Source organism: Paenibacillus sp. A14, assembly GCF_036864815.1.
GTDB lineage: Bacteria > Bacillota > Bacilli > Paenibacillales > Paenibacillaceae > Fontibacillus > Fontibacillus sanfengchensis.
Genome location: NZ_JBAGJD010000004.1, coordinates 284,561 through 399,903, shown reverse-complemented (window position 1 = coordinate 399,903; position 115,343 = coordinate 284,561). Strand labels below are relative to the sequence as shown.

The 115,343-nt window shown below is 53.8% G+C and carries 103 protein-coding genes, 5 tRNA genes, 2 pseudogenes and 1 riboswitch (2 of these 111 running past the window's edge); of the genes and pseudogenes, 28 read left to right on the top strand and 82 right to left on the bottom strand.

The features are described 5' to 3' along the window. From V4U88_RS13285 to V4U88_RS13270, 4 genes are all read right to left on the bottom strand, one after another. Positions 1 to 630, bottom strand: the 5' portion of a protein-coding gene (locus V4U88_RS13285; RefSeq protein WP_334073976.1) for an ABC transporter substrate-binding protein. It extends 384 nt beyond the left edge of the window; the window shows 630 of its 1,014 coding nt (coding positions 1-630); the start codon lies at positions 628 to 630; the stop codon falls past the left edge of the window. A gap of 196 nt (positions 631 to 826) precedes the next feature. Beyond that, positions 827 to 1,032: riboswitch (cobalamin riboswitch) on the bottom strand. 124 nt (positions 1,033 to 1,156) lie between these two features. Beyond that, positions 1,157 to 2,107 carry a TRM11 family SAM-dependent methyltransferase gene (locus V4U88_RS13280; protein ID WP_334073731.1) on the bottom strand — a complete coding sequence of 317 codons (951 nt, stop codon included), beginning with the start codon at positions 2,105 to 2,107 and terminating at the stop codon, positions 1,157 to 1,159. Between the two features lie 111 nt (positions 2,108 to 2,218). After that, a complete protein-coding gene (locus V4U88_RS13275; RefSeq protein ID WP_334073730.1) occupies positions 2,219 to 3,022 on the bottom strand; it encodes a TIGR03915 family putative DNA repair protein in 804 nt (267 codons plus the stop codon). Further along, positions 3,019 to 4,323, bottom strand: a complete 1,305-nt coding sequence (locus V4U88_RS13270; RefSeq protein ID WP_334073729.1) for a putative DNA modification/repair radical SAM protein — start codon at positions 4,321 to 4,323, stop codon at positions 3,019 to 3,021. The genes V4U88_RS13275 and V4U88_RS13270 overlap by 4 nt, the downstream gene beginning before the upstream one ends. A 197-nt stretch (positions 4,324 to 4,520) precedes the next feature. Between V4U88_RS13270 and V4U88_RS13265 the strand changes: the two genes are divergently transcribed. Continuing rightward, positions 4,521 to 6,080 carry a serine hydrolase domain-containing protein gene (locus V4U88_RS13265; RefSeq protein WP_334073728.1) on the top strand — a complete coding sequence of 520 codons (1,560 nt, stop codon included), beginning with the start codon at positions 4,521 to 4,523 and terminating at the stop codon, positions 6,078 to 6,080. Positions 6,081 to 6,356: 276 nt separating this feature from the next. Here the strand turns inward: V4U88_RS13265 and V4U88_RS13260 are convergent, their stop codons facing one another. Genes V4U88_RS13260 through V4U88_RS13240 form a run of 5 tightly spaced genes read right to left on the bottom strand, consistent with a single transcriptional unit; the run spans position 6,357 to position 10,727 of the window. Beyond that, a complete protein-coding gene (locus V4U88_RS13260; RefSeq protein ID WP_334073727.1) occupies positions 6,357 to 7,304 on the bottom strand; it encodes an MsnO8 family LLM class oxidoreductase in 948 nt (315 codons plus the stop codon). A 16-nt stretch (positions 7,305 to 7,320) separates the two neighbouring features. Continuing rightward, positions 7,321 to 7,893, bottom strand: a complete 573-nt coding sequence (locus tag V4U88_RS13255; protein ID WP_334073726.1) for a histidine phosphatase family protein — start codon at positions 7,891 to 7,893, stop codon at positions 7,321 to 7,323. 16 nt (positions 7,894 to 7,909) lie between these two features. After that, positions 7,910 to 8,887: an adenosylcobinamide-phosphate synthase CbiB gene (gene cbiB / locus V4U88_RS13250; RefSeq protein ID WP_334073725.1), complete on the bottom strand. Its 978-nt coding sequence runs from the start codon at positions 8,885 to 8,887 to the stop codon at positions 7,910 to 7,912. Further along, the gene (locus tag V4U88_RS13245) at positions 8,884 to 9,630 is read right to left on the bottom strand and encodes an adenosylcobinamide amidohydrolase (protein ID WP_334073724.1); all 747 of its coding nucleotides are present in this window, start codon (positions 9,628 to 9,630) and stop codon (positions 8,884 to 8,886) included. Before V4U88_RS13245 ends, cbiB begins: the two co-directional genes overlap by 4 nt. Further along, the gene (locus tag V4U88_RS13240; RefSeq protein WP_334073723.1) at positions 9,627 to 10,727 is read right to left on the bottom strand and encodes a pyridoxal phosphate-dependent aminotransferase; all 1,101 of its coding nucleotides are present in this window, start codon (positions 10,725 to 10,727) and stop codon (positions 9,627 to 9,629) included. The genes V4U88_RS13245 and V4U88_RS13240 overlap by 4 nt, the downstream gene beginning before the upstream one ends. A gap of 184 nt (positions 10,728 to 10,911) precedes the next feature. Between V4U88_RS13240 and V4U88_RS13235 the strand changes: the two genes are divergently transcribed. Together V4U88_RS13235 and V4U88_RS13230 are read left to right on the top strand one after the other, a co-directional pair. Next, positions 10,912 to 11,916 (top strand): lipoate--protein ligase, encoded by a 1,005-nt coding sequence (locus V4U88_RS13235; RefSeq protein ID WP_334073722.1) that lies wholly within the window; start codon positions 10,912 to 10,914, stop codon positions 11,914 to 11,916. Positions 11,917 to 12,223: 307 nt separating this feature from the next. Beyond that, positions 12,224 to 13,027 (top strand): Cof-type HAD-IIB family hydrolase, encoded by an 804-nt coding sequence (locus V4U88_RS13230; protein WP_334073721.1) that lies wholly within the window; start codon positions 12,224 to 12,226, stop codon positions 13,025 to 13,027. On the opposite strand, the gene V4U88_RS13225 is transcribed toward V4U88_RS13230, so the two are convergent. The 4 genes from V4U88_RS13225 to V4U88_RS13210 all read right to left on the bottom strand — a co-directional run bounded on the left by V4U88_RS13225 (position 13,005) and on the right by V4U88_RS13210 (position 15,154). Further along, a complete protein-coding gene (locus V4U88_RS13225; protein ID WP_334073720.1) occupies positions 13,005 to 13,259 on the bottom strand; it encodes a hypothetical protein in 255 nt (84 codons plus the stop codon). The genes V4U88_RS13230 and V4U88_RS13225 overlap by 23 nt on opposite strands. A 90-nt stretch (positions 13,260 to 13,349) precedes the next feature. Next, positions 13,350 to 14,129, bottom strand: coding sequence for an MBL fold metallo-hydrolase (locus V4U88_RS13220; protein ID WP_334073719.1), 780 nt, complete (start codon positions 14,127 to 14,129; stop codon positions 13,350 to 13,352). A gap of 34 nt (positions 14,130 to 14,163) precedes the next feature. Continuing rightward, on the bottom strand, positions 14,164 to 14,697 hold the full coding sequence (locus tag V4U88_RS13215; RefSeq protein WP_334073718.1) for an anti-sigma factor domain-containing protein: 534 nt from the start codon (positions 14,695 to 14,697) through the stop codon (positions 14,164 to 14,166). Then, positions 14,678 to 15,154 carry an RNA polymerase sigma factor gene (locus V4U88_RS13210; protein WP_334073717.1) on the bottom strand — a complete coding sequence of 159 codons (477 nt, stop codon included), beginning with the start codon at positions 15,152 to 15,154 and terminating at the stop codon, positions 14,678 to 14,680. Before V4U88_RS13210 ends, V4U88_RS13215 begins: the two co-directional genes overlap by 20 nt. A gap of 596 nt (positions 15,155 to 15,750) precedes the next feature. Between V4U88_RS13210 and V4U88_RS26995 the strand changes: the two are divergent. Further along, positions 15,751 to 16,148, top strand: a pseudogene (locus V4U88_RS26995) (ABC transporter permease); the annotation flags it as partial. A gap of 88 nt (positions 16,149 to 16,236) precedes the next feature. Here the strand turns inward: V4U88_RS26995 and V4U88_RS13200 are convergent. Next, entirely contained in the window at positions 16,237 to 17,301 is a 1,065-nt protein-coding gene (locus tag V4U88_RS13200; protein WP_334073715.1) for a sulfate/molybdate ABC transporter ATP-binding protein, read from the bottom strand. Between the two features lie 223 nt (positions 17,302 to 17,524). On the opposite strand from V4U88_RS13200, the gene V4U88_RS13195 reads away from it, so the two are divergent. After that, on the top strand, positions 17,525 to 17,926 hold the full coding sequence (locus V4U88_RS13195; RefSeq protein ID WP_334073714.1) for a secondary thiamine-phosphate synthase enzyme YjbQ: 402 nt from the start codon (positions 17,525 to 17,527) through the stop codon (positions 17,924 to 17,926). A 613-nt stretch (positions 17,927 to 18,539) separates the two neighbouring features. Continuing rightward, positions 18,540 to 18,698 (top strand): hypothetical protein, encoded by a 159-nt coding sequence (locus tag V4U88_RS13190; RefSeq protein WP_334073713.1) that lies wholly within the window; start codon positions 18,540 to 18,542, stop codon positions 18,696 to 18,698. A gap of 195 nt (positions 18,699 to 18,893) precedes the next feature. Here V4U88_RS13190 and V4U88_RS13185 read toward each other — a convergent pair whose 3' ends face one another. The 16 genes from V4U88_RS13185 to V4U88_RS13110 all read right to left on the bottom strand — a co-directional run bounded on the left by V4U88_RS13185 (position 18,894) and on the right by V4U88_RS13110 (position 40,398). Next, positions 18,894 to 19,490, bottom strand: coding sequence for a TetR/AcrR family transcriptional regulator (locus V4U88_RS13185; protein WP_334073712.1), 597 nt, complete (start codon positions 19,488 to 19,490; stop codon positions 18,894 to 18,896). 5 nt (positions 19,491 to 19,495) lie between these two features. After that, positions 19,496 to 20,128, bottom strand: a complete 633-nt coding sequence (locus V4U88_RS13180) for a YigZ family protein (RefSeq protein ID WP_334073711.1) — start codon at positions 20,126 to 20,128, stop codon at positions 19,496 to 19,498. Positions 20,129 to 20,232: 104 nt separating this feature from the next. Further along, positions 20,233 to 21,588, bottom strand: coding sequence for a glucose-6-phosphate isomerase (locus tag V4U88_RS13175; protein WP_334073710.1), 1,356 nt, complete (start codon positions 21,586 to 21,588; stop codon positions 20,233 to 20,235). Between the two features lie 154 nt (positions 21,589 to 21,742). After that, positions 21,743 to 22,627: an NAD(P)-dependent oxidoreductase gene (locus V4U88_RS13170; RefSeq protein WP_334073709.1), complete on the bottom strand. Its 885-nt coding sequence runs from the start codon at positions 22,625 to 22,627 to the stop codon at positions 21,743 to 21,745. Positions 22,628 to 22,801: 174 nt separating this feature from the next. Next, on the bottom strand, positions 22,802 to 23,122 hold the full coding sequence (gene ppnP / locus V4U88_RS13165) for a pyrimidine/purine nucleoside phosphorylase (RefSeq protein ID WP_334073708.1): 321 nt from the start codon (positions 23,120 to 23,122) through the stop codon (positions 22,802 to 22,804). A 35-nt stretch (positions 23,123 to 23,157) separates the two neighbouring features. Further along, positions 23,158 to 25,182: a transketolase gene (gene tkt, locus V4U88_RS13160; protein WP_334073707.1), complete on the bottom strand. Its 2,025-nt coding sequence runs from the start codon at positions 25,180 to 25,182 to the stop codon at positions 23,158 to 23,160. A 260-nt stretch (positions 25,183 to 25,442) separates the two neighbouring features. Next, positions 25,443 to 28,292, bottom strand: coding sequence for a VWA domain-containing protein (locus V4U88_RS13155; RefSeq protein WP_334073706.1), 2,850 nt, complete (start codon positions 28,290 to 28,292; stop codon positions 25,443 to 25,445). Further along, positions 28,273 to 30,264, bottom strand: coding sequence for a vWA domain-containing protein (locus V4U88_RS13150; protein WP_334073705.1), 1,992 nt, complete (start codon positions 30,262 to 30,264; stop codon positions 28,273 to 28,275). Before V4U88_RS13150 ends, V4U88_RS13155 begins: the two co-directional genes overlap by 20 nt. 39 nt (positions 30,265 to 30,303) lie before the next feature. After that, positions 30,304 to 31,194: a DUF58 domain-containing protein gene (locus V4U88_RS13145; RefSeq protein WP_334073704.1), complete on the bottom strand. Its 891-nt coding sequence runs from the start codon at positions 31,192 to 31,194 to the stop codon at positions 30,304 to 30,306. Beyond that, on the bottom strand, positions 31,191 to 32,180 hold the full coding sequence (locus V4U88_RS13140) for an AAA family ATPase (protein WP_334073703.1): 990 nt from the start codon (positions 32,178 to 32,180) through the stop codon (positions 31,191 to 31,193). The genes V4U88_RS13145 and V4U88_RS13140 overlap by 4 nt, the downstream gene beginning before the upstream one ends. 38 nt (positions 32,181 to 32,218) lie before the next feature. Next, a complete protein-coding gene (locus V4U88_RS13135) occupies positions 32,219 to 33,919 on the bottom strand; it encodes a phage tail tape measure protein (protein ID WP_334073702.1) in 1,701 nt (566 codons plus the stop codon). 38 nt (positions 33,920 to 33,957) lie between these two features. Then, positions 33,958 to 34,905, bottom strand: coding sequence for an ABC transporter permease (locus tag V4U88_RS13130; protein WP_334073701.1), 948 nt, complete (start codon positions 34,903 to 34,905; stop codon positions 33,958 to 33,960). Further along, on the bottom strand, positions 34,880 to 35,830 hold the full coding sequence (locus tag V4U88_RS13125; protein WP_334073700.1) for an ABC transporter ATP-binding protein: 951 nt from the start codon (positions 35,828 to 35,830) through the stop codon (positions 34,880 to 34,882). Before V4U88_RS13125 ends, V4U88_RS13130 begins: the two co-directional genes overlap by 26 nt. Next, positions 35,827 to 38,205, bottom strand: coding sequence for a DUF7408 domain-containing protein (locus V4U88_RS13120; RefSeq protein ID WP_334073699.1), 2,379 nt, complete (start codon positions 38,203 to 38,205; stop codon positions 35,827 to 35,829). The genes V4U88_RS13125 and V4U88_RS13120 overlap by 4 nt, the downstream gene beginning before the upstream one ends. Positions 38,206 to 38,353: 148 nt before the next feature. After that, a complete protein-coding gene (gene purU / locus V4U88_RS13115) occupies positions 38,354 to 39,253 on the bottom strand; it encodes a formyltetrahydrofolate deformylase (RefSeq protein WP_334073698.1) in 900 nt (299 codons plus the stop codon). A gap of 29 nt (positions 39,254 to 39,282) precedes the next feature. Next, positions 39,283 to 40,398: a deoxyribonuclease IV gene (locus V4U88_RS13110; RefSeq protein ID WP_334073697.1), complete on the bottom strand. Its 1,116-nt coding sequence runs from the start codon at positions 40,396 to 40,398 to the stop codon at positions 39,283 to 39,285. 193 nt (positions 40,399 to 40,591) lie between these two features. On the opposite strand from V4U88_RS13110, the gene V4U88_RS13105 reads away from it, so the two are divergent. Both V4U88_RS13105 and V4U88_RS13100 read left to right on the top strand, forming a co-directional pair. Next, complete coding sequence (locus tag V4U88_RS13105; protein ID WP_334073696.1) at positions 40,592 to 41,062, top strand: DUF2621 domain-containing protein; 471 nt, start codon at positions 40,592 to 40,594, stop codon at positions 41,060 to 41,062. A gap of 63 nt (positions 41,063 to 41,125) precedes the next feature. Further along, positions 41,126 to 42,037: a TIGR01777 family oxidoreductase gene (locus V4U88_RS13100; RefSeq protein ID WP_334073695.1), complete on the top strand. Its 912-nt coding sequence runs from the start codon at positions 41,126 to 41,128 to the stop codon at positions 42,035 to 42,037. A 59-nt stretch (positions 42,038 to 42,096) separates the two neighbouring features. On the opposite strand, the gene V4U88_RS13095 is transcribed toward V4U88_RS13100, so the two are convergent. The 21 genes from V4U88_RS13095 to V4U88_RS12995 all read right to left on the bottom strand — a co-directional run bounded on the left by V4U88_RS13095 (position 42,097) and on the right by V4U88_RS12995 (position 61,622). After that, a complete protein-coding gene (locus V4U88_RS13095) occupies positions 42,097 to 43,131 on the bottom strand; it encodes a FecCD family ABC transporter permease (protein ID WP_334073694.1) in 1,035 nt (344 codons plus the stop codon). A gap of 2 nt (positions 43,132 to 43,133) precedes the next feature. Further along, positions 43,134 to 44,171 carry a FecCD family ABC transporter permease gene (locus V4U88_RS13090; protein ID WP_334073693.1) on the bottom strand — a complete coding sequence of 346 codons (1,038 nt, stop codon included), beginning with the start codon at positions 44,169 to 44,171 and terminating at the stop codon, positions 43,134 to 43,136. Between the two features lie 122 nt (positions 44,172 to 44,293). Beyond that, positions 44,294 to 45,913 carry a DUF6382 domain-containing protein gene (locus V4U88_RS13085; RefSeq protein WP_334073692.1) on the bottom strand — a complete coding sequence of 540 codons (1,620 nt, stop codon included), beginning with the start codon at positions 45,911 to 45,913 and terminating at the stop codon, positions 44,294 to 44,296. An 18-nt stretch (positions 45,914 to 45,931) separates the two neighbouring features. Further along, positions 45,932 to 46,441 carry an A24 family peptidase gene (locus tag V4U88_RS13080; protein WP_334073691.1) on the bottom strand — a complete coding sequence of 170 codons (510 nt, stop codon included), beginning with the start codon at positions 46,439 to 46,441 and terminating at the stop codon, positions 45,932 to 45,934. Between the two features lie 39 nt (positions 46,442 to 46,480). Next, positions 46,481 to 47,482 carry a TadE/TadG family type IV pilus assembly protein gene (locus V4U88_RS13075; protein ID WP_334073690.1) on the bottom strand — a complete coding sequence of 334 codons (1,002 nt, stop codon included), beginning with the start codon at positions 47,480 to 47,482 and terminating at the stop codon, positions 46,481 to 46,483. Further along, positions 47,448 to 49,667, bottom strand: a complete 2,220-nt coding sequence (locus V4U88_RS13070; protein WP_334073689.1) for a TadE/TadG family type IV pilus assembly protein — start codon at positions 49,665 to 49,667, stop codon at positions 47,448 to 47,450. Before V4U88_RS13070 ends, V4U88_RS13075 begins: the two co-directional genes overlap by 35 nt. 71 nt (positions 49,668 to 49,738) lie before the next feature. Then, positions 49,739 to 50,386 (bottom strand): TadE/TadG family type IV pilus assembly protein, encoded by a 648-nt coding sequence (locus V4U88_RS13065; protein WP_334073688.1) that lies wholly within the window; start codon positions 50,384 to 50,386, stop codon positions 49,739 to 49,741. Positions 50,387 to 50,399: 13 nt separating this feature from the next. Continuing rightward, the gene (locus V4U88_RS13060; protein ID WP_334073687.1) at positions 50,400 to 50,615 is read right to left on the bottom strand and encodes a Flp1 family type IVb pilin; all 216 of its coding nucleotides are present in this window, start codon (positions 50,613 to 50,615) and stop codon (positions 50,400 to 50,402) included. A 16-nt stretch (positions 50,616 to 50,631) separates the two neighbouring features. After that, entirely contained in the window at positions 50,632 to 51,504 is an 873-nt protein-coding gene (locus V4U88_RS13055) for a type II secretion system F family protein (protein WP_334073975.1), read from the bottom strand. Between the two features lie 17 nt (positions 51,505 to 51,521). Then, positions 51,522 to 52,334 carry a type II secretion system F family protein gene (locus tag V4U88_RS13050; RefSeq protein ID WP_334073686.1) on the bottom strand — a complete coding sequence of 271 codons (813 nt, stop codon included), beginning with the start codon at positions 52,332 to 52,334 and terminating at the stop codon, positions 51,522 to 51,524. Then, positions 52,331 to 53,578: a CpaF family protein gene (locus tag V4U88_RS13045; protein ID WP_334073974.1), complete on the bottom strand. Its 1,248-nt coding sequence runs from the start codon at positions 53,576 to 53,578 to the stop codon at positions 52,331 to 52,333. The genes V4U88_RS13050 and V4U88_RS13045 overlap by 4 nt, the downstream gene beginning before the upstream one ends. Continuing rightward, on the bottom strand, positions 53,550 to 54,725 hold the full coding sequence (locus tag V4U88_RS13040; RefSeq protein ID WP_334073685.1) for a hypothetical protein: 1,176 nt from the start codon (positions 54,723 to 54,725) through the stop codon (positions 53,550 to 53,552). Before V4U88_RS13040 ends, V4U88_RS13045 begins: the two co-directional genes overlap by 29 nt. Before the next feature lie 138 nt (positions 54,726 to 54,863). Beyond that, positions 54,864 to 55,280 carry a thiol-disulfide oxidoreductase DCC family protein gene (locus tag V4U88_RS13035; protein WP_334073684.1) on the bottom strand — a complete coding sequence of 139 codons (417 nt, stop codon included), beginning with the start codon at positions 55,278 to 55,280 and terminating at the stop codon, positions 54,864 to 54,866. Positions 55,281 to 55,361: 81 nt separating this feature from the next. Continuing rightward, positions 55,362 to 55,640: a hypothetical protein gene (locus tag V4U88_RS13030; RefSeq protein WP_334073683.1), complete on the bottom strand. Its 279-nt coding sequence runs from the start codon at positions 55,638 to 55,640 to the stop codon at positions 55,362 to 55,364. Positions 55,641 to 55,822: 182 nt separating this feature from the next. Then, positions 55,823 to 56,245, bottom strand: coding sequence for an organic hydroperoxide resistance protein (locus V4U88_RS13025; protein WP_334073682.1), 423 nt, complete (start codon positions 56,243 to 56,245; stop codon positions 55,823 to 55,825). Positions 56,246 to 56,322: 77 nt separating this feature from the next. Beyond that, positions 56,323 to 57,252 (bottom strand): hypothetical protein, encoded by a 930-nt coding sequence (locus V4U88_RS13020; protein WP_334073681.1) that lies wholly within the window; start codon positions 57,250 to 57,252, stop codon positions 56,323 to 56,325. Between the two features lie 13 nt (positions 57,253 to 57,265). After that, on the bottom strand, positions 57,266 to 58,489 hold the full coding sequence (locus V4U88_RS13015; protein ID WP_334073680.1) for an ABC transporter permease: 1,224 nt from the start codon (positions 58,487 to 58,489) through the stop codon (positions 57,266 to 57,268). Beyond that, complete coding sequence (locus tag V4U88_RS13010) at positions 58,486 to 59,181, bottom strand: ABC transporter ATP-binding protein (protein ID WP_334073679.1); 696 nt, start codon at positions 59,179 to 59,181, stop codon at positions 58,486 to 58,488. The genes V4U88_RS13015 and V4U88_RS13010 overlap by 4 nt, the downstream gene beginning before the upstream one ends. 72 nt (positions 59,182 to 59,253) lie before the next feature. Beyond that, positions 59,254 to 60,966 (bottom strand): alkaline phosphatase, encoded by a 1,713-nt coding sequence (locus V4U88_RS13005; protein WP_334073678.1) that lies wholly within the window; start codon positions 60,964 to 60,966, stop codon positions 59,254 to 59,256. 146 nt (positions 60,967 to 61,112) lie between these two features. After that, a tRNA-Leu gene (locus V4U88_RS13000) sits at positions 61,113 to 61,195 on the bottom strand. Positions 61,196 to 61,256: 61 nt separating this feature from the next. Continuing rightward, positions 61,257 to 61,622: a helix-turn-helix domain-containing protein gene (locus V4U88_RS12995; RefSeq protein ID WP_334073677.1), complete on the bottom strand. Its 366-nt coding sequence runs from the start codon at positions 61,620 to 61,622 to the stop codon at positions 61,257 to 61,259. Between the two features lie 213 nt (positions 61,623 to 61,835). Here V4U88_RS12995 and V4U88_RS12990 point away from each other — a divergent pair, with 213 nt between their 5' ends. Next, positions 61,836 to 62,462, top strand: coding sequence for a PAS domain-containing protein (locus tag V4U88_RS12990; RefSeq protein ID WP_334073676.1), 627 nt, complete (start codon positions 61,836 to 61,838; stop codon positions 62,460 to 62,462). 183 nt (positions 62,463 to 62,645) lie between these two features. Beyond that, positions 62,646 to 63,494 carry a Cof-type HAD-IIB family hydrolase gene (locus V4U88_RS12985; RefSeq protein ID WP_334073675.1) on the top strand — a complete coding sequence of 283 codons (849 nt, stop codon included), beginning with the start codon at positions 62,646 to 62,648 and terminating at the stop codon, positions 63,492 to 63,494. 89 nt (positions 63,495 to 63,583) lie between these two features. Here V4U88_RS12985 and V4U88_RS12980 read toward each other — a convergent pair whose 3' ends face one another. The 11 genes from V4U88_RS12980 to V4U88_RS12930 all read right to left on the bottom strand — a co-directional run bounded on the left by V4U88_RS12980 (position 63,584) and on the right by V4U88_RS12930 (position 72,731). Beyond that, positions 63,584 to 65,140, bottom strand: a complete 1,557-nt coding sequence (locus tag V4U88_RS12980) for an alpha/beta hydrolase (RefSeq protein ID WP_334073674.1) — start codon at positions 65,138 to 65,140, stop codon at positions 63,584 to 63,586. 20 nt (positions 65,141 to 65,160) lie between these two features. Continuing rightward, entirely contained in the window at positions 65,161 to 66,183 is a 1,023-nt protein-coding gene (locus V4U88_RS12975) for a FecCD family ABC transporter permease (RefSeq protein ID WP_334073673.1), read from the bottom strand. Next, on the bottom strand, positions 66,176 to 67,183 hold the full coding sequence (locus tag V4U88_RS12970; RefSeq protein ID WP_334073672.1) for a FecCD family ABC transporter permease: 1,008 nt from the start codon (positions 67,181 to 67,183) through the stop codon (positions 66,176 to 66,178). The genes V4U88_RS12975 and V4U88_RS12970 overlap by 8 nt, the downstream gene beginning before the upstream one ends. 23 nt (positions 67,184 to 67,206) lie before the next feature. After that, a complete protein-coding gene (locus tag V4U88_RS12965) occupies positions 67,207 to 68,181 on the bottom strand; it encodes an ABC transporter substrate-binding protein (protein ID WP_334073671.1) in 975 nt (324 codons plus the stop codon). 119 nt (positions 68,182 to 68,300) lie between these two features. Next, positions 68,301 to 69,944, bottom strand: a complete 1,644-nt coding sequence (locus V4U88_RS12960; RefSeq protein ID WP_334073670.1) for an AraC family transcriptional regulator — start codon at positions 69,942 to 69,944, stop codon at positions 68,301 to 68,303. Between the two features lie 156 nt (positions 69,945 to 70,100). Further along, positions 70,101 to 70,183: transfer RNA gene (locus tag V4U88_RS12955), tRNA-Leu, on the bottom strand. A 5-nt stretch (positions 70,184 to 70,188) separates the two neighbouring features. Next, positions 70,189 to 70,263 (bottom strand) — tRNA-Glu (locus tag V4U88_RS12950). A 332-nt stretch (positions 70,264 to 70,595) separates the two neighbouring features. After that, positions 70,596 to 70,684, bottom strand: a tRNA-Ser gene (locus tag V4U88_RS12945). A gap of 6 nt (positions 70,685 to 70,690) precedes the next feature. Next, positions 70,691 to 70,766 (bottom strand) — tRNA-Asn (locus tag V4U88_RS12940). A gap of 532 nt (positions 70,767 to 71,298) precedes the next feature. Continuing rightward, complete coding sequence (locus tag V4U88_RS12935) at positions 71,299 to 71,934, bottom strand: Vat family streptogramin A O-acetyltransferase (RefSeq protein ID WP_334073669.1); 636 nt, start codon at positions 71,932 to 71,934, stop codon at positions 71,299 to 71,301. 335 nt (positions 71,935 to 72,269) lie between these two features. After that, positions 72,270 to 72,731: a SprT family protein gene (locus V4U88_RS12930; protein WP_334073973.1), complete on the bottom strand. Its 462-nt coding sequence runs from the start codon at positions 72,729 to 72,731 to the stop codon at positions 72,270 to 72,272. A gap of 118 nt (positions 72,732 to 72,849) precedes the next feature. Between V4U88_RS12930 and V4U88_RS12925 the strand changes: the two genes are divergently transcribed. The 3 genes from V4U88_RS12925 (at position 72,850) to V4U88_RS12915 (ending at position 74,472) form a co-directional block, all read left to right on the top strand. After that, a complete protein-coding gene (locus V4U88_RS12925; protein ID WP_334073668.1) occupies positions 72,850 to 73,203 on the top strand; it encodes a hydrolase/acyltransferase in 354 nt (117 codons plus the stop codon). Between the two features lie 83 nt (positions 73,204 to 73,286). Next, on the top strand, positions 73,287 to 73,424 hold the full coding sequence (gene cmpA / locus V4U88_RS12920) for a cortex morphogenetic protein CmpA (protein WP_334073972.1): 138 nt from the start codon (positions 73,287 to 73,289) through the stop codon (positions 73,422 to 73,424). Between the two features lie 364 nt (positions 73,425 to 73,788). Then, positions 73,789 to 74,472, top strand: coding sequence for a Crp/Fnr family transcriptional regulator (locus V4U88_RS12915; protein ID WP_334073667.1), 684 nt, complete (start codon positions 73,789 to 73,791; stop codon positions 74,470 to 74,472). A gap of 104 nt (positions 74,473 to 74,576) precedes the next feature. Here the strand turns inward: V4U88_RS12915 and V4U88_RS12910 are convergent, their stop codons facing one another. Continuing rightward, positions 74,577 to 76,868, bottom strand: coding sequence for a Tex family protein (locus V4U88_RS12910; protein ID WP_416367226.1), 2,292 nt, complete (start codon positions 76,866 to 76,868; stop codon positions 74,577 to 74,579). Positions 76,869 to 76,943: 75 nt separating this feature from the next. Next, positions 76,944 to 77,300, bottom strand: coding sequence for a DUF4190 domain-containing protein (locus V4U88_RS12905; protein WP_334073665.1), 357 nt, complete (start codon positions 77,298 to 77,300; stop codon positions 76,944 to 76,946). Positions 77,301 to 77,567: 267 nt separating this feature from the next. On the opposite strand from V4U88_RS12905, the gene V4U88_RS12900 reads away from it, so the two are divergent. Genes V4U88_RS12900 through V4U88_RS12890 form a run of 3 tightly spaced genes read left to right on the top strand, consistent with a single transcriptional unit; the run spans position 77,568 to position 80,748 of the window. After that, positions 77,568 to 78,881: an efflux RND transporter periplasmic adaptor subunit gene (locus V4U88_RS12900; RefSeq protein WP_334073664.1), complete on the top strand. Its 1,314-nt coding sequence runs from the start codon at positions 77,568 to 77,570 to the stop codon at positions 78,879 to 78,881. Then, entirely contained in the window at positions 78,881 to 79,579 is a 699-nt protein-coding gene (locus V4U88_RS12895) for an ABC transporter ATP-binding protein (protein WP_334073971.1), read from the top strand. The genes V4U88_RS12900 and V4U88_RS12895 overlap by 1 nt, the downstream gene beginning before the upstream one ends. Continuing rightward, positions 79,576 to 80,748 (top strand): ABC transporter permease, encoded by a 1,173-nt coding sequence (locus V4U88_RS12890; RefSeq protein WP_334073663.1) that lies wholly within the window; start codon positions 79,576 to 79,578, stop codon positions 80,746 to 80,748. Before V4U88_RS12895 ends, V4U88_RS12890 begins: the two co-directional genes overlap by 4 nt. 229 nt (positions 80,749 to 80,977) lie before the next feature. Here the strand turns inward: V4U88_RS12890 and V4U88_RS12885 are convergent, their stop codons facing one another. The 6 genes from V4U88_RS12885 to V4U88_RS12860 form a co-directional block, all read right to left on the bottom strand. Continuing rightward, positions 80,978 to 81,328: a type II toxin-antitoxin system PemK/MazF family toxin gene (locus tag V4U88_RS12885; protein ID WP_148450793.1), complete on the bottom strand. Its 351-nt coding sequence runs from the start codon at positions 81,326 to 81,328 to the stop codon at positions 80,978 to 80,980. A gap of 3 nt (positions 81,329 to 81,331) precedes the next feature. Beyond that, positions 81,332 to 81,613 (bottom strand): CopG family ribbon-helix-helix protein, encoded by a 282-nt coding sequence (locus V4U88_RS12880; protein ID WP_148450794.1) that lies wholly within the window; start codon positions 81,611 to 81,613, stop codon positions 81,332 to 81,334. Between the two features lie 254 nt (positions 81,614 to 81,867). Next, the gene (alr, locus tag V4U88_RS12875) at positions 81,868 to 83,052 is read right to left on the bottom strand and encodes an alanine racemase (protein WP_334073662.1); all 1,185 of its coding nucleotides are present in this window, start codon (positions 83,050 to 83,052) and stop codon (positions 81,868 to 81,870) included. 178 nt (positions 83,053 to 83,230) lie between these two features. After that, complete coding sequence (locus V4U88_RS12870; RefSeq protein ID WP_334073661.1) at positions 83,231 to 84,361, bottom strand: outer membrane lipoprotein-sorting protein; 1,131 nt, start codon at positions 84,359 to 84,361, stop codon at positions 83,231 to 83,233. A gap of 313 nt (positions 84,362 to 84,674) precedes the next feature. Next, on the bottom strand, positions 84,675 to 84,941 hold the full coding sequence (locus V4U88_RS12865) for a hypothetical protein (RefSeq protein WP_334073660.1): 267 nt from the start codon (positions 84,939 to 84,941) through the stop codon (positions 84,675 to 84,677). Positions 84,942 to 85,021: 80 nt separating this feature from the next. Then, positions 85,022 to 85,615 (bottom strand): TetR/AcrR family transcriptional regulator, encoded by a 594-nt coding sequence (locus V4U88_RS12860; RefSeq protein WP_334073659.1) that lies wholly within the window; start codon positions 85,613 to 85,615, stop codon positions 85,022 to 85,024. A gap of 101 nt (positions 85,616 to 85,716) precedes the next feature. On the opposite strand from V4U88_RS12860, the gene V4U88_RS12855 reads away from it, so the two are divergent. After that, the gene (locus tag V4U88_RS12855; RefSeq protein WP_334073658.1) at positions 85,717 to 86,256 is read left to right on the top strand and encodes a hypothetical protein; all 540 of its coding nucleotides are present in this window, start codon (positions 85,717 to 85,719) and stop codon (positions 86,254 to 86,256) included. Between the two features lie 298 nt (positions 86,257 to 86,554). On the opposite strand, the gene V4U88_RS12850 is transcribed toward V4U88_RS12855, so the two are convergent. From V4U88_RS12850 to V4U88_RS12825, 6 genes are all read right to left on the bottom strand, one after another. Next, positions 86,555 to 87,784, bottom strand: a complete 1,230-nt coding sequence (locus tag V4U88_RS12850; protein WP_334073970.1) for an MDR family MFS transporter — start codon at positions 87,782 to 87,784, stop codon at positions 86,555 to 86,557. A 582-nt stretch (positions 87,785 to 88,366) separates the two neighbouring features. Continuing rightward, positions 88,367 to 90,142, bottom strand: coding sequence for a sensor histidine kinase (locus V4U88_RS12845; RefSeq protein ID WP_334073657.1), 1,776 nt, complete (start codon positions 90,140 to 90,142; stop codon positions 88,367 to 88,369). A 17-nt stretch (positions 90,143 to 90,159) separates the two neighbouring features. Further along, positions 90,160 to 91,737: a response regulator gene (locus tag V4U88_RS12840; protein ID WP_334073656.1), complete on the bottom strand. Its 1,578-nt coding sequence runs from the start codon at positions 91,735 to 91,737 to the stop codon at positions 90,160 to 90,162. Between the two features lie 658 nt (positions 91,738 to 92,395). Then, positions 92,396 to 94,075 carry an extracellular solute-binding protein gene (locus V4U88_RS12835; RefSeq protein ID WP_334073655.1) on the bottom strand — a complete coding sequence of 560 codons (1,680 nt, stop codon included), beginning with the start codon at positions 94,073 to 94,075 and terminating at the stop codon, positions 92,396 to 92,398. A gap of 64 nt (positions 94,076 to 94,139) precedes the next feature. Next, positions 94,140 to 95,006 (bottom strand): carbohydrate ABC transporter permease, encoded by an 867-nt coding sequence (locus V4U88_RS12830; RefSeq protein ID WP_334073969.1) that lies wholly within the window; start codon positions 95,004 to 95,006, stop codon positions 94,140 to 94,142. 57 nt (positions 95,007 to 95,063) lie between these two features. Next, positions 95,064 to 96,029, bottom strand: coding sequence for an ABC transporter permease (locus V4U88_RS12825; RefSeq protein WP_334073654.1), 966 nt, complete (start codon positions 96,027 to 96,029; stop codon positions 95,064 to 95,066). Positions 96,030 to 96,210: 181 nt separating this feature from the next. Here V4U88_RS12825 and V4U88_RS12820 point away from each other — a divergent pair, with 181 nt between their 5' ends. Beyond that, the gene (locus V4U88_RS12820; protein WP_334073653.1) at positions 96,211 to 97,557 is read left to right on the top strand and encodes an amino acid permease; all 1,347 of its coding nucleotides are present in this window, start codon (positions 96,211 to 96,213) and stop codon (positions 97,555 to 97,557) included. 114 nt (positions 97,558 to 97,671) lie between these two features. Beyond that, positions 97,672 to 99,942 (top strand): poly(ethylene terephthalate) hydrolase family protein, encoded by a 2,271-nt coding sequence (locus tag V4U88_RS12815; protein ID WP_334073652.1) that lies wholly within the window; start codon positions 97,672 to 97,674, stop codon positions 99,940 to 99,942. A gap of 690 nt (positions 99,943 to 100,632) precedes the next feature. On the opposite strand, the gene V4U88_RS12810 is transcribed toward V4U88_RS12815, so the two are convergent. Beyond that, positions 100,633 to 101,190, bottom strand: a complete 558-nt coding sequence (locus tag V4U88_RS12810) for a GbsR/MarR family transcriptional regulator (RefSeq protein WP_334073651.1) — start codon at positions 101,188 to 101,190, stop codon at positions 100,633 to 100,635. Between the two features lie 372 nt (positions 101,191 to 101,562). Here V4U88_RS12810 and V4U88_RS12805 point away from each other — a divergent pair, with 372 nt between their 5' ends. The 3 genes and pseudogenes from V4U88_RS12805 (at position 101,563) to V4U88_RS12795 (ending at position 104,524) form a co-directional block, all read left to right on the top strand. Then, on the top strand, positions 101,563 to 102,777 hold the full coding sequence (locus V4U88_RS12805; protein ID WP_334073650.1) for a quaternary amine ABC transporter ATP-binding protein: 1,215 nt from the start codon (positions 101,563 to 101,565) through the stop codon (positions 102,775 to 102,777). Next, positions 102,770 to 103,592, top strand: a pseudogene (locus tag V4U88_RS12800) (ABC transporter permease); the annotation flags it as partial. The gene V4U88_RS12805 and the pseudogene V4U88_RS12800, both read left to right, overlap by 8 nt. 14 nt (positions 103,593 to 103,606) lie before the next feature. After that, complete coding sequence (locus V4U88_RS12795) at positions 103,607 to 104,524, top strand: glycine betaine ABC transporter substrate-binding protein (RefSeq protein WP_334073648.1); 918 nt, start codon at positions 103,607 to 103,609, stop codon at positions 104,522 to 104,524. A gap of 147 nt (positions 104,525 to 104,671) precedes the next feature. Here the strand turns inward: V4U88_RS12795 and V4U88_RS12790 are convergent, their stop codons facing one another. Further along, positions 104,672 to 105,160, bottom strand: a complete 489-nt coding sequence (locus V4U88_RS12790; protein WP_334073647.1) for a hypothetical protein — start codon at positions 105,158 to 105,160, stop codon at positions 104,672 to 104,674. A 224-nt stretch (positions 105,161 to 105,384) separates the two neighbouring features. Here V4U88_RS12790 and V4U88_RS12785 point away from each other — a divergent pair, with 224 nt between their 5' ends. Next, on the top strand, positions 105,385 to 105,642 hold the full coding sequence (locus V4U88_RS12785; RefSeq protein ID WP_334073646.1) for a hypothetical protein: 258 nt from the start codon (positions 105,385 to 105,387) through the stop codon (positions 105,640 to 105,642). 80 nt (positions 105,643 to 105,722) lie between these two features. Here the strand turns inward: V4U88_RS12785 and V4U88_RS12780 are convergent, their stop codons facing one another. After that, on the bottom strand, positions 105,723 to 106,421 hold the full coding sequence (locus V4U88_RS12780; protein ID WP_334073645.1) for a YceI family protein: 699 nt from the start codon (positions 106,419 to 106,421) through the stop codon (positions 105,723 to 105,725). 184 nt (positions 106,422 to 106,605) lie between these two features. Here V4U88_RS12780 and V4U88_RS12775 point away from each other — a divergent pair, with 184 nt between their 5' ends. Next, positions 106,606 to 107,289 carry a response regulator transcription factor gene (locus tag V4U88_RS12775; RefSeq protein WP_334073644.1) on the top strand — a complete coding sequence of 228 codons (684 nt, stop codon included), beginning with the start codon at positions 106,606 to 106,608 and terminating at the stop codon, positions 107,287 to 107,289. Beyond that, complete coding sequence (locus V4U88_RS12770; protein WP_334073643.1) at positions 107,274 to 108,683, top strand: sensor histidine kinase; 1,410 nt, start codon at positions 107,274 to 107,276, stop codon at positions 108,681 to 108,683. Before V4U88_RS12775 ends, V4U88_RS12770 begins: the two co-directional genes overlap by 16 nt. A gap of 197 nt (positions 108,684 to 108,880) precedes the next feature. Here V4U88_RS12770 and V4U88_RS12765 read toward each other — a convergent pair whose 3' ends face one another. After that, positions 108,881 to 109,525 (bottom strand): TetR/AcrR family transcriptional regulator, encoded by a 645-nt coding sequence (locus V4U88_RS12765; RefSeq protein ID WP_334073968.1) that lies wholly within the window; start codon positions 109,523 to 109,525, stop codon positions 108,881 to 108,883. Then, the gene (locus tag V4U88_RS12760; RefSeq protein ID WP_334073642.1) at positions 109,491 to 110,720 is read right to left on the bottom strand and encodes an MFS transporter; all 1,230 of its coding nucleotides are present in this window, start codon (positions 110,718 to 110,720) and stop codon (positions 109,491 to 109,493) included. The genes V4U88_RS12765 and V4U88_RS12760 overlap by 35 nt, the downstream gene beginning before the upstream one ends. 236 nt (positions 110,721 to 110,956) lie before the next feature. Between V4U88_RS12760 and V4U88_RS12755 the strand changes: the two genes are divergently transcribed. From V4U88_RS12755 to V4U88_RS12745, 3 genes are all read left to right on the top strand, one after another. Further along, positions 110,957 to 112,345 (top strand): aminotransferase-like domain-containing protein, encoded by a 1,389-nt coding sequence (locus V4U88_RS12755; RefSeq protein WP_334073641.1) that lies wholly within the window; start codon positions 110,957 to 110,959, stop codon positions 112,343 to 112,345. Positions 112,346 to 112,441: 96 nt separating this feature from the next. Then, the gene (locus tag V4U88_RS12750; protein WP_334073640.1) at positions 112,442 to 112,732 is read left to right on the top strand and encodes a hypothetical protein; all 291 of its coding nucleotides are present in this window, start codon (positions 112,442 to 112,444) and stop codon (positions 112,730 to 112,732) included. A gap of 26 nt (positions 112,733 to 112,758) precedes the next feature. Beyond that, entirely contained in the window at positions 112,759 to 114,078 is a 1,320-nt protein-coding gene (locus V4U88_RS12745; protein WP_334073967.1) for an MFS transporter, read from the top strand. A gap of 93 nt (positions 114,079 to 114,171) precedes the next feature. On the opposite strand, the gene groL is transcribed toward V4U88_RS12745, so the two are convergent. Then, positions 114,172 to 115,343: the 3' portion of a chaperonin GroEL gene (gene groL, locus V4U88_RS12740; protein ID WP_334073639.1), read on the bottom strand. The gene runs 448 nt beyond the window's last position; only the last 1,172 of its 1,620 coding nucleotides appear in the window; its start codon lies beyond the right edge, outside the window; it ends in the stop codon at positions 114,172 to 114,174.

The window sequence follows — 115,343 nt, the reverse complement described above, 5'->3', positions numbered from 1 at the left end:
CAGCTTGCCCACCGCTTCTTTTACCTTATCCAGTTCGGCCTGCATTTGGCCGGTTACCTCGCCGGCTTCCTTCTGACGGTCTGTAATTTGCCCGACCAACCGGATGTTCGCCATGACCTCTTCCATCGTTTTCGCGTTGGAACGGAACACTTTCAAACCGAGATCCGTCAGACTCTTCACCGTATCCTCGCCAACCAGGTTCCCCGCCAGCACCAGATCCGGCTGAGCCGCAACGACCGCTTCCACATTAACCTGGAAGCCGCCCATTCTCGGCTTGTCTTTTACGGCTTCCGGATAATCGTCATTGTCGGAAACGCCGACAATCTGCTCGTCCAGCCCCAAAGCGAACAGCCCTTCGGTTTCCGACGGTGCCAGAGACACGATGCGCTGCGGCGCCGATTCGAACGTAAATTCGCTGCCGTACCCGTCTTTTACCGTAAGCGGATAAGTCGTTTTCGGACTCTCTTGGTCCGTTGCGTTCGACGTATCCTTTGGCGTTTCCTGTTGCTGCTGAGCTTGTCCGCCATTGCCGTTCTCCGCGGAATTTTTACCGTTCGCCCCGCAGCCTGCGGTGACGAGCAACAGAATGGCCAGAAGCCAGATCCCCCAGATCTTGGTCCACTTTTTCATCTCTTTCGCTCCTTCTGTGTTCTGTAGTTCTTGACTGGTCTGCCTGACATAAAGCGAAACTTGATGTCTCTTCATGAAGAAAAACCCATCCTGCGGATGGGTTACGTCTACAAAGTTATAGCGGAGCCGTCATGTTCCTGTGCCGGAACGCTCGGGTCCGTCCTCTAAGCAGAACGTCATCCTTTCCTCGAAGGACCGTCTAACATTCCCGTGGGCAGGTCTCCTGACTTCCAGGTACCGACGAACGCCCGCCTTCCCGTCGTACTGTGGCGTAAGACAGTGGCATGCTTGGGCGCGTCCCTGTATACAGTGGCGGGACCGTGCCGGACTTTCACCGGCTTCCCTTTTAACCCTGGGCTCGCAAAACAAGCGGGCTTCGGGACCGACGGGTACTTCTTATTCGCTTGAATCCAGGCGATCTATCTCTTTTGGATTATAGGGGAAAAGCCGTAAACTTACAATACGAAAGAGCGACTCCGCTGTGCGGTTCGTCCAAGTATTCAGCTGGCTCGTGATAAGCCCTCAATCAGCTATGGCATACCCAGATGCTTCGCACAAAAGCCCCCTTCGTTACTTTGGCGAAGCCCTGAATTTGAAAACCCGCCCGCTCCAACTCGGGTTCCAGCTCTTCCGTGGATACGACCACCGAAATGTCGCTGAACCGGCGCAGGCTTGATAGCATCGCCCGCTTCTCTTCCAGAGGAAGAACGGAGCATAGATTGTAAGGCATATCTAAAATCGCCGCGTCAAAATGCCCGTCAATTTCATTCATATCACCGATACTGACAAGTTCTTCGTGCCGGTACCCGAAATGAGCCAGATTTACCCTCGCTCCGCGAATAGCGAGCGGATTAAGATCCCGTCCCACAATCTCGATCCCCATGGAAAGGGCTTCGATCAGAACGTTGCCCATCCCGCAGCAGGGATCGATCGCCCGTATTCCGGCCGTGGCGGGGACCGCGATATTAACCAGGCTCCGGGCCATAGCCGCGGAAAGCCCTGTCGAATAATTCCGGGGCTTATGTTTGTGTCTCTGCCAAATAGGGTCCGTGGGATGACAGACTCCTAGCCTCCATGATTCCCCGTCGTGTAAAAGACCGAACAGGATATCCGGCTGCCGCATCTCCGCCCTGCCCCGGATCCGGGCTCCCACTGTTCTCTCCAACTGACGCTGGTCCTCATAGCTGCAAGGGACTCCGTTTTTAATATATTTCACTTTAAAAGTCTTTCCCTTTAAGTCGATCTTCTCCGCAAGAGTGAGAATCCCCTCGAGGGAGCCGCATCTTCCCAGCACTTTCATTTCCATGGAAATAAAAGGACTCCGATTTGCTCCGATGGCAGTTCCGCTTTCCATAAAAAAATGAGCTCTGGGGGCATATCCGAACAAACTGTGAAGCTCAAGCCTGCATAGTTCGCTCTCGTTCTCATGACACGCGTAGGGGTAGATATAGCTATCGGGCTTCTCGTTCAAGTCCACGTTCCCGTCTCCTTCTTACTTTGCCTCGCTTAGAGCCGATCATTTTCGGTCAAGCAAAAAGACTTAGGTATTCTAAGCATTCACTGAACCATTGTAGCAGAAGAACGGGGCTTAACGAAGACGTTTCGGGAAGGGACCTGAAGAAAGATCGCTCTGCTGCATCTCGGTTAACTGGGTCCAATAACGTTTGGGCATATGGGAAAGCCGGGCCCGGGGATTGCTTCTTTCCCGGACCGCCACCGTATCATAGAACTGCTTCCACAGCCTCCGGTAGGACTTCTCCTCGTCGTCCGGCTCGGGCAATATAAGCTCCTCCATGCAAAATAGTCCCACTCGATCAGCAGGTGGACCATCCTGCCGCTGCATCAATACTTGTCTATGCGTCTTGTCGTAAATCAGAAACGATTCTCCCCGGTATCTATCGCAAAAATGGGGCGCCAGCAGCGGCAGCACCTGATTCTTCGGTTCAATAACGGCGACCAGAACATCGCCATAAACCGCGAACCGGACGAATCCCATATATGCATGGCTCTCCGTCCTTAAATGTTTCACCGCTTTATGGAGCCGATGCACCGTATCTTCCGTCAGCATATCCATGACCGTACGTCCATATTGAAAGCCAAGCCGCAAAAAACGGTACAGCAGCAGTTCCTTATCGGACATGCATGTCAGGAAGCCGTTACGGATCAGTTCCTGCGCCGCCGGACAGATTTTGACACCGATTCCCTTGTAAACTCTGGCCGCCTTTACCGGATCAGTCTCCACCCATACGGCATCGAACAGAACATACAGATTATCTTCACTCGGCCGGATATCCACCGCCTCTTCCTTGCGGTCATAGCTTTCAAACACACAGCTAAGAAAGCCGTCAAAGCTGCCATCATAAATGTACGCCGATTGGCGAGCCCAGTTCATGTTGCAGCCACTTCCGCCACCCTGCCTGCCGCGAGTTCTTCGTCGCTAAAAAGCTTAAGCTGTTCCACCTGGGGCTGGGGCAAATACAAGGAGATTTCCTTTTGGGATAGCAGCGATCTCAAGATTGTGCTCTCCTTCACTTTCAATCCCTCAAGACGTCTGCCGGAGCATGTGATGAAATATTGGGCTCTCTTCAGTACTACCCCGAGCTTCTTCAATCCCGCGAAGTCCAGTTTTCCCGCCCGCCGCGCCGCAACGATCGCCTTGGCGCTCCGCACGCCGATCCCTGGAACCCGGAGCAACGTTTCATACGGTGCTTGATTGATCTCCACGGGGAATCGATCGATATGATTTACGGCCCAATGGCACTTGGGGTCCATAAACGGATTGAAATTCGGAGTTCTTTCATCCAGCAGTTCATGGGCTTCGAATCCGTAAAACCGCAGCAGCCAGTCAGCCTGGTAGAGCCGATGCTCCCGCAGAAGCGGCGGTTTACTGTCCAGCGCCGGGAGCAGCGAATGCTCCATCACCGGCGTGTAAGCGGAATAGTACACCCGCTTCAGCTCGTATTTGCGATACAACGCCTCGGTCAGAGTCAAAATCTTCAAATCGCTGTCCGGCGTTGCCCCCACGATCAACTGGGTGCTCTGGCCCCCCGGCACGAATTTCGGCGCATGCCGAAACTTTACCAAATCGGTGCTGTTCTCGCGGATGCCCTCCCGGATCGCCGACATCGGCCGGAGTATCGTCTCCTTGCTCTTATCCGGCGCAAGCTGCCGTAAGCTGGCTTGGGACGGAAGCTCAATGTTTACGCTCATCCTGTCGGCGAGCAGTCCCAGCCTGGAAATCAGCGCCGGATCCGCTCCAGGGATAGCCTTCACATGAATATATCCCGAGAACCCGTATTGATTCCGCAGCAGTTCCAATACCCGGATTAATCGTTCCGTAGTATAATCCGGATTCCTCATGATCCCCGAGCTTAAGAATAAACCTTCAATATAGTTACGGCGGTAAAAATTCATCGTAAGCTCCGCAAGCTCTTCCGGTGTGAACATAGCTCTGCGGGTGTCGTGGGAGCGGCGGTTTACGCAGTATTTGCAATCGAAAATGCAGCTGTTTGTCATCAGAACCTTCAACAAAGAGATGCAGCGCCCATCGGCGGCAAAGCTGTGGCAGATGCCCGAGGCAACGGTGTTCCCCTGCTTTCCGCTTTGCCCGGACCTCTCACTCCCGCTGGAGGAACAGGAAACATCGTATTTGGCGGAATCCGTCAAGATCGCAAGCTTCTCCAATACATCCATAAAACGATCCTCCCTTTTGATCATCATTATAATACGAACATCTGTTCTTGTAAATACAAAAAACCCCATTTTCTTGTAATGAAAATGTAAGATTCCTTTTAGAACCGATTAAGGGAAATCGATGGGAACAAAACGGAGCCCCGCCTATACTAAAAAGCTGTATAAAGCGATTGAATCGAAGAGGAGTTGAATTACGAATGAAGAAGAAATCGGGCCTGGCCGGTAAAATCATCCCAAAAACTTTGCTGCCGGTTCTAATAATCACCGCCGGCATATACGCCTGTTTCCCTGCGGCAGGCGCCGTATCGGCCATATCGGCAACATCGAACCCCGAACGTTCGGGGCACGCGGAGAAGAAGGGCGATGTGTCGGAATTCAAGCGTTACTTGGATGAACAGGTTCCTTTGCTGCAAAAAAAATACGGTGTTCCCGGAGTCTCGATCGGCGTGCTTGAGCATGGCAACACCGCCTATGCCCTACAGTACGGATTCGCGGACAAAACGGCCGGCCGGAAGCTGGACGAAAAATCGCGTTTTCAAGCGGGATCCATTTCCAAAAGCGTTACCGCCTGGGGGATTTTAAAGCTGGCGGAGGAGGGAAAATTATCATTGGATGACCCGGTCAGCAAGCATCTCGGAAACCGGACGATTCCAGGTGCGAAAGTCGTTTCGGAGGAAGTGACCCTCCGGCGTCTGTTAAGCCATACCGCGGGGCTTGCTCCGCATCCCGGTTATATGGGCGTCGAGCCGGGCCGGAAGCTCCCTGCGCCCGAGCAATCTCTCGCCGGAGCCGGCCTGTTCAACGATCCCGTGAAATTCGCCTTAGCTCCCGGCAAAGAAGCGGCATATTCGGGGGCGGGGTACACGATCCTTCAGATGGTGATTGAGGAGGTTTCGGGGCAGCCGTTCGAGGACTATATGAAAAATCGGGTGCTTCACCCGCTGGGGATGGATTCCAGCAGCTTCGGGCAAGAAGAGGAGGACAGACCGTTCTTAACCAAAGCTTACGGTTATTTCGGACAGGAGCTGCCGGCCTTCCGGTTCGCCGAGCGGGCTGCCGCAGGGCTAACGACCACGGCCGAGGACTTGATGAAGCTCATGCAGGCAAGCCTGGACACCTCGAAAAGCGGAGGAACCCCCTTGGGGCACGATGTTGTAAGTCCCGGTCTGGTGCGGGAAATGCAGAAACCGGTACTGGGCGAGAACGGGCTCGGTATTTTTTCACGCAGCCTGCCGGACGGTACCACCCTCTTGTACCACCCGGGGGACAATCGAGGTTGGCACGCCTTCTATGGCTTTATCCCGGAGTCTCAAAACGGCCTGGTCATCCTGACCAATAGCGAGAACGGCATCGACCTGCGGCAGGATTTGTATCATGCCTGGATCCGGTTTGAAACCGGGGCTCTGCCGGAAGGAGCGACCGCGCTGGCGCAAACGAGCTCCCTCCATCAATGGGGCGCCTATGGCCTCACAGCCGCGCTGGCGGTTTATCTTCTGCTTGCCGCCTGGCGCATTCGCAGCGGGCGCAGATTATTTGTGTTCAATCACCCCAAGCCGCCTTTTGTACGACTAACGATCCGTTTGATTGTTATATTGGTTCCAGGCACTCTGCTTTACCTTGGGGCCTACCGCTGGAGCGTCATCGGGCTGCAGAGCGGGCTGAAATTCATCGTCCTCGCCGTTTCCGCCTGGCTTGCCGGCCTGCTCATTTTCGGATTTTTCCCGAAGCTGCCCGCAAAAAAAGCAAAACAAGACTAATGCGGCCTATTAGCGCACTGACGTTGCATCAAACCCGCCGGAATCACGCCTAGCCGCCCGCATTAGCGGCTTTTAGGGGCGCTATTGCGGTCCGATTCGGCTCCGCGAGAATAATAGCAGTCAAAAAGGGCCTTATTCTCCCCTGTTGCGGGCTCCGAAATCAGGGTTTGGCCCGTTTTTTCCAAAATAAAGCCCTTAAACTGCTACTCCATACCTCCAGCCAAATTCGACAAAATAGCGCCGCAAAACGCCCCTATCTCCTGTCCGGATGCGGCTTCAATCAATATGGAAGCCGCATCCGGACAGGAGGCGGTACGAATTGAGCCTGGTCTCATAGTCCGGAGCGGCCGTCACGATCAAAAATTCCTCATTCCCGTACAACCGCTGGAGTTGGAACAGCTGTTCAGCCAATTGCTCGGGCGTACCGGCCAACCGCTGCCGGGGAAGCTGTCCGCCCCGGGCAGCCAGCTCGGCCTCGATCAGGTCCGCCATCGCGCGGGCCTCGCGTTCGGTGGGGGCGCAGATCGCTTGAACCGCGACGATCGTTTCCGGCTCCGCCCGTAAAACGGAGGGTCGAAACGCCTTCCGATAAACGCGCAGCGTTTCGATTCCGTCGCTTTCGCTCATAAACTGGCCGAACACGTACCCCGTCCCGAGCTCAGCCGCATAGCCGGCGCTTTTGACGTTCGTTCCCAGCATCCAAACGTCCGGCTGCCGGAGGGGAACAGGCCTCGCGGCCACCGGCCGGGACTCGTAGGTATAGCTGTCCTGCAGCAGTGCCAGCAGTTCCGCTACCGACTCGCGATACCGGGCCACATGCTGCAAAAAGTTACCGCTGAGCGCCATCGCCGTATGCGCGTCGCCGCCAGGCGCCCGGCCCAGCCCCAGATCGATGCGCCCCGGATAAAGCGCGGCCAGCATCCGGAACCACTCCGCCGCTTTCAGCGGGGCGTAATGCGGCAGCAGCAGCGCGCCGGAACCAAGCTTGATCCGGGTGGTTACCGCGCCGATATGGGCAAGCAGGACCTCCGGAGACGGACACGCCAAGCCGTCCATATTGTGATGCTCCGCCGCCCAATAGCGGCGATATCCCCACTCTTCCGCCCGCTGCGCCAGCAGGACTGCCTGCCGCAAGGCTTCCTCATCGCTGCAGCCTCCAAGCTTGGGAACCAGATCCAACACACTTAGGCGCAGCCGCCGCCATTGATTTTCCCGTTCCGCCAAGAACCTCACTCCCCGGTCAAAAGTATGGCTGGAGCTTCAATATTTCTCCAGTCCCGATCTTTGCTTGCGGGTTCCAGAAATCCGAATCCGGAACGAGCAGCGTGTGCAGCATAGATATAACACCGCCATGGGTGACGATGAGCAGCGGTGCGGACTGTCCTTTTTCCGTCAACTGCGTTGTCATAGTTACGAGTTCCCCGTAGATGCTGCGGACCCTGCTTTCAAACCCTGCCCAGGGTTCTCCCTCAGGGGGCGTCCATTCCTTCGGGTTATCCAGCCAGCGCCGATAGATCCCCTGACCTTTGAGCATGTCGTAGGTTTGCCCTTCCCAGGCTCCAAAATGCATCTCCCTTAACCGCCGTTCGTAAATCGCGCTCGCTACCATATCCGGACGAAGAAACCGCAGCGTGCTCCGGCACCGGTTCAAATCACTGCAGTACACGGCGGAAAACTCGACCCCGGCCAGCGTCTTCCGTAAGCCCGTCAGTCCGGAAGCGTCCCCGGGAAGCAGTTCCGTATCGCTCTGCCCCTGGTACCGGCGTTCCGCATTACAGGCCGTCGCGCCGTGGCGGATCAGCCACCATTCCATTTTTCTTTTCCCCCTTCTACTGCCAAAGCAAGAACAAGGCCCCGCTCCACCATAAGTTCAAAAAAACGGCCCCAAACACAAAACTGCCCGAGACGAAAAACATTAACCGCGCCGTTCTCGGGATATCCTCGGGCTCCAGTTCCCGCGTCTTGTCGCCCATATAGCTGCGGAACGAAGTTACGCCGTGGTAGGAGTTTTCCCCGCCGAGGCGTACGCCGAGCGCACCCGCGACCGCCGCTTCGGGATAGCCGCTGTTGGGGCTCGGATGGGAAGCGGCGTCCCGGCGGAAGATGCGCCAGGCTCGCCGCGCGTCCAAGCCCTGCACCCGGGCCGCGAAGACCAGCAGCAGCGCGGTCAGGCGGGCGGGAATGTAGTTGGCGATGTCGTCCAACCGGGCTGAAGCCCACCCGAGATCGAGGTACTTCTCGTTCTTGTAGCCGACCATCGAGTCGAGGGTGTTGACGGCCCGGTAAGCCATCGCCAACGGCGCTCCGCCGATCAGGGCGAAGAACAGCGGCGACACGACGGCGTCGACGATGTTCTCCGCCACCGTCTCCACCGCGCCGCGCACCACCTCGGGCGGCTCCAGATGCCCGGTGTCGCGGCCGACGATCATGCCGAGCGAACGCCGGGCCTCCGGCAGGTCACCGCGCCGCAGATGGCCGCACACCTCCATCCCGGCGTCCCGCAGGCCTTTCGCCGCGATGGTCGTCCAGACCAGCACGGCCTCCGCGGCAGCGGCCAGCCAAGGGCTGACCCCGGCCAGCAAGCGGAGCGCGGCCCAGGTCAAGACCAGACTGCCGCCGGCGACGACGAGCGGCAGCAAAATCCCCGCGGCCCGGTAGGCGCGGGGGTGAAAAAGGCGGCGGATCGCCGCCTCGACCCGCACGATCGCCTTCCCCATCCCGATCACGGGATGGGGAAGCCAGCGCGGGTCGCCCAGCAGCCGGTCCAGCGCGTACGCGGCCGGCAGCACCCACCACGCCGCCGTCACGGCCGCGGCTCCGCGGGGGCTGCCGCGGCGGCGCGCAGCGATTCGCGCACGGCGGCGTAAACCAGGCGGCCCACCGTGCCGCCCAGATCCGTCGCGGTACCGGCGTAGCTGTGCAGCAGCGGCCAATCCGGCCGCTGGCTTGCGCCGAGCACGACCGCGTCGGTCGTGGTGCCGGTGGCCGCAAGCCCGGTCTCGGCGTCGAGCACGCCGAGATCGCCGAGCGCGGCGGATTTGGCCTCGGTCGCCGTAATCACGGCGTTGACCATCGCCGCCGGCGTCAGCTTGCCGTCGACGGCAAGCATCAGGTTGATCGTTCCCGGCGTCCACGAGGCCGGGAACGTCGTCCGGCGGACGCCGGCGCGCGCCGCGTTCGAGACGCCCGCCGTCGCGCAGCAGAAAACGGCGAAATTCTCGGTGCGCTCCTCCATCACGGCGGTATGCCGCAGCTTGACCGCCGTCAGCAGACCCGCGGTTTCCTCCGCGGGATAGCCCCATTCCTTCAGACTCCGCCCGATATCCCGGACAGGGTCGTCACAGCGGTAATGACGGTCAACGTAAATATTGACCATCCGCCGAAGCGATCCCGCTCCCCCGCCATACACCGAGCTGCCCACACTCTCCAGCGCCATCGGCGCTTCAAGCAGAATATGCCGCTCCCCGCGAATCAGGCGAAGACCCGGCCAAACGGCCGACTCGTAAATCCCGCTTTCCCTTTCTCCCATATGCAAAAAAGGTGTCGTCATTCCCTCTCTCCTCCTGACAATACATGTTTCATTTTCTCCATCAACTGCAGACATGCGGGTTCATTCTTTACGGCCACACGAATATCCCGTTCGGACAATCCTTTGTACATGGCGCAGCTGCGGACCAATACCCCTTTGGCTCCCAGCGCCGCTTGCACCCCGGCGGCCGTCTTCCCTTCGGGCAGACGAACCAGCAGAAAGTTTGCTTCTCCCGGCCAGGTCCGGCAGCCCAGTTGCTCCAGACTCTGCCGCAGCATCGCCCGCTGCTTCGCGATCAGCGAAATCGTAGCCTCCTCGAAGGCGCTTCCCGCGTCAAGGCAAACCTCTCCCGCAAGCAGGGCAAGGGCGTTGACGCTCCAGGTTACCTGCTTGTCCCGCATCGACCGGGCCGTTTGCGGATGAGCGACGGCGTAGCCAAGGCGCAGACCGGGAATCGCGTAAAACTTCGTCATCGATCGGACCAGAATCAACCTGGTATACCGATCCAGCTCCCCCAGCAGGGTCTGCCTCCCGCTTTCCGGGATGAAATCGATAAAAGCCTCGTCGATAATGACGTAACTACCGCATTGCTCCCCGGCTTCCGCAAAAGATCTCAGCTCATCCAGGCTGTACTGGACACCGTTCGGATTGTTCGGCTGCCCGATGAAGACCAGATCGGATGACTCTATCAATTGCCGCACTGCCTCGGGCTCGGCCCTGAAAGCCAGTTCCTCGGTCCCGCGCACCGACGTCACCGCGGCCCCGAACTGCCGGGAGAGCGCCTCGTATTCCGAGAAACAGGGCTCGACGATCCCCACTTTCTTCGGTCCCGCGGCGAGCAGGGCCAAAGCCATATTTTCCGCGGCTCCGTTGCCGATGACGAAACAGCTTTCCTCCCGTTGCAGCTTGTCGGCCAGCTTCGCGATCAGGGCCCGGTGCCCCGGATCCGGATAGGCCGTTACGGCCGGAAGAGCCTCCCTAAGCTTGTCCAACAGCCCGGGCGGCGGACCGAGCGGATTGATATTCGCGCTGAAATCGATGAATCGTTCCGCGTCCACTCCGTATTTTGCCGACGCGGTCCAAACGTCGCCGCCGTGACCGTATACCTCGAGTACCATTGCCATTGCCCCCGTCTTTTTCAATCTACTGCACTTTTAGGTGAAGTCTACCACACCTTGCGTTGAAATCAAGCCTTGAAAAAGACAAGAAAACCGGGTTCTCTTTCATTTCAAGGAAGGTTTGGTTTACAATAGGTACAGAGTGTACATAACGCCAATCCATAGCACGGGGGGAACACAAATCATGCTGTTTATCGACAATCAGGGGATCACCGATGCGTCCGTCAACCTGGCCATCGAGGAATTCGCGCTAAGACATCTGCCGCTTGAGGATGACAGTTACCTGTTGTTTTATATCAACGCACCGTCCATCATCATCGGGAAGCACCAGAATACGATCGAGGAAATCAACGCCGAGTATGTGAAGGAGAAAGGCATCCAAGTGGTCCGCCGCCTATCCGGCGGAGGAGCGGTTTACCATGACCTCGGCAATCTTAACTTCAGCTTCATCACCAAAGACGACGGCCAATCGTTTCACAACTTCCGCAAATTTACCGAACCCGTGGTCGAGGCCCTTCGCTCTTTCGGCGTAAACGCCGAATTGACCGGCCGCAACGATCTGCAAGTAGGGGAGCAAAAAATTTCGGGCAACGCCCAGTTTGCCACCCGCGGACGCATGTTCAGCCACGGAACCTTGATGTTTAACCTGAACTTGGAGGATGTCCAGGCTTCTCTGCACGCGAATCCGGAGAAATTCAAATCCAAGAGCACGAAGTCCGTACGCAGCCGCGTCGCGAATATCATTGACTTTATGGACCGCAAAATGACGGTCGAGGAATTCCGTTCCGAGTTGCTCCGTCATATTTTCGGCATGGATCCCGAGTCCGTTCCGCAATACAAACTGACGGAGGCCGACTGGGAGAAAATCCGTCAAATCTCGGCCGAACGCTATAAAAACTGGGATTGGAACTACGGTCTGTCGCCGGAGAGCAATGTCAAGCACGCCAAAAAATTTCCGGTGGGCATCATCGACCTGCGGATGGACATCAAGGATGGCCACATCAAGAACATAAAAATCTACGGGGATTTCTTCGGCGTAGGCGATGTGACCGACATAGAGGACAAGCTGAGAGGCGTACGCTATGAGGAAAACGACGTTCGCGCGGCCCTGTCGGATGTCGATATCAAGCATTATTTCGGCAACCTGGAGAAGGACGAGTTCATCGGACTCGTGTTCCTTGAAGAATAGTGGCTGGCAAGCAAATTGCTGCAAATATGCGGGAATATCCGGCAGATCGCGGAGATTTGGCAAAATTGATGCAAATCTGCATGCATTTTAGGCGGTTTTCGGGGAATGAGCGGTCTCTGTCGTAAATGCCTGCAGATCTGCAGGCATTTTTACACGGATCGACGTCGGTAGGCCGTCCGGCTTATTTTTCGCTGCCTTCAATTGCACGCTATGAATTGAAATCTTGGATTCATGAGGTACAATAGAGAAAACTGCACCAAGAGAGAAGGACGAAGGGCTTTTTCGTCCCCAAAAAGGAGAGGACCCATTGTATAAACTGGTTGCAATCGACATCGACGACACTTTAATCAATGACGACAAAGAAGTAACTCCGGCCACGCAGCAGGCCTTGGAGCAGGCGGTCGCTAAAGGCGCCGTCGTCACTTTGGCAACGGGCCGCGCTTATGCCAGCGCCCAGGCGATTGCCCGTCAAACCGGACTGAATGTTCCCATCATCACGTATCAGGGCGCCCTGGTCAAAAATCTGCTGGACGAACAGGTCCTTTACGAGCGCTACGTTCCGGTGGATGCCGCGCAAAAGCTGTTTGAGTACTGTATCCAAAACGACCTCCACCTGCAGACTTACATCGATGACAGGCTCTATGCCCGCGAGGAGAACCAGAAGCTGATCGACTATACGGCTTTGAATAAAACCAAGTATTACGTCGAACCCGATTTCGCCAAACTTGTGGCCCGGCCTACGCCGAAAATGCTGATTATCGATGAGCCTGATTACCTGGACGAAATCGCCCCGGTGCTGCGGGAACTGCTTGGCGAAGGCGTGCACATCACCAAATCCAAGCCGAATTTCCTTGAAATTATGCACCATGAAGGAACAAAGGGACATGCCCTGAAGTTCCTGGCCGCCCATTTTGGCTGCGCGCTGTCCGAATGCATCGCCATCGGCGATTCCTGGAACGACCATGAAATGCTGGAAGCCGCGGGCCTCGGCGTCGCGATGGGCAACGCGATTCCCGCCCTGAAGGAGATCGCCGACTACGTGACCGCCAGCAATAACGAGGACGGCGTCAAGCTGGTCATTGATAAATTCATCCTTGGCCAAGAGGCGTAATCGTACCGGATCTGCGCTGCTCTTCCGTCAAATTAACGGGAATTCCTCCCGTTAATTTGGCGCTGTTCACGCCATCCGCGTCATTAGCTGGAATTCCTCTAGCTATTTCCGGCTCTTTTGTCCGAATCGCTGCTCCGCTCGCAAAATAACGGGAGTTTTTCCCGCTAATCACGTGCTGCAGCGGCCACCGTACTTGATTAGCGGGAGTTTTTCCCGCTAAATCCGTATTCATCCGACCGCCTTTTATTTACCTTCTAAGCAGAAAGACCGCCGGTTTTTTCCGTAAACGGAAACCGCGGTCTTTTCTTCTCCTTCGGGCTGCTTAGGTAGCGGCAACAAGCGGCACCGTCATTCCCGTGGCCGCGTACCGTACGCCGTCCGGCAGATCATAATCCTTACGCAGGTCGATATCATGCGACATGTGCGTGAATATCGTCTGCCCCGGCTTGAGCTTCCGAAGCAGTTCGAGCGCTTCTTTCACATCATACACCGAGCGGGTGGAGAACTCGGCCAATTCATGATAAAAGCTCGTCCCCAACACGAGCAAATCCAGTCCGTTCAGCAAAATTCGCTGCTCCGGCGGCAGAGCGATCGAATCCGGGCAGTAGGCCCAGACAAAGCCGTTCTTTTCCAGGCGATAGGCATAGGAATAGCCGTTTTTTCCGTGGTTTACTTTCCAGCCGGAAATACGCCACCCCGCAAGCATTATCCCTTCATCCACCGGGTAGAAATCCAGATTTCTTTCAAGCCAGGGAAATTGGCGGTTGATCGCCTCCAGAACCTCGCCCGGAGCATATAGCTGCCCTCTCCGTTCCAGCCACCGGCAAGCATCCGCCCATTCCGGAAGACCGCCGATATGATCGAAATGAGGATGGGTGACAAGCACCGTGCCGGCAAACCGCTGTCCCCTCCGTTCCATACTGTCCCGCCAATCGGGACCGCAATCGATCAGAAAGCTTTCCTCCCCGCATTCAACCGCCACGGAGGATCGGTAGCGCCGGTTCAAGCCCGCCGTTCTCGCTTCCCCGCAAACTTGGCAATCGCAGTACACGCGAGGCACGCCCATCGCATCCCCCGTCCCCAAAAACACCAGTTGTTCCACTCGGTCTTCCCCTCTCTCCTGTCTCGTCTCATCACTATTCTTTTCGTCGCGAGGTCAAATCCACAAAGATCGTATCCTTCGGGGCAAGATCGTCCGGATCCCCATTTCTCGTCTCCACCGTCAGCACCAGATTGTCCGCCTCTTGAAGAGCCTCTTTGTTTTTAACGTACAGATGGGCCCGATAAGCGTGATATTGCAACAATCCCAGGCTGTCGCGGGTCCCTTCCTTAACGGCCCAAACCTCGACGATTTGGTCCTCACGCGGAACAATCCCGCCGACGAGCATCAGCATTTCCCGCGACGACTCATTATACCAGACCATACCGGAGTCCGGGGCGAGTCTGCCTCCGTCAAGGGGCAGGGCGATGCTCTCCGGACTCGACATCACCGGCAAGGCGGCGGGCTCATATCTCTCCACATATCTGCTCCGCATTTCCGTAAGCTTCTGTTCCGGTACCGAGCCGAGCACCCAATCCACCCAATCCTCTTCCGTATACTTTGCCGTGCAGTCCGATAACACATCCGGCCGCGTTGCGCCCACGCCCTGTCTATAAACGGAATCGTTCATCCTTCCCGCCTCCTTCCGGTGAGTGGCTCCAGCCCTGCTTTTCCAACTGTTTGCGCAAATTGGCAAGCCCGTAGCGGACCCATGACTTTACCGTGACGATCGGAACGTTCCAGGCTTCGGACATCTTCTTATGGGTGTGAAGGGTATAATACGAGCCCAAAATCGCTTTTCTCTGCGTCTCGGGCAGCGCATAAACCGCCGATCTCAAAGCCTCCTTTTCCAGCCGGGAAATGACCTGGTCCTCCTCGGAAACCCGCGGCCCCCCGGGAAGAAACTCCCCTTCCAGCGGCTGAACCCGCTGATTTCGCCTCAGCCGGTCGAGGCAGCGGCTCCTCATTTTTACGGCCAGCCAGGCTTTGATCGAACAGCGGGCCGGATCATAGTCCGTTCCCCGCCGCAGGGCCTCGAGAAACACTTCATGGCAAACATCCTCCGCCTCCATCCGTTCACCCACCATCCGGATGGCCACCTGCATGACAAAAGGACGTACGCTTCGTAAAACCGGTCGAACGCCTCGACCGATCCGTCGCACATTTGGCGCAGCCGCAGCGTCATCTCTTCATTTTGCAGGTCCATGCTCCTTCCCTCCCGATCTATCCCCCTCCCTCATTACCTCCCGTTTTACCAAAAAGAGCGCCATTTGAAAACCCCGAAAAATTTTTCCCGCGCATAAATCCAAAACGAAATTTCGTTCGTAACCTTTATAACCGCAGTGATCGAAGGGGGATGAACCGGCGGAGCCGAGGGGCCCATCGTTTCCGCCGGACTCCCGGTCCGCTGCCCTGAACATTTATGTCATAGTCGCAAGGAGGAATTCAGGTCATGCTGAAATTTTATCGTAAGACGGCGTTTTTCCTGATGGCCCTGTTTACCGCGCTGGTACCCGCGTAATGGCCGGACCTGTGAAGGCTTCACCGCTGGAGGCTTGGAGCTCTATACGCCTTATCTCGAATGGTCCGCCGGTCTATCGCTGGAAACGAAGGCAAAAGACTGGAAATATACCCTGTCGGCCGGCGGCCGCGACATCTCCCGCATCGCCGTAAAGCCGGGCGAGACTCGGCCCTGTCCTCCATCTCGGTCTGGCTGTTCTTCACGATCTTTTACAGCATGATTATCAACCTGATCGACAGCGCCACCGCCGTTTCCGAGCAGCAAATGAACCCGGCGGCACAACTGCGGCAAATGAACTTCACCCTGACGCTGAATCGCCTATCGCCCACCGTGCTGTTCTCGGAGACGATTACGACGATGCTGTCGCCCGGCGTCCGTTCGCTTGGCCCGTTGACGATGGATCAACTCGTCGGCGCCATCGCCAGCCCGCTGCCACTGGGTCAGAGTCTGATTCTCATTTGGCCGCAGCTGACCGGCCTGATCGCCGCAACCATGGTCTGCTTCGGCAATTCCTATGCCTTGCCTTGTTCATGCGGCAGGAAATCCGCTCCAGAGTGTAATTGCAAAAAAACCGCGGAACGGTCTACGTTCTCGCGGTTCTTTTTTATGGGACGTTCAAGCCGGTTATTTCCCCCGCCGACGCCTGGATCAGATCATTACGCTGATCGGCCCGCCCTTCAGCGGGTTCTCCACGATCCAGCTTCTTTCCTTATTGAACAGGTATGCCCTGTGTACAAGTACGCGCACGTACTGGCCGGGTTTCAGCGTCTCTTTCTCCAGAGACCTGAACGTTGTCAGAACATGACCGCCTACCTCCACTTCCACCAGCCACTCGCTGCCGCGGAAATGCAAATGCTTCACCACGCCCGGCTCGGTGGCGGACAAGAGCGTAAACTCGTGGTCGGTTCCGACCTCGAGATATTCGGGTCGAATAAGGGCCTGTGTCCCCGCGCCCGCCGCCTCATCCTCAAATCCCTTCAAATCCGCCGCCCGATCCACAAGGGTCGATTGTCCGATGAAGGAAGCCACGAACGGTGTGTCCGGCTCCTTGTAAATGTCCCAGGGAGTGCCTTTTTGCTCGAGCCTGCCCTCATTGATAATCATAATTTCGTCCGCCACTTCAATCGCTTCATCCTGGTCATGGGTTACAAAAATCGAAGTAATCCCCACGCGCTCGATCAGCTCTCTGAGCCAGGAACGCAGCTCCTGACGGATCTTCGCATCGATGGCGGCGAAAGGCTCGTCGAGGAGCAGCAGCTGCGGCTCAGGCGCCAAAGCCCGGGCAAAAGCTACCCGCTGCCGCTGCCCTCCGGACAGTTGGTGCGGATAACGCTTCTCGAATCCTTTGAGTCCGGTCAACTCCACCAATTCCATGACCCGTTCCTGAATGCGGCTCTTCGCCGCCTTTTTCACCTGCAAGCCAAAGGCGATATTATCAAACACCGTCATATGTTTGAACAGGGCATAGCTTTGGAACACGAAGCCGATCCCCCGATCTTGGGGGGCGAGACCGTTGACCCGGTTGCCGTGAAAGAGAATCTCTCCCGAATCCGGCTGCTCTAGACCGGCCAACATGCGAAGTATCGAAGTCTTTCCTCCGCCGCTCGGCCCGAGCAGCCCGATCAACTGCCCTTTTTCAATGCCAAAGCTGACGTCCTTTACGGCATGGAAACTGCCAAAGTGCTTATCCAAATTTCTTACTTCCACATGCATGGGAACGGCCACATCCTTTCTCGATCATCTCATCTATAAAAATATTTATTCTTATAAACTTACTTGGGTTTATTATATAATGACACTTTATCAAACCCGTAACACCTCGTCAACAAATTTAAGCGGCCGCATGCCGCAATTTGGCAGATCAACCTTGCCCGGGTAAAATACAATTAGAAACGCGCTTCTAACTTTAGTATATGTAAAGGAGGGCAATCTGCCCATGTTGCATACCTTAGAATTATCCACCGCCAAAAGGGACGAGATGCGCGACATTACCCGCGAAGTCCGCTCCCTCGTTAAAAACAGCGGGGTCGTTAACGGGCTAGCCGTCATCTATTGCCCGCACACCACGGCCGGTATTACCATTAATGAAAATGCGGACCCGGATGTGAAGCATGACGTTCTCCTGCGGCTTGATGAAATTTATCCCTGGGAGCACCCCAAGTACCGTCATGCCGAAGGAAACACCGCCTCCCACTTAAAAGCGATTACGACCGGTTCCTCGCAAACCGTCATTATTCAGGATGGAGATCTCGTGCTGGGCCGCTGGCAGGGCATCTATTTCTGCGAATTTGACGGTCCAAGGCAGCGCCGGTATTTGGTGAAGCTGATCGAGGAGTAGAATGCGGCCGATCGGCCTTGTCCCCGCGGTCCCGGCTTCCTTTATCCTATTACAGGCCGAACAAGTATATGGGCGTAAATGTCCGCAAGAGTAACCGTGGAGAGTGGCCGCCCGGGACCGGACTCCCCAATACTAACCGAACCGGGATACGCCCGGGGGCCCGGGGGATACACGGCCGATACACCCGGAGGCCCTGGGGATGCACGGCCGATACACCGCTTGCCGCGGTGGGCCTGGGAGGACGGAGTAGCTTAGCCTCCACGGTAGGCCTCCCCACTCTAACGGAAATCATAGCGGCTATTTCGCGCTTTTTACCATTTTCGGAGCTCTAACGGAAATAATAGCGCCTATTCGGGCTCATTCCCGCCAAAAAGACCTGTTTTTGAATAAATAGCCGCTACTGCTTCCGTTAGAATTCCCAATCGGCCTCTTTGGACGGAATAGCGGCTACTATTTCCGTTAGATGCTTCGAACCTGGTTCTGGCCTGCTTCCGGGCCTGCTTCGGCCCGGTTCTGACCGTATAGCGCCCCAAAAAACCGCTAAGGCGGTGACAGGTCGGTAATAGTCGTGCGTTCAAACTTCCCTAAAAACTCCCAAAGGAGAATGGAATCAATGGAGCGAATCATTTCTGATGATCATGCCGATACCCTGGCCATGGACTATATGTGTTATGTGATTTTATCGTTTCTGACTTTTCGGAGAGTTACCAGTGTGGAGAGGAAAAAACAGCGGCTTAAGCATAAGCTGGCATTATTGCGGAACAGGAACTAGCTGCATAAAAGCGTCAAAAACAAACAAAGAACGCGGATCTCCCGGGAGAACCCACGTCCTTATTCATTTCGGGCGATACCAACGTTTGAGGACAATTACGATTAGGAAGTCGATAACGTTATTAAAGCAACGTAATGACGGAGTACAGCTATGACAGAGTAAATGATTAAAGTAGAGACTTAAAACAAAAACGTCTTAAGACGTCAATCGATAGCTGCTTTGACTTAACACTTTTACGTGGGCTATAGCGGCGGGTGAAATCTCCTCGAAGGTGAGGCGATCTTGGATATAGAACGAGATGAATCCGTGAATCCCCAAAAACATGCTCAGCGGCAAGGACGGATTATCCTCCATAGGATGCCGCTCCTCTTTCAAAAAGCTGCGGACGATCCGGTCGAACATGTCGAAGCACTTGGCTTGCTCGGCCCGGCAATAAGACAGAATCTCCTCGTCCCGTAGCATGAACATGATTTCATATTGGTACGGATGCTCCAAACCGAATTTGATGAATTCCAGCATCAACTGCTCTACCTTCGTCAAGCCTTCGCTCGGCGGGCGTTTGGTCACCAGTTCGCACAACCGCGCCAAATGATTGAAATCCTGCACGACGATGGCGTAGAACAATTCCGCTTTTTCCTTAAAATGATAGTAAAGGGAGCCGTGGCTATAGCCTAAATGCTGCCCGATGCTCCTCATGGAAATTCCGCGATAGCCTTTCGTGATAAAAAGATGTCTCGCCGCATCCATAATTCGTTCCCTTGACAACTCCTGCTCTACTGCTCTTCTTGCCATAGGCTTTATTCCCCTTCAATAAAGTAGACCTTGTCACCTTCCGTCATCTTGGCCTGCCCCTGAGTCAGATCGGTCATCCATGCCACAAAAACTTCCGACTCTCCTTCCAAAGGCAGACAACGCAATGTTACCTTATCGGCAAACCCGGTTTCCCCTGTGCGGATGCCCCGGTTTCTAAGCTCATTCTCCACCTTGCCGAGCCAGGTATAATCCAGCTCCACAAGAATCTCGCGGTGCAGAACGCGCGTAATGACTTCCCCGGCTTCCGTCGCGGCGACGGCCCCGTCCGTGTAGGCCCTGATCAGCCCTCCGGCCCCCAGCATAATACCTCCAAAGTAACGGGTAACCACGATGGCCACATTTTTGAGCCCCTGGTTGCGAATGACCTCCAGAATCGGCTTGCCGGCGGTCCCGCTAGGTTCCCCGTCATCCGACTGCTTCTGGATTTCATCCCTTTCCCCGATCATATACGCCGAGCAATTATGAGTCGCGTTCCAATGCCGTTTCTTAATTTCTTCAATAAAAGCTACGGCCTCTTCCTCCGTCTCCACCGGCTTGATCTGGCCGATAAATCTCGACTTCTTGATCACGATTTCCTTTTCTCCGGCTTGACGCACCGTTTTGTAACGTTCCAGCATCTCATTTCCGTCCCTTTGAATGTGCCAAGAAGCAGCCCAGCCGGAAAAATCCGGTGAACTGCTTCCTGGCGGCTTTATTCCTGCCTTGTATAAAGGCTGGTCGATTACTCGGAAAGTCTTGCTTCCAGTTCCGCTTTCTCTTTCTCGTAACCCGGTTTGCCCAGCAGAGCGAACATGTTCTTCTTGTACGCCTCTACGCCCGGCTGATCGAATGGGTTTACGCCCATCAGGTAGCCGCTGATGCCGCAGGCCTTTTCAAAGAAGTATACCAGATAACCGAAGGAATATGGAGTCAAATCCGGAACATTTACGACCAAATTCGGAACCTGACCGTCGGTATGGGCCAGCAATGTGCCCTGGAACGCCTTTTTGTTGACGAAGTCGAGCGTTTTGCCGGCCAGGAAGTTAAGGCCGTCCAGATCCGCCGGATCGGATTCGATCGTAATGTGGCTAGGTACTTCGGTAACCTGAATGACAGTTTCAAAGATGTTGCGGTTGCCCTCCTGGATAAATTGACCCATGGAGTGCAGGTCTGTCGAGAAATCCACCGCAGCCGGGAAAATTCCTTTGAAGTCCTTGCCTTCGCTCTCGCCGTAGAGCTGTTTCCACCATTCGGACACGTAATGCAGGGAAGGCTCGTAGTTCACCAGGATTTCCGTCACTTTCCCTTTGCGGTACAGCGCGTTGCGGACTGCCGCATATTGGTAGCTGGCGTTCTCGGCCAGATTCGGATTGCTGTATTCCTTGGACGCATCGGCCGCGCCTTGCATCATTTCCTCAATGTTAATGCCTGCTGTCGCAATCGGCAACAGGCCTACCGCCGTCAGAACGGAGTAACGTCCGCCAACATCGTCCGGAATCACGAATGTTTCGTAGCCTTCTTCATTGGACAGCTTCTTCAGGGCGCCTTTCTCGCGGTCGGTAGTAGCATAAATCCGCTTGCGGGCCTCTTCTTTGCCGTATTTCTTCTCCAGAGCCGCACGGAAAATCCGGAAGGCAATTGCCGGTTCCGTCGTCGTTCCCGACTTCGAAATGACGTTGATGGAGAAGTCCTTGCCTTCGATCAGATCGAGGAGATGATTGACATAAGTAGAGCTGATGTTGTTGCCGGCAAAATAGATTTCCGGGGTTTTACGCTTGTCCTTAGGAAGCAAATTATAGAAGGAATGCGAAAGCGACTCGATCGCCGCGCGAGCGCCAAGGTAGGAACCGCCGATCCCGATCACGATGAGAACCTCGGAATCGCTTTGGATTTTGGCAGCGGCTTTCTGAATTCGGGAAAACTCTTCTTTATCGTATGCCGTAGGGAGGTCGATCCAACCTAGAAAATCGGAGCCGGCGCCTGTCCCACTATGTAATTGCTCGTGAGCCGCACGAATTTGGGTTTCCAAATAATCCACTTCGTGCTGACCGACAAATTGCAAGGCTTTGCTGTAATCGAACGTTACTTTTTTAGACATGCTGATAATTACCTCCATCTATTTATTGGTCTCACTGCCTATCCAGAGGACAACCATGGTGCATTAACTTGTAACTAGGATACTGTAAAACACCCGTGAAAACAAGGGTACTTTATACACCTTTCCAAGGGTGAAAAAGGCTTCCCGCTCTATTTTACCGCTCCGTATAATACTTAAAAAGCACCTGTGTTCCTTTATCCTCGTAGCCCTCATTCGCAAGCTGCTTATAGAGCGATTCAGCGAGAGCCAGCCCCGGCGTATCCAGCCCCATTTCCCGCGCCGATTCCAGGGCGATCCCCATATCTTTAATGAAATGCTTCACGTAAAAACCGGGCTCGAAATTCCCCGCAATCATGCGCGGACCCAAATTGCTAAGCGACCAACTGCCCGCGGCTCCGCTTTCGATGCTCCGCAGTACGGTTTCCGGGTCAAGCCCCGCGCTCCGCGCGTAGGCCAGCGACTCGCTGACCCCCATCATCCCCGAGGCGATGGCGATCTGGTTGCACATTTTCGTGTGCTGCCCGGCCCCCGCTTTTCCTTGAAGCACGATGTTGCTGCCCATCAGCCGAAAAAGCGGCAGCACCGCCTCAAAGTCCGCCGCATCGCCGCCGACCATAATGGAGAGTTTGGCATCGCGGGCACCGATGTCCCCGCCGGAAACCGGGGCGTCCAAACCGTGAAGCCCCCGGGCGGCGCAGGCTTCGTAAATCCGCCCGGCCAGCAGCGGACTCGAGGTCGTCATATCGATCAGATAAGCTCCCGGCTTGGCGCGGTCCACGAGCCCGTTTTCGCCCAAATAAATGTCCTCCACATCTTTCGGATAACCGACCATCGTAAAGACCACATCACACGCCGCGGCCAGGTCTCCCGGCGTCTCGTGCCATACGGCTCCCCCTTCGACCAGCTCCCGCGCTTTTGCGGGAGTTCGGGTATACACATGCAGCGGGTAACCGGCCTTTTGTATATGACCGGCCATACTTTTGCCCATAACCCCGATTCCGATAAAGCCTACCGATGTACTTTCAGGTGTAAATGCCATAGTAGTTCCTCTCCTTGTCCGTATACGCACTCGATGCTTATTAGTATATCAACTGAAATAAGTCCATGTTTCCAGTAATAGCATAACCATGCTGCCCAAGGCAACCTTCCGTATGGGAAAAGGCAGATACAGCCTAAGCATGTACCTGCCTTTTGGAAGAGATCCAACTTTAACTTAAGCCCCTGAACCGTAAGAGCAGCAGTAATCCGTAACACGCTGGACCACCAGCTTGAAGGAGGAGTTCGCCGGCACGGTAAACGTACCGCGCCCGCTGATCTCTCTCCAGATCGTCTCGCCCGGAAGCAGGACCTTCAAGTCTCCGGAAAGAATGTCCATCACTTCCAGCGAGTCCGTGCCGAATTCATACTCGCCGGGAAGCATAATTCCGAGCGTAATTTTATTTCCGTCCTGCAGCCATACCGTCCGGCTTGTTACTTTGCCGTCAAAATAAATGTTGGCAGCCTTGTCTACAGTTACATTCTTGAATTGCTCCACGCTTCCCGCTCCCCTCGGACATGATCCGATTGATGTTATTTCAATTGTTCCTTGACATGCTTCACCACGTTGGCCACGGTAAAGCCGTATTCTTCAATCACCTTGTCCCCGGGCGCGGAAGCTCCGAAGGTGTCGATGCCGATGACGCTGCCCTTCTCGCCCACATAACGCTCCCATCCGAACGGATGCGCCATTTCCACGGCGACGCGGGCTTTCACCTCAGGCAGAATGACGGAATCTTTGTAAGCCTGATCCTGCTTGTTGAAAAGATCCCAGCTCGGCAGGCTGATGACGCGGACATGAATGCCTTCCTCCGCCAAAGCGGCTTGAGCCTTAACGGCAAGCTGCACTTCGGAGCCGGTGGCGATAATTTGCGCAACCGGTTTGCCGTCCTTGGCATCCGACACGACATAGCCGCCGCGTTTTACGCCGTCGCGCGCGTGTGCGGGCGTCTTCTCCAGAATCGGCAGGTTTTGACGCGTCAGCACCAAAGCCACAGGATTGGAGGTATTCTCCACCGCGTAGGCCCAAGCGGCGGACGTTTCGTTGCCATCGGCAGGACGAATGACCGTCAGACCCGGAATAATGCGGAGGGATGCCAATTGCTCGATCGGCTCGTGCGTAGGACCGTCTTCCCCAACGGCGATACTGTCGTGCGTGAGAACGTAGGTCACAGGCAGCTTCATGAGTGCGGCCAGACGCACAGCCGGACGAAGATAATCGGTGAACACGAAGAACGTGCCTCCGAACACTTTAAGTCCGCCATGCAGCGCGATCCCGTTCATCGCCGCAGCCATGCCGAATTCGCGTACGCCGAAATACAGGTTGCGCCCTTCGCGGCTTTGCGGCGTATAAACCGAAAGACCTTTAAGGTGCGTCATCGTCGAGCTTTCCAGGTCGGCAGAGCCGCCGAGAAGCTGCGGTACGCCGCCGGTCAGACCGTTCAGCGCGTTGCCGGAAGCGACGCGGGTGGACAGCGCTTTATCGTCGGCGCTATATTTCGGCAGATCCTTATCCCAGCCGGACGGAAGTTCACCGGCCAAAGCCTTTTCGAATTGGGCGGCCAGTTCCGGATACTGCGCTTTATATTTGGCAAAAGTCTCGTCCCAAGCTTTGTTCGCCGCGATGCCGCGCTCTTTGACTTGAGCGAAATGCTCGCGAACTTCCTGCGGAACGTAGAAATCTTCTTCATAAACCCATTTGTAAAATTCTTTGGTCAGTTTGGCTTCTTCCGCGCCAAGCGGAGACCCGTGCGTACCGCCATGACCGCCCTTGCCTTGCTTGTTCGGGCTGCCGTAACCGATGACCGTCTTCACCTCGATCAAGGTCGGACGCTCCGTGTCACGCTTGCCTTCTTCGATCGCAGCCGCAATGGCGGACAGATCGTTGCCGTCCTCGACGAGAAGCGTTTGCCAGCCATAAGCTTCAAAACGCTGTCTTACCTTCTCGGAGAAGCTGAGGTTAAGCTCGCCGTCCAGCGAAATATCGTTGGAGTCGTAAAGGAAAATCAGCTTTCCCAGCTTCAGATGACCCGCCAAGGAGGCCGCCTCGCTGGCAACGCCTTCCATCAAGTCTCCGTCGCCGCAGATCCCGTAAGTATAGTGATCGATCAGTTTCAGATCGCCCTTGTTGTAAGTCGCAGCGAGTTGGGTTTCGGCAAGCGCCATTCCCACCGCCATGGCGATCCCTTGTCCGAGCGGACCCGTCGTAGCGTCAACGCCCGCGGTGTGCCCGAATTCCGGGTGGCCCGGCGTTTTGCTGCCCCATTGGCGGAACTGCTTGATTTCTTCCATCGGAAGATCATATCCGGACAAGTGAAGCAAGCTGTACAGCAGCATGGAGCCGTGTCCGGCCGACAATACGAAACGGTCGCGGTTGATCCATGTCGGATGATCCGGATTGTGCGTCATCGTTTTGGCGAACAGCTGATAACCCATCGGCGCGGAGCCCATCGGCATCCCCGGATGGCCGGATTTCGCCTTTTCGATGGCATCGATCGCCAGCGTACGAATCGTAGTAATCGACAAATTTTCAATCGTGTTGTTGTCTGACAATGGCATTTCTTTTCCTCCTTGGTCATGGAAAAATACTTGTTCATCAAGAAAGACTGGAGCTTGCTAAGTTAAACATTCATATTGAAAAGATCATTTTGACTTTATCTATTGTACCACTACCTGCATCTCTTTTCCAGAACAAGATGACTTTCTCAACAATCGTCCATAGCTTTCCCATGAGAGAGGCAAGAATACCTCCATGCGCCAAAAAGAACGATCCTCCCGGTGCGGACAAAATCTATGAAATATAGCGAAACGCCAAGCGCTTATCGGCCGCCGCGCCGCTTGGCCTCCAGCAGGCGGCCAAGCCGGTCCGCGCCTCCGTCTCCGGCGGGCGCGGCCTCCGGGCCGGCCTCCTCCCGTGGAGGGGAGGCCGGCGTCTGCGGCGGGGCATCGGCGGCAGCAGCGCCGTCGGCGCCCGCGCCGTAAAAGGCGGCCGCGCGCGTCTTCCGCGCGGCCAGCCGGGCGAGCCCGGCGTCCGCCCCGGCGGCGGACGCAGCGGGCGGTTCCGCCGCGAGCGCGCGGGCGCGGCGGCGCCAAGGGCTGACGGCGGCAAGGAACGCCGCCAGCCGGGACCATGGCAGCGCCAGACGCCGGACGGCGATGTCGGCGAGCCAGAGCAGCAGCGCCGCGATCAGCAGCGGGCGCTCCCAGCCGCGCAGCGACCGTTCGGGCTGCGCCTTAAACCGGAACGCCGCCTCCGGGTCGTTCCAGTCCAGCACCCGGCCGCCGGTCTGCTCGGCCAAAGCCTGCAGCTTGTCGTCCTGTGCCCCACCGGCCGGAATGCGGAATTCCGGCGAGTACGGCACGACGAAGCCGGTGCCCGTGCTTCCGTTCAGCGCTTCACCGCCGCCATCTTTGGCCTGCAGGTGGAGCAAAAAGGAACCCGGCGTTCGGATATCCGTCGATCCGGAATAAACGCCCGGAGAGATCTGGATCAGCGGAATGTCCCGCTCCCCTCCTTCCTCCCCGGTGACGACCGCTTCCAGCTCTTCGGGAGCGTCCGCTCCTTCCGCCGTCACTTCAAAATGCACTTCATTTCCCATTACAGTCGTGTTCACTTCATACGGGGAAGCGGAGAATTGCGGAAAGGTCCACTTCACCATTTCCGCAAACCACCCGGGAAATTCGGGCCACTTGACCCAATCCCGCGACCATTTCCCCGTCAGGTCGCTGGTCCAGGCAACCGTTCGCCCAGAACCGTACTGCCACCTGGCGAGCAGCGGATCGGGCTCGGGGCTGGACAGCACGGTCTGAGCCGTAAGCTTAGGCGTGGCAGCGACGTACCCGTAAATGCGCGGCGTCCCGTTCCGGAACCAGCCGCCCCAATCCCCCGGTTCCACAAGCGCAGGGACGAACGGGCGGTCGACGATATACGTTCTGGCGATCATCGCGGCCTCCCGGCTGAAAATGGCCGGCAGCGTCGTGGCATCCTCCACAAGGTAATACCGGCCTTTGGCGCCGTTAGCCAAACGCTGCAGCAGATTTACGTCGGCATCCTCGCCGACCGCCACGGTGGACATCGTGATTTTCCCGTCCACCATTGTTTCCAGAAGGTCGTCATAACCCGAATTTACGGCGGATTGACCGTCCGTCAGCAGGATGATATGCTTCCGCTGCGCCTCGGCCGCCAGCATTTTCTCCGTGGCCTCCGATACGGCGGGAAAAATATTTGTCCCTCCCGCGGCCGGAATGCCGCTGATCTGAGCGATCACCGCTTCCTTGTCGTCCAGCGTCCGGGGCTCGACCACCCACCATGGCTGATCGTCGAAAGCGATCACGCCGACCGTATCCTTCGGCCGCAGCAGTTCCACCGTTCGGATCGCCGATTCCTTGGCCAACTCCAGTTTATCCCCCGCCATACTGCCCGACCGGTCGATGACCAGGATCAGCCCCAGGGAAGGGATCTGCCTTTTTCCCTCCAATTCCATGGAAACGGGAAGCAACTGCTCGATCGGCGTTTTATAGTAACCGCCCATTCCGAAGCTGTCCTCGCCTCCAATCATCATAAAGCCAATGCCAAAGGATCGGACCGCCTGTTCGATCAGTTCCATTTGTTTGCCTCCGACCTGCTCGCCGGACACATTATTGAACAGAATGCTTTCATATCCGGCGTACTTGACCAGCTCCGAGGGCAGCATGCCGGGCAGAATGACCTCGTAATCGATCAGCCCGGATTTCAACGCGTTTTCCAGATTGGAGGAGGTCCCCGGCTTTCCCTCGATGATCAGCACTTTGGGCTCGCCTTCCACCCGGGTGAACGCATAATGGGCATTGTTCTCGGCGCGTTCGTCCCCATCCGCAAAAAATTCGGCCCGGTAGCGGTGCAGCCCCGGTTCTCTGGCCAGTCCCTGCAAGGAAAAGCGGTTGTCGCCCCGTTCGAGCGCGATGTCATGCCGGCCGATTTCCCGGTTGTCTTCATATAGCCGCAGTTCGCCCTCACCGGCAAAGGTGCTGCGGATCAGCACTTCAAAAGCGAAGGATTCTCCCGGATACAATTGCTCGGGAAGAATAAATTCCTCAATGGCGGCGTCCGTATGCCGCGGCGGCGTTTTCTTCACCACATCGACCGCGATTCCGCGTTCTTTCAGCAGTGCGGCTTCCGCAGCCGCATCGCCGACATTCTCCCCGCCGTCCGAAATCAGCACGATTCTTCGGTTCTCCTTGCCTGCAAACAGACTGCCCGCGACTTGAAGTCCTTTCTCCAGATTGGTAAACCCCCGATTGACTTCCGCCCCCAGGCTTAAATCTGAAACGGGGCGCGCATCGAGGTTTTTCTCGATCATACCGTCCAGACCGAAGGAAACGACGCCCGCCCGATCTCCGTCGTTTTTTGCCGCCGCGGCCTTGCGGATCCATTCCTGCGCGGAATCCGCTTCCTCGATGCTGTCCGAGCGATCAGCCAGAAATACAATCTCCTTCTCCTTGACCAGTGTGTACGTTTGAAACCCGGCCAGGATCAACAGGAGAAGCGTAAGAATAACGGTTCGCAAGGCAACGGCCCATTTTTTGCGGCCCCCCTTCAGCCCGAAGTCGGAACGAAGCGCGTAAAAAACAAAGGCGCCCAACGGGAGCAGCAACAGCAGTGCCCAAGGATTATGAAATTGAACGCCCACGCCGGTACACCCCCCACTCCGTCAAAATCGCAGCGATAGCCAGGATTACGGCCGGATAGACCAAAGAATACGGCGTTTTGGGCTGTCTCTGGGTCGTTTCCGCCCCTTTTTCCTGAGGGGCCTCGCTCATTCCCCCGCCAGCCGGCGGAGCCCCCGCCGCTTCCGGCAAGGCAGGGCCGCGCAGCGAGGATTCCGCCGGATCGGCCGTCACTTCCAGCAGAAAGCCCGGGCGCTCTGTTCCGTCATTTCCAAGGGTCCGCAAGCTCCATAATCCCGGAACACCGGGAGCCTGCTGGCGGGCGGAGAACTCTCCCTCGGTTGCGGATACCGGGATTTCACCGGTCCCTTGGCGGGCGGCATATCCTTCGAGCGGAGCCCAAACCGCCCTGGCCGTGTCCGCTGTGAAGGGAATCTCCAGTTCGCTCCCGGCGACCGCCCTCCCCAGTCCGGCCGTTCCTCCGAATTGCAGCCACTCCACGGCGTTTTTCACGAGAATGGGAAACTCGGGGCGCAGGGGAAGATCCCCGTCCTTCAGATCAAACAAAAAAACGAGGCGGGGAACGCCGTTCTCCGTTCCCGCATAGGCTGCAGGCTGTCCTCCGATCGTCCAGATCGGCTTGGCCCAAGGCGGTATCTTCGCTGGCCAGAGCTGTCCCGCCGGCGGGTCCGTCATCGTCAGATACCGAGTAACCGGGTGTTCCGCAATTTGAATCTCCCCCGATTCGAGGCGGATTTTGCCACCGCCGTTCTCCCAACTCCAAAGCGGCGTTTCCTTAAGCAGTACAGCCCACTCCCCTTCCTGCACGAGATCCGGCAGTGGACCGTCCACGACGATAAGATCCGGACGAGTCTCCGGAAGCGCGGGGGCTTTCCCCTCCGCACCATCGCCTTCGCCTGCGGGAAGCTGCATTCGCGATAGTCGCACTCCCGTGAGCTGCAACGCTTTTTCCAGAAACAAATTCCCCGGGGAAAGGAGCAGCACGTTCGGGGAATTTGCCCGCTCCCTAAATGCAAAAGCTTCATCGTCCGGGGCATACGCATCCGCTCCCTCGACCGCCAGGCGATAAACGTCTGCCGCGGGCAGACCTTCGAAGGAAACGGTCGATCTTGCCCCCGCTTGAAGCGCCACGGGTTCTGTCGCCAGCAGTTCACCGTCCCCGTAGAGGTTCAGCGTCGCTTTGGTCTCCAAGCTGCCGTGGTTCTTGACCACCGCCACCCCGGTCACGTTCGCTTCCGAATTTTCGGGCGATTTGACTCCGAATTGTTCAATGGCCGTGTTCCGGACTTCCCCTTCCGCTTCCACCGGAACGTATTCCACCGGCACTATGGTTCCCGTATTTTGCTTGCCCGCGACGACCTCGTTCCAGGGGCTGTCCGAAAAAAGCACAATGCGCGCCCGGGAATCGCTTCGGGTCAACGCTGAGGCCAGGGACAGCGTTTCCCGGTAAGCCGCCCTGCCGTAATCCGGAGAAATCCCCGACACCGCCTGGCGAAGCTTGGCCTTGTCAAGCTCCCTTGACAATAAAACCCGGGGCTTGCCGCCGAGTTGAAGAAGCGTGATCTCCTCATTGGACCCCTTGCTTCCGATGTAATGGACGAGTAGGTCTCTCATCCGGTCCAACCGGCTTTCCGACCCGGTTTCGCCGGTTGGACCCGCCTCCGCGGCTGCGCTCATGCTGGCCGACGTATCCATAATAATGACCGTATGGCCTTGAAACCCGCCTTGCACCCGTACGAAAGGCAGCATCAGCGCAGCCACGAGCAGGGCGGCCGCAAGCAACTGGAGCCAAAGCAGCAGCCGATTCTGCAGCTTCTGCCACGGGCGGTTCGCTTCCATATTGCGCAGCACCCGGTTCCACAGCATATGGCTGGGGACAAGCGTGTCGGTATATTTTCGCTTAAACAGATACATGATGACGATCACCGGCAAGGCCAGGCCGAACCAGAGACCTGCCCAGGAGGCGAATTCCATCCGCGCTTCCCCCTTTCATTTCTTCATGAACGTAGTATATCAACCAAGAATCCCCGCCCTGCGAAGCGTCTCAAAAATCCCCTTCTCCAGCGGCAAATCCGTGGGAATGATGACATACCGAATACCTCGCTCCATGCAAAAAGCCGAAATGCGGCCGGTGTAATTTTTCCACTCTGCCGCATAGCTCTCCAGAAACCGTCCGCTTATCGCCAATTCCTTGCCCGTCCCCAGTTCGCTGTCCACCAACCGTAAATCCCCGCTAAACAACGGCTTGATTTCCGCCGGCGATACGACGTGGACAAGGACGATATCCTGACCTGCGGCCATCAAATAGGATAGCGCGTCTTTCAGAGCATCCACCCCGTCCTCCAACCATAAGTCGGAGAAAATCCAGGTCATTCCCGGACGGACGGGCAGCGAAGCTGTACTCCGCAACGCGGACCGGAGGTTCCCCGGACCGGAAGGTTCGGCCTCCTGGAGAAACCGGAACAACCGGAGGGCCGAGGCTTTGCCGCGCACCGCCGGAAGTTTTTGCCGGATCGCATCCGTAAACAAAGCGCCCTCTACCCGATCATCGGCGGCCAAGGCCATATAGCCGATCGCCGCCGCCAGTTTTTTCGCGTAATGGAGCTTGTTCTCTTCGCCGAAATCCATCGATGCCGATATGTCCAGATACAGGCTGACCATGAGTTCCTGCTCGTCCCAATACTGGCGGACAAAAGGGCGGCCGGTCCGCCGGTAGACCCCCCAATCAAAGCGGCGGATATCATCGCCCGGCGTGTATTCCCGGTAATCGGCAAACTCCTGGGACGTGCCGAAGCGGCCGGATAGTCTTTTGCCTTGGGCCGTCCCCCTGACCTGCCGTCCGGAGTTCAGGGACAGCCTTTCTAAGCGGGGAAGCAGGGAAGGCGGAAGCAGCGGCTGATTCATCGGGAGCCCTCCAGCGCGGCCAGGATTTCCTCAACGATTGTATCCGTGGATATGCCCATCGCCTGACCTTCGAAGTTGAGGAACAGCCGATGGCGCAGTGACGGCACCGCAACCGCCGCGATATCGCCGGTTGAAACGTGCAAACGCCCTTTGGAGATCGCCCGCACCTTGGCCGCCGCAATGATCGATTGAATGCCGCGCGGGCCCGACCCGAACCGTACATAATTGCGCACCGTTTCCGGTGCTGCCTGTTCTTCCGGGTGCGTCATCATCAGGAGCCGGATGCCGTAATCCAGCACCTCGTCGGCAAGCAGCACCTCCTTGGCAACCTGGCGGATCTCCAGCAGGTCGGCGACCGAGGTCCGCCGATCCGGTACCGGCGGGGCGGCCGAGGTCGTCCGGCGGACGATCTCCTTAAGCTCCTCCGGGGACGGATAGCCGACCTGGATTTTCAGCATAAACCGGTCAAGTTGGGCCTCGGGCAGCGGATAGGTTCCTTCCTGCTCCAGAGGGTTTTGCGTCGCCAGCACGAAAAAAGGGTGCGGCAGCTTCCGCGTCTCCCCGCCCACCGTAACCGTCTGCTCCTGCATGGCTTCGAGCAGGGCGCTTTGGGTTTTCGGGGAAGCCCGGTTGATCTCGTCCGCCAGCACGATGCCGTTAAACACGGGGCCCGGCTGGAATACTGTATCCGCCGCTCCCTGCGGTCCGAACCTTATAACATTCGTCCCGGTGATATCGCTCGGCATCAAATCCGGCGTAAACTGGATCCGCGAGAAAGATAGATCGAGCGTATCGGCAATCGTCCGGACCAACACGGTTTTTCCCAGACCCGGAATCCCCTCCAACAGCGCGTGCCCGCCGGCAAAAATACACCACAACATCTGCTCCACCACGTCCCGCTGTCCCACGATCACACGGCCAACCTGCTCGCGAACGGCCGATATCGTATCGCTCCAAGCCTTTACTTGCGGCATCGGCTCCAACATCACATATCTCCTCCTTAGATGACATCACCAATTAACGGTCAAGATCCCGGGTCAATTTCCGTAAAATAACGCTCGACCAGTCCCTGCATGCGCTGCGGGAGATCTTTTCGCTCCAGCGACCGTTTGGCTTCGGCCGCATAGTCGCTGTAGACCTCTTCATAGGGGCGGCTGACGCCATCCAGAACGGGGGACTTGCCGCCCTTTTGCACACTGCCGCCGGTACTGGGGCCCCCGTCGGTTTCGACCCGTCCGCCGTCCTGGATACTGCGCGGCGTCGTCACCAGCGTGCGCCCGCCGCTGCCCAGCCCGGCGCCGGAGCCTTGGCCTTGACCGCCTCCCGGGCTCTGGCCCCGACCGGCGCCGGACCCGCTTCCGTTTCCTTGGCCGGCGCCCGCGCCTGGGCCGCTGCCGGTGCCATTTCCGGTACCGGCACCGCTGCCGCCCGGGCGGCCTTCTCCCGAAGCGGCTCCGGGGGAGGCTCCATCGCCGCCAGCGTCAAGCCCGCCGGCAGGAGCGCTTCCCGCCGCCAGCCGCTCCGCCCGGCCGCCCTGGCCCCAGGCGCCCGAAACGGCCAGCCCGGAGGCGGCCATGTCCTCCGCCAAATCCAGCCCCTGCTCCGCCAGGACCGCCGCGAGTTCGGCGGCGGCCGCGGCCTGGCCGGATGTGGCCGCCGCGGCGCGGATCTCGGACTCCATCGCTTCGGCCAGTTCCTTCAGCGCCTGGTCCATCCCGGCGGCCTCACCGCTCTCGATCGCGGACGCCGCCTTCCGCAGCGTTTCCGCCAGCCGCTCTGCGTCCGGACCCTCGGCGGGCGCGGTTTCGGCCAGCTGCCGCAGCGCTTCGGCCAGGCTCTCCCGCTGCTCCACGGTAAGGCTTGGCAGCTTCCGTCTCAGCTCGTCCGCCGCCTTAACGGCTTCGTTCGGGCTCTTCATCTCCAGCGCCTTGCCCAGCTTCGCCGTGTCCGCGCGGCTTTTCCAGGCTTCAAGCCAATCCGCGCGCCGGCGCTGCCCCAGTTCCAGCTTCTCCGCCATCTCGTCCAGCTTTTGCATTTTTTCCTCCAAGCGGTCCAATGCTTTGCCCGGGTCCCGGTTCCGCAGCAAAGCCTGGCGGAGCTCGGCCAACTCCTCGGCCAACGCCGTCTTCGCCTGCGGATCCAGCGTTTCCGCCTTCAACTGCTCCAGCCTAAGCTCGGTTGCCGCCTGCTGAGTGCGAATCCAGTCGCGAGCTTGGCGGTTCTGTCGCACCGCCTCGTCCATCGGATTCGGCAGCAGTGCCAGCAGCAGCGCGGCGAGCAGGCCTAAGGCGGCGGAAATCCGCCAGTAGTGGCGGCGCGGCAGCGGCAAGCGCTGCTTCAGCGCTCCGACATAGACCTCGCCGTACGCCTCCGCCTGTCCCCGTTGAAGACGGGCGATCGGCGTATCTTCTCCGACGAAGGCCAGCGCCGTCGCCATGAGATCCTGCCGCTCCTCCCCCGGGTTCGCCCGGTCCATCGTCCGGGCGGCTTCCGTGAGCGGCACCTTGCTTAAGCGGCCGTGCAGCCAGCCGGCCGCTGTGCATAAACCTAAGCTGGCCGCCGCATAAACCCATAGCCCTTCCAGGGGCCATAGCCTCCCGGCAGCCAGCCAGAGAAGGGCGGCGGCAAGCCCCGCCAGAGAGCCGTTCCTCATGCCGTCCAGTTCGCGAAACCACCGCAGTCGCCGGCGGACGACATTCAACTGACGCCGGAACTCTTCCTCCATATCTGCCGCCTCCTTCCATTGTCCGTTTTGGATTAAGGTCAAGTCTGTTTCCGCATCACCTTGCCGGTCGTTTCACCGTCTGATTCCGAACTATTGGTGCGGAATCGTTTGCCTCTCACCGGCCGGATCTTGCGGATCGCAATCCAGAGAAAAACGACGATCACTACAGAATAAACAAGCACAAACTCTTGCCACAACTGAATGGGCGCCGTTGTCTGAAGGTTGCTCCCACGAACCAGAAAGGCGTTTTCCGAGAATGACGGTTCCAATATGCTAATCAAGGCGCCCGCCGGGTTCAGCCCGAGCAAATAACCGATCCAGGAATAAGTTTGCGTAATGACTTGCGGCATCGTGTATTGGCGCGCCTGCTCTATGCTTAAAGCAAACAGATAGGCAAGCCCGGTCACCAGAAAGATAACAAGCCCCATGCCGTAAGTCATAATGACGGATACTATCGTTCTTCTGAACAAGGTAGAACACATAACTCCGATCGATCCCAACAGCAGCATGACAAACAGGTAGAAAAAGAAGACCGAAAGCAGTTGGCTCGGGGAAACCCCGCCATACAGAAACACGATACTGTAAACCGGCAGTGTCGCCACGATCAGGAGCGTCATGAAGCCAAGCGAGGAGACCAGTTTGCTTAAAATAATCGTCGCGGAGCTCTGCTGCGTCGTCAGCAGCATGTTCAGCGTCTGCTTTTCCCGCTCTCCGCTGATCACCCCCGCCGTCAGCGCCGGTGTCATAAAAGCGATCAAAACGAGCTGCGCGATGCTGAGCGCATAAAACATCATCCGGCTGCTGCCCGGATCGATTCTCCCGGCCCGCCCCATGCTGCCGGAGGTCATCACGTAAATGATCCCCATCGCCAGGAGCCCCATGACCATTACATAGCTAAGCACCGCCACCGCCGCCCGGGGCGTACGCATTCTCAGCCGGAATTCCTTATCCAGGACGGGATTAATCCACATTTTCCGCCAGTTCATGTCCCGCCCCCCCTTTCGTGATTTCCAGAAAGACGTCCTCCAGATTGCTTTGGGCCTCATGGAAGGAAATGACTTGATATCCCGATGCGATGATGCCGCCCAGCAGTTGCGACTGTTCCGCATCGCCTCCGCCGAAATGAACGTGAACGCCGGACTCGTCGTGCAGTACCTGGCTGATATGCGCCTCGTCCTTAAGCCGTGCCGCCAGCTCATCGGCCCGGTCGATGACGCGGATATGCAGCACTCTTTTTACCCGGAGCCGGTCCTGAATCTCGCTGACCCGCCCTTGGGCGATCATCGTCCCGTGCTCGATCACGCCGATCTCATCGACCATTTCCGCCAGTTCGGGTAAAATATGCGATGAAATGATGATCGTCTTGCCCATCAACTTCAGTTCTTTCAGGATTTCCCGCATTTCGATGCGTGCGCGGGGATCGAGCCCTGAAGCAGGCTCGTCCAGAATCAGCACCTCGGGATCGTGCACCAGGCACCGGGCCAGACAGAGGCGCTGCTTCATGCCGCGGGACAAGCTGTCAACGTAGGTATCTTTTTTGTCGCTCAGGTTAACGAGCTCAAGCAACTGCGGAATGAGGCGCTCTCTTTCATCCCTCGGTATGCCGTAGCTGGCCCCGTAAAAATGGAGATACTCCGTCGTCTTGAACTGGTCGTAAACTCCGAAAAAGTCCGGCATGTACCCGATTCGCTTGCGAACCTCGTGCGGATACTCCGTCACTTCGAAGCCGCCGACCTTGGCCGATCCGGAAGTGGGGGCCAGCAAAGTGGCCAAAATCGACATTGTGGTCGTTTTCCCCGCTCCGTTCGGTCCGACAAAACCGAACACCGTGCCTTTCGATATGGTGAGATTCACCGACTTCAGCGCCTCAAAACCGCCGTACGTCTTGCATAAGTTTTTGATCTCAATCATCGCTTTTGCTTTCCTTTCAGCGAAATTTCCGGCAAATCGAAGTAGGTCCATTCTCCGGCCGCAATTTTTATTTTTACGGTCCTGCTGCGCACATAAGCGCTTGCCTTCTTGGTAAGGTCGGCCTCGAACTTGGCTCCAAGGTCAAATTTCTCCCATTTCCCGACCTCCTGGTTCCAAATCGATACCGTGGTTTTGTCCCCGGGATAGGTGGAGCGGACCGTCAACCGGGATACCCGGATGTCGCCAAGATCCGGCAGGGTGTATTCCAAGGTCATCTCTCCGCTCGACATATTGACCCGGTTTGCTCCTTCCGTCCCCCATTCCTGTGCCGTAACCTCCGTAATCCGCGCCTCGGTCACCCCGAACGGAATCGAGACCTCTCCGTTCTGCTCAAATTCCGGAACAAAGGACTGGGCAACCAAATTGAGCCGGTCGGTTTGCGGCGTTTTTCCGTTCACTTCATATTGGCCTTGGTCGAGCGGCTCCTCGCTCCAGCCGATAAATGTATTTTTTCCCCTGGAGGAGAGTGAGTCCATATAATAGTTGATCATGCCTCTTTGCCGTTCCAGCAAATAATCCTCTTTGTTCCCCGTCGGCGGATATAGGGAGGAACCGTAATCCCCCGTATAAACGGCAACGTCGGCCGCCGGAATCTGCACGGTCTTCCCTTGGGGGAGATCGCCAATCCGGTAGACTTTACCCGCAGAAAGAATTGCCGCCTTATTCAAGTCGGTATTTGTTTCATTCGTCACCTTGCCGGTCAGGCGCCCCTGGGCATCGTACGAGGATTCAATTTTAATGGCGCCAAATTCGGGCAGAACCGTTTCGCCCAACCACAGCTTGGCCAAGGAACGGTGCGTCATGTCCCGGAGCTTCACTTCGGTTGCGTCCTGTTTTACTCTGACCAGTTGACGGTTCGATTGCCCACCCTGTCCGCCGGAGATCAAACCGTCCTCCCGGGACACCGAGACAAAGGTACCGGCCGGAAGCGAAACATTATAAGTACCGCCCCGGGGCACGAACAAAGCCGATGCCGTGGCGTTCAGCGCCCGGCCCTTTCCGTCCAGCTCCACAAAGCTCAACGTATGGCTGCGCACGCTCGATTTGCCGCTCGTTCCCGTCATGTAGACGGCACCGCTGGCCAACACCGCGATCAGCGGAATCAGCCCCCAGGCCCACTCGCGCTTGTCGATTTTTTTCAAAACGTAATACAGCACGGGTGCCACCAGGACGGCATATCCGAGAAGCAGCCAGAACAACATGGAAAAAGGAGGCAGCGTAAGGGACGGGAAATAGTCCAGCAAATAACTGATGTTGAAAATCGGGTTGCTGCCGGAACGCATTCCGCCCTGGCCCAAGGAACCCGGGTTTGCGGAAATCTCTTCACGCAGCAGCCCGCTCCATACTTCGGGATGTCCCGACCACCCTTGAAGCGGCGTCATCGCCGGATCGTAGGCAGCGTAGTAGACCTTCCCTTTACCGACGGACCAAGAGGCGAATAGGGGCAGGGAGCCCTCCGCGATCTCCGCCTTCGCCCCCTTCTTCAACGTCGCCTCGGAAACGGGAAAAGGCTCGCCCAAAGCAAGCGGCTTCCCGCCGGCCTTCGCTACATTCGGCAGGGAGGACACATCCGTACTGCCCTTGTACTCGACCGGGGAGAGATCTTCAAATCCCTTTGCGGTCTTGGGATAACCCTGCCCGCCGGCCAAAACGAGGGAGCCGCCCCCGTCGACCCAAGAGCGGATCGCCTCCACCTGTTCCTTTGTCAGGCTGTCAGCCGGATAATTGTTCATAACGAGCACATCCAGGCTGCCGAGCAGTGCCGCCTCTTTGGGAATATCACTCCCTTTTAGCGGGGCAATCACCGCCTGATTGGCGTTTCCGTTGAGTGCGGCGAGAAAGTTCATCGTATCGGGGTCGGCGGCCAGTACGCCGATCAGCGTTCCCCGAACGGAAGCGCTTTGCAGGTAAGGGGTCCCGGAAGCAAAGGGAATATACTCCCCGGATTCGGCCGAACCTTCGTAGAACCGGATTTCATTATTGTTTTTACTGAAGCTGTCGCCCTCGATGCCGAAGGTGACCACCTTCGTTGTTCCCGCCGGCAAATCCACTTGTTGCACGCGAGAGATGCGGGTTCCCGAAAAAGGAACTGCGGTTTGCACCACCAATTCCCCGGAGATGTCCTGATCGCTTGTCAGCGAAATTTTTAAGGGAATCCATTCATTTGATTTGAAAAGTCCGCCAAAGCCCTCTTCGCTTTGAATCGTGATCTTCGGTCCGGCCTCCGCGGCGGACGCCGGGATTCCCGCGACGCAAAATGCCGTCAGCATCCATCCCAGGAATGCGTACAAGGCGTATCGTTTTATTGAAAGCAACACAAGTTTCCCCTTTCCGAACTAAACAAGTTCCCATCCATAGAATCCTTCTTTAATGTTTAACGGGCAGGGGATGCAAAAAGTTTCCCCAAAAACCAAAACCGCGCGGCAGAAACTGGGGTCTGCCGCGCGGTGGAACATGCGATATTTAGTTAAAAACAACGGTTTTGTTCTGATGAACCAGAATCCGGTCCTCGATATGCCATTTCACCGCTCTGGCGAGCACGACGCGCTCGATCGTTCTTCCGATGCGCTTCAGTTCTCCCACATTGTCACGGTGGCTGACCCGCTGAACGTCTTGTTCAATAATCGGTCCGCCGTCAAGCTCTTCGGTCACATAATGAGCCGTCGCACCGATGATTTTAACCCCGCGGTCATAAGCTTGGGAATATGGCTTCCCGCCGACAAAGGCCGGAAGGAAGGAATGGTGAATATTGATGATCCGGTTCCGGTACGGTTCGATCAAGGCGGGCGATACGATCTGCATGTATCTGGCCAGCACGATCAGATCCACTTTTCCGTTGACAAGGTCCAGTTGCTGCCGCTCGGCCTCTTTCTTCGTTTCCGGTGTCACCGGAATATAATGATAAGGGATTCCGAAAGACTCGACATATTCCTTCATATCCGGATGATTGCTGATCACCATTGAAATTTCGGCATCCAGATCTCCCGCCTGCCACTGCCACAAAAGCTCGACAAGACAGTGGTCCTCCTTGGAGACGAGAATCGCCAGCTTTTTCTTGCGGCTCAGCTGATACAGGTTCCATTGCATGTTAAACTTGTCCGCGATTGCGGCAAAGTCCGACTGAAGTCCGGCTGCCCGGTCCTCCAACTGCTCGAGATCAAACTCGATTCTCATAAAAAACATGCCGCCCTCCGGATCCATCGTATATTGATCCGATTGAACGATATTCGCGCCGTGCTCATGAAGAAAACGCGATACGGCCGAAACGATACCCGGGCCGTCCGGACAAGAAATCAGCATCCGGGCGCGATTGCTTTCGTAAGGTTTGGCGGGGCGGCCGCCGGCTTTGATATGAGTCTCCATCTTTCTTCTACATCCCCCTGTAGTCGTTCTTATCCTTGTGCCGTAGCGAGCCAGGCCACCAGGCGCTGATTGATTTGTTCCTCATTATAATCCGGAAACAGATTGTGGGCCGTTACGAGGTCGTAAAGCCGTTCCAAAGGCTCCCGCGGATCAGCCTTCTTCGCCTTGGCGTCGCTCTTCAGCAAATTCCAGGTGTCCAGCACGAACGCGCGCGGGTGAATTTCCTGGCCGGCAAAAAACGCGCCCAGTTGTTCCACCTCGGTCAAGATGCTCTCGCCGAAACGTCCGGCCAAATCCCCGCGAAGCAGGGCGATCTCCATTTCATACATCGGGCGTTGGGTTTTGGGGTCCTTGCCGACCCACGGCGTTTCGAGAATGAAAGGACGTCCCTGCAGCGCCTCGTGGTGCACGACGCGGTTGATCGCTTCAAAGCCGATCCATCCGCTGCCGATCGGGGTATGGCGGTCCTTGCGCGAGCCGATCGGATTTTTGCTGTCATTGATATGGACGACCGCAAGCCGATCCAGACCGATCAGGTCATCGAACTGGCGAAGCACGCCGTCGAGATCATTGACGATGTCGTATCCGGCATCATGAATATGGCAGGTATCCATGCAGATCGTCAGGCGCTCATTATGCTGCACCTTGTCGATAATTGCCGCAATCTCTTCAAAACTCCGGCCGACCTCCGTCCCTTTCCCCGCCATCGTTTCAAGCGCGATATTGACCTCGGTTTCATCGGTGCCGTTCAGCACTTCATTCAAACCTTCCGCAATCCGCTCAACGCCGTATTCCGCATCTTTATCGGTAAACGCGCCGGGGTGAAGGACGATATTCCGCACGCCCAGGGCATGGGTCCGCCGGATTTCCTCCTGCAAAAAATCCACCGCGAGCTGATACGTATTGGGCTTATACGAGCCGAGGTTGATAATGTATGGAGCATGGACGACGATTTCGTCGATCCCCGCCGCAGCCATCGCCGCCTTGCCCGCTTCGATATTCATCGATTCGATCGGCTTGCGGCGCGTATTTTGCGGTGCGCCGGTATATATCATGAACGAGCTGGAGCCGTAAGAAGACGCCTCCGAAGTTGCGCTTAACAGCCCTTTGTCCGAAAACGAAACATGGGAGCCTATTTTAAGCATTTTTCTCTTCCCCCTTTTGGACAGTAAATCGCTAAACATCCCTATTTTATCTTGAATAGCAAAATAAAGCTAGGCCAAGCCTTCAACCCCGCAAGAAATCTATTAACGAGAAGTCTCGTCACAAGGTTGGAAATGCGTTATAATTTTTATCAATGAGAAATATCACAGTTAGAATATCGAGGTGATTGTACCCATGCCCTACCAGGCATTGCTGCTCCCACTATCTTCCGGGGGACCGAGTAACCTGTTCTTGAATACGATTGTCTTCTGGGGTTTTGTGCTGCTTGGCATGATGTCGATCGGCGGTTTTTTTATGTTCCGGAAATTTTTGAAAGTGCTTCCCAAAGCAGACGGCATGTCCAAGCTGGACTGGCAAAACCACTGGGTCGAGAAAAGCCGGCATCTCTGGAGTGACGATGCCAAGGCATTTCTTAATCTGTTGGTACAGCCGGTGCCCGGACCTTTCCGCGATATCGCCAAGCATTCGATCGCTGCGGAAATTGGCCGAATCGCCTTGGAGGAAGAAGCCGCCGAGGTAACCCGGGATCACTGTATTAAAGGTTATATTACAGCCACCCCAAAACGGGACAATAAGTTTCTGATTCAGTTTCTGGAGAAGAATCAAATTGACTACCAGCCATACCGGCATTTAATGAACAAATAGTCTATTGATAAACGGCATCCGGTCCTGAAACTGCAGGTCCGGATTTTTAAAAGGGGGATTTTTGTGAAAATCGCCATCTTTGGCGGAACGGGATTTATCGGCCGGGCTCTAACGGACTATCTGTTGAGAGAGGGCGGCGAGGTCGTCGTCGTTTCCAGGAAAAACAGGAACCGCGAGCTCCACTCCGCTGCGCCGGACCTTATCCATTGTACGTGGGACGAACTCGAACACGATCTTTCTCCGTTGAGCGAAGTTCACGCCTTCGTTAATTTGGCGGGCGCTTCACTTAATCTAAGATGGACCCCGAAAGCCAAGCGGATCATTCTGGAGTCACGGTTGACGACAACCCGAAAGGTCGCCGAATTCGCGGCATCGCTAAGTCCCGGCCCCCAAGCCGTCGTACAGGCCTCCGCCGTCGGATTTTACGGCACCTCACTTACCGAAGAATTTGCGGAATCGGCTCAGCGCAAGAAAGTGGACGACGATTTTCTACAGGAAGTGACGGAGCGCTGGGAAGCCGCCGCAGAGGAGGGTTTCCGGGACCGCCGGCTGATCCTGCTGCGTACCGGAGTCGTTCTCGGCAACGAAGGCGGAGCTTATCCGCTGATGCGGCTTCCCTTCCGGCTGGGCCTCGGCGGGAAGGTCGGCACCGGACAGCAATGGGTTCCCTGGATCCACATAAACGACATCGTGCGCCTGATTGATTTTTGCCTCAACAATCCGGCGATCTCCGGCCCTATCAACGCGGTCAGCCCCTTTCCCGTAACCAACGAGCAATTCAGCGCCGCATTGGGACGGGTTCACCGAACCCCCAGCTGGTTTCCCGTACCGGCTCCCCTCCTGAAACTTCTGCTTGGCGACAGAGCCATGCTGTTGTTGGAAGGTCAGAAAGTCATACCGGCGTCGGCGCTCGTAGCCGGATTTCAATTCACCTACCCCGGATTGCAGGAGGCCTTGGCCGATCTGCACGCATGAAAGAAGCCGTCCGGCTTGCGGACGGCTTCTTCCTTGTTTGTCGCTATGTTTCCAGCATCTTAGCCCTTCGATTTCGCCAGCAAATACAAGAAGTAAGGCGCTCCGATGATGGCTACGACGATCCCCGTCGGAATCTCCGTCGGCTGAAGTACCCATCTGCCCAGCGTATCGCCTATGATGACCAATAGCCCGCCGGCCAGGGCGGAGGCCGGAATTAAAAATTCATGCTTCGGGCCAACCAGCCGCCTTGCCAAATGCGGAGCGATCAGCCCGACAAACGAAATCCCCCCGCCTACGGCTACGGAAGCTCCGGTCAAACCGACGGCGGCCGCCAAAAGTCCGAGCCGTGACCGCTCGATTTGCGTACCGAGACCGGTCGCCGTCTGATCCCCCAGGCTTAGCACATTAAGTGCCCGGGCTTTCATAAATACGTAAGGGATTAAAATCAGGATCCACGGAAGCAGCGCCAGAACATACTTCCACGACGTGCCCCAAATACTTCCGACAAGCCAGACCTGAAGCAGTTGGAAGTTTTCCGGCCGAAGCCGGAGCTGTAGAATGATCATGGCCGCATTGATGCCAGCCGCTACGGCGATTCCCACCAGCACCATCCGGATCGGCTGAAGCCCGTAGTTTTTCTTGTAGGAAAGCACATAAATCAGGATGGCGGCCGACGCGGCTCCCAAAAGGGCGAGAAACGGCATCATAAATACCGGCGCCGCCGCCGTCGTAGGGTAGAACGAAATGAACAAGGTTACGGCCAACCCGGCGCCCGCATTGATGCCGAGCACGCCGGGATCGGCCAACGGGTTGCGGGAGATTCCTTGAAAAATACAGCCGGATACCGCCATTCCCATCCCGATCAGGACGGAGATGACAATCCGGGGGAGCCTGAAATCGTAGAGAATCAACTCCTGCTTATCCGTCCCCATACCAAACAAAGTCCGAAACACTTCGCCTGGCGTAAGCCGGATATATCCCGTGTTCATGCTGATGATAAATACAGCCAGAATCAAAACTGTGAAGAGCAGAATAACCCCGTAGGATCTCGCCGCTTTTCTCCGTAAATGAGCGCTATAATCCGGTCCGTTCATGTTCAGTCGAGCCCTCCTTTCTGCTTCATCGCGAGGTAAAGGAAGAAGGGAACCCCGATAACGGCGATGAGCGCTCCGATCGGAACATCATGGGGCGGATTAACCATCCGCGCCAGAATATCGGCAAACACCATAAGCAAACTTCCCAGAACGGCTGAAGACGGGACAACCCAGCGATAATCGACACCCACCAAAAATCGGGTGACATGGGGGACCATCAAGCCGACGAATCCGATGGCTCCGACCAGCGAAACGGCGCTTCCCGCCAGAATCAGCACAAAAATCATACTGAGCGCTTTGATTAAGCCCGTCCTCTGCCCCAGTCCGGTAGCCACTTCCTCACCCAGACTAAGCAAGGTGATTGACTTGGAAAGAGAGAGCGCCCCGACCAAACCGACGGCAACGCCTACGGCGACGAATTTCAGCTGGTCCCAGGTCGTCCCGGTAACCGCGCCGGCGTACCAAAACGCAAGATCTTGGCCGACCTTGAAGTACAGGGCGATTCCTTCGCTGATCGCATTCAGCAGCATACTCACCGCCGCCCCTGCCAAGGTAAGTCTGACCGGGGTCATGCCGCCTTTCGAGAGGAAGCCGATGCCAAAAACCAGACCGGCACCGGCCGCGGCGCCGACAAAAGAATAAAACATCATTAGAAGAAAAGGCGTTCCCGGTACCATCGCGAAACAAATCGCCAATGCAAGCCCCGCCCCGGAGTTCAGTCCAAGCAGCCCGGAATCGGCCATCGGGTTTCTTGTCATCCCCTGCATGATCGTTCCCGCGACCGCAAGCGCCGCGCCGATCAATGCCGCGGCTACCGCGCGGGGAAGGCGCATGTCGAGAATAATTTGATGCTCGGTCCGCCCGGCGTCAAAATGAAATAGAGCGTCCCATACCATGGACAGCTTGATATCGGCTGCCCCGACGGAAATGGACAAGCCGATAGCGAATGCAAGCAAAATGACGCCGCCGATCAAAATCAGACTGGCCGCAAGCGGCCGGGAACGGCGGTTTGCTTTTGTAGCTTGGGTTGAGGCTGTCATGAATTAATCCATCCTTTTGACTTGTTCACAGTAGTAAGACAACATAGCAATTATAAACCAAAATGATGTAATTGAGAATGATTCTCGATCATTATACACTCTTTGGGTAGGATTATCTACGGTTAATCCAAATTAGCTCCCAAGCCGCGCTGGCGCAAGGTGTACGTGCAATCGGCAATAATAAAGGAGTCCCCCGGATTCATGGGGTAACTCTTATAAGGAGCGATCAGCTCTCCACGAAGTATCGTTCCGTTCCGTGAACCGAGGTCTTTTAACGAGCAACCCTCTTCCAGCACCATCAGTTCCACATGAGCGCGGGAGACCCCCGGCGCGCCGTCCACATATTGACACATCTCCTCCGAGCGCCCGATTATGAAGCTGCCTTTACCGAGTATAATGGTTTCCGGATTTTGTCCTCCTTGCTCCCCTTGCCGCCGCTCCAAGGAGAATGACGCCGCCTTTGGGGATAACCGGTCCGGCGCTGCCGGTTCTCTGAGCAGCACCGTTCGCTGCGCCGGTAAAGGGGGCATCCCTGCGGCATGACCGGCCTCCGGCGGATCGGGTTCGGGCCTATTCCAGGCGTTGTAGGACTGTTTGGAACCGTCATGAACCAAAGGCGAAGCGATGGCAAGTTCAGGTTCAAACGGTTCATTCCAGCGCCAGCTTTGGTCCCAGGACGGAGCTCCATTAATCTCATTCTCATTTGTTTTTAACTCATCATCGCTTTCATCGCCTCCCCCGCGCTTTTGACCTCCGAATAGGGAAAGCCATCTACATTTACCGCGGCCTAAAAGCAGGGCAGCCGTTATTAGCAGTATCGTTGCGGCAAGACATATATTCCTGTTCAAACTTGTGGGATTATCGAAGTAGATGATTTTCCACAAGAGAGCGGCCGTCACCCCCATCCCCGCCAAGATGTAGGTGTTTAACCTGGAAGCGCCTGACGGCGGTGAAACCGGCCTGTCATTCTCCGCTCCGGCCTGAGAAGAAAAACAAGCCTCCCCTTCGCGTATGTTCGCCATAGAAGGATAAAAATCGGACGCTGGGGAAGGAATATTTTGTTCAGGCACATACTCCTTAATCGTGACGGCGGGAGAACGCAAATCCGGGCGACAGCCAAGTTTCTCCGGACCTTTGAAACCTGAGACGCCGGTCGCGGCCGGATCCTCCTTCGTCATCAGCCGAACTAACAGATTCTTGAATTCGGGCAATGAAAAAAGCTCGTCCGAGCAGAAGCGAAGCAGTTGCTGGATTCCTCCTCCCTCCATCGAAGAAACACATGTAATCATTTTGGTGATTAGTCCAGTCAGCGCTTTCGCCGGCGATTCGTCCGAAAGAGGCTCGCAAAAAGGCAAATATGTAAAATATAAAATTCCGGAGGATAAAGGATCCTCGACAAAAATAAAATTTTCATCCAAATAGAAGTTAAGCGGTGACAGCATAAATTGCTTGCATTCATCCAGCGCTTCCGCGATTTGCATCAGCAAGTTGTAGAGTTCCGGCATCGTGATTTTGTCTTGTTTCAAGCACTGGGACAGCATTCTCTTGCCGGTGATCTCATAGTGCAGACTGACCTCAAAATCCACTTCCCTGACATCCAGACGCAGCAAGTTCGGGACGGAAACCGAAGAGAGCATGTTCCTCTGGACCCGGTTGAGATGGCCTGAATGAAGGCCGCCCTTGGCGCCCAGCACCATGTAGGTTCCGCCGTCTCTTATAAAATCGGCCGTCAATTCCGGCATGATCCTGTCCCCCTTTCCCTAGGATAAATTGAATACCGCATAGACCGCTGCCGGGAGTACCGCAAGCATAAACGGAAATTGCAGTTGATTCTTCCGTCCCGATCGAACGGGAATCCAGCTTTTCAGCACAAGGGCACCCAGAATATTATGCAAAATTCCGCGTAACCGGGTAAACGCTTCCCGCCGCAAAATCAAGATAAAGACTCCGATTAAACCGGCGCAAAGGATGGAATACACCATGATATGCAATGTCATCTGAGCCCCCGTCCATGCGCCGATGCCCGCAAACAGCTTTACATCGCCTCCGCCGACCGCGCCGAACCAATACAGCATCAGCATTAGGGCGAAGCCTACCGCAACCCCTCTTAAAGCGAACAGGCCGCCTCCCCATCCTCCGTCCAGGAGATGCCACAGCAATCCAAACGCAAGTCCGGACAGCGTCAAGGCGTTCGGTATCTTCATCGATCTCAAGTCCGTTATAAAGGCCGCCCCTAATAAAATAAAAACCCCAACAAGCTCCCCTGTCATGTTCGCTCCCCCCTGCGAAGACAAATAGTTTCCCTTGAGTTATGGACTTTCAACATTAAACTGTTCAGTCGTTCTTAGTCCGTCCTCCGTTTCTATCTCAATCGTCCATGTACCTGGTGTCGTATTGCCGCCTACGAGCCATTCCCATTCCACAATGCCGTCCTTTCCGGCGGATGCGGCCCCCAAATACTTGGCTTTACTGACGCCGCTTTTGTAGTACACTGTCAATTTGGCTTGCGTTCCTGGTTCTACGAGGGCTTTCACGAGCGCGCGATGGCCCGCGTAGGCTGGCTCGGGCTTGGATACAATGGAGGCCGGCTTCCCCTTGCCCGATTCGCCTTCCCCGCTCCCTTTGCCCTGACCGTCTTGTTCCCCAGTATCACCGATCCACAGCCGTTCTTCCGCCCTCGCCTGAAGTAAAATCCTCCGCCCGGTTAACGGAACCTTGATGGGCAGCTCGTAGCTGATCTCCAGTCCGAAATAAGGATTCCGGCCTGTCTTCAGGTCGGGGACAGTGACCCGATGAACGTGAAGCCGCTCTTCTTTCAGCCAGGTCCCCTTCAAAAAAGGGCGGAGCATCGGCTTTATTGCCGGATCGAGAACCTGCTCGGAGAGGCGGCTCTTCACATCTTGAAGCGGCTCGTCTCCCCGATTCGCCGCAGACTGAACCCAGCCGGATAAAGGCTCCGGCAGCTTGGAGGCATACTCGTTCGCCCACGCGGATAAAGACAATTCCGGCATCCTCCAACCGGCCGACTGCTTCCCAGGTAACGGTTCACCTTCATTTCTATTCGTTTTTTCCCCCGCCGTTGTCTTGGAGACCGCCAAAGCCACAGGGTAGATATGAGCTGAAACCTGCCTTACCGCATTGGCGGCCACGACCTGCATTTGTGTGGAAATCAACGTCATCTGGACCATGTAAATGAACAGAAAGATGACCATGACGAATAAGGGCATCACCAGAGAAGCTTCGAGTACGATGCTCCCCTTCGTATCAGGCTGTTCGTCAATAGGAAAAATCCGCTTGTTTACTCGCAACATATTTGCTTCCTTCCACCCTTCCCGAAAGGACCCCGGCTGAACTCATCGCCTTGGCAACCCCCGGCAAAAACCAGAGCGGGGAGGAGGCGGTGACGCTCCCCTTCAGATATGTAGCCCGTTCCTCCGTCGGAATCCCCGTATTCATGCGAATTACGGCCAGCATCCGGGACAGCCTTTTCTCGCTCCTGCCATGAATTAGTAAGAACAGGCGCAGATGGTCCCTGTAGGAAAATTGAATCTTTAAAAAATCGCTAAGCTCAAGGCTGCCTTTTTGGGTTAGGTCAATCATATCCTTGATGGCGTTCTCCACCCCATACAGCAGGGCGGATGCCAATATGAACAGCGGATTGCCTTCTGAGGCGTGTTTGACCAATCCTTCCATCGTCCGGATCGCCAGCCGAAGTGTAAAAATTTCTCCGTATGCCGCTGCGATATTTCCCGCCGGATTGTGGAATCCGTACAATATATACTCCACTTCCTGGCGGCCCGCCGCAAAAGAATCGGATATCAACTCCAATTTTCCGGCACCTTTTTCCTTCAGCAGCCCTTTGAGCGAACTTACGTCAAGGTAACGGAAATAGCTTGCAATGTACTCGGTCTGGAAGCAGCTGTCCGTCATCCCTTGCAGCAAGCCGGAAAATCCGCCATAAAGCGAGTCCATTCCGGCCATGGCCTCACCCCCTGCGTCATACGGATCAGCCGCCCTAGCAGCTCCCGTTTCCCCCTTGGAGGGGCTGGAATGGCTATTGAATTCCCGATTGGCCTGAAAATAAGCTTCCAATTGATCGAACTGCTTTTGTTGTTCTCTTAACTTCTCCTTCAAACCGGAGATTTGTCCGATCAGATTTCTGGCTTCTTTCAACTTGGCTGCGGCTTTTTTCTCTGTCGCTTTCCGTTCCCCGTCGGAGGAACGGTTATCCAGGAGCTTCTTTCGGTTCTGCTCCAACAGATTTCCCGCTCCGGGATCCGCGAATTTCCCCGCAAAACCGTTGACTTCCGATCGCATCCGGTTCAGATTCGAGAATAGTGCGCCTTCCGAACAGGCAGCCGCCATAACGGCCCCCTCCATGGCCAAAAAAGGAGAAGCGGCGGCATCCAGTTTGGAATAATCTGCGGCTTGCTGCGAAATATCGCTTTCAAAGTCGGCGAACATATCCTCCGGGAGGATCAGCTCCAGGCTCTTTTGGCGAATGTTATAGATGTGGTCTCCGCCGGACAACGCATCGTTACCGCCCGTGCTTTCCGCATTCGCAACCGTATTGTATCCATCCTGAGCGGGCCGATCTTCCGCCTCCTTAATGATCCGCTTCATCTGTTCATTGATATCCCTGGCCTCGTTCAAAAGCTGTTTCGCCTGTGGGAGCAGTTCCCGATGAAGCTCACCCGCTTCCCGGTTTCCGTCCTTTAAATGATCGAACACCCTTGAAGCCTTTGAGCGATATCGGCCGATTTCCAGGGTGTGCCTCCTTTTTAGAGGTTTCCTGTCACGGTCTTCTGCCACTTTCTGGGCATACTCCCCATACTGGGCCGCCACGTCCGCTGCGGCGGAGATATCCCCCAGCTCTCCATCCCCGGCCGGACCACCGGACCTTGGTAACCAAATCCCGAATTTAGTGACCGGAGCGGCCGCACGTGTTTGTTTCTCCAGCATGTCGTCCAGCTTCGCCTCGCGGCGTTCGTAGAGCTTCTGGAGCTTGCCGAGCAAATCGACAGTGTTGGAAGCCTCCTTCATCATGCCGGACATCGGTTTGAAGCGGTTGATGATCTCGATCGTAAAATCGATCGGAGCTTTGTATTTCATCTGTTCCCGGATCTGCTGCTCAAACACCCCATAAGTACCCAACGGCCGCAGAAGCTCTACGGATGACGAATCGAGCTGCGCATTCACAATCGGCAAACTTTCACTCTGTTTCAACGTGTCGAACTGAGCCTGGAGCACCTTGGACATCATGTAGTTGGCATCCGTCTCCCCAAAGGCAAACAAACCGTATTTCTCCAACAACTGCGGATCATAGGCCGACATGACGGAGCGGGCAGCGGCATGAGCCAGCATCTCCGTCTTCGCCTGAAGGGCGGATATGCGGGCAAAATCCACAAAGATGGAAACAAAGGCAAAAACGACCGCAAAAACCATAATTAAAAACACCGAAACGGCCCCCAGTTCCGAACGCCTGCGCTTAAACATCGTTATATCTTCCGCCCCCTCTACTCCAGCTATAGCCGTAAAATCAAGAGTCAACTCGAATGTAAGGCTCGTTATTTTCCGAACAAGGCCAGTGCTTTTCCCGCCTCCTGTTTGTCCATGCTGCTTCCGCCGCTGCCTTTGAATTTGGCCCCGTAATATCCCGCCAGATTGACGCTGCGGATCCACTCCACAGGATCAACGATATAGGCCTCTGATGACGCATCTTGAGTGATATCTCCAATGACTCTTTCGAGCGGGGCCAGCGGAGCGAAGCGATTCAAGGATACCGCGGCTTTCCGCATCAAAAGCCTGTTGTCGTATGTCATCTCGCCTTGAATTCCCGGGTGAACTTTCTGTCCGACCCGGTTCAGCTTTCGCAAAGGCAAGGCGTCTCCCCCGTCTTCTCCAACCGCGGGAAGCGATAAAAGCGCCCCCGGGTTTTGGCGGTCAAATCCGAAAATAGCCTGCAGCATCCCGTCATCACTCAACCTCCAATACAGCGGGTCATAGCTCCCTTCTTCAAACGCGCCGGTTTCCGGCTTGCGATAGCTGTTATCCCAGACATAAGCGTTCCGTTCCGCCGCTACGGCCGCGACTTGACCGAGAACTGCGCGTTGATACAAGAACATGCAGAAAAACAGCAGGATAAGCAGCGTTGTCAAGATAACGGGGAGAACGAGGGAAGCTTCAAGCGTGAAGCTTCCTTCCCGACTTTGCAAAAGCCGCCGCATTTTATTGCCCGTCCATAAAATTTTCCGTTTTGGATTTGGCCTTGCCGAGCAGGCTCGTGACAATTTCTTTGAGCTGGGTCCGAAAAATAATCGCTATAATTACGATGACCGCGATGATCAAAATCATCTCAAGCATGCCAAGTCCGTCTTCATTGCGCCAAAACCCCTTTATTTTCCCGTTCATCAAAGCCAACACAATCCTCACTCCCCATATCATTGATTAAAAGTTCTTGCTACAAATTCATCACCATAAAGGCCGGAGCTCCCACCAAAATAACCACGACAACGAAAAGCAGCACCATCGGAAAAACAAGTTTGGAGGAAGCTTGCTCCCCAAGCGTCTTGCTCACCGCTTTTCGCCTTTCCCAAAGGGTATGTGACAAATCACGAAGCGCCAGTACAAAATCGTTGCCCCCACGGCGGAAATTGAGTAATACTGCCGTTGTAAAGACAGACACCTCCTGAATGCCGCATCGTTTGCTGAATCCTTCCATCGCATGCTGAAACGAATCGCCGCTTTCCCATTCCCTCTGCATCTGGATCAGTTCACGATACAGCGGATGGTCTTGTTCCCCCTTCCTTCGTTCCAAACAGTGCTTGATCGCCTGCTGGACGGTGGATCCGGCTCCGACCAGCAAAATGATTTGGTTCAAAAGCTCGGGCAGTTCGATCAGCACCTCCCTTTCGCGCCGGACTACCTTTCGATGCAGATCATTGATCAGGGCCGCCGGAAGAAGCGCAGCCAGAACTCCCCCGATGAGCAGCCCGCTGCCATCGCCTCCCATGAGCAATGTCAACAAGCTGCCGAACATCATCAACAGCCAGCTGTAAGAGAGCATTTCCGCCAGAAAAAGGCGGGTCAAATCGCCGCCCCGCCGATCCCCGCAAAGCTTCTGGACCGAACGTTGAATTTTGAAAAAAAAGAAGGGAGCCCTCTGGGATAACCTCAGCTTCTCCAGTAAAAACAGCATGGGAGGGGCAATCTTTTGCAGCCGGATTCCTTCCATCACAAGTCCGCGGTAAGTTTCATACCTCTCCCTGGATTTAAGGTACAGGCCGCACCACAAACCGAGCAGGGCCCATAACAACAGGCCGCCCAACAGCATCAAAGCGAACTCACCTCCTAGATGCGGATATCCATAATTTTAAAGATCAGCCACGAACAAACCGCAAAGATCAGCAGCGCGACGGCAGAAATCAGCAGCCCCGCTCCGCTGTGCAAAGGCCTCATGTAATCCGATGAAGTCAAATCCATGAACATTAAGAAGAGTACGGGCGCCGCGAGCATCGCTTTTGCCTCAAAACGCTTCTGGGCGATCATGACCCCGATCTCCTGGCTGATCTCCAACTTCTCACTGATAATGGCGGAGGTCCGCCGTACGATTTCGACCAGATCCCCACCCGTGCGCTTGCATGTCGTGAAAACATCGGCAAAGTTGCTGATATCCTCCATGCCCGCACGCCTGCTGAAATCCTGGAGCGCTTCTTCGATCGGTTGCCCATATTCAAGCCGGGTACAAATTATGGCCAGTTCGGAAATAAGGTCATTGCTTCCGTCAGGGTACAACAGCCTCAAATCCGCGATAGCTTCCCGAAAGCCGTTCTCCACGGAACGCCCGGCCGCCAGAGACGAGGACAAGGAGTACAAAGCTTGCTTGAAATGCAAGCCAAGCCTTTCCCGTCTTCTCCGGAGCAAGTAGCGGCTCCAGTATTTCGGCGATAAAAACGTCCCTCCCGCCAGCAGCAGCGAAATAATCAGGGAATGAAAAAACACGTATCCTATCCCGAACAATCCGATACCTCCCAACAGCAAGCAGCTCCATTTCTGGCGATCGGACAGCACATAAATACGGTAATCCGTAAGCGGTTCCCGGTTGCCAATGACCGATGCGGATCGTGCGTTTCTAGCGGGTCCGCCAATCCCCCGTTCCTTCACCTGCCTTCCCCCTCTTCCTCCGCCCATTCCCGGTTCATTCCGGCCATGGCCAGCTTCTCTCCATGCATTAGCCGATTTCCCGTTCTCTCCAGCCGGCCGATAATCCTCCCGCCGTTCTCTCCCTGCTCCCTGAATTGGTAAAGCCGGTTCAGCATCACCTCCCCATCTTTCATCCCTATAACCTCCGAAATTTCGGTCACCCGTCTCGAACGGTCGCGGAGTCTTGATAAATGAATGAAAATATCGATCGCCGAAGCAATCTGCTGCCTTACCACAGCGATCGGCAAATCCGCTCCGCTAAGCACCATCGTCTCCAAACGGCTGATCATGTCGATCGTACTGTTGGCATGCCCGGTTGAGAGAGAACCGTCATGTCCCGTATTCATGGCCTGCAGCATATCCAACGCCTCCCGGCCGCGGACCTCCCCGACGATGATTCGGTTCGGACGCATGCGCAAAGAGGAGCGGATCAAGTCCCTGACCGTTATTTCACCTCTGCCCTCCGTGTTGGCATTTCGCGTCTCCAACGAAACGAGATTCGGAACGGTAACGATTTGCAGTTCGGCGGAGTCCTCGATCGTGATCACCCGTTCATCCGAAGGAATGTATTGGGACAGTGCGTTCAGGAATGTTGTTTTGCCTGACCCCGTACCCCCGCTGATAAAAATGTTGTATTTGCTCTTAACGAGCGTCTGTACCCACTCGGCGGCCCCTTGCCCCAGCGCGCCTCTTTGGACCAGATCGCGCATCGTCATCGGATGATCGGGAAATTTGCGGATCGTCATCGTCGGTCCTTTCAGCGCGATCGGCGGCAGGACGATATTGACGCGGGAACCGTCCTTGAGCCGTGCGTCGACGATGGGAGAAGACTCGTTCACCACCCGGTTGACACCGGATACGATCGTCTGAATGATGTCTTCAAGCCGTTCCCTGGATTCAAAGCGGACCGGCAGCCGGGTCACCTGTCCATCCTTTTCGACAAAAATTTCATCATGTCCGTTGATCATGATCTCTGTAATTGTCCGATCGTCGACGAGCGGCTGGAGAACGTCCAGTCCCCGGAAGGAATCATACAAGCGGCGGACCCATTTCAACTTCTCCGCTGCGGTAAGGCCGGCCAACCGCGGCTCCTCAAGGACGCGGCGCTCAATATACGACATCAATTGTTCGTCTTCCAGCGTGGAGGTAACATCCAAACCCGAGCGGATTTCTCCTCTAAGAAGGGTAAACAGGTCGCCCTGAATCAAAAAGCTCCCTCCCTTCCCGAGCTCCGTCCTTCGTCGTGCCCAACATCCGGCAAAGCTTCATCACATCCCGCTGGTAGATCGGGGAATGCATGATCCCTCCCTGACGGTTCCCCTGAGCCCAAGCGGGAATCAAAGGGAGCACGGCAGCAACTTGAATGCCTTTTCCCGCGGAAAGGGCCTGGACCTCGCCCGAAACCCGGTTGGCCGCAAACAGCGTTTTGGCCATGACCGAGTTGAACAAGGAGGGTCGTGTTTTCTCCAAATGAGCAAGCCAGGCCCCCGTTTTCCTCATCACTCCCCAATCGTCCGCAACAAGCCAGATCAATTTGTCGCATTGCTCCATCATCGTTGCTGTTCGTTCGTGCGGAAAAGAATCGGTATCTACGATCACCGCATCATAATTCCCGCTGCCGGCAATGTATCCGATTAATGCAACGGCCTCCTTTCTGCCAACTTCCAGGAGCTCGTTAAAGTTATCGACCGGTGCAAACGTGTCGCAATGAAGCACCGAATGGCGGTAACAATAAGCCGTAACTGGGAGTTTAAGCTCCTCCTGACGCTCTTCCCCCGCTTTCAGATCATAAAGCAAGCGTGCAAGTCCCCTGGTATTCCCCTCCTTCCCGGCTGGTCTCGCCTCGCAAAGGACTTCGCTGTGGATGGTCTCCAGATTCAGATAGAAGACCCGTTTACCTTCCGAAGCCAACTGCCGGACCAAATGGAGAGCCAGCGTTGTCTTCCCGCATCCCCCCACGGCTGCCGTTACCCCATAGACCGGCGTCCTCCCCTCCGGCGGAGCGGCTCCCTCCCGGATCTCCCGAACCTTCTCGAAAACGGTGGAAAGCAGCAAGGGGAGCGGCTGATATTTGTACAAAGCTCCGCTTCCGGCAGACCCTTGTTCCTCTTCACTGAGGCGAATGAATTTGATCCTCTCCCGACCGTCACGGCATACCGCTTCGATAAAAACGGCCTCCCCAAGAACAGCGTCAACCTGATTCCCGCATTCTTCCAAATATCTCACAAACGCCTCCGTCCGGCTAAACGCGGTAACTGTATATCCCCGTTCAAATTCACCGCTGCGGGCAAATTGAAGGAACGGTTCGATGTATTGCTCATCCTGGACGGCCAGCACCAGCCTTAAGGGCAAGAAAACTCACGCTCCTCTCACGGAACGAAAAAAAGCACCGCCCAAAAACCGATGTCTCGGTGTTTTGGACGGTGCTTCCGTTCCCGTATTCCTGAATTTTACAGTAAGAATAACACAGTTTTTTTCTTCGGACAAGTCCTATTTCCGATCCTCCAGAAATCGTGCTTTGATTTCCGGGGTGGGGAGCATACACGCCTCATCCTTGCCAAACCACTTGTAGCGATTTGCGGCAATCCAGCTGTAAACGGCATTGCGCACCACCGGCGGAACCACGATTAAAATGTATAGCAGCGGCCAGGGAAAGCGCAATCCCTTGGCAATACGCAGAGCCGCGGTCGAACGGGAATACATCCTCCCGTTTTCCAATAGAAGCATCGTATCTCCCGAACCGGGAAACCGGCCCGCCAGAAGCGTCCGCGCCGTTGAGGATTGAAGGGACGCGAAATGAAACCTTGCCCGGGGGTCGCGGCGGATAATAAACTTCACCGCCCCCTGACAAAGATGGCACACACCGTCAAAAAAGACGATAGCGGAGGTTGCCTGATCATTTTCCACCTTGTTTCCTCCTCACCCTATATAGAGAAAAGCACGGAGCCTGTTAGCCCCGCGCTCACTATTCGCAACCGAATCGATCCATTATTCGGCCAATGCCTTGTCAATCCACTGCTCATCTGTAATTTGACGCTCGATATCGCCCGAAAAACTATCCATGCATTTGCAAATAAAATCTTTACGGCAGACCGGGCAAGGCGTTTTCTGCAAACGGCTAATATTGGTTAACCGCCATTCGGGAAAACGGTGGTAAAATACTCGGCACTCCGTTCCGTCGGCCAGCTTGACGATAAATTCGTACAAACCTTCTTTTTCATTGCTCCCAGCCTTGGTCACGTTCTCTACATTCGGTCTGTAAGACATGGTCATCACCCGTATTATCAATTTAAAAACCTGTTTTAGTACTTAGACATATTAATTAATTTTCATCCATGTGTCAACTTGGAAGGGGATGACATCCCTGATCTCCACGTTCCCTTACCCAAAAAAAGACTTCCCTGTTAATATGCCCAAGGAAGTCTTTTTTATTGAAGCGCATGGTCGCGCTATTCCACCAGATTCAATTTAACTTCGATATTTCCCCTCGTCGCCTTGGAATAAGGGCAGAAATCATGCGCCTGATGCAGCAATTCCCGAGCTTTGGCTGGCTCCACTCCCGGAAGCTTCACATCGATTTCCACGGCCAGCCGAAAGCCGCCGTCTCCCTCATCTTTACCGATGCTCACATGGTGGGTGACCTCTGCCGCTTCCGTCTTTACTCCGGCTTTCCGGGCCACATTGGCCAAAGCACTCGCAAAACAGGCTCCGTACCCCGCCGCAAGCAATTGCTCCGGATTAGTGCCATTCCCCCCTGCACCTCCAAGCGATTCAGGCATACTAAGGTTCAGCTTCAGGACCCCGTCCGACGTTTCCACCGTTCCGGTACGCCCGCCTTTTACCGTTGCTGTTGCCGTATACAATGGTTTCATGAAAGGACCTCCTTCATTATTCCGGCTACATGTTCCATTTAAAGCAATGCGCGGGACTTGAAACGCAGAAATTCAGCCTATTCCTTAATCTCCTTGAAGGAAGCGTCATAAAGCCGGAACATCGTTTTATAGCCGGATTCGTCAATCTTAATCCCCACATCAAGCCGCCCCGTTACTTGGAGCGGTTCTGATTTATAGCGGAGCTTGACGTCGTCCGGGACAAACACGATCATGATTTTATTCCAGTAGGTTTCATCCCCATTGTCAAAAGGACATTCCGCCCCAGGCTCCGGAATCAGCAAAAACCAGTTTTTTTCAAAGGACAGTACCTCACCCATAAATCCCTTAATAGTCACTGTCGAGCCGCTAAGATCCCAGAACTGTTCGGACGGGGTCGTCTGGTCTTCGCCGTCGAAAAAGCCGGACCAGCTTATGCTTTGCGGACCCCGGTCGGTCTTCTTGGCGCTGATATCCAGTGTTTTCGGCACAGCGGAGGTTTGCTTGGTTTTCGGTTCGCCGTCAACCTGCTTGTTAACCTTTGTGTTATTCTCCCTGGGCTCCTTGTTAGCGGTATTTTGTTTTTCCGGCACCGTTTTTGCCGGCTGATCCCCGCTTACCGTTTCCGTTTTCGACGGTTGCTTCCCGCCTGAAGTTTCCGCTCTAGACGGGGTTTTCTTTGCGGCTTTATCGCCGCTCGATTTATCCTTAACCGGACTTTCTTTACCTTGTTGCTCTTCGTGTCCATTTTCCTGCTCGTTTTCTTTTGCAACCGTGCCCGTCTCCGCATCCTTCAGGGGATTATCGGGGGCTCCGGCTTCCTTCTGCGGCCCGTTGGCCCGCTCCTTATCCGGCGAAATCACCGACCTCTCCTCAGCCGTAAGCCCGCCTGTCGCCTCCGCCTGGGCAAAAGTGCCCGCGGCAGGGCTTGCGGGTTTGTTTTGCCCGCATGCTTGCAAAAGAACGGCCATCATTAACATCACCAGAGAAATCACTTTATGGTTCCTCATACTCTTGCTCCTCCTAAGCCTTAAAAAGAGTCAACGCGTCCATCCGGTACATCCGGAAAGCGGGTAACAGGGAAGCAGCCAATCCGGTGACCAGTGCTCCGACGGCAATTGCGGCATGATCCCCTGTAACCTGAAACGGGTCGATCTGAATGCCCGCATAGTTGAACACGGCCTCCTGAAGGAAATAAGCGGTTATGTGCCCGGCCAGATAGCCCAACAGAAGCCCCGTTGCCGTAAGAGCAAGCCCTTCCCCGAGCATCGAAGCCATGATATATCCTTTCGATTTGCCCAAAAGACGCAGCATCCCCGCATCCTTGGTACGCTCGCCCGCAGCGGCCACCAGAGATAACAGGATCGTTACCGCGGCCAACATTACGCACAGCAGGGTGACAATTTCGATCAACTCCGATCCTCTGTCCACCAGGTTCACCACATCGGCTACCTCCTTGCTGGTGTACACAACCTGTATCCCGGCCTTATCTTCTAACGCATCTCTTAACTCTTGGCCGCTCAGCAGCGACTTCGGCTTCACCAACACGGCCGTGATCTCCCGATGTCCGCCTTCCTCGCCGTGGACTGCCCAAGCGTAATCTACCGTGGTAAATACAGCCCGGTCATCCGGAGTGCTCAATTTGGGCAATATTCCCGTAATCGTATACCGGAATTGTTCATGGGCATCTTGCTCCTCGCCCGCATGCCCCTCTTCCCCTTCATGCTCCTCTTCATGATGTAAATCTCCCACCAATCCATGGGCGCCTGTGAAGGTGTCACCAACGTGAAGCCCCAGGGTTTCAGCCACATGGGCCCCAACGACGACTTCCCCCGTCTGCCGGTACAGAATGCCGTCCGATAACGCCCGGTCTCCGTACCGGGTCATGAAATAGCCCGCGTCGATGCCCACGATCGGAAATTCGTTAAAGTAATCTCCGGTGGTCATGGGAAAAGCCTGGTCGATCCCTTGATGCTTGCTTACCGCCTCCCATGCTTCTCCGGCTATATTGCCGGTTGGAGCTCCGACATGATAAAAGGTGTTAAGCACCAGTTGCGTTTCGCTGCCGGCTGCGCCGATCACAAGATCAAAGGGCCCGTATCCGTTTTCCGCCCCTTCCTCCACCCCCGCCTTGGACATGGAGAGCAAAAGGATAAATCCCACGGTTGCCGTTACCGACAAGATCGTTAGCAGCGATAAAAACTTGCGGTGCAGCAGGTTTCGAAGCATGTAGCGCAGCAAGCTCATATCGCGATGTCCCCCTGTACCTGCATGTTTCGGTTCATTAGATTGATCTCGTGAATATGTTTGGAAACCGGGAAACGCTCGGCCATATTCAGGTCATGGGTGACGACCAAAAGCGTTTGCCGCTGGCTGTCGCACAGCTCCAGCAGCAGGTTGCCGATTTCGTCCGCGGTTTCCCAATCCAGGCTTCCCGTCGGCTCATCCGCCAAAACCAGTTCAGGCTCATGAATCAGCGCCCGAACGATCGCCACCCGCTGCTGTTGACCGCGAGACAATTGGGCGGGCTTGTGGTGTCCCCTATCCTTAAGGCCAACCCGCTCAAGCCACTCGGCGATGTTGGCCTGTCGGCTTTTCCCTTTCCTGGAGCCGGAGAGGGCCATTTGAATGTTTTCCCTTGCCGTTAACGAAGGGATGAGATAAAAATCCTGCATAATATAGCCGATATGTGCGGACCGATAGGTGTCCCGTGAAGCCTCGTTCATCTCCGACAACCGCTCGCCTCCGATGGTGATGACTCCCGAATCCGGCTTCATGATTCCGCTGATTAGATGAAGCAAGGTGCTTTTTCCGGAACCGCTCGGCCCGGTAATCGCGATTTGCTCGCCTTGGTTCACGTTCCATTCGGAGATGTCCAAGATAGGTATCGTCTTGCCCGCAACTTGAAACCGTTTCCTAACTCCGCGAATTTCCAGCATAGTATCCTCCTTCAAAATAAAGCGAACAGGAGAAAGGGGTTTCTCCTGTTCCTGTATGCCTTTTTAAAGTCTTTATTTCAATAGGATCCGTTCCGATAAAGCATCCCATTTCAGCGTCTTTCCGGTAAGCTCATTGAAAGCGCCAAGGGGCAGATACAAGGTTCCGTTATCCACCTCAACGGTATATTTTCCGTTAGCCTTTGCCGCTTTGCCGGCAAGATCGACCGAAATGGTCTTGCCGCCCGCGGTGAGCGATGCGCTGGAGCCCTTCTCCTGATAAGTTCCCCCAAGCGCCTCGGTCAAGGCTTTAGCCGGGTACAGCACCTCTTTTTCCCGGTTGATTTTAAACTTCGGATAGATGTGGCGGGATTGAAGTTCCGCAGTGGCCTTCGCCAAATCAACACCGATGGCTTCCGCTCCGGCTACCGCAATTTCGGTATTGTCGACCTGGCCTTTTAACTTCTCGGCGATCGGCCCGTACGCCCAAACCCCGACATCCACGGCGGAATGGCCGTGTCCCGACCAGCCCACTAGGAGCCTCTTGGAAATAACGGCATTATAACCGCCTTCCCGTTTATAAGAGGAACCATCGCCATCCAGGATATATTGGGCTTCCTCATCGCTCAAATCTTTAATCCACGTGTTCTCCGCTACGATTTTCTTCACGTCCGCCAACGTTTTGGCTTCGTTTAAAGCGCTGACCAGATATTCGGAAGAATTCTTCTGCTTATCCCATAAATCGATATTGATCTCATAGATGTTGTCTCTGGACAAAGACAATCCGCCCGTTTCATGATCCGCGGTGACGACAACCGACGTATTTCCGTCCTTCTTGGCGAAATCGATCGCCACCTTAAACGCGGCGTCGAAATCCAGCGCTTCCTGAACCAAGGTCGGCAGATCGTTCGCATGCCCCGCATGGTCGATCCGTCCTCCTTCGATCATGATGGCAAAGCCATCCTCATCCGCGGAAAGCACTTCCAGCGCTTTGGAGGTCATCGCGGCCAGGCTAGGAGTTTCCGCTTTCCGGTCCGGTACGTAATCGACGTGGGAACCGCCGAACAAACCGAGCACCTTGGAATCTTTTGCCGTCAATGCCTGTAGGCTTTGGGCGTTCTCAATCACCTTGTACCCCTTCGCTTTAAATTCCGGAAGCAGGTTCTTGTCCGTACGTTTTCCCTTCTCCTCCTTGGTCACAAAGAAGTTCTTTCCGCCGCCGAAGAGCACATCCACCCCACTGTCCAAATATTGGGAAGCAATCGCATTTTCGTTGTCGCGGCTGCGGACATGCGAAGCGTAAACAGCCGGCGTTGCATGAGTAATCCGCGCCGTCGTCACGAGGCCGGTGGCCTTGCCGCCGGCTTCCGCCGCTTCAATGACCGAAGCAAACGGTTTCGAAACGTCTTCGTTGGATACGCTGATCCCGGCATTGTACGTTTTGTGTCCGGTAGCGAAGGCGGTTCCGGCGGACGCCGAATCCGTGACGATCCCGGAAACGACGGTGCCCCCGTCTTCGCCCCGGTCGGCATACGTAGTCGCTTGCCCCACATAATAAGGATCGAGATTCAGCGATTTAACGCCTTTCACATATTGCTGGTAGTAGCGGGCAGCCGAAATTTGAGCCGGCCCCATGCCGTCCCCGATAAGCACAATCAGATTTTTGGAAGTTGTCCCGCCGGCAACAGCCCCCTTATTCCCGCCTTCTTGGGCAATCACCGCCGGACTTGCCGCGATAACGGCCAGAGCCATTCCGCTGACCGCAAGCCTTCTCCACAACTTACTCATTCTCTTCCCTCCTATTTGGTTTAAACTAAATCGAGTATAGTATCCAAAGATTAGAAGAATGTTAGAGAAGTGTTGATTGCAGGTAAAGCGAATAGACAAAAAAAGCCTCCGGAAATTTATCCGGAGACTTTCTGCATGACCTAAGATGCGGTCGAGAGGACTCGAACCTCCACGGGCGTATGCCCACTACCCCCTCAAGATAGCGTGTCTGCCATTCCACCACGACCGCGCGGCAGTTCAAAAACGAACATTCTTATTATATCGGTGTGTTTACGAAATGTAAAGTGGAATTAATCCCCATCGTTTTCCTGTTGCCTGCGGTATTTGACAAACTCCAAATATTCCTGAATAAACGCGGCCTCGCGAGGGGTCAGCGAATAGCCGTATTCCCTCAGGACCTCTCCAATCTCTCTGCCGTAAGGCGCCTGATGCTCTTTGATCACGAAAGGCTGTTTTCCTTCTTGGCCGATCAGAAGCCAATCCAGGCTTACGTTAAAATAAGCCGCTATTTCAATCAGTTTATTCGTGCTGGGCGTGGATTTCCCGCGCTTCCAATCCCCCAGATTGCCGGTGCTGATGTTAAGGTCCTGACAAAACTGCTTTTTGGTCATCTCGCCAGCCTTTATAAGCGACTCGATTCGATCATAAATAGACACCTGCTCCGACCTTCCTTCAAAAGACGCAAATTTTCAAAGTTACGCATTTACGTACTTTATGATTGTAAAATGACGTATTTGCGTATATAATTAAACCAATCCTCATTCTTTCTATCACTAACCAATTATATCACAAAATTTCCATTAATTAATATGAGCTGGGAGTTGCGCCGTTAAAAACCTCCCCACCTCATTAGAGTAGGAGGGAAAGCTGTGAGTAATCCATTTTTCTTATGGCAGGAAGTTGCCAACTGTCTCCCTATAAGCCTGGCTATCCTTGATCCTGAAGGAACGATCCGATTTGTAAACGATACCTGGATTCGCACGGCGGTAAACTACGGGCTTTCTCCGCTCTGGGATCGCCCGGGAATGAATGTAATGCAACATTTCAGTGACCCGACAACTCACTACTCTAAACCTTATATCCCCGAAATGATGGCCCGGCTGCAAAAAGTTCTTGATGGAACGCTCCCTTCCTTCTCTACGGAAATGCAGCCTTGCACCACCAGCAACCGCTGGTACCGGCTTGAAGCGGTGCCATTGCTTCAAGCCGGTACATCGGGGCTTAGCGGACTCATGCTACTTTATTCCGATATTTCTTCATATAAGGAAACCGAAGCCGCACTTCGCAAATCCGTCTCCCAAGCCGGCACACTCCACGGTTTGCTCCCGATCTGCGCCGTCTGCAAGAAAATTAAAGACGAGCGGAATCACTGGCTTTCCATCGAAGAATATCTTAAGGCACGTACCTGCGCAGATTTCACTCACGATATTTGTCCGGATTGCATCCGGTCCCACTATCCCCAATATTCGCGCATTTTAGACTCCAACGATTCCTAACGGGAATCAGTGGCTCAAAGTTGGGCACCCATTCTTCCTCATCCTTCTTATCTTCTCTCGAGTACAACAGCAAAACATATGCTCCATTGTAACATACCCCCTATGGGTTGACCTGAAATGCTTTTCATAAATTATACTCGATAGGGTTATTACTAGAGTATAGAGAAAAGAGGAGGAACCATCATGAAATTGATCGCCATTGATTTGGACGGGACTTTGCTGACCAGCCAAGTCAAACCGAGTGACGAAGGGATAGCCGAGATTGCCAAAATACTGAAGTCCGGTGAACATAAGGTCACCATCTGCACGGGAAGAGCGAGCTATGATGTGCGGAATTTGGTCGGTCTGGATGGCCTGCCCATGATCTCCTTTAACGGGGCGTCAGTCATTGACGAGAAAGGCCGCCTGTTAAACCAAACACCGATTGAGCGCAAAATTGCCGAGGAAGCGGTACAATACTTGCACGAGTTGGATGTTTACTTTGAAATTTTTTGTCCGGAAGCCATCTATTCCCCTTCCCGGGGCGAAGATAAATTGAGGGCGGAAATGGATGTCCTGCTTAGCGGAAATCCCGATATCGATCGGGAATTGCTGTGGAAGAGCGCCCTGGTCCAATTTGTGCAGTTCGGCATTCAACAAGTGGACCATCCCCAACAAGTGATGCAAACCGGCTCGCCTGTCTACAAGCTTCTTGTGTTTACTTATAATGAAGGCAAACTGAAGGCGATTCAGGAACAATTTGCCGATCACCCTTTCGTCCATACCACCTCCTCCGCCGATCATACCCTGGAGATCATTTCCGCCTCTACAGATAAAGGCCAAGCGCTGAAATTTCTCGCCGCACATTACGGTATCCCTCTGGAAGACACTGTCGTGATCGGAGACAGTTATAACGATATCTCCATGTTTAAAATCGCCGGTACCCGAATCGCTATGGGAAATGCGGTCAATGAGGTCAAAGAGCTGAGTTCCGCAGTAACCCGCAGCAACAACGAAAATGGCGTTGCCTATGCACTGAGGCATCTGTTATAACGCTCAAGGCTGAGGTTAATATCAACCACTCCAAGAAAAAATCACCGCCGATAAACACTATCGGCGGTGATTTCATTGAATATTCCCGTTCAAGAGGTCACAAAGCGCAGCAGTTCGCTAATCAAGGCGGGCAGGACAGAGACATGTCCTTCCTTGTCCACTTCCTTATAATTCACTGTAAGATGGGGGCCGGATTGCCGGAGCCTGCTCATAAACTCCCGGGCATCGCGGATCATGGACGCCTTCTCTTCCGTTCCGGTAATTAGAAGGAGTTCTACGGCGGATTCTCCAATGTCATTGATGGTCTCAACCGACTGCTCCATTAACGTGTAAAGCATGTGATTTTTCCACCAGATCGAGGGACTTGCCGCCGCGTAACGCTGAAAAGCCCCCTGCCTTGTAATCATGGCGTACAGAGTGACAAATCCGCCGAGCGAATGGCCGAACAACGTTTGCTTTGCGCGGTTAATCCGATAACGCCTTTCCATTTCGGGTTTGAGCTGCAGCTCCAAGAAATCAAGAAAATCATCCGCGCCTCCCGTTTCCGGCCAAGCCGTTCCTCCCGGGCGCTTCGGAAGCTCATGATCCTCGGCGTAAACCGTATAATCGCGGAACCTTTCGGCCGTAACCAGCGGTTCGTTGGAATCGTAGCCGATGCCGACGATCACGGCGGCCGGAATCCCATGCGGTCCACGCGATTGCAGCCTCATGGCTTCCGCCAGGGAACCGAATGAGGCGTTCCCGTCCAGGGAATACAGAACCGGGTATCCCTCGGCCGGAGGCGGGGTGTCCGGCACAGCCACGAAAATGCGGTATTCGCGACCCGTAGGATTCGCAGTCACGCTCCAAACCTCGGTTCCCGGGATTTGATAGCACGAGGTGTTCTCCTTGACTGCCTGCAATGATCCGGGAGTTGAACGGAACAACTGCTGCAGCGCTTCGGGAAATCTTTTCACCATAAACAAATCGTCGTGTGTCCCTTCAGGATCCCAGGCAAACGTCAATCGTTCTTTAGGAAATCCTTGCTTCACCATCAACTCGCAAAACTCTTTCCCGCACCGGACCATATGTTTCTGGACATTTGGTTTGTAGATGCCCTCACAGCCGCCTAAGGACATATATACAAGCAGATTCCGGTCCAGCCCATATGAATTTCCGACAAAATCGAGCACTCCCTGATACCAAAATGAAGGGGACAATAAACCTATTTTTCCGAACACGTCCGGCCTCCAGTACCCTGCGAACCAGGAAATCAATCCACCGAGCGAGCCCCCGATAATCCCCGTGGAACCCGCGTCCGGGAGCGTCCGATATTGCCGGTCGATATAAGGTTTAAGTACGTCCGTAATTTCATCGACGTATTTTCGTCCCATCCCGCCAAAGCCTGCGGAGGTCGGAGTTAAGGATTCCGCGGGCCACGGGGTGTATTCGTCATTTCGCCTTGCCGTTTCAATCCCGACAAATATCAATTCAGGCAATCGCCCCGATCGAAATAAATGCTCCAAATAATTGATGCAGTTCGTAAAAAGAAAGCCGCCGTCATGAACATACACGACCGGATAATGGCGAACGGTTTGCTCGTAAGAGGGGGGCAAGTACAGGAGCACTTCCCTCTCTCCTATTTTCAACTGATGAAATTTCTGCATCAGGACCTCCCACTGTTGGGTTATTTTCTGCTCCGGATGAGGAGATAAACAAAATAGGGAACGCCCAGTATGGAAATGACCACGCCTACGGCCAATTCGGCCGGCGCAAATACCGTCTTGCCGATCAGATCTCCGATGACGATCATCGCGATTCCGATCATGCCGCTGACAGGCAGGAGATGCTTGTGCTGGAGCCCCACCAACTGCCGCGCCAAATGGGGGGCGATTAACCCGACAAAACCGATCGCTCCCGCAAAAGCTACGCTGGCGCTTACCAGTCCGATACTGCATAACAAGAGCAGGTTTTTCTCCCGTTCCAAGGCCACACCCAGCCCCTTCACGTTCTCCTCGCTCAGTTGAAGCAAATCCAAGACCGATGACCGCAGCCAGACCACCGGCGGAATGACCAACAGCCAGGGCAGCGTAGCCGCAACAAACTTCCAGTTAGCACCATGCAAGCTTCCGGACAACCAGACCGCGGCCGCTTCAAAGTCCTGGGGATTCATTTTGAGCGAAACATACATCGTTACCGCGCCAAATCCGGTCCCCATGGCGATGCCGACAAGGATCAGCCGCTGGGGATCCAGCCGCCCCCCCTGCCTGGCGAAGACAAATATCGCAGCCATGGCGGCGAACCCTCCGGCCACTCCAAACAACGGCATGGTCATGACTCCGAGCCAATGGGTTAAATTTACGCTTCCTTGAACCAGAAACATAAACAAGACGACCGACATACCGGCGCCGGCGTTGATTCCCAGGACCCCCGGATCGGCAAGGCCGTTGCGCGTTATCGCCTGCAAAACACAGCCCGCTATTCCGAGGGCGAATCCGATACAAGCCCCCAAAATAATCCGCGGCAAGCGAAAATCAAAAACGACCAGATCATATTCCGGTTGGGGGTCGATTCGTACGATGGTTTTCACGATATCTTTTACCGATATGTCAAAACTCCCATAAGTTAAACTAAAGTATACCGCCACAAGGATGATCAGAAGCCCGCTGGCAAGGACGGCACCCGTCCTTCCGACCGTAGATTTACGCACGCTGCTCGCCTCCCCGGGTCTTGATCAAATACAAGAAAAAGGGAACGCCGAACAACGCCGTAACTACCCCAACCGGAGTCTCAAACGGAAAGTTGACAAACCTCGCAAGCAAGTCACAGCCCGTTAAAAACAAGCCCCCCAGCACACCGGATACGGGGACGATCCACCGGTAATCGGAACCGGAAATAAACCGGGCGATATGTGGGACAATTAATCCCACAAAAGCAATCTTTCCGGCCAAAGCCACGGATACGCCGGTTAAAATGACGACGGCCAGCATCGCCAGGCCCTTGACCAGCCAGACGCGAATCCCGAGACCCGCCGCCGTCTCCTCGCCCAGCGACAAAGCCGAAACCGACTTCGTCAATGCCAGGCTTAACGCCAGACCGGCCACGGCAAAGGGAATACTCAGCTTGATCATCTCCGGATCGAGTTGATGCAGCCGGGAATTATACCAAAAACTTAACTTTTGGGATACCTGAAAATACGATTGAATCGCATTCGCGACGCCGCTTAAAAAGCTCCCGATGACCGTACCTAAAATCGCCAAACGCACGGGGGTCATCCCCTTTGGGATCAACCAAGCCAGCCCGAACACCATGGCCGCACCGGCCGCCGATCCCAGAAGCGAACTCAGAATATATAGATTGGAGTGAGCGCCGGGCAATACGGCCATAACCAAAGTGACCGCAAACACGGAACCGTCCGAAACGCCCATGATGGAGGGGGAAGCCAAATAGTTCCTTGTAATCCCCTGCATCAGCGCTCCCGACACGGCGAGGAATGCCCCGATCAGCATGGAACCTATAGCTCTCGGAAGTCGTGAAGTCATGACGATTTGGTGGTCGACACGGTCTCCGTCAAAAGCGAACACCGCGCTCCATACCGTCTCCAGTGTCATCGGTTTCGCGCCGTAACGCGTTGAAACTAAAATAAGTAAAATAGCGGCTGCCGGAGCCATTAAAAGAATGAACGCCGGCAGCATTTTTTTCTGCTTCATAAATTAAACACGCCTTACATCTGCTATTTGGCCAAGCGGTCTACCGCCGCTTTCAAAAATTGTATTTTGCTGTATGAGGTGCCTCCTTGGATGAGAGGATCTACCGCGTTAATAAACAATTTTCCGTTTTTGACGGCGGCCACATTTTTCAAAATCGGATCGTTCTGAAATTCTTCAAGCGCGTTCGGATTCTCTTTATTTTCGTCAGGCGAGAACTGGAGGAAAATATAATCCGGGTTCATTTCGGCAAGCTTCTCCTTGGAAATCAGCTCCTGCGCCTTGGCCGCCTTCACCTCGGCCGGAACCGTTAGGCCCAAATCCTGATAAAGCACGGGATTAAAGAACACCTTCTCCGGATAAATATACAGCTCACCTACACGAATGCGCATCGCAAGCACCTTCGCACCCTTAACGGAATCAGAGAGCTTTGTCTTGGCATCCTCCAGATCGGCCTTGTATTTCGTAATTTCCTGCTCCGCCTGTTCTTCCTTGCCGCTCAGCTCGCCAAGCAGACGTAAATTGCTTTCCCAATCCGTGGATACGTGGGAATACGGAAGGGTTGGGGCAATCTTCGCCAATTGCTCCATCACCTCAGGCTTGAATTTGGTGCTGCCCAAAATCACGTCCGGTTTCAAGGATAGAATTGTCTCAAAATTCGGTTCGGTTTTCTCTCCCACGGACTTGGCTTCCCCCGTAATGGATCGGAACAGCTCGGGAAATTGACCGCCGACAGTGATCGCTCCCACCGGCTTGACGTCCAGTACAATGGCGTCCTCCATCGCTTCCACGGCTCCCGTAATGACAATGCGCTCGATCTTGGCCGGCACCTTGTATTCTTTTCCGAGATAAGTGATGGTTTTGGTTTCCGCTTGTTCGGCCGAAATGGCCGTTTCGGTCCCCGCGGGGGATTCGGCGGTCTCTTTCTTTTCTCCGCAGGCCGTAAATACAACCGATAAAAGGAATAACAACCCCACTACTGCCCATTTCGTCTGTTTCATGTCTTCCTTGCTGCCCCTTTCCATAAATCGAATCTATCTTTAAGATGATAATGATAATTATTATCATTAATATCGTAAAGAACCTTCCGCGAATTCGCCATGGATTATGGGCGGAAGTTTCATGGACTTTTATCGGAAAAGATGGTCGGCAGTTCATGGATCATCCGGTAGATCGCCTCCGGGGAATATTCCCGCCAGGGATAAGAAGACAGCATGTGCACCTTCCCGGCGCGAACCGCCTCCATGCCCAGCCACTGGGGAGATGACTGCAGCTTTGCCCAGTAAGCTAAGGTTGCCGTATCCTGCCGGACGAGCAAAAACAAATGCTCCGCCTGCAAGCCCGCCAGCGTCTCGAGCCCGATTAAACCAGCGGCGGGAGACGCATCTTCAGCGCCCAGCATCTCAAATAAAACCTCACGGAGGCCTCGCCCCTCGTTGATCCTCAGTTCTTCCAAATGCAAACGCAGGGGCAAAATGCGGGTACGGCCCGGCATTATATTTTTCAAGGTAAGGCGAATTTCCGTTTCTTTTGCGCAAAAAGATTCAAGCCATTTTTGGGCTTCCTTCCTTTTACCAAGCAAATCGGCAAGCTCCAAAAGCTGGGATTTCCATCCGATCTCTTCAGCTTTCATTTCATATACGGGAGCGATCTTCTCCAATTCCTCTTTCTCCCAAGCTTCCGTACCGGAGGAGCAAATAATGATTTCCGGCCGGGAAGCCGCGAGTCTTTGCAAATTCAATTGCTTATTATAGTTCTGCCGATAGGCGTCCAGATGAACCGGCACCACCGGTGCCAGGGCATGATAATAGGAACGGGACCATTTGGGATGGAGAGGCGCGGCGTAAGGGGTAATTTGCAGCGGCATTAAAAAGCCGAGAACGGAAGACGAGCCGTACACGGCAAGTTTGTTCTGTTTTGATTTGGAGTAGGCCGTCGGAGACAGACCGAACTCCTTTTTGAACTTCCGGCTGAAATAGAACTCGTCCTTATACCCTACCTGGTGGGCCACATCCCGCAGCCTCCCTCCCGTGCCAAGCATGAGCTGCTTCGCCTTATTCAAGCGAATTTGCGTCAAAAACTCCATCACGCTAGTTCCATACGTTTTTTTGAATACCTCCGCAAAATACTTCGGACTAAGCTCGGCGATGCCGGCTAACTGGTCCATGGTCAACTCATCGCCATAATGCTCCTCCATAAAGCTTCTCGCCCGTTCCAACGCCTGGGTTTTGTCGGTACCGCCGGGGTGAACCGATGCCGTCAGCATCCCGTACAGAAGTTCCTGAAAGTCCAGTTGGGCTCTCCAGCGCTTTAAGTTGTCCTTGTGATAAAATTGGTCATAAACGCAACGGCACAACGAAGCCGCCCGATCTTCCCAACCCGTAAAGTGGATAATCCTTTCCGTCAGCCCACCAGCCATCTTGACGTCCGCCTCGCATAATTCATGACGGAATTCATCATCTCCTTGATAGACGCTAAAATAAAAGACAACAGCGCTTACCGGCGTTTGCGATTCAGCTGAAATGCCGAAAGTGCTGTTTTTGGGACAAAAACAAGCGGACCCCTTGCTCATCCGTAAGGTCTGCTCATCCAACTCCAAACGGATCTCGCCTTCCAGCAATACAATCAAGGCCGGATGCATCGACAGCCGTTGATCCTCCGGTCTCTGTTGCTCTTTTATAATTTCAAGATCCCACAGGCGAACGGTCCAAGGACCATGTCCCTGTCGAAATCGACTCGGTTGCTCGGTTTTAAGATGAGTCAATACAAAAACCGCCTTTAATTGAGAATGATTATCAGCAATATCATATAGATATCATATCGCCGCTTCTGTGTCCATACTCCATGAAGTTCAGGGTTAGGAAATTAAAAAAACAGCCCCGATAACCGAAGTTACCGGGACTGTTTAAATTCATTAGGATGCGGTCGAGAGGACTCGAACCTCCACGGGCGTACGCCCACTACCCCCTCAAGATAGCGTGTCTGCCATTCCACCACGACCGCATATATGGTGACCCGTAGGGGATTCGAACCCCTGTTACCTCCGTGAAAGGGAGGTGTCTTAACCCCTTGACCAACGGGCCCTACTATCAACTCGCCAGAAGCGGCGACAAGAATGAGTATAACAGAAACTAGAATGCCTTGCAACAATAAATTTTAATAGTGTTGTTGTTCTGTGATAATGTCACCCTATAACTGTTCTGAGATAATGTCACTATGGGACAGGAGACAGCTCCAACCTTTGCACTTCATGCTGCCATTGACGATGCGACAGGGATTGTTGTCGGTGCCGTCACACCATCTTCCTAACGAAGTTTATGCTCCTACGAACCCTCCCAATGAGATTTCTCATTCCTCTGCACAAAAAGAACCTCCCTGATTTAGAGGGAGGCTCTTTAATCGATGTAAATCAAAACGGAGAGAGAGGGATTCGAACCCTCGCACCGCTTACGCAGTCTAACCCCTTAGCAGAGGGTCCCCTTATAGCCACTTGGGTATCTCTCCAAGAAATGGCTCCCCGAACAGGACTCGAACCTGTGACAACTCGATTAACAGTCGAGTGCTCTACCAACTGAGCTATCAGGGAATATAAATATCGTTAGAACAAGTTTAAATTTATCATGTTTATGTAATCAAGTCAAGGTTTTGGCCGCAATTTTGACCTTCGATTATATTAGGTTGAACTAAAGAATTGGCGTTGGGCAAAGTTACAAAGTTATGAAATGGTTTCGAAGATAGGTTGCCAACACCCACAATTGTAGATATAAAGCGCCCCCGTCAGAGTCTACACATTAACAGGAAAATCTCCCGTTAATGTACCGCTCTTGGCTCTTGGATCGGATTTAGCTGGAAAAGCTCCAGCTATTTCGCGGCCCTATTGCCGTTATACACAATTTCAGGCGAATTAGCGGGAGGTTTTCCAGCTAATTCGCCTCTGCAGCCGCATACGCGCCAAATTAACGGGAAGAATTCCTTTTAATTCGAACCAAACCATGAGTTACAGGTCAAGAGTGTGCAAAGAACCCTTTACACCGCTGTCTAGTGTCCCATCAGACGTCGTAGTAGTAGGAGAAAATGAGAATACGCCGCTTCAACGGTTGTCTGACGGACACTATAAGTTAAATAATTTCCTTGATTCTTGTTAGATCCCCACTGCAAAGAGCATCCAGGTTATCAAAAATTTTTCGGGCAGGCCAGTCCCACCATTTCATGGAAAGGAGGTATTCGATAAGTTCGTCATCAAATCTTTTTCTAATCGATTTGCAGGGATTCCCACCTGCTATATGGTAAGGAGGGATATCTTTTACTACGACTGAATTGGCCGCAATGATGGCTCCATCACCAATGTGCACACCGGGCATGACGGTAACATTCTGACCGATCCACACATCGTTTCCAATTACCGTATCTCCTTTAAGGGGTAAGTCTGCCAGTGTTGGAGTCGACTTTTCCCAACCATTGCCCATAATGTTAAATGGATACGTAGTGACGCTGGACATTCTGTGGTTTGCACCATTCATGACAAATTCGATGCCCTTTGCGATTGCGCAAAACTTCCCGATTCTCAACTTATCCCCAATAAAATCATAATGATGGGTGACATGCTCTTCAAACTTTTCAGCACCGTCAATGTCGTCATAGTAAGTGTAGTCACCGACAATTATATTGGGTCGAGTGATTACGTTTTTAATATAACATATGCTTTTTATCTGCTTATTTGGGTAGATTGCATTAGGATCGGGTCCATATCGCATATAAAAATCCCTCCTTCGATGGTTTTGATATTTTATTATATCTCATTTCTGCGATTGATTTATGGAGTAAGTTTCGCAGGATTTCTCCAAAAATAAAAGAACCATCGTCTCCATGAAAGGAACCGTGGTTCTTATATTTTTGCTTGTTGATGACATCCTGCTTCGTTTTTGTCTTTCGGGTTCTCAAATCCGCAAAAGCGAACGGGCTGCGCCCGAGTTCCGGGCTTCTTTTTCCCTCCCGAATCAGCTTCTGACGGATTTTTTTGGCTTTCGATTGGGCCATTCTTAGTTCACTCCTTAAATATATTGAGCTAAGTATAGCATAAGCATACCGCTTAAAGAACATTTAATCGCAGCACACCGGCGCATCTTCCGCATCTGTACCTGGCCGGATCGACCTTCCGCTTTCGCAGGTACTCCATCCCGCACTGAGAACAAATCAATTTATATCGATAAGGGAGAACTTTTCGCTTGGCGGCCCCGGGCAATCCCTGGCAGTAGCGGCTCCCGCCCACCCGTGTCAATAGACGCTTAAAATCGGGATCGCGATGCTTGTAACCTTTACCGGACAAATGCAAATGGTAATGGCACAGTTCGTGCTTAATAATCCGCTCAACTTCTTCCCTGCCGTGAACTTCCAACTGCGCGGGATTGATCTCGATATCATGCGATTTCATAAAATATCGCCCTCCGGTTGTCCGAAGCCGCCGGTTAAAGCTCGCCTGATGCCGAAATGGAAGGCCGAACGAATCGAGAGATATCTGTTCCACCCAGGTTTGCAGTTGTTCATTGGTCATCGGCTTGTCCTCTTTTCTGCCCAAAGTCGGGTTCCCCCATTCAAGGTTATCACTTGAATTTTAACTTCGCCTTACGCTACACTGTCAAGTAGGATACAACAAAAAGGAGATATCGTACATGGCCCTTATGAGATATGTCATTCTGCAGCAGGAACAGAATTTGTTATTTGTGGAAATGCCCCGGGATTATGCCTATCAACTCAGCGCGTTAAACCTGCGTTTGAATAAAGAAATCGACAAACTGACGGCCAGTAAGGTTCCTGCCCTGCCGATCGCGGTAGCGGAATGCGACAACCTGGATTTGCTGCAGGAATCGCTGCAGATTACAAGCGGACTGGATTATATCAATGACCTGGAAGCGGCTTTCTCGGCCATCCGCGAGGAAAATTACCCGCTGATCTCCCTTTTGACGGAAATCCGGGCATTACAAGCCCAGCTTGAACAGTGGTACGAGGAGGAAGGAATAGCCTGACGATTCCTTTCCGGCTGGACCTGCACGGTTTCCGGCGTTCTCCCATATGCTACCTACAAAGGGTGCCCGAGGAGGAGATCGTGTTGCCTAAATGGCTCAGCAACCAGATAATGCGCGCCTTTCACAAGCGCGACCGCCGACAGATTCGTTTGTTGAATGATTGCTGGTTTTTCTACTATAACCGCCGGGACGATAGCGGTACGGATCATGGCCTGCAATAAAGTCTATCTCCCCGCGAAGAACCATTTCGCAAAGCGAAAGCCCGCCAACATTGGCGGGCTTTGTTCTTGGTAACCGGTGCTGCTTCCCCCTACTCCACGCATGTATGCAGTACGTTAACCCTGTGATTCCAAGCACAGCCCGACCTAATATATCCCCAGGTTCCAGTAATTTGACATGAAACTCTTGCATAGCTTTCTACCCTTGTTCTATCAAAATAGAGGAATATGCCCGGTCGATGGCGAATTATTCCTATCGACAACATTAACAGGATTGCATCCCCAAATTTGTAGTGTGAACCACAAAATATGCAAAAAGTCTCGGTAGCAGTACTTTGATACCAAAGTAAAAGCAGGAGGAAAAACAGTGAAAAACCTGCAGTTTCTGCGTAATTTCCCTTTCTTTGAGCATCTGGAGGAAGCGGACCTGGAAAAAATCGTCCCGCTGTTCATGACCAGGACCTATGAAAAAGGAACACTACTTTTTCTGGAGAATGAGGATGGCGAAGAGTTATTTCTGATTCAATCGGGAGTCATCCATATTTATAGAAATGATGAGAACAGGGAGATTATTTTGGCGGTGCTCCGGGAAGGCGACTTTTTCGGGGAAATGGCCCTGTTGGAAAGCGGGCAGACCCGCTCGGCATCCGCCCGCACGAGCGAGAAGTCGGTGCTCTGCATTCTGAAGCGGCGGGACTTTGTCGAGATGCTGAAGGTAAACCCGCAGATTACGTTAAAAATATTGGGGACCGCGCTTACCCGGCTCCGCAAAGCCAACGAACAAATCCTTGATTTAACCCTGCTGGATGCCAGGGCAAGAATCGTTCGCACGCTGCTCCGTTTAATGGATGAGCATGGGCGCCGCAAAACGGACGGAATCCAAATCGGGCTAAAGCTGACCCATCAGCAAATTGCCGATATGTCCGGCACCGTGCGGGAGACCGTCACCAAAGTTATGCTGGACCTGCAAAACAGCGAATATATTTCCGTCGATAAGAAAATCGTGCTGGTGCGGGATCTTGATGGGTTGAAACAATCCGCCGGCCTGTAGCCGGCGCGTCAACATCTATCGCCTGTTAAACATATCGGGGAAGCTAACCATTGAATTATTTATAAAAAACCGGACAGCATGCGCTTGTCCGGTTTTTTTCATTTTTATTGAGCCGCCATATTGGGGTTCCGCATCGTAAGTCCGACGCGCCCCTTCTTCAAATCGACATTCAGTACCCACACGGTCACATTATCCCCTACGGATACGACATCCATCGGATGCTTGACATATCCTTCGCTGAGCTGTGAAATATGCACCAGCCCGTCGTTTTTGATCCCGATGTCCACGAAAGCGCCGAAATCGATGACATTGCGCACGGTCCCCTGCAGCTCCATGCCCGGCGTTAGGTCCTCGATTTTGAGCACATCGGTGCGGAAGATCGGCAGCGGCAGCTCTTCGCGCGGGTCGCGTCCCGGACGCTGAAGGCTGTCCAGGATATCGCGGAGCGTGGGAACCCCCACCTCAAGCCGGGCCGCCATCGCTTCCGCATCGACCGCCGCCAGTTTGGCGGCCAGCTCTTTGGAGCCGATTTGTCCCAAATCGACGCCCAGCTCCGCGAACAAGCGATTCACCACTTCATAGGACTCGGGATGAATCGGCGTTTTGTCCAGCGTATTCCGGCCGTCGCTGATCCGCAAAAACCCGATGCACTGCTCATACGTTTTGGCGCCGAGTCGCGGCACCTTTTGCAGTTGCTTCCGTTCGACGAACCGTCCGTTCTCTTCACGGAACTTGACGATATTCTTCGCCGTCGTCGCGTTAACCCCGGATACGTACGAGAGCAAAGACGGCGAAGCCGTATTGACGTCGACCCCTACATGGTTGACCGCCGATTCCACGACGGCGGTCAGGCTCTCGTCCAACTGCTTCTGGGAGACGTCATGCTGGTACTGCCCAACCCCGATCGCCTTCGGCTCGATCTTAACGAGCTCGGCCAGCGGGTCCTGCAGCCGCCGGGCAATCGAAACCGCGCTCCGCTCGGCCACATCCAGATCGGGGAATTCCTCCTGCGCCAGCTTGGATGCGGAGTAAACGCTGGCCCCGGCCTCATTGACAATCAAATAGGCCAGCTCCTTGTCTTTCCGTTCGGCGATCACCTCGGCGACGAACTGCTCCGTTTCGCGCGAGGCGGTCCCGTTGCCGATCACGATCAGCGAGACGGCGTACTTGTCGATCAGCTCGCTGAATTTGGCGGCCGCCTCCCGCTTCTTGTTGTTCGGCGGCGTCGGATACGTCACCGCGACCTCCAGCAGCTTGCCCGTGTCGTCGACCACGGCCAGCTTGCAGCCGGTCCGATAGGCCGGATCGACGCCGAGCACGCCTTTGCCGCGGACGGGCGGCTGCAGCAGCAGGCTGCGCAGGTTCCCGGCGAAAATGGAGATGGCCTGCTGCTCGGCCCGTTCCGTCAAGGCGCCGCGAACCTCGCGCTCGATCGAGGGCGCGATCAACCGCTTGTACGCGTCCTCAACGATGCTGCGAAGAATGCCGCTTACGGCGGAGTTTCCTTTAATCCAGCGCCCTGCGATGTAGCGGTGAATCGGCTCCGCATCCACCTCCAGCGTCACTTTAAGGACATCCTCCCGTTCCCCGCGGTTCATCGCGAGGATCCGGTGGGAAGGCATCTTCTTGGCGGGCTCCCGGTAATTGTAATACATCTCGTAAACAGATTCCGCCTCCGGCGATTTGGCCTCCGACACCATCATCCCATGATCCATCGTGTATTTGCGAACCCAGGCGCGGATCGCCGCCTCATCAGCTATCGTTTCGGCGACAATGTCCATTGCGCCCTGAAGCGCTTCTTCCGCCGTCTGGACGCCTAGGTCGGGATTCACGTATCGGCCTGCTTCGGTCAGCGCATCCCCCTGCTTGGGCTCGGATTTCAGCCATTCGGCCAGCGGTTCCAACCCTTTCTCTTTGGCGACACTCGCTCTCGTTTTGCGTTTTTGCCGGTAAGGACGATACAAATCCTCCACTTCCTGCAGCTTGACGGCTTTCCGGATCGACGCGGCCAATTCGTCCGTCAGCTTCCCTTGTTCGGCAATGATCCGCAGGACCTCCGTCTTCCTATCCTCCAGATTACGTAAATATTGCGTGCGTTCCTCAATCTCGCGTAGCTGGTTCTCATCCAGCTCTCCGGTCATTTCCTTCCGGTATCGGGCGATGAAGGGAATTGTGTTCCCTTCGTCCAGCAGCGAAATGGTCGTGCGCACCTGTTTCTGGGACAGCGAAAGCTCCTTGGCGACCTGCTGAACGATCAATTCGCGGTTCTTCTCTTTCCCGCTTTGTTCCTCTGCCTGGACGGCATCCGATTGCAATTGTGACAATAGAATCCCTCTTTCATTCAAAAAATGACTGTGTCTAGTATTATCACAGACTTCCCCGGTCTTTTCCACCATCAGATGAATACGCGGCCCCATAGAAAGCAAAAAACACCGTGGCTGGGTAAAGCCGCGATGTTCTCCGCGAATTCATTAAAAGTTGCTGTAAACATTTCCGCTACTCACCGATGCAAATGCAATGAGAGCGAAGACGAGAATCAATAAAATGATGCCGTACAAAGCGGTGCCGACGATGCCGCAGACCAGGCCGGCAATGGATAATCCCTTGCCCTGTTCCCCGGTCTTCTTCAATTCTTTGAATGACAAGCTGGCGAATACAATGGCCACAATCCCCAGGAGAAAGCCTATATAAGGAATCACGATGGACAAAATGCCCATGACGAGAGACGCGATCGATTTGCCGTTTGTTTTGGCGGGTACCGGCGGATAACCGGGCGGGTAATTGTTGAAAGTAGTGTATTGATACTGATCTTGCGGATTTTGATCCATGAAGAAGCCTCCTCAAAATTACTGCAGTGTTCGCATTGCTAGATCTCCTTGCTTGGGAAAAGCTTTCCTGCCCTCACATAAGCCCCAAAAAGTCCAGATAATAACATTGTACTCTATCCTCTGTTTTGGTGCCAACCTTATTTTTACACGATGATGAATACCATAAAGTAACTTTTCAGTCTTCTTTCAGCTTCACTTAAGAATAGATTCAACTTGAACCCTTAATATGAGGGATGCCCTAATATTAAGGAAAGCTGGAGTGATGGAATGAGAACAAAGAGATGGCTATGGATTGGGTTGGGGTTGGTTATCCTTGCCGCAGTCGCTATAATTGTTGTTTTTAACTTACCGGATAAAAAAATGGAATTGCCCGCCGCCGTCCAAAGCACGGCCAAGGCGTCTATCGGCGATATTGCCGTCAGCGTTTCCGGCTCCGGCTCGGTAATCTCCACGGATAGCGAAACGGTGCGGACCAAGGATGAAGGAAAAGTGAAAAAGGTTTTCGTCGAAGCCGGTAACGTCGTCAAAAAAGGACAGGTTCTGCTCACCTTCGAATCGAATGATCTCACCGAGAATCTCGAATCGCAGCAAAGAAACCTGAAGTCGCAGCAGTTGGATCTTCAGGACTTGCAGGAACAGTTTAAGCAAAAGGTCGCAGACGGCGGAACGGAAGAAGAGCTGACCTCCATAAAAAAATCGATAGCCAAGCAAGAGTTGAATATCCAAAGCACGGAAACAGAAATCGCCTCGATCCGGGAGGACATGGCAGCCCCGGAGCCGCTAACCTCTCCGATTGACGGAACCGTGACAAGCGTTAACATTACCGCCGGGGAACAAGCCAAAACCGGTACCGAGTTGTTCGTGATCAATAACTACCAGGACCTTAGCGTGGCGATTCAGGTGGATGAGCTGGATATCCCCAACGTGAAGCCGGGAATGAAGACCACCGTTCAAATTGATGCGTTGCCCGATCAGACCTTTGAAGGCGAGGTTTCGGAGATTGCCGACGAGGGTGTCGCCTCCAATGGAGTCTCCTTGTTTGACGTAACGATTAAGCTTCTGAAGGCCGAGGGGATTCGTGTCGGAATGTCCGCGGAAGCTACAGTTATTCTTGAGGAAAAAAAGGATGTATTGACGCTTCCCATTGAAGCGGTTCAACAGCGGGGTGAAAAATACATAGTCCTTCTTCCTTCTGCCTCCCCGGCCGCCGGAAGTACCGAACAGGAACAGACGAAGACAGCCGAGCCGGCGGATTCCGCATCACCGTCCGGCAGAAAGGCGGGCGCTCCGGCAAATGGCAATATGAAGGAGATTGAGGTCGGGGCGCACAACGAAACCTTGATTGAGATCGTCAGCGGCTTGAACGAAGGGGACGAAGTCGTAATTCCTACCGTACGGTCATCCGGCAATTCGACAGCCAACCAGCAAGGAGCTATCCCCGCCGGCGGGATGGAGGGTTTCGGAAACGGTGGCGGACAAATGCCCGGAGGGGGCGGCATGGGCGTAATGCCTGGCGGCGGAGGCGGGATGCCTCGTGGCGGCGCTTCGAGCAGCGGGGGCGGCGGAGGTGGAAGGGAATGATGACTTCGCCGCAACCGCTGATCGAGGTGGAGCGTTTGAGCCACGGCTACATCATGGCGGGGGAGAGAATGCCGGTTTTGCAAAATATCTCCTTTCGCATTCATGACGGTGAATTCGTAGCCATTATAGGTCCGTCCGGCTCCGGAAAATCGACCCTTATGAACATGCTGGGCTGTCTGGATGTCGCCGATGAGGGACATTACATCCTGGACGGGCAGGACGTCCGGAAGTTATCCGATAACAAATTGGCGCAAATCCGCAATGAAAAAATCGGTTTTATCTTTCAGCAATATAATTTGCTGCCGAAGCTCTCGGCCTATGAAAATGTGGAGCTGCCTCTTGTTTATCGGAACATGCCGCACCGGGAAAGAAAAAAGGCGGTCGAGGCATCACTGCAATTGGTCGGCCTGGAGAACCGGATGCATAACCGCCCCTCCGCTCTATCCGGCGGTCAGCAGCAGCGAGTCGCCATCGCCCGCGCCATCGCGGGAAATCCCCCGATCTTGTTGGCCGACGAGCCTACGGGCGCGCTCGACAGCAAAACCGGTGCCGAAGTGATGGAGACTATAAAAAATTTAAACCGGAAGGGACATACCATCATTATTATCACGCATGACCTTTCCATCGCGGAGCAGGCGAAGCGGGTCATCCGGATCATGGACGGCAAGATCGTCGAGGATCGGGGGGCTGCGGTGTGAACCTGTACCAAAGCATCAAAATGGCCCTAAAAAGCATACTCGGGAACAAAGTCAGGTCATTTCTGACGATGTTGGGCATTATTATAGGTGTATCATCCGTGATCACCCTGGTTTCCGTCGGTCAGGGCACCACTTCCTCGATCACCGAACAGTTGGAGGGACTCGGAACCGATCTGCTCACCGTAAATATCATGGGCCGGGGGGCGACGACTTCCCTAACCTACGAGGAGGTCAAGAGTCTGACCGGGATCGAAGGCATTAAGACGGTTTCTCCGGTCATTAACGGCTCCGCTACCGTAAAAAAGGGAACGACCAACGATACGTATACAATTGAAGGAATAACCCCTTCCTACGAGGACGTTAAAGACTTCCACGTTCAGGCGGGCCGTTATATACTCGATATCGATAATGAATACCGGATGAAAGTGGCGCTGATCGGCACAGAAGTGGCCGCCGATTTCTTCGGAACCGACGATCCGGTCGGACAAACGCTGCAATTAAACGGCTCGAGCTTTACCGTTGTCGGGCTTTTGGAATCGATCGGCACCAGCGCGACCGAGTCCAATGACGACAAAATTCTGATTCCTATCACGACGGCGGAGCGATTTATGCAAACCCGGGGCATCCGTTCGATCACGGTTCAGGCCGAATCGACCGACCTGGTCGAGCGGACGCAGACCCGGCTAGAAGCGTGGCTGGACGAAAAGTTCAAGTCTGCCGAGAACGCCTACACGATTTTCAATGCCCAGGAAATGATGGATACGTTGAACTCGACCACGCAGATGCTGTCCATGGCGCTCGGCGGGATCGCCGGGATCTCCCTACTCGTAGGCGGAATCGGAATTATGAATATCATGCTCGTGTCCGTGAGCGAACGGACGCGGGAAATCGGAGTCAGGAAAGCGATCGGGGCGAAAAAACGGAACATCCTGCTGCAGTTCATGATCGAGTCCACCGCCCTGAGCAGCTTCGGGGGCTTGATTGGCGTAGGCATCGGATACGGGGCTTGCGCTTTGATCAGTGCTTATTCGACATTGAGCGCCAACGTTTCGGTCGCCGTTGTGCTCGTATCCTTTGGCTTCTCCTTATTCATCGGCGTCGTTTTCGGCATGATTCCGGCCAATAAAGCCGCCAAGTTGAGACCGATCTATGCGCTTCGGACCGATTAATCGAACGATAAGGATAATGCTGTACGTACACATCAATAAAGCGGTGGTTTCTCCTTACCGGATGAAACCACCGCTTTATTTTCGCTGAACATTTCGTTCACGCCGTAAGACGGATGCATGCAATCCACGAACACTGCGTCCATATTGTAGGATAAAAGTAAAAACGCCCCGAACGTTATGTTCGGAGCGTCCGACCCAAGCGGGAGAATCGTCTTCCCGCACGGTATGTTCAAAAGTCGATTAAGCCGAGACTGATAAGCAAAGCGTCGTTCACTTTCTTCATCGTCTCATCGTCCAAATGCGTTATTTTATCGGTTAATCTTTGTTTGTCAATCGTGCGGATCTGTTCCAGCAAAATAACGGAATCCCGATCAAACCCATGCGTTGCCGCCTCGATTTCGACATGTGTCGGCAGTTTCGCCTTTTGGATTTGTGCGGTAATGGCAGCAACGATCGCCGTCGGGCTGAATCGGTTGCCGATATCGTTCTGGATAATAAGCACCGGTCTCACCCCGCCTTGCTCAGAACCTACTACAGGGGAGAGGTCTGCAAAAAAAACGTCGCCGCGCTTAACGATCAATAGTTACACCCCGCTTACTAGGCGGTCCAGAGTGCTGTCTGCATCTTCCTCCGCATGGAATGCTTCAGAGGCCATGGACAGATTGATCTTAGCCATCTCCATATAGCCCCGCTGCATCGACTCGCGGATAAACCGCTTCTTCCGCTCGTTCAGATACAGCTTCATTGCCTGCCTGATCAGCTCGCTGCGATTGGAATTCTCCATCGCCACGATTCCATCCACTTCCTGCAAAAGATGATCCGGTAAACTAATCATGATCCTTTTGGTGTTATGCATATTGGCCATCTTTAACTTCCACCCCCAAAACCTTGTCGACCCTGATCCCTTGACCCTGTGATACAGTATAGCATTATCCAAGGAAATATATACAAAGAAAATATATGCCGCGAGTATATCAAGTATGCTGCATATCATTATAAACAAAAATGACATTACCGTACATACCTGATCATTTCCATGTTTACTCATTCGCTAGCCTAGGCATAAATTCCTTCACCTGGGAAAAAAGTTTTGTAGGTTTTTGTCGCCCTGTGTGATTTTTAGGTCGATAGAGGGTTGACCAGGACATCAGGTTCCCCTGTGCGGGTGTATAACCGCGGAACCCGATGAGCCAGCATGCATATCAGCTCGTAGTGGATAGTTCCAATCGCGGAGGCCAGTTCATCCGCGGATATTTGACCCCCGGATTGCTGACCGATGAGTACAACCTCCTCGCCGGCTTGGATTTCTTTGGCTTCATCGGCCAAAGGTTCTAGCGACACCATACATTGGTCCATACAGATTGTTCCGACAACAGGAACGCGGCGTCCGCGTATCAATACTTCCGCCTTGCCATCCAGCATGCGGGAATACCCGTCGGCATAACCGATCGGGAGCGTCCCGATCCGTTCCGCCCGTCTCGTCACATATTTCGCCCCGTAACTGACCGCGGAGGCCGGCGGCAGCGTTTTAACCCATACCACGGCGCTCTTCAGGGACAGGATCGGTTTAAGCTTCACGCTTTCATGACTGACTTGCTCGGACGGATATAGCCCGTATAAAGCGATGCCGACTCTTACCATTTGGCAAGAAAAGTCCGGTAAATCGATGGCGATGGCGCTGTTGCCCGTATGTATAATCGGGATTTGGATTCCAAGTTCCCCCAGGGCGGACACCACGTCCTGAAACCGCTGATACTGCTCCAATGTATAGCTTTTGTCTTTTTCATCCGCCGTAGCAAAGTGAGTAAACAGCCCCTCAACTTCCAACTGCGGCATTGCGAGCGCTTGACGAATGTAGGCAATCGCTCCTTCCCCGGGAAGCAAACCAAGGCGTCCCATACCGGAGTCGATCTTGATATGGACCTTTAGCTTATGCGGAAATTCGGAAGGTTCGAGCGCCGAGATCGCCTCAAGCACTTCTGCGCTGAATACATTCAGCGTAATGTCGTGCTCCCATGCAGTTCTTACGCCATGCGGAGGCGTGTATCCAAGTACGAGAATAGGCAGTTTGATCCCCGAACGCCGGAGTTCGAGCGCCTCATCCAAAAATGCTACGCTGAGGTAATCCGCTCCATAACGTTCAAGTTCGCGCGCGATCATGACGGCGCTGTGCCCGTAAGCGTTAGCTTTAACGCAGGCCAAGAACTTCATTCCGGCCGGCAGATTTCGCCGCAGCTCCGTGTAATTGGAATACAGTGCATCCAGGTCTATAACTGCTTGGGTTGGCCGATACTTCACTTGCACTTTAAGTCACCTTCTCTAATGATTGAAAGTCCATGCTCAAACAATACACTAATCGTAATGTTCCCGGGAGCGGCTGTCAAATCTATCGGAAGGCGAAATGAAGAAAGAGGCGAATAGACGGGTCAGGGTAACTTTTTCCATCTCCCCAACAGCCGAAAATCCGCCTGCTACTATTTCCTTATTTACCCGATTGATCCTGCATAGAAGCGGCGATTTTCACCATCTCCGACACAGGCAAATTGTCGCTGGTAATCCGGAATTCCAACCCGTCCACGGTCCATGTCAAGGTTTGAAGTTCTTCGCCGGTGAGAAGCCCGGCCGTAAACCCGAGATCGATGAATTGCGCGGGAACGAGGGACGCCGTACGATCAGGGGAACGCGATTCCGAAAGTGTGAACTGATATGTACCATCGTAACGCAGCATCACCATGTACCGTTCGCCATCCTCGACAATCGCATCATCCTGGTAAACCACTCCATCGGGAAGATATGTCGGGATAATCTGCCCAAATGGTTCCGACAGCGCTGGAACGGCCTGGTCCGCTGCCTTTTCGCCCTCCTCTCCTGCGTTTACGCCAGCCGCAGCGGGATTGTCCTGCGCTTTGGTTTCCGGCGATTTTTCCACCAGCATCCCGTTCTCGTCCACTTCCAGCAGCGTCCCCTTGGCATCCTGAGCCGCGGTATCCAAGTTATGCTGCATATCGAAAGAATTGCTGTCGAATTTGGTGTTAAAATCGAACTTGTCGAATTTGACCTCGACGACGACCTTCGCCTGGGCATCGGAAACCTGCACCTGTTTCGGAGCGTAGTTCTCCTTCGCCAACCAGATTTTTTGCCGTACGAGAGCATGCGTATTGTAGTTGGCGGCCACTTCAAATACATAGTCTTCCTTATCGGCGACGAATTGACGCGCGTTGTCGCTCAGAATGCTGCGCACCAAGGTTTGGTACAAGTACACCTGACCCTGGTTTTCCGGCCAATCGCTTTGAAACCGGAAGCTCTTGTTCAAGCTGGGCGTAAGGACGTATACTCCCTGCTCGTTCCGAAGCACGATCTGGGTCACATCCTTTTCCGCATTGGTGAGGGCGATCCGGTAAAAGGACGGGTTTTGGTACCACACCTCGACCTTGTACTCCTGGGGCTTGTCACCGGTAAACAGTGTCATGGTCCCCGAACCCTGATAACTTTCCAATTTGGTAACCACTTTGTCCAAATCCTTGACGACGCCGGCGGCATCTTTTTTCCCGCATGCGGCAAGTACGATGCTTACTACGATTAATATCGTCAGCATCCTTGCGATCCGACGCATGAGATCATCCCCTCTGCAGTTTGATTTCCTAAACTGATACATGTCTATGAGAGAACTTGGCCGATTATGCAGACGAGTTCCGGCTTGGCCTGCCGCCGCGCACACGCGCTAAGATAGCTTGACGGTCCGCGGCGGCTATCGACCGGGGCTCCATCGACCGGGGTGGCCACCACCCGCAGCGGCCCCGCGGCCTAACCGGACGCTATAGTCTGCCTCAAAGAGTGTGAGTTGGCCGATCGGACACTAAACTCGTTTATCGATGCAAAGCCCCGGCCGAAAATGAACCCGGCCGGGGCTTTGCAAACCACTAAATTTATAACCTGCCTAATCTCCTGCGTCTTGGTCTTCCTTCCAGCAACAATATCGCCAGCAAATCAAACAGAACCAGTGGCAAAATGACCGGAGCGAAAGTGGCATGGGCCTTACTGCCCTTGGGATGGACCGATTTCGTTCTCAAGTACAGCTTGCCGCCCTTCACCTTTTCGACAGTGCCGTATAAAACCGCTCCGGTTCTGGTTTTAATCCGCACCCGTTTCCCGACATAGCTGCGGGCTCGTTTCGTTATTGCCGATAGCGTCAAGGTTCTTCACCTCCTCCGGATCTCGACACAGTATACGCGTCAGACCGGAAGAAGGCCTGGGCCACAGATTAGACAATTCGCTAGGATGGGAACAGGCAGACGGACGATAGATGGCTTTCCAGTATGGCTTTAATTTTGTCCCGATTCAGCCTGCCGGGCTCCAGCATGGCATGCAGCGCCAAACCGTCCACCAAAGCGTAAAGCTTCTCAATCTCAAGCTCTAGGTGAATATCCGGCTTTAGTGAATTCCACTCCTGCAGCTGCAGAAAAATAAGCCGGATCATATTCCGGATTCCGTCGTAACCCACATCAAACCGCTCCCTCTGATGGCTGCAATGAGCTGTAAATACAAACCACACCTCCATTTCCGCCCTCGTTTGCTCATCCGTGGGTACAATTTCCAGCAGCATCCCCAGCACCTTCTCCTTCGGAGGCAGGTCCTGGTTGGCAATGAACAAGATGCGCTCGCCCGCCCTTTCCTTTACCAAATTCATGGCGTAGCGAAGCAAGCTCTCCTGGGAGGTAAAATCGTTCCTGAGCGATCCCGGGGAAATTTCCGCTTCCCGAGCGATATTTCTCACGGTCGCCCCGCTCATTCCGTCCCTCAAGATTACCCGCCATGTCGCTTCGGCGATCACTTGTTTTCTTTGATCATGATCGATTTGTTTCGGCATAGTCTCATTTTATCAAAAAAAGTTCCCTGTGGACATTTATTTAGTACAGCTGTATTATAAAAAGAAAATTAAATTTTTTATTATTTTGGAAGGAGTAAGCAATGAATTTTGTAGCCTGGATGATCGTTGCCTGTGAAATTGCGTTTTGGGTTGTTATCGCAGCCGGTCTGATTACCCGTTATTTTTTGAAATTACCCAAGCTGGGCCTGATTCTCCTTGCCTTAACCCCTGTTGTGGATCTGGTTCTGTTGATAATTACCGGTCTGGACCTGTATCACGGAGCCACGGCCACCACCGCCCACGCCATCGCCGCCGTTTACATCGGCGTTTCCATCGCTTATGGCAAAAGCATGATCCAATGGGCCGACACCCGATTCCGTTACCACATCGCCAAGCAGCCGGATGCCAAACCCGTGAAGCGGTACGGCACGGATTTCGCCAAGCACTATTTGAAAGGGTATTTCCGGCATATTCTTGCGTTTCTCATCGGTGCCGGCCTCCTCGCGGGGCTGATTTACTGGATCGATGACCCGATTCGTACAGAAAAGCTAATGGGCGTTCTGCGGATGTGGGGAGTGGTTCTGGGGATAGACTTCCTAATTACCTGCAGCTACTTTATTTGGCCGAAACCGGCGAAATAAGCCCTCGTTATCCACGCAACGATAAAAAGCCCGCTGCCGATGTACCGGCAAGCGGGCAAATTTACGCTTTCTACGCTTTCTTGGTGTATACGATTCGTTTAATGCTCTCATGGGAGAGACAATAGAACTCCGCCAAGGCCTCGATGCTGCTGCCTCTCCGGAAGCGCCTGCGACATGGAGCTTATCGAGCACGAAATCGATAACCCCGATCATCTAAGTCCTCCTTTCCCTAAGGAAATACTGTGAAGCGAAAACATCACTAGCATCTCCCTAAATCTGGGAAAGGCAACTGCTTTCTTCACATTTCCGCTCCCTCTTGCCCCTTCGCCTCGGGCATATGTTTGCGGGCCAGAAGGAGGAACGGAAGACCGAAAGCTGTGGTCAAAGCGATAACGGCGAAGATCAGTACCGCGTGATTCGCCCCAAATCCGTCGAGCAAAATGCCTCCAAGCAAAGGAGCCAGCACATTCCCCAGATTATTGAAGCCAAACATCCCGAAATAGGTGCCTCTCAGTTCGGGGCTGGCAATCCGGTCCACCAACACATCCGTCATTGTGAACATCAGCACTTCTCCAATCGTAAACAACACAACGCCAAGCATCATCGTCCATATATAAGGGAAGAGGCCAAATATAAGCAGGCTGCAGGCGACGCATAAATTTCCCGCGATCAACGGCGCGATCGGCGAGAAACGGCTGGCGAAGCGGACGAGCGGATATTGGACGGTCAGCACGACCACCGCATTCAAGGACAGCATGTAGCCAAACCATTTCGCGCCGTCCGTGAAATGAGGGCCAAGCTCCAAATATTGGGCCAGTGTCGAGCTAAAGTGACCATAGCCCAGCACGCAAAAAATCATGCCGATCAGCACATAGACGAAAGTACGATCCTTGCCGGTAACCCGCAGCGCTTCGGTTAAGGTTAAAGCAGCCGTGCTTGGGCCGCTGGCCGTGCCGATATGTTTATGTCCGAGAAACTGAAGGACGAGAACCGCGCCATAGCAAAAATAAACGAGGCCCGCGATGTAAAAAACGCTCCCCGAATGGGAAGAACCCATCTGCAGCCCTAAAATCGGACCGGCCACCACGCCCAAATTGATAGCGGCATAGCGCAGGTTGAACACGAGCAGTTTGCTTTCCTGAGGGGTAATGTCGGCCAATAAGGCCCGCGAGGTCGGTTCAAACATGGCCCGGCAGAGCCCGTTCAGCGCGTTGATGATGAAGAACAGCCAGATTCGATCCGCGAGCGCAAAGCCCACAAAGACCAGCGCCCAGCCGAAAATGGAGATGAACAGCACTTTTTTTCTGCCGATCACATCCGATATGTATCCGCCGTAGAAGCTGGCAAAGACACCGATCAGCGAACTGACCGCAACGACGATGCCGGACTCAAACGGGGTTGCGCCCAGCCTGCCGATCAAATAAATGGAGAGAAAGGGAACGCTCATTGAGGTTGCCATGCGGCCGAAAATCGTCCCAACAATAATAGTCCAGGATAACGGATGAATCTGTCTAAGGTTCGCGTTCATACACTGTTTGCCTTTCTTGTTGCTCAATTTTCCAATTTCTCCGGGAAGAAACTATTGGACTATTAAACCCGAGAAGTCATTTTCTGTCAAGGCAGAACAGGCAATAACTCGGCCATGAAGAGCCATCCCAAACAAAAAAACCAAGACCGGCCGTTTCCTCGAAAACGGCAGCCTTGGGCAGGGGGAACATATGATTTAGATCAATCTCGGCAAAGACAGCCGCTTTGACTCGGAAGTCTGGCGTTCCCGGTTACTTTTCATTTTTTCCTGCAATATCTCCTGAAAGCTGAGCGCGGAATCCTTACCCTCGCTTTTCTTGGCCTGATTCACCACTGAGGTTCTCTGATATTGAGGATGGTAGGGTACCGGGCTATGTACGCTGCTGAGAATCATATCGTAAACTCCTTTATGAATAAGGTTCCGGCAATCCTGCTATGATTCGGATTACCATGGATCATTTACCCGCTTCCCCGGAGTTACAAACGTTTTTTCCATAAAACAGGAAGATAGTTTCAGTTTTAGGACCATGGCCTTGCGGACAAAACAATGTAGGTTTACCGAAATCCCCCCTCGTCTTTGGTCCTAGTCCACCCGCCTTTGTGCGGGAATAACGACCTGGACGGTGGTGCCGATCCCAATACGGCTTCCTATTGTAACGCCGTAGGGAGCCCCGAAATGGAGCTGAATCCGGCTATGCACATTCCGGATGCCAAAACCGGTATTCAGCCCTTCCACCGGATCGAATATTTGCGCAATCCGCCCCGGAGACATGCCGATCCCGTCATCAATGATCTTAAATACGATACGCCCCCCTTCCAGACGGCCCGAGATCCGAAGATGGATAGAGCTACCGAACCAGGCGTGCTCCAGAACATTTTCGATAAAAGGCTGCAAAATCAGTTTTACGGTAACGAAGTTCAGAATCCCCGGATCGATATCATAAAAGACATGGACGGCATCGCCGAATTTCGTCGTCTGAATGTTCATATAAGCCCTCACTTGTTCCAATTCGCTGTGGACCGGGATCACTGTCCTCCCCTCATTAAGGGAAAGGCGGTAAAACTTCGCCAAATCCAGCACCATCCGCTGGAGCTTGTCAATCTCGCCGAATTGGGCCAGGCGGCTGATGGAAGACAACGTATTGTACAAAAAGTGCGGATTGATCTGGGCCTGCAGCGATTCGAGCTCGGCCTCCTTTTTCTCGATCTGCGTCATGTATACCTGCTCGATCAACTGGTCGATATTTTGGCCCATCTCATTTAATGCGTTGGCGATCTGGGAAAATTCATCCTTGCCCCGGTACCCCATCCGTTTATGCAGCTCCCCTTCGCGAAAAGCGTTCAGCACGAACACGATTTTGTTCATCCGGATCGAGAAATAGCGCGAGATAAACATCCCGGCAAAGGTAAATACGATAAGGCACAGCAGGCAGATCAGAATAACGAACACGCGCACCTTTGCGGCATCCCGTTCCATAATCGTAAGCGGGACATAGGCCGCCAGTTCCCAGCCCTGCCTGCCGACCGATTCCCGGATCGTCAGAAACTCGCTCCCGCTCCCGTTTGCATGGGAACCGCCGCCATCCCCTCCGGGAATTATTCCGGAACGGTGCAGCACCGCTCCGGTTTCATCCCTGATGATGAGGCCGCTGCCATCGCCGATTTTTTTGTAATCCAGCCCCTGGAACAGTTCTTCCGTACTAACGCTGATCCGCATAAAACCGATTTCTTTCAAATCCAGCGGCCGTTGGCTGTCCACCAGGCGGCGCAGCAGGGAAATCCGGCTGAAATCCGCATCCCGCTCGACCTTCCTCCATAGCATCGTCTCCCCGTATTTTTCCGGCGGGAAATCCCGGTGCCAGGGCTTATTTTCAATGCGTTTCAAATGGTAAAGGTTGTAATTCCGCTCAAGCAGATCCGGATTTTCACGCTCAAAAGAGCCGTAATACACCTCCGGCAGTGTTTCGTTGGCCAGGAACAGATACATCGCGATATTCAGACCTGTCGCATTTACGGCGATAGCGATCTTCGGCTTGATGATTTTCGTCGTCCGCTCGTAGCTGTCCCACCCTTCTTCAAAGCTCCGCAGTTGGATAATCAGGGAATAATCGTCATACAGCATGGAGGAGACGCGCTCCACGTCCGCCATTTTGAATTCGATGTTATCCTTCATTTGTACCAGCGTCCCCTGGATGGAGTTTCTCGTCTGGTTCCGGATGGAATCCTGGTACATGGAATTCGAAAAATAGCCGATCGCAAGGACCGGCAAAATAATAAACACCATATATGTGATCATTAACTTATAGCCGAAAGGAATGTACTTCGGTTGATTTGGATTCGGATCCGCGGCCGGTTTCATGTTTTTTGTCCCCCCGTCTACTCGCGCTTTCGGCACTCCATCGGCGTCATGCCGAACGTTTCCTTGAACTGCCGACTGAAATACGGAATATACCGGTAGCCGACCTGGTCCGCCACTTCGTAAATTTTCAGGGACGGATTTTTGAGCAGCTCGCGGGCCCGTTCCATCCGCATACTGATCAGGGTTTCGCTGAAGCTTTTACCGACTTCTTCCTTGAACAGGTGCCCCAAATAGTTGGGCGAAAACGAAAACTGCTCGGCAATGTCCTTTAGCGTCAGGTTCTCCTGCATCCGCTCCCGCATCGTTCGCAAAATTTCACGGATCAGCCGGCTGTTTTTGGAGTTGGCCTTGATTCGCAGCATTTCCGAAATCTCAAATACTTTGCGGACCAGCCAAGAACGGATATCCCCGACTCTTTCGAATTTGAGCACCACATCCAGGCTGTGAAGCTCCATACCGAGCATTTCGAACAAATCCTCATCCAAAGCATGCAGATAATGATCCAGCTTAAAAACGATGTACATCGCCAGGTTATAAATCGTAAATTTCGAGCGGAGCGAGGTGACGGATTTGAACAGGTTCTCGATTTCATCGTGAATGAGCACCAAATCGTAATTGGCCATCGCCTTGAACAGCGCATCCAGCCTCAGATCCAAGGTTCGCGCATCGCTGAGCTCCGGGGCTTGCTGCACATCTTCATATTTAATGACCTGCCCCCTGCCGAAGAACATTTTCCCCTCCAGCGCCTCGAGCGCTTGCCTGTAGGATTCATGAATCCGGGAAAGATGCGGCACCTGCTCGCCCAGCCCGACCGTCAGGGAAAGGGACGCCTTGGCGTCCACCGCGCCGCACAGCTCATCGACGCAGGCTCGAAGCCCCTCACCATGCAACAGGATGCCGATCCGCTGCCGGGACAGCTTGCAGCTGTGCGTAAATCCATAGCTGAGCAACACCTCGTTGATCTGTTTCAAGCTCAGCTCCAAATTGCGCAGCGCCGCCTCTGCGATTCCCGGCTGCAGCCACTTCAAATCATCAAGCTCCAGCACGGCCGCCTGCAGCGGCGTACTTAGATGATCCACGCCAAAGGAAGCCGCAAGCTCGCTAAACTCCTCCGCCTTCGTAAGCGCCAGCTCGCCTTCCAGCAGGCGGGCAAGGAAGTCGTTCTTCGCCATCGGCTTGAGGTGATGGTATTGCTTTTCCGCTTCCCTGCGGCGTTCCTCGGCGGCCAGTTCCTCAGTGATCCGGCGCAGGGAGGAGATCAGTTCGTCGTCCTCCATCGGTTTTAACACGTAGCTGCAGGCCTTGAGGGATAGCGCCTGTTTCACATAGTTAAAATCCTGGTAACCGCTTACAAAAATTACTCGAACCTCCGGCCTTTTCTCGATCGCGATCCGGGCCAGTTCCAGCCCTGACATATTCGGCATGTTTACGTCCGTGACCAGGATGTCGACCGGCTCCCGCTCCATAACCTCACAGGCCGCAAAGCCGTTATTCACGGCACCGACAACCTGAAGACCCAGTTCTGACCAGGGGATAAACCGCTTCATCCCCTCCAAATCCAGCTGTTCGTCATCCGCCAGCAAAACTTTATACATGAGGCAACTCCTTTTTTCAGGGGAATCCATCCATAAACGTTATGCCCGAACTTGATTATTTAAGTTCATTGAGTCCAATTGATCCATATATATTGAACTATTGATTGGCATACTAGTGCCTCACTCCAAATTATAATTGAAGCAGCGGATTCTCATTTTCTCCTACTACGATGTCTGATGGGGCAATAGGCGGCGGTGCGGTTTAGAGGGTTCTTTTCACACTCTTCACCTACAACTCATTTGGATTAAAGGGAATTCTTCCCGTTAATTTGGTGCGTATGCGGCTTCAGAGGCCAATTATCTGGAGAACCTCCCGCTAATTCGCCTGAAATTGTGTATATCGGCAATAGGGCTGCGAAATAGATGGAGTTTTTCCAGCTAAATCCGATCGAAGAGCCAAGAGCGGTACATTAACGGGAGATTTTCCCGTTAATGATGTAAACTCCGATATATCCGCAATTCTGGATGCCGGCAACGTATCTCCGAAACTATTTCATACCCTTTCCCAACGCAATTCTATTCTTGAATTCAACCTAATATAATACTAAATTCTTCCCTCCGGACAAGAATCCCTTCCTCCCCATGAGATGGAGGTGCTCTGCACCCGCAAAACGCTGAAAAGAGGGTCCCCGAATAATCGGTTTCCCTCGATTCGTTATTAGTTTCCGTTAATCTGCTTCAAGTTTTCCTTCCATCTGACCGCATAGTAATCCAGTACCTTTTGGAACCCGGCCGCCATCGTATCTTCGTGAGCCTTGTCGAGCATCTCCAGAGCTTCCTCGTCCGTCTTCGCGTACAAGGTCTGGGCCCGGACTTTCAGCCAAATGTCATTTGCGCGCTGGAACGAGATCCCCTCTTCGCTGTCCGGCATCGGGAAGAGGTTGATAAATTCCGTGGCGTCACCTTGCGTTTTCCACGTAATCGCATACTGCCAGTATGTTGACCAATTCCGTTCATTTTCCGAGAGGGTCGCTTCATATTTCCCCTTGATATCGTCGACATACACGGTATTGCCCACCCACATTAACGGGTCCATCTTGGTTTGATGCTCCGCGAGCGCCTCTTTCTCCTTCGTATATTTCTCGGTGAATTTCGGCGTTTCCCCGTCGGCTTCCAGACCGTCCCAATATTCACCTTCCACGCCCCACATCTGCAATCTCATTCCCTCCGGCCCCGTATACCAGTCCAGGAAAGCGAAGATCGCTTCCGGGTTCTTGGCGCTTGTGGTGATGACTGCGGCGTTCCATCCCAGCTTGTTGTAAGTCCCGGGGTAAATTTTGTTCTTATCCAGCCCTTCCTTATGAATCGGCCAAATCATAAAATAACCGCCGTTCGGATCCTTTTTGGTCAATTCCGCATGAGCCTGCATTGCATAGACTGTCGGATTCGTCGACACGTACACGGCGACTTTTCCGTTCATCAGCTTCTCCTGCACCTGGTCGCGCGTCTGCGTCATGGCATCCTGAGTCATCAGTTTTTCGCGGAACAGCTTGGCGGCGTACACCACCGATTCGCGGAACGGCTCATCCTTATAAATCGAAGTCATTTTATCGCCATCCGGAACGGCAAAATAGCGGGTAAAGCTGAAATTGTTCTCTTTGAAGGCGGAATAGATCTGATCCAGACCGTGGCCTTCACTCGCGAGGTCCGTCTCCAACGGAGTAACATCCGGATATTTTTCCTTGACCTTCTTCAAAAAGGCATACAGATCATCCGTCGTTTCCAGCTTCGGTTTCCCCAACTCGTCATAGATTTTCTTGTTGACAACCCAGCCGGCATTCCCATTCGGGCGGTTCGTGTACCAGTTCGGGAACTGATAAATTTTGCCGTCCGGCGAGCGCAGCATGTTTAGCGCCTTGGGGTCCAGCCATTTTTTCAAATTTGGATACTTGTCGATATAGTCATCCAACGGCACGAGCATCCCCGCCTCGCGCAATCGCTCCACCTCCGCCCCGCGCTCGCCCCATATGACATCCGGCAGTTCGCCCGAGGCGATCATCGTATTCATCTTCTGGACGTTATTCCCGCCGTTGGGCACTTCCGTTACCGTCACTTTCTTGTTCTCCTGAATCCAGGCTGTCGCCTTGTCCGCCCCCCATTTCGGCATCGTATACCAGTCGTAATTGCCGAACAGCGTAAATTCAAGCGGTTCCTTGCCCAGTTCGTAGAGGCCGGATTCTGCGGATTTCGGCGCACTTCCTTGATCCGTATTGCCCTCACCGGTTTGGGACGCCCTGTTGTCCGGGGCTTTGCCCGAGCCGCTTGAGCAACCCGCGATCATGACCATCACCGTCAATAGAGCGATCATACCGACAAACCGCTTACTTCTTTTCTTCATTCCCTGTGATCCCCTTTCCCCTCCAAATATATATGTTTAAAGCGGGACGCTCTAAACCCCCTGGCTACTCTTTCAGTGAGCCTACCAGCACGCCTTTGACGAAGTATTTTTGCACAAACGGATACACCAGAACGATCGGGAGCGTAGCCACCATCATCGTCGCCATGGACAACGACTTGCTCGTAACCGTCTTCGCTTTCTGCAGATGGGCCAGCGCGGCGGCATCCATACTGGCCGTTTGCTCGGATACGATATTCGAGGCCAGGATCTGCTTCAGGATCGTCTGGATCGGCAGCAGCTTCTCATCCGAAACGTAGATGCTGGCCAAAAACCATTCGTTCCAATGGCCGACCGCGGTAAACAGCGCCAAAGTCGCAATCACCGGACCGGATAACGGAAGAACGACCCGGAATAGCGTACCCCAGTTGCCGCAGCCGTCGATTTTGGCCGATTCCTCCAGACCCGCCGGCAGTCCTTGAAAAAACGTGCGGAAAATGATCATATTCCAGACGCTGATCAGCGAGGGAATAATATAGACCCAAAACGAGTTCATCAAGCCGAGATCGCGGATCAGCAGGAAGGTCGGAATCAATCCCCCGCCGAAATACATCGTAATGATGCAGATGACCATATAATACTTCCGCCCCATCAGCTCTTTCCGGGACATGCCGTACGAGAAGATCGCGGTAGCCAGAATGGCCGTAACCGTTCCGATGACCGTGCGCAGCACCGAGACGAGAAAACCGCTCATCAGCCTTTCGTCCTGGAAGACCACGCGATAATTCTCCCAGGTAAATTCCCTGGGCCAGAGCGTAATTCCCCCTTTGGAGGTATCCAGGCCTTCGTTTAAGGAAATAACAATAGCGTTTAAGAATGGATACAAGGTCGAAACGGACAGGAGGATGAGAAAAATATAAATGAACGTGACCATAATCCGGTCACCCAGACTATCCCGCACCGATGTTCACCTCCCTGGATGATGTCTTGTTTACCACAGACTGTTGCCGGATTTTCTGGCCACGTAGTTGGCGATCGTCAGCAGACCGACACTGATCACCGCTTTAAACAAACCGACCGCGGTCGCATACGAGTACCGGTAATTGTTGATGCCGACCCGGATGACATACGTATCGAGAACATCGGACACATCCCGCAGCGCCGGATTGACCGCAAGCACCAGAATGTCCTCGAACCCCGCGCTCAGCAGATTGCCGATGGCCAAAATCATAAAGATCGAAACGACCGGCATAATCGATGGAAGCGTTATCAAATAAATTTGACGAAAACGGCTGGCCCCGTCGATCGAAGCGGCTTCATACGTATTGGGATCGACGCCCGCGATGGCCGCCAGGTATACGATCGAGCCGAAGCCGATTTCTTTCCACACGTTGGTCGTGATTAAAATGGACCAGAAATATTCCGGAAGCGACAAAAAGTTGATCGGTTCATCGATCAGATTCAGCCGTTCCAGCAGCATATTGACGCTGCCGTTGTCCGTAGCCAGCATGGACCCGACGATCCCGCCCAGGATGACCCAGGACATGAAATGGGGCAGATACGTAATCGTTTGTACAATCCGCTTGAACACCATCTTGCGGACTTCGTTGAGCATCAGGGCCAACAGGATCGGGGCCGGAAAGCCGATAAAAAACTTCAGCAGGCTTATGATGACCGTGTTCTTCATCACGATCCCGAACTCCGGCGATTGAAAAAAAGTTATGAAATGCTTCATGCCAACCCAGGGGCTGCCCGTAAAACTGCGCCCGATTTTGTAATCCTGAAAGGCGATCAGAATCCCGTACATCGGAATGTAACTGAACACAAAAATAAGAACAAGCGCCGGGATGACCATCAACTGTAAGTCGAGCTGCCTGACGAACCGCAGGAACCCGTTCTTCCGGCGGTCCCGGAGTGATTGGGAATCCATCGGTTTCTTGACGGAAAGCTGTGCCATATGTTGCTCCTTTCCTATCCGCATTTTTCCGGCTAATCTTATTGTAAAGAGGAATGGACGGGAAGACTATCTGAGAGATCAACTAAAAATGATACATATCAATGTAATGATTATTCATTTCCACACACCCCAAATTGTTGTAATATTATTTTCTATCATCCACGTCGGGAGGCTATCATTTGTGAATTCGCAATCTTCTCCTTTACAGAAAAAATTACGCCCGCGGCATATCAGTTTTATGGCGATGGGCGGCGTCATCGGTACCGGCATCTTCAAAGGGAGTGCCGAGACCGTCAGCGTCGCGGGTCCCGGGGTTGTCATCTCCTATGCCTTGGCGGGGCTGCTGCTGCTGGTCGTCATGGGAGCGATCGCCGAAATGGCCACGGTTTACCCCGGGCTTAATATGAAAGATTTCATCCGGCTTGCCTTCGGCGAACGAATTTCCTTTATCATCGGCTGGCTCTATTGTTTTATGTGGCTTACCGTCTGCGTCATCGAGGTCATCGCAGCCGGAAGCTTCCTGCAGTTCTGGCTGCCGGAGATTCCGCTCTGGCTGCTTAGTCTGGGCTGCGCCGTGCTGATTCTTGCCGTCAATTTGATGAGTGTCGGCGGGCTGGGGGAATTCGAGTTTTGGCTCGCGGGCATCAAAATTGCCATGATTCTTGTTTTTATCGTGCTGGGGGGCTGTATTTTATTCGGCGTTTTGCCCGGGGCGGAAACGCCGGGGCTTTACAATTTCACCGCGCATGGGGGATTCTTTCCGAACGGATGGACGGCGATCTTCTCGGCCCTGCTTGTCGTCATGTTCTCCTATGGCGGCTCCGAACTGATCGGGCTCACCTTGTCGGAAACCCAACAGGCCGAGAAAGTGCTGCCGAAGGTGGTGAAGAGTTTTATTTTAAGAGTCGTATTGTTCTATACGCTGCCCATCCTGATTATTTGCGGTCTCATTCCGTGGAACACGCTTAGCGAACAAACGAGCCCGTTCGTTCAGGTGCTTACCTCCGCCGGATTTAAGGGCGCCGCCCATCTGATGAATTTTATTCTGATTACCGCCGTCTTGTCCGCGGCCAATTCCGGCATTTACGGAGCGACGCGGATGCTCCATTCGATGGCGGCAAGCGGGGAAGCTCCGCAAGGCTTAGGGCGTCTGTCCGCCAGAGGGGTGCCCGTAAACAGCTTGAAGCTCAGCGGTATCGTTCTGATTATAGGCGCCATGATCGCCTATGCCGCCCAGGAGAACCTGTTCCGGCTCCTGATGGCCGTTCCCGGCTTCGTGGTCTTGTTGGTGTGGATCACGATTTTGCTCGCGCAATGGAAAATGCGTAAAAGCTATCCCGCGGAGCCGGCCTTCAAAGTCTGGGGCTACCCGTTCATCACCTGGATTGCGGTCGTCTGCTTAGCGGTCATTGCCGTTATTTTTCTGTTCGATGCCCAAAACCGCATCAGCATCGGGGTTTGCCTAGCGGTAATGGCCGCGCTGGTGCTCTGCTCCTTCGGGCTCTTCAAGCGAAGCTCGCGTTCCTGAGTCCTCCGGTATTCTCCTGTTTGTTGCCGTGGTATGGCGTGTTACAATTATTGCAGAGCACAATAACGATACCAAACGCCGATCCAACACTTGATCTAAAAACCGGGGGAAACTATGGAACTTCAAGCGCAGACCGAACTTGTCGTACGGCCGCCCAAAAGGCCGCTCCGCCAGACCTTACGCGAACGTATCCGCCAGACCTACCGGTATGACACCGCCTTCTGGCGCATGAGCTTGGCCGGCCCTTGGGGAGCCGGCATGTTCGCGTTTGCCTTGGCGGCGCTGGGCATGCCGACCGGGCTGGGCGCCGCGGTCGACACCTTGAGCTTCGCCGCTGCGGGCACGGCGGCCCTGTTCCTGACGGCTCACTTCGCCGCCTTTTTGCTCGCCTTGACCGGCCTGCCGGTCCCCCGCCTCTTTGCAGGCGCCCTGCTGTTCGATTTAACCGCGATCTTCTTAATCTTCTATCAGGAAGAGCAGGCCTTCGCCATCCCGGCCGTCATATCCGTCATCCTGACCGTAGCGGGAGCCCTGGTCGGACTGCTCGTCGGCTGGTTTGCCGCAGGCAGGGCCCCGCTCCGCCTGAAGGCGGCCATCGCCGGCCTAATGGCGTTGGCCTGCCTCTCGGCCGCCGTCTGGCCGCCGGATCGGGGTGCCGTCCCGGCCGGGATGGCCGAGGTTCAAGCCGATTCCGGCACGCCGCCGCTCACCGTGGCCGACCCTTCCAAGCCCGGCGTATATTCCGTGGACACGTTTACGTATGGGAGCGGGCGGGACATTTGGCAGCCGGAATACGGGAAAGACGTCGGCCTGATTTCGGATTCCGTCGACGCCTCCGCCTATCTCGAGAAGTGGTTACGTCTACGCACACTGTATTGGGGCTTCGATACGGGCGCGCTTCCGCTCAACGGCCGGATATGGATGCCGGAGGGCGAGGGACCTTTCCCGCTGGTGCTGATCGTTCACGGTAACCACCTGATGGAGGACTACTCCGACGACGGCTATGCCTACCTCGGGAACCTGCTGGCCAGCCGGGGATACGTCGCCGTCTCTGTCGACGAAAACTTTCTCAATTATTCCGTCTGGAGCGGAATTCCGGAAAATGATATGAAAGCCCGGGCCTGGCTGCTGCTGAAGCATCTCCAGCAGATCGGCCGGTTTGCCGACCGGGCGGACACGCCGTTATCCGGCAAGTTGGACTTTGAGCGGATCGCCTTGATCGGCCACTCCCGGGGCGGCCAGGCCGCGGCGATGGCCGCCGATGATGAACGGTGGTTTAGCAAGGACACCACACTGGTGGGAATGGACCGCTACCACATTCGCGCTGTGGCCGCGATCGCCCCCACAGATAAAAAAGTCGACGACCTGTACGCCAGACTGGCCGATGTTAGTTACTTGACGCTGCAAGGGGCCCGTGACGGCGACGTCACGGACTTTGACGGCGAGCGGCAGTACGTCCGCACAAGCTTCCCGGGGAGTGGAAATGCCTTCAAAGCTTCGCTGTACATCGCCGATGCGAACCACAGTCAATTCAATACCGGGTGGGGCGGACGCGATGTCAGTTATCCCAAAGGCATTCTTCTTAGTCGGCGCGGGATGCTGACTGCGGAGGAACAGCGGACCATCGCGAAGGTGTACATTTCCGCATTTTTAGAGAGCACGCTGCGGGAGAACGAGGATTATCTGCCCTTGTTCATCGATTACCGGACCGGACTCTCCTGGCTACCGGAGACGTCCTATTTTAACCGTTATGAAGGCGGGGAAATGGTAACCTGGGCCCGATTTGACGAGGACGCCAACCGGATGACGATTCCGGACGGCGGAACCGCCAGAGGAACGAACCTCCTCTGGAAGGAGGAAGAAGCCAAAAACCGGGGCAATTCCGGCAAAGGAACGCGGGGCATCGTCCTGGAACGAACGGCAGGCGCTCATCCTCAAGCGCAGGTACCGGCTTACAGCTTGAACTGGGAAGAATCCGCCCCTTCCCCAGAGAACGGGCCGATCGAAATGTTGTCGTTTTCTTTGTCGAACCGGAGCTACGAGCTCGATATGAAGGAAGATCGATCGCCCCGGGAAGAGCTTGACATCGAAGTGGAGCTGGAGTCCGGCAACGGGGAAACGGCCCGCGTCCCGCTGTCCGCGTTCATGCCGCTGCCGCGCTTGCCCGAAACGAGCTACACGCTTCATCCCTGGCTCGACCGGCACCTGTCCGAAGGAAAATATAAAGATCCGATCGAAGCCGTCTTCCAGACGTATCGGCTGCCGATCGCCGCTTTTACCGCCGCGAACGCGGAGTTCGACCCCGGCTCGGGCATCCGGCGGCTTACTTTTCGCCTGACCGGCGGCCCGGGCCGTGTGATGCTCGACGACATCGGAGCATATTGAAGTCAGGGCTGCCGGGGGCGCTGGCGGCCAAATAAGAACTGGAAATTCTCCTGCGTGCAGGTACATAAGGGCGTTATGCGGCGCTATTTTGTCGAATTCGGCTAAGCGGTGTGAGATAGCGGCTTTTTGGGGTCCTATTGTTGGGAAAAGCGGGCTAATCCTGATTCTGGGGCCCAAGGCAGGACAATATGGCCCTTTTTGACCGCACAAGGCCCTTATCCACCCGCCCGGCTTCAAAGGGAGGCTTTTACAGCCATTAGCCCCCTCGGGTTAATGCAAGTCTAACGGCTGTAGCAGCCGCTATTTAACGAAAAGTAGTCCTTTCGAAAATCTAGCGGTCGTGAGCGCCGTTATTTCCCTGGATTCTCGCCCAAACAGCCTGTTTATACGAAAATAAGCGCCGTGGCGGCCGTTAGAATGGGACGTCGGCGTTTTCAGGGCAAATAACGGCTGTGGCAACCGTTAGCGTAATTTTCGTCTTCGCGCCGGATCCAACTCCACACCGAGGCGACAAGTTTCAAAATAAGCAGCATCCTGTCAGGTTTGATGCAGCTTCAGTGCCTTTTTGGCCGCTATTTTCCCCCAAAGCCGAATCAGGCGAAAGTAGCGCCCAAATAGGCCGCTAATGCCACGAGAGCTGCGCAAAAAGAGGGCGTCCCCCGTCAAAAAGACTCGGGACGCCCTCTTTTTCTACATATCCTTGGGGACCAGCTTGTAAATTTCGCCGCTCTCCATCACATCGATCAGCCTGTCCAGCCATTCGTAATATTTAACGGCCTCCCCCATCCTCTGCCGGTCCTGTTCCAGAATCGAACGGAAAGGTTCCTCCGGACCGTTTTCCGCGGACAAGGATCTTTGGATTTCATCCATGGCCCTTTTCAGTACGAGGAGATTCGTTTCCACCGCTTTTCTCCATTTAATTGCAAAAAAGTCGGTAAAGGTCTGATACCAATCGTATTCCACCTCATACAGGTCTTTGCGCGACCCCTTCTCCCAAACTTTATTCACCATTTTCAAGTCGAGCAGCGTACGTACGCCCGTACTCATGCTCGTCTTGCTCATTTTCATCTCCATCCCCATCTCATCCAGCGTCATCGGTTTGTCGGCAAAAAAAAGCAGCCCGTACAAATGGCCCGTTGACAGAGAGATTCCATATAAGTCCATATTTCGTCCAATCGCTTCTATAACACGTTTACGCACTTTTTGTAACTCGGCTTGTTGTTCCGTTGTGAGCTGGTCCAAGCTCATGTGTGCGACCTCCATTCATTTTGCTATGCGTTTCATCTGAAAATTGATATGAATTGAATTTATTACGAGTGAATTCTCGGAGTTCCGCGTAAACCGCGGCTTGATAAATTCAAGCGCACGAATGCTTATTCTATCTTAAGAAAAGGAAGTTCAAAAGTAAAGAATCGGACTGCACAGCATTTGGGAGGAATACGGAGGATACGGAAGAAACCTTTTGTTCAGTTTTTTCTGTACGTTCTTTACGTACGGTTTTGAGCTTTGATTAAAAGCTTGCCATTTTGCTAAACTAGGTTACATGATCGTCACGGCACCGATAGTTCAAGTCGTGATGCTATAGAGAAATGAAGTATCGTCCACAAAAGGGGTGAATGTATGGTTAAAGAAATTCTGAAAGTCAACCAATTAACCAAGCTGTTCGGACCCGGAGCCGATCAAGGTGTCGAGCTGCTCAAGAAAGGCTATACCAAAGAGCGGTTAGCCAAGGAGAAAAGTATCATGGTCGGGGTGAACCGCGTAAGTCTGAGCATTCAAGAAGGCGAGATTTTTGTTATCATGGGCCTCTCCGGCAGCGGCAAGTCTACACTGGTTCGTATGTTAAACCGGCTGATCGAGCCGACTTCCGGTGAGGTACTGGTTCATGACAAGGATTTAAGAAAAATGAACAAAGCGCAGCTGCGGGAAGTGCGCCGTAAAACGATCAGCATGGTGTTTCAAAAGTTCGGGCTGTTTCCGCACCGGACCGTACTGGAAAATGTCGAATACGGGCTGAAGGTCCAAAAGGTACCGAAGGCGGAACGCCGCGAAAAAGCGCTTCGTGCCCTGGAACTCGTAGGGCTTCAAAGCTGGGAAAGCGTCATGCCGGATCAGCTTAGCGGCGGGATGCAGCAGCGGGTCGGCCTGGCGCGCGCCTTGGCCAATGATCCCGAAATTCTGCTGATGGATGAGGCGTTCAGCGCTCTCGACCCGTTAATCCGGCGCGATATGCAGGATGAACTGCTTGAGCTGCAGGAAAAAATGAAAAAAACAATCGTCTTCATCACGCATGATCTTGACGAAGCGCTGCGCATCGGCGACCGCATCGCCTTGATGAAGGACGGGGAGCTTGTTCAGATCGGGACGCCGGAGGAAATGCTGACGCAACCGGCCGACCGTTATGTCGAACGCTTTATCGAGGATGTCGACCTGTCCAAGGTGCTGACCGCCTCGCATGTCATGCGCCGTCCCGAGACCGTCACACTGGACCGCGGTCCGCGGGTTGCGCTGCAACTGATGCGGGAACGGGGGATTTCCAACCTGTTCGTCATCGACCGGGCCAAACGTCTGCTCGGGGTTATTACGGCGGAGGACGCTTCGCAAATTCATAAGGCCGGCGGGACATTGAGCGACATTTTGATCAAGGACGGACCTCGGGTTTCGCCGGATACCCTGCTCAACGAACTGTTTGAGGTCACGAGCTCCGCGAAGGTTCCCCTCGCGGTTGTGGATGGCCAGGACCGGCTTCTCGGTGTCATTGTCCGCGGTGCCGTGCTCGGCGCGCTCGCCGGTGAAGTCGAAAATAAGGAGGTGAGCGGACATGAACATGCCTAAACTGCCGCTCGCGGATTGGATTGAAATGTTGGTCGACTGGATGGCCGATCATCTCGGCGGCTTGTTCGACGGTATTTCGGGTGTTATTGAGGGAATCGTAGGCTTTTTCTCGGGGTTGTTCCTGCTCCCCCATCCGCTTCTGTTTATCGCTATCCTCGGCGTACTGGCATTTTTGATCGGCAAATGGAGGTTGACGCTGTTTACGGTAATCGGCTTCCTGCTGATCGTAAATCTCGGGTATTGGCAGGAAACGATGAATACGTTGGGACTGGTTATTACGTCGGGACTTATCTCGATCGTCTTCGGGATTCCCATCGGGATCTGGAGCGCCTACAGTAAAATGGCGCACCGCATCATTTCCCCTTTGCTTGATTTCATGCAAACCATGCCTGCGTTCGTATACCTGCTGCCGGCGGTCACTTTCTTCAGTCTCGGCGTCGTACCGGGGGTTATCGCCTCCGTCATCTTTGCGATTCCGCCGACGATTCGTCTGACTTACCTTGGAATCAAGCAGGTTTCCGGCGAACTGTCCGAGGCGGCGGATGCCTTTGGCTCGACCTCCTGGCAAAAGCTTGTTCAGGTGGAACTGCCGCTGGCGATGCCGACCATGATGGCCGGGGTGAACCAGACGATTATGCTGTCCCTGTCGATGGTCGTCATCGCTTCCATGATCGGGGCACAAGGGATCGGTGCAACGGTGTACCGGGCCGTCACCCAGCTGAAGATCGGGCAAGGCTTCGAGGCCGGCCTGGCTGTAGTCGTACTGGCGATTGTGCTGGACCGGTTTACACAGAATCTTTTTAAATCGAGCAAAAGGAGAGGATAAAGGATGAAGAAAACGAAGAAGCTATGGGTAATGGCAGGCCTCGTCGGTATGCTGGCGTTGACCGCTTGCGGTTCCAACTCCGCCTCCGGCGGCGGTGACGGCAAATCCGGCGCGGGCGCGGCAACCGGCTCCATCGGTGCGCAAGTGAAACATGAAATTATCGGCATCGATCCGGGGGCCGGCATTATGAAGGCAACCGCCGACGCGCTGGAGCAATATGAACTGAAGGACTGGAACTTAATTGAAGGTTCGGGGGCCGCGATGACGGCCATGCTCGACAAAGCCGTAAAAAAACAAGAGCCGATCATCATCACCGGCTGGACGCCGCACTGGATGTTTTCCAAGTATGATCTGAAATACCTGGAAGACCCTAAAAAGGCGTATGGCGAAGCGGAAGAGATTCATACGATCGTACGTAAAGGATTGAAAGAAGACCATCCGGTCGCCTACGAATTTCTGGACCGGTTTGAGTGGAGTTCCGATGAGATGGGCGAAATCATGACGGCCATCCAGGACGGCTCGGACCCAGCGGAAGCCGCCAAAGCTTGGGCGGACAGCCACAGCGACCGCGTGGACGCCTGGACGAAGGATTTGCAGCCGGTCAGCGGCGACAAATTCAAGCTGAGTTATGTCGCTTGGGATTCGGAAATCGCCAGCACGCATCTGCTGGAATATATCATGGAGAGCAAGCTCGGCTATGACGTCACCGCGCTTCAGGTCGAAGCGGGCCCGATGTGGACAGGCGTGGCGAGCGGAGACGTCGACGCTTCCGCAGCTGCTTGGCTTCCGCTCACGCATGCCGATTACTGGGCGGAATTCGGCGACAAGCTGGAAGACCTCGGCCCTAACATGACCGGCGTAAAAACCGGCCTGGTCGTCCCGTCCTATGTCGATGTGAAATCGATCGAGGATTTGAAATAGCCTTCCGATTACAATAACAAGAAGAAACCATCCCTCTGGCTGGGATGGTTTCTTTGTTTCATCTATATCAATTAAAAAGAGGGAGTACAATTAATATAACAACCCTTCCTTAAACAAACCTTACGGAAACCTGAAAATCAGATTAATTTAATTTAAAGCCTCGGCCGGAAAAAGCACAAGTTCGTCCCTTTCGGCCAGAAGCCGCTCGATAAACTCGCTCTGCCCTTCTTCACATTCTATAAACAAGACAAACCCGCCTTTTAACAGACTGCGCTCCATTTCCCGCGCATCCTCCAAAGGAATTCCCGCTCCCCTCAATCCGACGACAAAGTCATCGCTTCCCTGTCCGATCTCCGCTCCGGCGAGCAAATAGGAGGCTGGCCCGATCACGGCCACGTTGACCGGCTTCTCTTCCAATATGGCGGCAACTTCAAGCAGCGGATGAAACAGCGCGTGATTTCCATCCCCTCGTTTGGGCTTGGGTAATCCGGTATCCCTGCTGATGATGCCCAGTTCCTCTTCCGTTCTTGCCGCTACGGAAATCCGTCCTTTTTTGATGCCGGCCCGTTTCAACTCCTCGATCACCATTGCCGCATCCTGCCTTGTGTGTGTAATCGCGGCCACCAATTTTGCCATGATATCTCCTCCCTGTTGTCGTCCTCTCTCCTGAACGCCTCATTATTTCCATACCCGTTTTTGTCGAAAAAATCTCTAAAAAAACCCATAAACCGATACCCGAATCAATAAAATTTGATATAAGAGCACATTTTCCCTTTTGAACCCATTTCCCCTTCCGGCAAACGCCGTGTCCATACGATCAAACCGCACATAGTTTATAAAAAAGGAGGAGGAATGCCCAAGTGGAAGCCTATTATAACTGTTTGCGCTTGAAAAACCGCAAGGTGCGGATTCTGACGACAGACAGACGACATGTTGTAGGAACGATCGTCGATGTGGATCCCCAAAATGTCTATATACGTCCCGAACGCGGGGGGCCTGTTCAAACGTCCGCTTTTTACCCGGGGTTCGGTCCCGGGCCTTATGGAGGAGCCGGCTGGTACGGAAACGATATCCTCACGCTCAGCCTGTTTACGCTCTTGGCTATTGCTCTCATTTAATTCCGCATTTTGAAAAAAAACAGGGATGAACCTCCTCGGATTCATCCCTGCCTTATTTTATCACCGTATGATTGATTCCCTTAGCGTTCGAGCACCAGTTCGAGACGAACCGAAATGTCGTTCTCCGTTTCCAGGACGACGGAGTGTGGATTCTTCATGCCGAAGTCGGCAAAAGTCACGGTCGTGACGCCCGACAGTCTCACCTGTTTGTTCTGATAGAGCGCCTGTGCCTTAAAGGTAACCTCCTTATCGACCCCTTTTACGGTCAAAACCCCCGGCATATTGAAGTCGTAAACCGTTCCTTCCTTCCATTCCGCAGGCAGCCCTTCAAAAGAGGAAGCGACAAATTTGGCCTGCGGATGCTCAGGCATATTAAAAAACTCCTCATTCTGAATATGCCCGTCCCGCTGGGCGTTCCCCGAGCTGACTTTGCTCATCTCCACGATTCCCTCGGCCTTCATCTTTTCGGGTTGATCCAATTGAATGGTCCAGTTGCCGCTAACCGCCGCGTTCTCAAAGTTGACGGTTTCCCTTGAGGTGGTTACGGAGAAATAAACTTTGGAAGGCTCGGCAATTTTCCAGTCGCCGTTTAACTGCTCGCCGTTTACAATGGCTTGAACAGCACTCCCCCCATTTGCCGCCGCGGCGCTTGCCGGAATAGCCTCAGTGATCTCCACACGATTTCCCAGGTAATTATCCATAAATGCATAACCGCCGGCGCCGGCCAGCAGGACCACGGCCGCTCCCGTTATCATCCAGTTTCTAGTTTTTTTGTTCATTTCTCGGGTTACCTCCTATCTCATTTACAGTTAATCTATCATTCGAATATGTCGAGATGATGTCAAAGTCTCTTTTTCTGAAAAACTTTCTATTTTTTACTCTAAGGCGGGGGAAAGGCTTGCAGCTGTGCCGCGGATATGATAAAGATTTAGAAAAAGCGATCTGCCGAAAGAGGAGAACTTCGTGAAAACGATATTAATTATCGAGGACGAGGAAGCCATTTCCCGCGTTCTCGCCGCTTATATCAAAAAAGCCGGACACCGTCCGATCCGGGCGGCAAACGGCCGGGATGCGATCATACAATTTGAGAGCGAGTCCCCGGATCTTGTTCTGCTTGACCTGATGCTCCCGGATGGGGACGGGATGGACTTGCTGGGGGAAATCCGCAAAACGAGCGCCTGCCCGGTCATCATGTTGACGGCCCGCGACGGGATCTCCGACAGGCTGGCGGGGCTGAACGGCGGGGCTGACGACTATATGATCAAACCCTTCGTTCCCGACGAAGTCATCGCCCGCATCAACGCCGTGCTCCGCAGGCCTCCCCACTGGCATGACGGCAGCAGCAAACGGATTTACGGGAACCTGCTGATCGATCTCGCCGCCAAGCAGGTATTGGTCAACGGTGCCGAGGTTGCTTTGAATCCCCGTGAACTGGCGCTGCTGCTGTTTTTGGCGGGATGGCCCAACCGGACTTTTACGCGTGAACAGCTCATCGAACAGGTTTGGGGAATCGATTATGACGGCAGCGACCGGGCGGTCGACCTGTCCATTAAACGTCTGCGTCAGGCGCTGTCGCATTGGTCGCTGGAAGAAGGGGAAATCCGTACGCTGCGGGGAATGGGGTATCAGTTATGGATCAAGGAGTGAAACGCAAACAAACCTCCATGTTGTGGTATTGGACGGTCCGGTATTTCGTCATTCTATGCCTTGGACTGGCGATTATCGCGCTCGCTGCCGTGTACTGGATTCGGGAAACGGCCATGGACAACCGCCTGAAGACGACGGGCCTGCTCGGGCAGGAAATTTCGGAACGGGTTACCTCTTCCACGGACGAACTCGTCATTCCGCCGAATTTTGAGCAACTGCTGAAGAGTCGGTTTGTCTATTTCAATCTGGACAAGGATGAGCTCTGCCTGATTATTACCGATAAAAAAGGAGAACTCGTATTTTCCAAACCCAAAATCAGCGGTCAACAGCTCAAACACAAACTTACCGACGATCTGTCGCAGGCCCGTGATGATCGGTTTTTGGCCGTCACGACGCCGATTATGAACGGGAAACAGCAGCAAGGTCAGGTCACCCTGCTACAATCCAAACGCTCGCTGACCTATAGTCCGAATGAAATTATCTTAGTCGCCGTATTGCTTTTAACGCTCATCTTATGCGGCTGGATTACGATCTATTCTTTATCCCGCAAGCTGTCCCATCCGATTCGCCGCGTGGCGCGGAGCGCCAGGCAGATTGCGGCGGGGTCCTATGATGTCGATCTGGATATCGCCACCCCGGAACGGGAGCTTCAGGATCTGGTTGGCTCCTTCAAAGACATGGCCCACCGCCTTAAGCAGTTGGAAGAATGGCGGGCCTTGTCGCTAGCCGGAGTGTCCCACGAGCTGAAAACCCCCGTTACCTCGATTAAAGGCCTGCTTTTGGCGGTGCGTGAAGGGGTGGTCAATCCGGAGGAGGCTGAAGAGTTCCTCGATATCGCACTGAAGGAATCGGAGCGCATGGAAGTGATGGTGGCCGACCTGCTTAATTATAATGCCCTGTCTTCAGGCAGTCTGGAGGTACGGAACGATTCGCTGGATGTGAAAGTACTCGTTGAGGAAATCGCCTACCAGTGGAATTTGTTCCATGAGAACGAGAACATCATCATCACCGTGGAGGCTCCGGAGGAGGAGCTGCTCACGGGCGGGGACGCCTTGCGGATTCAGCAAATCGTGGTGAATCTGCTGAATAATGCGCTGCAGGCGGCATCCGACAAGCGACCGCTCCTGATCCGTATCTCGCTCATCTCCCATGAGGGATATATCGATATCGCGGTGAGTGACAACGGAAGCGGCATTGCGGAGGACGAACAGCCGCATATCTTTGAACGCTTCTACCGTGGTGAGGCCAAGAAGCGCAAGGTGCGCGGCCTGGGTCTCGGCTTGACCTACAGCCGTCTGCTGGCCCGCGCCCAAGGCGGCGAACTCAGGCTGGACAGCAGCTCGCAGGCGGGCAGCACCTTTATTTTGGAACTGCGCAGGCAGGTTGCCGCTTGATTTTCTATGGCCAAAATCGTTAAATCGAGCAATTGCACTTGGTACGATTAAAGAAAAAACCGGCCTTTCCGGCGAACCGGAAGGTCGGTTTTTCAATGGATCGCTTTAAAATGACTAATCGGCGTAGGCCTTGGCTTGGCTGCTGTCTCTTATTTATGTAAGCCATAGAATCACTAGAGTCGCCCTATTCTCTCTAATTATTGCGAAGGGTCGTCGGCCAAATACTGCAGAATCATATCCACGAAACGCTGTGGAATCGGGTCATCTTTCTCCTCCTCTGTAACCGTTGCCGGAACGAGGCTAATTTTCCGGAGGAGCCCCATCATCGCCGTAAATATAAACTGTCCCGTTTCTAAGGGAGGGAGTTCTGGTTTCAACGAGCCATCCCTGATCCCCGCTTCGAGGGTCTCGGTGAGGAAATGCCGCTCTTTTTTTGTAAGGATAAATTGTTCATAGCGGCGTTTCAGTTCGTGATCCGAATCATAGGCCTCGTAGTAGAGATCGAATAGCAGGATGTATTTCAGATAATCGGAATGCTGCCGGGCGTAGTCTATCCAAGCTTCGAGAATGAGCCGTAGCCTCGCCTTCCCGTCGCGGGCCTCGATTCCTATTCCGTTCAAATAATCGGTCATGTTCTCCAGCACGTCCATTTGCACCTCAAAAATCAATTCGTCCAGGGAGAGGAAGTGTTTGTAAAAGGTGACCCGGCTAACGCCCGCCAATTCGCACACCTCTTTGATATTCACGTGAAGGAAGCTTTTTTTCATAAAAAGATTCTTCCCTGCCGCGATTAAAGCCTCCCGGTGCTTATTTTTCAGATTTCGGTGCCAAGACTCCGCCATCGTTAACGATTCGTCCTTCATTTCGCTTTTTCCTTTCTATAGTTAAACCAAAGGCTCCCAGAAGAATGAACGCCCCTATAATATAGGGCATATTGAGTTGAATATCAAACAGAGCCCCCGCAAAAATCGGGCCGACAATGTTTCCCAAGCTGGTGTAGGTCGTATTTAGTCCGGAAGCATACCCCTGCCGCCCTTCGGCCATGTTGGCGATCAGCGTGCTGACCGTCGGCCGGAGAAAGGCGTTGAAGGCAAAAAACAGGGCGGACACCGCCAAAAGGTAGCCCAAATTGACCCGAATCAACATCAACAAGAGGGCGCAAGCCGACAGGATCAAAGAGCAGCGAATGACCCGGATTTCGCCGAATCGTCGAACGATCCGGTCGAGCAGCCACACCTGTACGACCACGCCAACAATCGCTCCCAATGTAATGATAACGGAAATTTCCCGAGCGTCGAAGGCATATTTTTGCTCTACAAACAAAGCGTAAACCGTTTCATAATTGGCTAGCCCAAAGGTCATGACCAGAATGAGCAGCAGGTATCGAAAATAAGGAGTTCGGAACGAGTTCAGCAGTTGCTGTCTTAACGGTTCGCGCTGCGAACGTGATCTTTCGGCTGCTCTAATCTCCCGCGTCTGGGTTTCCGGGAGCAGCCATGTGAGAAGCGTCGCTGCAAGTCCCAACCCCGCGGCAAAAAAATAGGGTACCCGGATGCCGAACTCCGCGATGATTCCCCCGAGTCCCGGTCCCAGGACCATCCCGAGATTCATCGAAGCGCTCAAATACCCCATCCCCTTGGCTCTCGTCTCCGCAGTTGTCCGATCGGCTACATAAGCCATAACGGACGGTACCATAAGACCGAGTCCGATTCCCCCGATAAAACGGGCCGCATATAAAAATGACAAGCTGTGTGATACGGCGAACATATAGTCGGAGAGAACGGTCAAAAACAGACCGGACATAATCATTTTTTTACGGCCGAATTTGTCGGAAAGCTGACCCCCGATCGGGGAAAATAAAAACTGGGCAGCCCCGAAAGCGGCGACAAGATAGCCGGCTGCCGTACCTGCGGCGTCAAACTGTTTCAGATAATCCGGAAGGATCGGTATGACCATCCCTTGCCCCAACAGGGCGATGAATAAGTTAAACATCAAGATGAAAAGCGGATATCCGCTTGAGGCCGAAAAGCGGGACATAAAGAACCTCCTTATATAGTTTACACTAAGTAAATGATTACTTTATGTAAACTATGATAAGGGACATCCGATTGCTTTGTAAAGAGGTGAGGTTAAGAAACCCACTCGCCCGTTTGGCAAGCACGGGACACACAGGATGGTGTATAGAAGGCCCGAAGGTTATAATTTAAGATGCAGCTTTATTACTAAACTATATCTTGTTCAATTTGTATAGCAATATGAAAAGGATGCGTATCATGCCGATTAATTCTTTTGAAAACTATCCGATGAGCTGGAAGCCATCGATTGATAAAACCAAAAAACCTATTTATCGAGCACTCGCGGCTCAATTGCAACAGGATATTTTAAACGGAGTTTTGTTGCCCGGTACGAAACTTCCACCACAGCGAGAACTGGCCGATTATTTAGATTTGAATTTGAGTACCATTTCAAAAGCGTTTAAAATGTGTGAGTTAAAGGGCTTGTTGAGTGCATCTGTCGGAAGCGGGACATTTGTATCGTATGATGCGTTGTCGAATGCGTATTTACTTGAAGATACAAAGCCGAAGCATTTAATTGAAATGGGAGCCACAATACCGGATAATGCTTCTTACGAGCCACTGCAACTCCAACTGAAAAGCATGCTGCAAGAGGCAGATTATGAAAAATGGTTTGGTTACGGTCGAGCAGGCGAAAGCCTTTGGCAAAAAGACGCAGCTATAAAGCTGATCCGAAGAGGCGGGTTTGAAACAACGGTTGATCACATTTTATTTGCCAATGGGGGTCAAAATGCGATTGCTGCCATACTGGCGAGTCTTTGTAAGCCTGGGGATCGCATTGGTGTCGATCATCATACCTACCCAGGATTAAAAACTGTTGCGGCGATGCTTAGTGTGCATGTGGTCCCCATAAAATCAGAGCACTATGAAATGAGTCCGGCAGCTTTAGAATATGCGTGTAAAAATGACAATATTAAAGGGGTGTACTTGATCCCGGATTATCATAATCCGACAGCCTGCCTTATGTCTGTCGAGAATCGAAAAGCGATTGCAGCAATTGCCAAGAAGTATAATCAGTTCATTATTGAAGATGCGTCGTATCATCTCCTCAATAAAAAGCCACTTCCAGCAATCGCATCATTCGCACCGGAACAGGTCATCTACATTGCGAGTTTATCGAAATCAATGGCACCGGGATTACGACTAGCCTATGTAGCAGTGCCGAATCAGTTTAAGGAGCCCATTTCAAAGGCGCTTTATAATTTAAATGTATCCGTTTCCCCGTTACTCGCAGAACTGGCGGCACGTATGATTGTGTCTAATCAATTTGAAGCCATAATTGAGGGTCATCGGAAACAAACCATTCGCAGAAACCAAGTTGTAAATCGATATTTGGCTGACTATATGTGTTTAGGTGTTGAAACAGGCATCTTCCGTTGGCTGCTATTACCAGGCAAGATTACAGGTGCTGAATTTGAAGCGTTAGCTGCACAACAGGGGGTACAGGTGTATGCGGCTGAACGTTTTGTAGTTGGAAACAGTTATCCGGAGCGGGCAGTAAGAGTTTCTGTCTGTGCGCCCGAGACGCTTGAAGAGCTTGAGCAAGGATTGATCATCCTTAGGCGTTTGCTAAACGGTTTTACTTAATATTGTTCGCCATACAATTATATTATTGTATGGTTTTTTTCTGTGCGTTATGATGTGAGTGTTGATCCATACTTATATATTTTGGAGGCTGATAAGATGAGTACCAAAGCATATTTAGAAATTACAATGATGATTGATGAAGCAAACCGTCCGGCAGCGGCCAAGGTATACGCTGATTATCGCCAACCTTTTCTGACCCAAATAAAAGGCGCTATTTCTAAGGAACTTCTAATTCGAAACGAAGATGTCCAGGTGCTTCATGGATTCGATAGTGTTGAGAATGCACAAGCTTATTTAACAAGTGAAATGTTTAATAGTGATGTTGTTGTTGGGCTTAAGCCATTGTGGAGTGCTGACCCCGAAGTAAAAATTTATAGTGTAGCGTAAGATGAGAGCTAAAAGGGTGGGTTAGAATAAAAGTGTCAGACGTCCAAACAGCTTTGCTTAAAAGGTACATTCGTTCTTCAGAAGATCAAAAAAAGTTATACAAGCGAACACTATTCGTTATAAGTATTTCACAAATTTTTGGTGGTGCAGGCTTAGCAGCAGGAGTTACCGTGGGGGCACTTCTTGCGCAGCAAATGCTCGGTACTGATGCGTTTGCCGGTCTTCCTTCAGCTTTACTTACTTTAGGCTCAGCAGGAGCGGCTTTATTCGTCGGGAGACTTTCCCAACGTTATGGTCGTCGTACAGGTCTGACAGCGGGATTTATGATCGGTGGACTTGGCGCACTAGGAATCATCATTGCAGCAATGATAAACAGTGTGTTTCTGTTATTTACCTCCCTACTTGTTTATGGTGCAGGTTCAGCAACAAATTTACAAGTTCGTTATGCAGGTACAGATTTAGCGAATAGTACACAACGAGCGACTGCGGTTAGTTTTTCGATGGTTTTTACAACATTCGGTGCGGTTGCAGGTCCGAATTTAGTGAATGTTATGGGAAATTTTGCTCTTTCCATTGGTGTTCCGTCACTTGCCGGCCCATTCATTTTAGCAGCAGCAGCATATATCCTAGCAGGTGTTGTCCTTTTTATAATGCTTCGTCCCGATCCATTAGTTATAGCCAGAATGATCGAAGCGACCAACCAAGAACCCGGTGATCAAGGACGTTCGGTGGCAACGGAGCATACAGAAAACAAAAGGGGCATAGTCGTTGGGGCAACGATTATGATTCTTACTCAAATTGTAATGGTGGCTATTATGACAATGACGCCGGTTCATATGAGACATCATGGACATAGCTTGGGTGCAGTAGGTCTTGTTATTGGTTTTCATATAGGCGCCATGTATCTCCCCTCACTGGTTACAGGTGTCCTTGTTGATAAGTTAGGGCGTATTGCGATGGCTATTGCTTCTGGAACTACGTTGCTTCTGGCAGGTGTAATGGCGGCATTCGCACCAGGAGATTCTATGGTTTTTCTAGTAATTGCCCTTTCTTTACTTGGATTAGGATGGAATTTTGGTTTGATAAGCGGGACTGCCCTTATCGTTGATTCAACTGAAACCTCCACACGTGCTAAAACTCAAGGTACAGTGGATGTTTTGATTGCATTGTCGGGAGCTGCCGGCGGGGCATTGTCCGGAATGATTGTGGCAGGTTCAAGCTTCCTAACGTTATCATTGACTGGGGGGATTTTATCCTTATTACTAATTCCGGTGGTGATATGGTCTCGTGGAGGCAAAAAAATAGGCCGCATTGACAAGCCATCACGAAAGCGCATTTCAGGATAGTAAAAAACCGATGGAACATCGTTCGGTATTGAAAAAGGCTCCCTCTCGGGAGCCTTTCGTTATGCGCTATTACAGGGTTTTATGGACCCTTTATTACATCATACCGCCCATACCGCCCATGTCAGGCATAGCCGGTTTTTCCGGTTCCGGTTTGTCGGCGATGACAGCTTCGGTGGTCAGGAAGAGGCCTGCAACGGAAGCGGCATGCTGCAATGCGGAACGGGTAACTTTGGCCGGATCGACGATCCCTGCGTCAAACATGTTGACCCATTCGCCGGTAGCCGCGTTGTAGCCGATACCTACTTGTTCTTTCTTCAGACGGTCAACAATAACCGAGCCTTCTTCGCCGGCGTTGGCAGCGATTGTACGAACCGGCTCTTCCAGAGCGCGGAGCACGATTTCGGCACCGGTTTTTTCGTCGCCGGACAGGCTGATGTTAGCTACCGCGTTGTATACGTTCACCAGCGCTACGCCGCCGCCGGAAACGATCCCCTCTTCAACCGCAGCGCGGGTTGCGTTCAAGGCGTCTTCGATGCGCAGTTTGCGCTCTTTCAGTTCGGTTTCCGTAGCCGCGCCGACTTTGATGACCGCTACGCCGCCAGCCAGTTTAGCCAAACGCTCTTGCAGTTTTTCTTTGTCGAACTCGGAAGTGGTTTCTTCCAGTTGGGCACGGATTTGGTTAACGCGAGCGGTGATATCGTTCTTGTCGCCGCTGCCGTCAACGATAGTAGTGTTTTCTTTGGTAACGATAACTTGACGAGCGTTACCCAATTGATCCACCGTAGTGCTCTTCAGATCCAGGCCGAGTTTCTCGGTGATCACTTGACCGCCCGTCAGAGCGGCGATATCTTGCAGCATCGCTTCACGACGGTCGCCAAAGCCAGGAGCTTTAACGGCTACCGCGCTGAATGTACCGCGCAGTTTGTTCACGATCAGCATCGCTTGAGCTTCGCCTTCGATATCTTCGGCGATGATCAGAAGCGGTCTGGATTGTTGTACGATTTTTTCAAGGATCGGCAAAATCTCTTGCGTGCTGCTGATCTTCTTATCCGTGATCAGGATATATGGGTTATCAAGCACGGCTTCCATTTTGTCCGTATCCGTAATCATGTACGGGGAGACGTAGCCGCGGTCAAATTGCATACCTTCTACGACTTCCAGTTCGGTCGCGAAGCCGCGGGATTCTTCAACGGTGATAACGCCGTCTTTGCCCACTTTTTCCATCGCTTCGGCAATCAGTTCGCCCACTTCTTCGTCCGCTGCGG

Excerpts from the sequence above, each read along its gene's own strand:
- V4U88_RS13275 (WP_334073730.1), bottom strand. The coding sequence starts at position 3,022 with ATGAACTGGGCTCGCCAATCGGCGTACATTTATGATGGCAGCTTTGAC.
- V4U88_RS13270 (WP_334073729.1), bottom strand. The coding sequence starts at position 4,323 with ATGGATGTATTGGAGAAGCTTGCGATCTTGACGGATTCCGCCAAATAC.
- V4U88_RS13265 (WP_334073728.1), top strand. The coding sequence starts at position 4,521 with ATGAAGAAGAAATCGGGCCTGGCCGGTAAAATCATCCCAAAAACTTTG.
- V4U88_RS13255 (WP_334073726.1), bottom strand. The coding sequence starts at position 7,893 with ATGGAATGGTGGCTGATCCGCCACGGCGCGACGGCCTGTAATGCGGAA.
- V4U88_RS13245 (WP_334073724.1), bottom strand. The coding sequence starts at position 9,630 with ATGACGACACCTTTTTTGCATATGGGAGAAAGGGAAAGCGGGATTTAC.
- V4U88_RS13240 (WP_334073723.1), bottom strand. The coding sequence starts at position 10,727 with ATGGTACTCGAGGTATACGGTCACGGCGGCGACGTTTGGACCGCGTCG.
- V4U88_RS13235 (WP_334073722.1), top strand. The coding sequence starts at position 10,912 with ATGCTGTTTATCGACAATCAGGGGATCACCGATGCGTCCGTCAACCTG.
- V4U88_RS13225 (WP_334073720.1), bottom strand. The coding sequence starts at position 13,259 with ATGAATACGGATTTAGCGGGAAAAACTCCCGCTAATCAAGTACGGTGG.
- V4U88_RS13215 (WP_334073718.1), bottom strand. The coding sequence starts at position 14,697 with ATGAACGATTCCGTTTATAGACAGGGCGTGGGCGCAACGCGGCCGGAT.
- V4U88_RS13210 (WP_334073717.1), bottom strand. The coding sequence starts at position 15,154 with ATGGTGGGTGAACGGATGGAGGCGGAGGATGTTTGCCATGAAGTGTTT.
- V4U88_RS13200 (WP_334073715.1), bottom strand. The coding sequence starts at position 17,301 with ATGCATGTGGAAGTAAGAAATTTGGATAAGCACTTTGGCAGTTTCCAT.
- V4U88_RS13195 (WP_334073714.1), top strand. The coding sequence starts at position 17,525 with ATGTTGCATACCTTAGAATTATCCACCGCCAAAAGGGACGAGATGCGC.
- V4U88_RS13190 (WP_334073713.1), top strand. The coding sequence starts at position 18,540 with ATGGAGCGAATCATTTCTGATGATCATGCCGATACCCTGGCCATGGAC.
- V4U88_RS13185 (WP_334073712.1), bottom strand. The coding sequence starts at position 19,490 with ATGGCAAGAAGAGCAGTAGAGCAGGAGTTGTCAAGGGAACGAATTATG.
- V4U88_RS13180 (WP_334073711.1), bottom strand. The coding sequence starts at position 20,128 with ATGCTGGAACGTTACAAAACGGTGCGTCAAGCCGGAGAAAAGGAAATC.
- V4U88_RS13175 (WP_334073710.1), bottom strand. The coding sequence starts at position 21,588 with ATGTCTAAAAAAGTAACGTTCGATTACAGCAAAGCCTTGCAATTTGTC.
- V4U88_RS13170 (WP_334073709.1), bottom strand. The coding sequence starts at position 22,627 with ATGGCATTTACACCTGAAAGTACATCGGTAGGCTTTATCGGAATCGGG.
- tkt (WP_334073707.1), bottom strand. The coding sequence starts at position 25,182 with ATGCCATTGTCAGACAACAACACGATTGAAAATTTGTCGATTACTACG.
- V4U88_RS13150 (WP_334073705.1), bottom strand. The coding sequence starts at position 30,264 with ATGGAATTCGCCTCCTGGGCAGGTCTCTGGTTCGGCCTGGCCTTGCCG.
- V4U88_RS13145 (WP_334073704.1), bottom strand. The coding sequence starts at position 31,194 with ATGAATCAGCCGCTGCTTCCGCCTTCCCTGCTTCCCCGCTTAGAAAGG.
- V4U88_RS13140 (WP_334073703.1), bottom strand. The coding sequence starts at position 32,180 with ATGTTGGAGCCGATGCCGCAAGTAAAGGCTTGGAGCGATACGATATCG.
- V4U88_RS13135 (WP_334073702.1), bottom strand. The coding sequence starts at position 33,919 with ATGGAGGAAGAGTTCCGGCGTCAGTTGAATGTCGTCCGCCGGCGACTG.
- V4U88_RS13130 (WP_334073701.1), bottom strand. The coding sequence starts at position 34,905 with ATGAACTGGCGGAAAATGTGGATTAATCCCGTCCTGGATAAGGAATTC.
- V4U88_RS13125 (WP_334073700.1), bottom strand. The coding sequence starts at position 35,830 with ATGATTGAGATCAAAAACTTATGCAAGACGTACGGCGGTTTTGAGGCG.
- purU (WP_334073698.1), bottom strand. The coding sequence starts at position 39,253 with ATGGAGACTCATATCAAAGCCGGCGGCCGCCCCGCCAAACCTTACGAA.
- V4U88_RS13110 (WP_334073697.1), bottom strand. The coding sequence starts at position 40,398 with ATGCTTAAAATAGGCTCCCATGTTTCGTTTTCGGACAAAGGGCTGTTA.
- V4U88_RS13105 (WP_334073696.1), top strand. The coding sequence starts at position 40,592 with ATGCCCTACCAGGCATTGCTGCTCCCACTATCTTCCGGGGGACCGAGT.
- V4U88_RS13095 (WP_334073694.1), bottom strand. The coding sequence starts at position 43,131 with ATGAACGGACCGGATTATAGCGCTCATTTACGGAGAAAAGCGGCGAGA.
- V4U88_RS13090 (WP_334073693.1), bottom strand. The coding sequence starts at position 44,171 with ATGACAGCCTCAACCCAAGCTACAAAAGCAAACCGCCGTTCCCGGCCG.
- V4U88_RS13085 (WP_334073692.1), bottom strand. The coding sequence starts at position 45,913 with ATGCCGGAATTGACGGCCGATTTTATAAGAGACGGCGGAACCTACATG.
- V4U88_RS13080 (WP_334073691.1), bottom strand. The coding sequence starts at position 46,441 with ATGACAGGGGAGCTTGTTGGGGTTTTTATTTTATTAGGGGCGGCCTTT.
- V4U88_RS13075 (WP_334073690.1), bottom strand. The coding sequence starts at position 47,482 with ATGTTGCGAGTAAACAAGCGGATTTTTCCTATTGACGAACAGCCTGAT.
- V4U88_RS13070 (WP_334073689.1), bottom strand. The coding sequence starts at position 49,667 with ATGTTTAAGCGCAGGCGTTCGGAACTGGGGGCCGTTTCGGTGTTTTTA.
- V4U88_RS13060 (WP_334073687.1), bottom strand. The coding sequence starts at position 50,615 with ATGATATGGGGAGTGAGGATTGTGTTGGCTTTGATGAACGGGAAAATA.
- V4U88_RS13055 (WP_334073975.1), bottom strand. The coding sequence starts at position 51,504 with ATGCTGTTGGGCGGCCTGTTGTTATGGGCCCTGCTCGGTTTGTGGTGC.
- V4U88_RS13030 (WP_334073683.1), bottom strand. The coding sequence starts at position 55,640 with ATGTCTTACAGACCGAATGTAGAGAACGTGACCAAGGCTGGGAGCAAT.
- V4U88_RS13025 (WP_334073682.1), bottom strand. The coding sequence starts at position 56,245 with ATGAAACCATTGTATACGGCAACAGCAACGGTAAAAGGCGGGCGTACC.
- V4U88_RS13020 (WP_334073681.1), bottom strand. The coding sequence starts at position 57,252 with ATGAGGAACCATAAAGTGATTTCTCTGGTGATGTTAATGATGGCCGTT.
- V4U88_RS13015 (WP_334073680.1), bottom strand. The coding sequence starts at position 58,489 with ATGAGCTTGCTGCGCTACATGCTTCGAAACCTGCTGCACCGCAAGTTT.
- V4U88_RS13010 (WP_334073679.1), bottom strand. The coding sequence starts at position 59,181 with ATGCTGGAAATTCGCGGAGTTAGGAAACGGTTTCAAGTTGCGGGCAAG.
- V4U88_RS13005 (WP_334073678.1), bottom strand. The coding sequence starts at position 60,966 with ATGAGTAAGTTGTGGAGAAGGCTTGCGGTCAGCGGAATGGCTCTGGCC.
- V4U88_RS12985 (WP_334073675.1), top strand. The coding sequence starts at position 62,646 with ATGAAATTGATCGCCATTGATTTGGACGGGACTTTGCTGACCAGCCAA.
- V4U88_RS12980 (WP_334073674.1), bottom strand. The coding sequence starts at position 65,140 with ATGCAGAAATTTCATCAGTTGAAAATAGGAGAGAGGGAAGTGCTCCTG.
- V4U88_RS12970 (WP_334073672.1), bottom strand. The coding sequence starts at position 67,183 with ATGAAGCAGAAAAAAATGCTGCCGGCGTTCATTCTTTTAATGGCTCCG.
- V4U88_RS12965 (WP_334073671.1), bottom strand. The coding sequence starts at position 68,181 with ATGAAACAGACGAAATGGGCAGTAGTGGGGTTGTTATTCCTTTTATCG.
- V4U88_RS12935 (WP_334073669.1), bottom strand. The coding sequence starts at position 71,934 with ATGCGATATGGACCCGATCCTAATGCAATCTACCCAAATAAGCAGATA.
- V4U88_RS12930 (WP_334073973.1), bottom strand. The coding sequence starts at position 72,731 with ATGACCAATGAACAACTGCAAACCTGGGTGGAACAGATATCTCTCGAT.
- V4U88_RS12925 (WP_334073668.1), top strand. The coding sequence starts at position 72,850 with ATGGCCCTTATGAGATATGTCATTCTGCAGCAGGAACAGAATTTGTTA.
- V4U88_RS12910 (WP_416367226.1), bottom strand. The coding sequence starts at position 76,868 with ATGGTGGAAAAGACCGGGGAAGTCTGTGATAATACTAGACACAGTCAT.
- V4U88_RS12905 (WP_334073665.1), bottom strand. The coding sequence starts at position 77,300 with ATGGATCAAAATCCGCAAGATCAGTATCAATACACTACTTTCAACAAT.
- V4U88_RS12900 (WP_334073664.1), top strand. The coding sequence starts at position 77,568 with ATGAGAACAAAGAGATGGCTATGGATTGGGTTGGGGTTGGTTATCCTT.
- V4U88_RS12895 (WP_334073971.1), top strand. The coding sequence starts at position 78,881 with ATGACTTCGCCGCAACCGCTGATCGAGGTGGAGCGTTTGAGCCACGGC.
- V4U88_RS12880 (WP_148450794.1), bottom strand. The coding sequence starts at position 81,613 with ATGGCCAATATGCATAACACCAAAAGGATCATGATTAGTTTACCGGAT.
- V4U88_RS12870 (WP_334073661.1), bottom strand. The coding sequence starts at position 84,361 with ATGCGTCGGATCGCAAGGATGCTGACGATATTAATCGTAGTAAGCATC.
- V4U88_RS12860 (WP_334073659.1), bottom strand. The coding sequence starts at position 85,615 with ATGCCGAAACAAATCGATCATGATCAAAGAAAACAAGTGATCGCCGAA.
- V4U88_RS12855 (WP_334073658.1), top strand. The coding sequence starts at position 85,717 with ATGAATTTTGTAGCCTGGATGATCGTTGCCTGTGAAATTGCGTTTTGG.
- V4U88_RS12850 (WP_334073970.1), bottom strand. The coding sequence starts at position 87,784 with ATGAACGCGAACCTTAGACAGATTCATCCGTTATCCTGGACTATTATT.
- V4U88_RS12845 (WP_334073657.1), bottom strand. The coding sequence starts at position 90,142 with ATGAAACCGGCCGCGGATCCGAATCCAAATCAACCGAAGTACATTCCT.
- V4U88_RS12840 (WP_334073656.1), bottom strand. The coding sequence starts at position 91,737 with ATGTATAAAGTTTTGCTGGCGGATGACGAACAGCTGGATTTGGAGGGG.
- V4U88_RS12835 (WP_334073655.1), bottom strand. The coding sequence starts at position 94,075 with ATGAAGAAAAGAAGTAAGCGGTTTGTCGGTATGATCGCTCTATTGACG.
- V4U88_RS12830 (WP_334073969.1), bottom strand. The coding sequence starts at position 95,006 with ATGGTCACGTTCATTTATATTTTTCTCATCCTCCTGTCCGTTTCGACC.
- V4U88_RS12825 (WP_334073654.1), bottom strand. The coding sequence starts at position 96,029 with ATGGCACAGCTTTCCGTCAAGAAACCGATGGATTCCCAATCACTCCGG.
- V4U88_RS12815 (WP_334073652.1), top strand. The coding sequence starts at position 97,672 with ATGGAACTTCAAGCGCAGACCGAACTTGTCGTACGGCCGCCCAAAAGG.
- V4U88_RS12810 (WP_334073651.1), bottom strand. The coding sequence starts at position 101,190 with ATGAGCTTGGACCAGCTCACAACGGAACAACAAGCCGAGTTACAAAAA.
- V4U88_RS12805 (WP_334073650.1), top strand. The coding sequence starts at position 101,563 with ATGGTTAAAGAAATTCTGAAAGTCAACCAATTAACCAAGCTGTTCGGA.
- V4U88_RS12795 (WP_334073648.1), top strand. The coding sequence starts at position 103,607 with ATGAAGAAAACGAAGAAGCTATGGGTAATGGCAGGCCTCGTCGGTATG.
- V4U88_RS12790 (WP_334073647.1), bottom strand. The coding sequence starts at position 105,160 with ATGGCAAAATTGGTGGCCGCGATTACACACACAAGGCAGGATGCGGCA.
- V4U88_RS12780 (WP_334073645.1), bottom strand. The coding sequence starts at position 106,421 with ATGAACAAAAAAACTAGAAACTGGATGATAACGGGAGCGGCCGTGGTC.
- V4U88_RS12770 (WP_334073643.1), top strand. The coding sequence starts at position 107,274 with ATGGATCAAGGAGTGAAACGCAAACAAACCTCCATGTTGTGGTATTGG.
- V4U88_RS12765 (WP_334073968.1), bottom strand. The coding sequence starts at position 109,525 with ATGGCGGAGTCTTGGCACCGAAATCTGAAAAATAAGCACCGGGAGGCT.
- V4U88_RS12760 (WP_334073642.1), bottom strand. The coding sequence starts at position 110,720 with ATGTCCCGCTTTTCGGCCTCAAGCGGATATCCGCTTTTCATCTTGATG.
- V4U88_RS12755 (WP_334073641.1), top strand. The coding sequence starts at position 110,957 with ATGCCGATTAATTCTTTTGAAAACTATCCGATGAGCTGGAAGCCATCG.
- V4U88_RS12750 (WP_334073640.1), top strand. The coding sequence starts at position 112,442 with ATGAGTACCAAAGCATATTTAGAAATTACAATGATGATTGATGAAGCA.